At 45.0% G+C, this 115,343-nt stretch carries 96 protein-coding genes (2 of these 96 cut by a window edge); 51 read left to right on the top strand and 45 right to left on the bottom strand.

Annotated features, from left to right (window positions below; genetic code table 11):
* The 8 genes from T426_RS0117130 to T426_RS0117095 all read left to right on the top strand — a co-directional run.
* Positions 1-1,060 carry the 3' portion of a 6-bladed beta-propeller gene (locus T426_RS0117130; protein ID WP_025864922.1) on the top strand. Its footprint begins 107 nt before the window's first position, so 1,060 of the gene's 1,167 nt are visible here — the last part of the coding sequence; its start codon lies off the left edge, out of view; the stop codon is at positions 1,058-1,060.
* Positions 1,061-1,203: 143 nt separating this feature from the next.
* Positions 1,204-2,370, top strand: coding sequence for a 6-bladed beta-propeller (locus T426_RS0117125; RefSeq protein WP_027586021.1), 1,167 nt, complete (start codon positions 1,204-1,206; stop codon positions 2,368-2,370).
* Between the two features lie 19 nt (positions 2,371-2,389).
* A complete protein-coding gene (locus T426_RS0117120) occupies positions 2,390-3,505 on the top strand; it encodes a 6-bladed beta-propeller (protein WP_027586020.1) in 1,116 nt (371 codons plus the stop codon).
* Positions 3,506-3,670: 165 nt separating this feature from the next.
* Complete coding sequence (locus T426_RS0117115) at positions 3,671-4,819, top strand: 6-bladed beta-propeller (protein ID WP_148303770.1); 1,149 nt, start codon at positions 3,671-3,673, stop codon at positions 4,817-4,819.
* A gap of 61 nt (positions 4,820-4,880) precedes the next feature.
* A complete protein-coding gene (locus tag T426_RS0117110; RefSeq protein WP_027586019.1) occupies positions 4,881-5,963 on the top strand; it encodes an efflux RND transporter periplasmic adaptor subunit in 1,083 nt (360 codons plus the stop codon).
* A 74-nt stretch (positions 5,964-6,037) separates the two neighbouring features.
* Positions 6,038-6,436, top strand: a complete 399-nt coding sequence (locus T426_RS0117105; protein WP_025864917.1) for a four helix bundle protein — start codon at positions 6,038-6,040, stop codon at positions 6,434-6,436.
* Positions 6,437-6,690: 254 nt separating this feature from the next.
* On the top strand, positions 6,691-9,882 hold the full coding sequence (locus tag T426_RS0117100; protein WP_027586018.1) for an efflux RND transporter permease subunit: 3,192 nt from the start codon (positions 6,691-6,693) through the stop codon (positions 9,880-9,882).
* Positions 9,879-13,025, top strand: coding sequence for an efflux RND transporter permease subunit (locus tag T426_RS0117095; RefSeq protein ID WP_027586017.1), 3,147 nt, complete (start codon positions 9,879-9,881; stop codon positions 13,023-13,025). Before T426_RS0117100 ends, T426_RS0117095 begins: the two co-directional genes overlap by 4 nt.
* Before the next feature lie 125 nt (positions 13,026-13,150).
* Here the strand turns inward: T426_RS0117095 and T426_RS0117090 are convergent, their stop codons facing one another.
* From T426_RS0117090 to T426_RS0117010, 14 genes are all read right to left on the bottom strand, one after another.
* Entirely contained in the window at positions 13,151-13,558 is a 408-nt protein-coding gene (locus T426_RS0117090) for a GFA family protein (protein ID WP_025864916.1), read from the bottom strand.
* Positions 13,559-13,754: 196 nt separating this feature from the next.
* Positions 13,755-14,093: a lipocalin family protein gene (locus T426_RS0117085; RefSeq protein ID WP_025865459.1), complete on the bottom strand. Its 339-nt coding sequence runs from the start codon at positions 14,091-14,093 to the stop codon at positions 13,755-13,757.
* Between the two features lie 28 nt (positions 14,094-14,121).
* Complete coding sequence (locus T426_RS0117080) at positions 14,122-14,385, bottom strand: hypothetical protein (protein ID WP_153637625.1); 264 nt, start codon at positions 14,383-14,385, stop codon at positions 14,122-14,124.
* Positions 14,386-14,521: 136 nt separating this feature from the next.
* Entirely contained in the window at positions 14,522-14,803 is a 282-nt protein-coding gene (locus T426_RS0117075; protein WP_025865461.1) for a hypothetical protein, read from the bottom strand.
* A gap of 221 nt (positions 14,804-15,024) precedes the next feature.
* Entirely contained in the window at positions 15,025-16,290 is a 1,266-nt protein-coding gene (locus T426_RS0117070) for an NAD(P)/FAD-dependent oxidoreductase (RefSeq protein ID WP_025865462.1), read from the bottom strand.
* A 153-nt stretch (positions 16,291-16,443) separates the two neighbouring features.
* Entirely contained in the window at positions 16,444-16,893 is a 450-nt protein-coding gene (locus tag T426_RS0117065) for a GyrI-like domain-containing protein (RefSeq protein WP_025865463.1), read from the bottom strand.
* A 183-nt stretch (positions 16,894-17,076) separates the two neighbouring features.
* Positions 17,077-18,084 (bottom strand): hypothetical protein, encoded by a 1,008-nt coding sequence (locus tag T426_RS24120; RefSeq protein WP_025865464.1) that lies wholly within the window; start codon positions 18,082-18,084, stop codon positions 17,077-17,079.
* A gap of 237 nt (positions 18,085-18,321) precedes the next feature.
* Complete coding sequence (locus T426_RS0117050) at positions 18,322-18,729, bottom strand: hypothetical protein (protein ID WP_027586015.1); 408 nt, start codon at positions 18,727-18,729, stop codon at positions 18,322-18,324.
* A gap of 6 nt (positions 18,730-18,735) precedes the next feature.
* The gene (locus tag T426_RS0117045; protein ID WP_025865466.1) at positions 18,736-19,014 is read right to left on the bottom strand and encodes a hypothetical protein; all 279 of its coding nucleotides are present in this window, start codon (positions 19,012-19,014) and stop codon (positions 18,736-18,738) included.
* A 146-nt stretch (positions 19,015-19,160) separates the two neighbouring features.
* A complete protein-coding gene (locus T426_RS25270) occupies positions 19,161-20,075 on the bottom strand; it encodes a TolB-like translocation protein (protein WP_025865467.1) in 915 nt (304 codons plus the stop codon).
* 463 nt (positions 20,076-20,538) lie between these two features.
* Positions 20,539-20,883: a hypothetical protein gene (locus tag T426_RS0117030; protein WP_025865469.1), complete on the bottom strand. Its 345-nt coding sequence runs from the start codon at positions 20,881-20,883 to the stop codon at positions 20,539-20,541.
* A gap of 197 nt (positions 20,884-21,080) precedes the next feature.
* Entirely contained in the window at positions 21,081-21,533 is a 453-nt protein-coding gene (locus tag T426_RS0117025; protein WP_025865471.1) for a hypothetical protein, read from the bottom strand.
* Positions 21,534-21,704: 171 nt separating this feature from the next.
* A complete protein-coding gene (locus T426_RS0117015; RefSeq protein WP_025865473.1) occupies positions 21,705-22,232 on the bottom strand; it encodes a hypothetical protein in 528 nt (175 codons plus the stop codon).
* A 269-nt stretch (positions 22,233-22,501) separates the two neighbouring features.
* Complete coding sequence (locus tag T426_RS0117010; RefSeq protein ID WP_025865474.1) at positions 22,502-23,416, bottom strand: carboxypeptidase-like regulatory domain-containing protein; 915 nt, start codon at positions 23,414-23,416, stop codon at positions 22,502-22,504.
* A 2,196-nt stretch (positions 23,417-25,612) separates the two neighbouring features.
* Here T426_RS0117010 and T426_RS0117005 point away from each other — a divergent pair.
* Positions 25,613-26,275 (top strand): CPBP family glutamic-type intramembrane protease, encoded by a 663-nt coding sequence (locus T426_RS0117005; RefSeq protein WP_025865475.1) that lies wholly within the window; start codon positions 25,613-25,615, stop codon positions 26,273-26,275.
* Between the two features lie 593 nt (positions 26,276-26,868).
* Here T426_RS0117005 and T426_RS0117000 read toward each other — a convergent pair.
* Positions 26,869-27,801, bottom strand: a complete 933-nt coding sequence (locus T426_RS0117000) for a magnesium transporter CorA family protein (RefSeq protein ID WP_027586014.1) — start codon at positions 27,799-27,801, stop codon at positions 26,869-26,871.
* 476 nt (positions 27,802-28,277) lie between these two features.
* Between T426_RS0117000 and T426_RS0116995 the strand changes: the two genes are divergently transcribed.
* Together T426_RS0116995 and T426_RS0116990 are read left to right on the top strand one after the other, a co-directional pair.
* Positions 28,278-29,996: an amino acid permease gene (locus T426_RS0116995; protein WP_036985485.1), complete on the top strand. Its 1,719-nt coding sequence runs from the start codon at positions 28,278-28,280 to the stop codon at positions 29,994-29,996.
* Positions 29,997-30,063: 67 nt separating this feature from the next.
* A complete protein-coding gene (locus tag T426_RS0116990) occupies positions 30,064-30,921 on the top strand; it encodes a fumarylacetoacetate hydrolase family protein (RefSeq protein ID WP_025865476.1) in 858 nt (285 codons plus the stop codon).
* A gap of 12 nt (positions 30,922-30,933) precedes the next feature.
* Here T426_RS0116990 and T426_RS0116985 read toward each other — a convergent pair whose 3' ends face one another.
* Positions 30,934-31,197: a hypothetical protein gene (locus tag T426_RS0116985; RefSeq protein ID WP_025865477.1), complete on the bottom strand. Its 264-nt coding sequence runs from the start codon at positions 31,195-31,197 to the stop codon at positions 30,934-30,936.
* Between the two features lie 161 nt (positions 31,198-31,358).
* Positions 31,359-32,519 carry a DUF5700 domain-containing putative Zn-dependent protease gene (locus tag T426_RS0116980; protein WP_027586012.1) on the bottom strand — a complete coding sequence of 387 codons (1,161 nt, stop codon included), beginning with the start codon at positions 32,517-32,519 and terminating at the stop codon, positions 31,359-31,361.
* 483 nt (positions 32,520-33,002) lie between these two features.
* Between T426_RS0116980 and yccS the strand changes: the two genes are divergently transcribed.
* Positions 33,003-35,126, top strand: coding sequence for a YccS family putative transporter (yccS, locus tag T426_RS24110; protein WP_036985484.1), 2,124 nt, complete (start codon positions 33,003-33,005; stop codon positions 35,124-35,126).
* 9 nt (positions 35,127-35,135) lie between these two features.
* Here yccS and T426_RS0116970 read toward each other — a convergent pair whose 3' ends face one another.
* Positions 35,136-35,966, bottom strand: a complete 831-nt coding sequence (locus T426_RS0116970; protein WP_025865479.1) for a hypothetical protein — start codon at positions 35,964-35,966, stop codon at positions 35,136-35,138.
* Between the two features lie 248 nt (positions 35,967-36,214).
* On the opposite strand from T426_RS0116970, the gene T426_RS0116965 reads away from it, so the two are divergent.
* From T426_RS0116965 to T426_RS0116925, 9 genes are all read left to right on the top strand, one after another.
* On the top strand, positions 36,215-36,886 hold the full coding sequence (locus T426_RS0116965) for a YiiX/YebB-like N1pC/P60 family cysteine hydrolase (protein WP_027586011.1): 672 nt from the start codon (positions 36,215-36,217) through the stop codon (positions 36,884-36,886).
* A 148-nt stretch (positions 36,887-37,034) separates the two neighbouring features.
* On the top strand, positions 37,035-37,481 hold the full coding sequence (locus T426_RS0116960; RefSeq protein WP_025865481.1) for an RrF2 family transcriptional regulator: 447 nt from the start codon (positions 37,035-37,037) through the stop codon (positions 37,479-37,481).
* 310 nt (positions 37,482-37,791) lie between these two features.
* The gene (locus T426_RS0116955; protein WP_025865482.1) at positions 37,792-38,475 is read left to right on the top strand and encodes an NUDIX hydrolase; all 684 of its coding nucleotides are present in this window, start codon (positions 37,792-37,794) and stop codon (positions 38,473-38,475) included.
* A gap of 94 nt (positions 38,476-38,569) precedes the next feature.
* Positions 38,570-40,231 (top strand): sodium:solute symporter, encoded by a 1,662-nt coding sequence (locus T426_RS0116950; RefSeq protein WP_025865483.1) that lies wholly within the window; start codon positions 38,570-38,572, stop codon positions 40,229-40,231.
* Between the two features lie 30 nt (positions 40,232-40,261).
* Positions 40,262-41,770, top strand: a complete 1,509-nt coding sequence (gene araA / locus T426_RS0116945) for an L-arabinose isomerase (protein ID WP_025865484.1) — start codon at positions 40,262-40,264, stop codon at positions 41,768-41,770.
* Positions 41,771-41,877: 107 nt separating this feature from the next.
* The gene (locus T426_RS0116940; protein WP_025865485.1) at positions 41,878-42,561 is read left to right on the top strand and encodes an L-ribulose-5-phosphate 4-epimerase; all 684 of its coding nucleotides are present in this window, start codon (positions 41,878-41,880) and stop codon (positions 42,559-42,561) included.
* A 56-nt stretch (positions 42,562-42,617) separates the two neighbouring features.
* The gene (locus T426_RS0116935; RefSeq protein ID WP_027586010.1) at positions 42,618-44,237 is read left to right on the top strand and encodes a ribulokinase; all 1,620 of its coding nucleotides are present in this window, start codon (positions 42,618-42,620) and stop codon (positions 44,235-44,237) included.
* 143 nt (positions 44,238-44,380) lie between these two features.
* A complete protein-coding gene (locus T426_RS0116930) occupies positions 44,381-45,916 on the top strand; it encodes an alpha-N-arabinofuranosidase (RefSeq protein WP_025865486.1) in 1,536 nt (511 codons plus the stop codon).
* Between the two features lie 28 nt (positions 45,917-45,944).
* Complete coding sequence (locus tag T426_RS0116925) at positions 45,945-47,096, top strand: aldose epimerase family protein (RefSeq protein WP_025865487.1); 1,152 nt, start codon at positions 45,945-45,947, stop codon at positions 47,094-47,096.
* A gap of 648 nt (positions 47,097-47,744) precedes the next feature.
* On the opposite strand, the gene T426_RS0116920 is transcribed toward T426_RS0116925, so the two are convergent.
* The 7 genes from T426_RS0116920 to T426_RS0116890 all read right to left on the bottom strand — a co-directional run bounded on the left by T426_RS0116920 (position 47,745) and on the right by T426_RS0116890 (position 57,575).
* Positions 47,745-48,341 carry a porin family protein gene (locus tag T426_RS0116920; RefSeq protein WP_025865488.1) on the bottom strand — a complete coding sequence of 199 codons (597 nt, stop codon included), beginning with the start codon at positions 48,339-48,341 and terminating at the stop codon, positions 47,745-47,747.
* 10 nt (positions 48,342-48,351) lie between these two features.
* Entirely contained in the window at positions 48,352-49,479 is a 1,128-nt protein-coding gene (locus tag T426_RS0116915; RefSeq protein WP_153637624.1) for a DUF4249 family protein, read from the bottom strand.
* Positions 49,480-49,483: 4 nt separating this feature from the next.
* Entirely contained in the window at positions 49,484-51,886 is a 2,403-nt protein-coding gene (locus tag T426_RS0116910) for a TonB-dependent receptor (protein ID WP_025865490.1), read from the bottom strand.
* 75 nt (positions 51,887-51,961) lie between these two features.
* Positions 51,962-53,071, bottom strand: coding sequence for a hypothetical protein (locus tag T426_RS0116905; protein WP_027586007.1), 1,110 nt, complete (start codon positions 53,069-53,071; stop codon positions 51,962-51,964).
* Positions 53,072-53,601: 530 nt separating this feature from the next.
* Positions 53,602-56,040 (bottom strand): alpha-ketoacid dehydrogenase subunit alpha/beta, encoded by a 2,439-nt coding sequence (locus tag T426_RS0116900; RefSeq protein WP_025865492.1) that lies wholly within the window; start codon positions 56,038-56,040, stop codon positions 53,602-53,604.
* A gap of 307 nt (positions 56,041-56,347) precedes the next feature.
* Positions 56,348-57,109: an arylamine N-acetyltransferase family protein gene (locus T426_RS0116895; RefSeq protein WP_199898674.1), complete on the bottom strand. Its 762-nt coding sequence runs from the start codon at positions 57,107-57,109 to the stop codon at positions 56,348-56,350.
* Positions 57,110-57,125: 16 nt separating this feature from the next.
* On the bottom strand, positions 57,126-57,575 hold the full coding sequence (locus T426_RS0116890; RefSeq protein WP_025865494.1) for a hypothetical protein: 450 nt from the start codon (positions 57,573-57,575) through the stop codon (positions 57,126-57,128).
* 197 nt (positions 57,576-57,772) lie between these two features.
* Between T426_RS0116890 and T426_RS0116885 the strand changes: the two genes are divergently transcribed.
* The 16 genes from T426_RS0116885 to T426_RS0116805 all read left to right on the top strand — a co-directional run bounded on the left by T426_RS0116885 (position 57,773) and on the right by T426_RS0116805 (position 80,563).
* Positions 57,773-58,633, top strand: coding sequence for a GNAT family N-acetyltransferase (locus T426_RS0116885; protein ID WP_025865495.1), 861 nt, complete (start codon positions 57,773-57,775; stop codon positions 58,631-58,633).
* Positions 58,634-58,929: 296 nt separating this feature from the next.
* The gene (locus T426_RS0116875) at positions 58,930-59,535 is read left to right on the top strand and encodes an RNA polymerase sigma factor (protein ID WP_169737695.1); all 606 of its coding nucleotides are present in this window, start codon (positions 58,930-58,932) and stop codon (positions 59,533-59,535) included.
* A 325-nt stretch (positions 59,536-59,860) separates the two neighbouring features.
* A complete protein-coding gene (locus T426_RS0116870) occupies positions 59,861-61,063 on the top strand; it encodes a FecR family protein (protein ID WP_025865497.1) in 1,203 nt (400 codons plus the stop codon).
* 136 nt (positions 61,064-61,199) lie between these two features.
* Positions 61,200-64,529, top strand: a complete 3,330-nt coding sequence (locus T426_RS24105) for a SusC/RagA family TonB-linked outer membrane protein (protein WP_025865498.1) — start codon at positions 61,200-61,202, stop codon at positions 64,527-64,529.
* An 11-nt stretch (positions 64,530-64,540) separates the two neighbouring features.
* The gene (locus tag T426_RS0116860; protein WP_027586003.1) at positions 64,541-65,929 is read left to right on the top strand and encodes a RagB/SusD family nutrient uptake outer membrane protein; all 1,389 of its coding nucleotides are present in this window, start codon (positions 64,541-64,543) and stop codon (positions 65,927-65,929) included.
* Between the two features lie 46 nt (positions 65,930-65,975).
* Positions 65,976-67,439: a CBM96 family carbohydrate-binding protein gene (locus T426_RS0116855; protein ID WP_027586002.1), complete on the top strand. Its 1,464-nt coding sequence runs from the start codon at positions 65,976-65,978 to the stop codon at positions 67,437-67,439.
* Between the two features lie 74 nt (positions 67,440-67,513).
* Positions 67,514-68,233, top strand: coding sequence for a glycoside hydrolase family 16 protein (locus T426_RS0116850; RefSeq protein WP_148303816.1), 720 nt, complete (start codon positions 67,514-67,516; stop codon positions 68,231-68,233).
* Positions 68,234-68,718: 485 nt separating this feature from the next.
* Positions 68,719-69,474: a glucosamine-6-phosphate deaminase gene (locus tag T426_RS0116845; RefSeq protein WP_025865502.1), complete on the top strand. Its 756-nt coding sequence runs from the start codon at positions 68,719-68,721 to the stop codon at positions 69,472-69,474.
* A 123-nt stretch (positions 69,475-69,597) separates the two neighbouring features.
* Positions 69,598-71,553 (top strand): alginate lyase family protein, encoded by a 1,956-nt coding sequence (locus T426_RS0116840; protein WP_027586000.1) that lies wholly within the window; start codon positions 69,598-69,600, stop codon positions 71,551-71,553.
* Positions 71,554-71,644: 91 nt separating this feature from the next.
* The gene (locus tag T426_RS0116835) at positions 71,645-73,222 is read left to right on the top strand and encodes a family 20 glycosylhydrolase (protein WP_081782509.1); all 1,578 of its coding nucleotides are present in this window, start codon (positions 71,645-71,647) and stop codon (positions 73,220-73,222) included.
* Positions 73,223-73,238: 16 nt separating this feature from the next.
* On the top strand, positions 73,239-74,084 hold the full coding sequence (locus T426_RS0116830) for a sialate O-acetylesterase (RefSeq protein ID WP_025865506.1): 846 nt from the start codon (positions 73,239-73,241) through the stop codon (positions 74,082-74,084).
* 57 nt (positions 74,085-74,141) lie between these two features.
* On the top strand, positions 74,142-75,617 hold the full coding sequence (locus T426_RS0116825; protein WP_025865507.1) for a sodium:solute symporter family protein: 1,476 nt from the start codon (positions 74,142-74,144) through the stop codon (positions 75,615-75,617).
* A gap of 53 nt (positions 75,618-75,670) precedes the next feature.
* Positions 75,671-76,864, top strand: a complete 1,194-nt coding sequence (locus T426_RS0116820) for an N-acetylglucosamine-6-phosphate deacetylase (RefSeq protein ID WP_036984845.1) — start codon at positions 75,671-75,673, stop codon at positions 76,862-76,864.
* Positions 76,845-77,606, top strand: a complete 762-nt coding sequence (locus T426_RS0116815; protein WP_051569016.1) for a LamG domain-containing protein — start codon at positions 76,845-76,847, stop codon at positions 77,604-77,606. The genes T426_RS0116820 and T426_RS0116815 overlap by 20 nt, the downstream gene beginning before the upstream one ends.
* Before the next feature lie 24 nt (positions 77,607-77,630).
* Positions 77,631-78,755 carry an acyltransferase family protein gene (locus tag T426_RS0116810; RefSeq protein WP_036984846.1) on the top strand — a complete coding sequence of 375 codons (1,125 nt, stop codon included), beginning with the start codon at positions 77,631-77,633 and terminating at the stop codon, positions 78,753-78,755.
* A 197-nt stretch (positions 78,756-78,952) separates the two neighbouring features.
* Positions 78,953-80,563, top strand: a complete 1,611-nt coding sequence (locus T426_RS0116805; RefSeq protein WP_025865512.1) for a beta-N-acetylhexosaminidase — start codon at positions 78,953-78,955, stop codon at positions 80,561-80,563.
* Positions 80,564-80,760: 197 nt separating this feature from the next.
* On the opposite strand, the gene T426_RS0116800 is transcribed toward T426_RS0116805, so the two are convergent.
* The 3 genes from T426_RS0116800 to T426_RS25265 form a co-directional block, all read right to left on the bottom strand.
* Complete coding sequence (locus T426_RS0116800) at positions 80,761-81,117, bottom strand: hypothetical protein (RefSeq protein ID WP_025865513.1); 357 nt, start codon at positions 81,115-81,117, stop codon at positions 80,761-80,763.
* Positions 81,118-81,514: 397 nt separating this feature from the next.
* Positions 81,515-81,859 carry a hypothetical protein gene (locus T426_RS0116795; protein WP_025865514.1) on the bottom strand — a complete coding sequence of 115 codons (345 nt, stop codon included), beginning with the start codon at positions 81,857-81,859 and terminating at the stop codon, positions 81,515-81,517.
* A 567-nt stretch (positions 81,860-82,426) separates the two neighbouring features.
* Positions 82,427-84,256 (bottom strand): VTT domain-containing protein, encoded by a 1,830-nt coding sequence (locus tag T426_RS25265; protein ID WP_025865515.1) that lies wholly within the window; start codon positions 84,254-84,256, stop codon positions 82,427-82,429.
* Positions 84,257-84,704: 448 nt separating this feature from the next.
* Between T426_RS25265 and T426_RS25830 the strand changes: the two genes are divergently transcribed.
* Together T426_RS25830 and T426_RS0116770 are read left to right on the top strand one after the other, a co-directional pair.
* A complete protein-coding gene (locus T426_RS25830; RefSeq protein WP_153637623.1) occupies positions 84,705-84,974 on the top strand; it encodes a hypothetical protein in 270 nt (89 codons plus the stop codon).
* A gap of 166 nt (positions 84,975-85,140) precedes the next feature.
* Entirely contained in the window at positions 85,141-85,605 is a 465-nt protein-coding gene (locus T426_RS0116770) for a hypothetical protein (RefSeq protein ID WP_025865933.1), read from the top strand.
* A 429-nt stretch (positions 85,606-86,034) separates the two neighbouring features.
* Here T426_RS0116770 and T426_RS0116765 read toward each other — a convergent pair whose 3' ends face one another.
* The 4 genes from T426_RS0116765 to T426_RS0116755 all read right to left on the bottom strand — a co-directional run bounded on the left by T426_RS0116765 (position 86,035) and on the right by T426_RS0116755 (position 88,534).
* Positions 86,035-86,559, bottom strand: a complete 525-nt coding sequence (locus T426_RS0116765) for a hypothetical protein (RefSeq protein WP_025865934.1) — start codon at positions 86,557-86,559, stop codon at positions 86,035-86,037.
* A 49-nt stretch (positions 86,560-86,608) separates the two neighbouring features.
* Positions 86,609-87,355 (bottom strand): hypothetical protein, encoded by a 747-nt coding sequence (locus T426_RS0116760; protein WP_025865935.1) that lies wholly within the window; start codon positions 87,353-87,355, stop codon positions 86,609-86,611.
* Positions 87,356-87,794: 439 nt separating this feature from the next.
* Entirely contained in the window at positions 87,795-87,977 is a 183-nt protein-coding gene (locus T426_RS25825) for a hypothetical protein (protein ID WP_036985012.1), read from the bottom strand.
* A complete protein-coding gene (locus tag T426_RS0116755) occupies positions 87,965-88,534 on the bottom strand; it encodes a hypothetical protein (protein WP_025865936.1) in 570 nt (189 codons plus the stop codon). The genes T426_RS25825 and T426_RS0116755 overlap by 13 nt, the downstream gene beginning before the upstream one ends.
* A gap of 35 nt (positions 88,535-88,569) precedes the next feature.
* Between T426_RS0116755 and T426_RS26225 the strand changes: the two genes are divergently transcribed.
* Complete coding sequence (locus T426_RS26225; RefSeq protein WP_262502912.1) at positions 88,570-88,692, top strand: hypothetical protein; 123 nt, start codon at positions 88,570-88,572, stop codon at positions 88,690-88,692.
* Positions 88,693-89,197: 505 nt separating this feature from the next.
* On the opposite strand, the gene T426_RS0116750 is transcribed toward T426_RS26225, so the two are convergent.
* Complete coding sequence (locus T426_RS0116750; RefSeq protein ID WP_148303852.1) at positions 89,198-89,743, bottom strand: hypothetical protein; 546 nt, start codon at positions 89,741-89,743, stop codon at positions 89,198-89,200.
* 495 nt (positions 89,744-90,238) lie between these two features.
* Between T426_RS0116750 and T426_RS0116745 the strand changes: the two genes are divergently transcribed.
* Together T426_RS0116745 and T426_RS0116735 are read left to right on the top strand one after the other, a co-directional pair.
* A complete protein-coding gene (locus T426_RS0116745) occupies positions 90,239-90,904 on the top strand; it encodes a hypothetical protein (protein WP_027585996.1) in 666 nt (221 codons plus the stop codon).
* A gap of 724 nt (positions 90,905-91,628) precedes the next feature.
* On the top strand, positions 91,629-92,543 hold the full coding sequence (locus tag T426_RS0116735; RefSeq protein ID WP_159103382.1) for a carboxypeptidase-like regulatory domain-containing protein: 915 nt from the start codon (positions 91,629-91,631) through the stop codon (positions 92,541-92,543).
* 122 nt (positions 92,544-92,665) lie between these two features.
* Here the strand turns inward: T426_RS0116735 and T426_RS0116730 are convergent, their stop codons facing one another.
* The 4 genes from T426_RS0116730 to T426_RS0116715 all read right to left on the bottom strand — a co-directional run bounded on the left by T426_RS0116730 (position 92,666) and on the right by T426_RS0116715 (position 95,804).
* Entirely contained in the window at positions 92,666-93,337 is a 672-nt protein-coding gene (locus T426_RS0116730; RefSeq protein WP_025865940.1) for a transposase, read from the bottom strand.
* A gap of 146 nt (positions 93,338-93,483) precedes the next feature.
* Positions 93,484-94,611 carry a glycoside hydrolase family 18 protein gene (locus T426_RS0116725; RefSeq protein ID WP_027585995.1) on the bottom strand — a complete coding sequence of 376 codons (1,128 nt, stop codon included), beginning with the start codon at positions 94,609-94,611 and terminating at the stop codon, positions 93,484-93,486.
* Between the two features lie 75 nt (positions 94,612-94,686).
* The gene (locus T426_RS24095) at positions 94,687-95,061 is read right to left on the bottom strand and encodes a carboxymuconolactone decarboxylase family protein (RefSeq protein ID WP_025865941.1); all 375 of its coding nucleotides are present in this window, start codon (positions 95,059-95,061) and stop codon (positions 94,687-94,689) included.
* 74 nt (positions 95,062-95,135) lie between these two features.
* Positions 95,136-95,804 (bottom strand): carboxypeptidase-like regulatory domain-containing protein, encoded by a 669-nt coding sequence (locus T426_RS0116715; protein ID WP_025865942.1) that lies wholly within the window; start codon positions 95,802-95,804, stop codon positions 95,136-95,138.
* 445 nt (positions 95,805-96,249) lie between these two features.
* Here T426_RS0116715 and T426_RS24090 point away from each other — a divergent pair, with 445 nt between their 5' ends.
* The 9 genes from T426_RS24090 (at position 96,250) to T426_RS0116665 (ending at position 109,160) form a co-directional block, all read left to right on the top strand.
* Positions 96,250-97,452 (top strand): aldolase/citrate lyase family protein, encoded by a 1,203-nt coding sequence (locus T426_RS24090; protein WP_199898719.1) that lies wholly within the window; start codon positions 96,250-96,252, stop codon positions 97,450-97,452.
* Positions 97,445-99,016 carry a citrate lyase subunit alpha gene (citF, locus tag T426_RS0116705; RefSeq protein ID WP_036985015.1) on the top strand — a complete coding sequence of 524 codons (1,572 nt, stop codon included), beginning with the start codon at positions 97,445-97,447 and terminating at the stop codon, positions 99,014-99,016. Before T426_RS24090 ends, citF begins: the two co-directional genes overlap by 8 nt.
* 92 nt (positions 99,017-99,108) lie before the next feature.
* Positions 99,109-100,299, top strand: coding sequence for an isocitrate/isopropylmalate dehydrogenase family protein (locus T426_RS0116700; RefSeq protein ID WP_025865945.1), 1,191 nt, complete (start codon positions 99,109-99,111; stop codon positions 100,297-100,299).
* Positions 100,299-100,853, top strand: a complete 555-nt coding sequence (locus tag T426_RS0116695) for an HD domain-containing protein (RefSeq protein WP_025865946.1) — start codon at positions 100,299-100,301, stop codon at positions 100,851-100,853. The genes T426_RS0116700 and T426_RS0116695 overlap by 1 nt, the downstream gene beginning before the upstream one ends.
* A gap of 153 nt (positions 100,854-101,006) precedes the next feature.
* Positions 101,007-102,818, top strand: coding sequence for an aconitase/3-isopropylmalate dehydratase large subunit family protein (locus T426_RS0116690; protein WP_036985483.1), 1,812 nt, complete (start codon positions 101,007-101,009; stop codon positions 102,816-102,818).
* A 17-nt stretch (positions 102,819-102,835) separates the two neighbouring features.
* Complete coding sequence (locus T426_RS0116685; RefSeq protein WP_025865947.1) at positions 102,836-104,623, top strand: aconitase/3-isopropylmalate dehydratase large subunit family protein; 1,788 nt, start codon at positions 102,836-102,838, stop codon at positions 104,621-104,623.
* 35 nt (positions 104,624-104,658) lie between these two features.
* Positions 104,659-106,197 carry an L-piperidine-6-carboxylate dehydrogenase gene (gene amaB, locus T426_RS0116680; protein WP_036985482.1) on the top strand — a complete coding sequence of 513 codons (1,539 nt, stop codon included), beginning with the start codon at positions 104,659-104,661 and terminating at the stop codon, positions 106,195-106,197.
* Positions 106,198-106,461: 264 nt separating this feature from the next.
* Positions 106,462-107,667, top strand: coding sequence for an NAD(P)-dependent oxidoreductase (locus tag T426_RS0116670; RefSeq protein ID WP_025865948.1), 1,206 nt, complete (start codon positions 106,462-106,464; stop codon positions 107,665-107,667).
* Between the two features lie 164 nt (positions 107,668-107,831).
* Positions 107,832-109,160: a saccharopine dehydrogenase family protein gene (locus T426_RS0116665; protein ID WP_025865949.1), complete on the top strand. Its 1,329-nt coding sequence runs from the start codon at positions 107,832-107,834 to the stop codon at positions 109,158-109,160.
* 88 nt (positions 109,161-109,248) lie between these two features.
* Here the strand turns inward: T426_RS0116665 and T426_RS0116660 are convergent, their stop codons facing one another.
* From T426_RS0116660 to T426_RS25940, 8 genes are all read right to left on the bottom strand, one after another.
* Positions 109,249-109,875 carry a hypothetical protein gene (locus tag T426_RS0116660; protein WP_025865950.1) on the bottom strand — a complete coding sequence of 209 codons (627 nt, stop codon included), beginning with the start codon at positions 109,873-109,875 and terminating at the stop codon, positions 109,249-109,251.
* 86 nt (positions 109,876-109,961) lie between these two features.
* Complete coding sequence (locus tag T426_RS0116655) at positions 109,962-110,444, bottom strand: GNAT family N-acetyltransferase (RefSeq protein ID WP_025865951.1); 483 nt, start codon at positions 110,442-110,444, stop codon at positions 109,962-109,964.
* A 148-nt stretch (positions 110,445-110,592) separates the two neighbouring features.
* Positions 110,593-111,249 carry a PQLLE family protein gene (locus T426_RS0116650; protein ID WP_027585990.1) on the bottom strand — a complete coding sequence of 219 codons (657 nt, stop codon included), beginning with the start codon at positions 111,247-111,249 and terminating at the stop codon, positions 110,593-110,595.
* Between the two features lie 622 nt (positions 111,250-111,871).
* Positions 111,872-112,471: a hypothetical protein gene (locus tag T426_RS0116640; RefSeq protein ID WP_169737690.1), complete on the bottom strand. Its 600-nt coding sequence runs from the start codon at positions 112,469-112,471 to the stop codon at positions 111,872-111,874.
* Positions 112,472-113,348: 877 nt separating this feature from the next.
* The gene (locus tag T426_RS24085; RefSeq protein ID WP_051569015.1) at positions 113,349-113,582 is read right to left on the bottom strand and encodes a DUF4884 domain-containing protein; all 234 of its coding nucleotides are present in this window, start codon (positions 113,580-113,582) and stop codon (positions 113,349-113,351) included.
* Positions 113,583-113,955: 373 nt separating this feature from the next.
* Positions 113,956-114,090, bottom strand: a complete 135-nt coding sequence (locus tag T426_RS26220) for a DUF4884 domain-containing protein (protein ID WP_169737694.1) — start codon at positions 114,088-114,090, stop codon at positions 113,956-113,958.
* A gap of 51 nt (positions 114,091-114,141) precedes the next feature.
* Positions 114,142-114,990 carry a metallophosphoesterase family protein gene (locus tag T426_RS0116615; protein ID WP_025866221.1) on the bottom strand — a complete coding sequence of 283 codons (849 nt, stop codon included), beginning with the start codon at positions 114,988-114,990 and terminating at the stop codon, positions 114,142-114,144.
* A protein-coding gene (locus tag T426_RS25940; protein ID WP_025866222.1) for a hypothetical protein crosses the window boundary here: on the bottom strand, positions 114,969-115,343 show its 3' portion. It continues 369 nt past the right edge of the window; only the last 375 of its 744 coding nucleotides appear in the window; its start codon lies beyond the right edge, outside the window — the gene reads right to left on this strand; the stop codon is at positions 114,969-114,971. Before T426_RS25940 ends, T426_RS0116615 begins: the two co-directional genes overlap by 22 nt.

Raw genomic sequence — 115,343 nt, 5'->3', positions numbered from 1 at the left:
ATTTAACCCGGCCAAGGTTGATTCTGTCCGGATGGTGCTCTCGGATATTGCCACCGGTTGCCGGTATGTTCCGTTGAGCAACGAAATTCCTATCCGGATGATCAACCGGGTGGTAGCTACCGATAGTCTGTACTTCATCGGGTCACCGCAAAACGAAATCCTGGTCTTTAATGCAGAAGGAAAGTTTCAGCACAAAATTGGGCGGCTGGGAAACGGTCCGGGCGAATACCATTTTAGCTCAGCCTTTACCGTCGATCTGGAGAAAAAGATTGTTTATCTGCTCGACCAAAACCGTTTGCTGGAATACAATTTCGAAGGACAATTTCTGCAGGAAACCCCGTTGCAAAAATGGGGCAACGATTTCCAGGAAATCCGGTATCGTGACCACTTGATTTACCTCTTTGAGCCGCTTTCCTTCGGCTATGCCAAATACGACTGGCTCATCCTGAATGAAAAAGGTGAGGCGGTAGGGCAGAAGATGAATGCCATTCCGCAGGTTCAGTCACAAATGGGCGGGAACTGCTATGCCTTTGGCGATGGCAATCATTTGTATTACACCAATGCGGTGAACGATACGGTGTTTTCGATGGAAGGAAAAGAGTGGAAGGCTCGTTGCTTGTTCAAACTAAGCAATGACAAGGCGACGCAAAACCCAGGAGCTGGTTTCAACCTGCTGGATATCGTTTCATCCGGACCGGATTGGTTCCTGCGCTATTTCTTCGACGGGAAGTTCTATCTGGCGGCATTTAATATACGTTCAGGGAAATTCCAGATGGTGGGGCAAACCTCCAACCTCTCTTCGCGTGACGGAGGTCCCGGCCTAGCGGATGACCTGGACTGCGGTTTACCGTTTGTTCCGAAGTTTCGTTTCACCAAAGATGGAAACGAATGGTTGTGTGGCTACCGGTACAGTTACGAGGTGAGAAATTACGTGACATCCAAATCATTTCAGGAGGCAGCGGCGAAATATCCCGAAAAGAAGAAGCAACTACAAGCGTTCGCTGACAGTCTGGGGGAAAATGATAACCCGGTGTTGATGCTGGTGAAGTTGAAAGAGTAATCTCATTCATTGAGGGATTCTATTCCCTGTCTTTGAAATGATAGATAAGACATTTTACGGATGTTAAATCATTGATATAGGAATTAGAAAAGGGACTCTCGAAATACTTGAAAGTAAACGTGTATGATTAAATTTAGTATTATATGAATGTTCTTAAACGTATTCGACATACGCTCTTTGTCACAACTGTGTTATTGACTGGTTGTCATAATGTCAATCATACAAAGAGTGGATTGATAGCTTTTGACTTAAAAGATTTAAATACAGCAACAAATGTTAAGTTATCGGATCTGGGCTTTTCCGATATTGAGTATATTCCACTGGAAACGAATAAGCAATGCCTGATAGGAGGAATTAATAGAGTTATTGCAGGCAATGGGTTTTTTCTGGTGAAATACATTGAGAGGATTTTAACATTTCGGACCGATGGTTCTTTTGTCGCTAAAATAGGTGAGAAAGGCAATGGGCCGGAGGAATATCAATTAGCTCATGATGTAGCCATCGATAGGACCAGTAAAAATATTTATGTACTTTCCGGATGGGAACAAAAAATTTATGTTTATACAGAAGACGGAAGATTTATTCGTACGATACCGGTTCCCCGGTACTCAAAGGAATTAACCTTTGCAGGAAATGATATTTTATGTTATAGTGACAATACAGATGGCCTCGTTAAAAACAGTTTTAACCTGGTCGATAAAAATGGTATAGTTATCAAAAGTTTTCCCAACAAATATCCTTTTAAAGCTCAGCCCTTTGTAATCTTCTATCAACACGAGATTCTGTTTTACAGGTATGGCAGTCAGGTTTTTAAAAAGGAAATATATTCTGATACAATTTATGCGTTTGTGAAAAATGTGTTTAAACCCAAATTTGTATTAGAACAAGGGAAATGGCTATTGACACCCAAAGTTCGTGAAAATGGTGACTGGATGAAGGTTCTAAAAAATTATATTACTCAGTGGAACCTGTTTGAATTTGGAGATAAAATATATTATGAATTTTCAGATAAAACCGGACGCTTTTGTTTTATTGGCTCAACGAATAGTGATTTTCGAAGTTTAACAGATTGGGAGCAGGGTTTTGTTGATGATCTGGATGGTGGGCCGAATATAAAACTTCAAACGGTTGGAGATGATAAAACCGTAATAAGTTGGGTAAGCGCTTTGGCTCTCAAAACGTATGTTGCCTCCGACGCTTTTAAGAACTCCAAACCCAAATATCCCGAAAAGAAGAAAGAACTGGAAAAGCTGGCCAACAGCCTGAATGAAAATGATAACCCAGTGCTGATACTGGTGAAAATGAAGTAAAACGATTCAAAAAGTCAAAATGAAAATTAGCATTCTTTTTATGGTTGTGTTGGGAGTGTTCTTTACCTCCTGTGTAAATCAAAGTGAAAAAGGCAACTCGTTGGTGAACATTCGGGTCAATGTCAATCAGAACGCGAACCTGGATAAGCAGGTGACCATTCAAAAAATTGTTCCGCTGGATAGCACGGTACCGATCGGGAAAGTCCGGAAATTGTCGGTCTACGATGACCATTACTATCTGCTGGACAAGAGTTCAGATGAAATCCTTTGCTACGACGAGAATGGCCATTTCAAATTTAAGATATCGGATAAAGGGAAGGGGCCCAGCGAATATATTGCGATTCAGAGCTTCTTTGTCGATCCGTTTCATCACCGGTTGAACATTATCTCAGTGGGTGGAAAAGTGCTGAAATATACTCCTGACGGAACACCGGAGGGCGTACAGACCGATAGCGTTGGTTTTAAGATGGTGATGAATGCAGCCCAACTAACGAGTGACTTAACGGCTTATTACGGATTGGGCCCGAAATATAATCTGTATGTCAGGAATCAAAGCACGGGTGAGAGCCATTATTTTATTCCCTTTATCGAGAGTCGTGACATGAGCTTCTCCAGCAAGGCCTTTGCCGTGGGTAATGGTTCTGCCTTGTTTTGTCACGGGTCCAATGATTCCATTTACGAAATTTCAACGGTCAACAACGTAAAAGCCCGATACTATGTCGACTTTGGGGCGAACCGGATTGATCCGGAACTCTACCAGACGAGTCCGGGAGCTGCCATAAAAATATATCAACATAAAAACGTAGCTACTAAGCTGGATAACTTAAATGATACGCCCAATTTCCTGTTGTTTTCTTACCTGATGTTTCATAAGAATGATGCGCGGAATGTCAGTACGCAGTTTGTCATGTATGACAAGGCGAAAAAGAACGTATTGAATTTTCAGCAAAACTGCGGCCTGTTCCCCGTACGTGATGTTACGGACAAGAAGGCGTTTATTTCCCTTGTTTCCCCGGTACAGATTCTTAGCGATGGGCAGAAAGATGGCGTTGAAAAGCAGCTGTCAGATTACATCAAAAAACACCACATCAACGAGGAGAGCAACCCATTGGTGGTAGTGTGGAAGATGAGATAAGAAAGAGTTAATGAAAGTTTTTGGATAGCAAGGAATGAGGGGGTGCTCTTCGTACATCCTCAAAAGAATTCCAATTATTATTTATATAACTAAGAAATTAGTTTAAATTTGTTTGGAAAGAAATACGGACCGCCTCCAAGTTTCATTGATAAAACCGATAAGACGATGAGAAAGTATTTGCTGTTGTTGATTTCTGTTGTTCTTGCATCTTGTTCGACACCGATTTCCAAGGGACCAACAGTTGTATCCCTGGCGAAAGCCTTTCCGGACAGACAACCGATAAACCTGAGTGAAATTGCTACCAAAGTAGAATATGTTCCGTTGGAAACCAGTGATAGTTGCCTGATTGGAAACCATATGAATATATCTACTTCAGCCAATTATATTATTGCCGTTGACAGCAAACAGATGCTATTGTTTGACCGGAAAACAGGAAAGTTTGTTCGCAAAATCGGTCAGTATGGGAAAGGTCCGGGCGATTTCAGCCGAACAGACGAGATACTTCCTTATGACGGAGAACGAGAAACGCTCGCGGCATATCAGGGAACGAAACGGTATACGTATTCGCTGGATGGAAAATTGCAAGGGGAGGTCGGTTTACCCGGAATGATTTTTACAGCTGTCCGGTTTGGGAACGACTATCTTGGATACAAACTGAATTTCACCGGAAAGGAAAAGACCAAACTCGAGCTATTTGACAGTACCGGAACCTCCGTGAAAACGTACCCTAATTATTTAACCTTTGTACCGGATGGTGATGGAATTACGATCTGGAAACCTCATCATTGGTTTTACCGGCTGCAAGGGCAGTTGTATTTCTATGAGCTGTTCAACGACACGTTATTTCAGGCTACCCGGGAGCGTTTAATTCCAACGTATGTTTTCGGCATGGGACGGTTTGCACCTCCTTATGCGAAACAACTTTCGACTGAATACGCCAGAAAAGAGATGAACGAAAACTTCCGGATGATTAGTGTATTTGAATCACCGCGTTATTTGTTTTACAATTTTGCTTATGAGAAAAAAGTTTATGCCTCTGTCTATGATAAGCAAAAAGGAGAAGTACAGATAAACGACGGAACGGAAAGGAATGCTGCCCTGGTGAATGATTTGGATCATTTTGTGCCGGTAAGTCTGGCTGGTGTCAATCAGGAAGACCAGTTGGTTGGTTATGCTGATGCCTACAGGCTTGTTCAGTGGTTTCAGGAACATCCGGATAAAACCGGGCAATTACCTCCGGAGCTGCAGAAATTGAAAAGCCGAAAGGAAACCGATAATCCGGTAGTGATGATTGCAAAATTGAAGAACCTATAATTTTCGTTAGAAGAGCAGAACAAATTTATATCTTTAAGAGCACACTAAACAGATCCAACAAATGACCTCAAATCGACTATCCCGGTTTGTGGCAGCAGTATTCTTATTAGGCCTGCTAGCCTGTTCCGGAGCACAAACCAAAGAGACTGATTCTGCAGATAAGCGAGCGTATCTGAAACAGGAAAACCCCGTTCAGGTTATGGTGCTAAAGAAGGAACCGTTCGAAAAAGAGCTGGTGAATAACGGAAAGTTAGTCGCCGTTCGCAAAAGTGATCTCCAGTTCCAGGTAAGTGAGCAGTTAATCAAGCTGGCGGTTAAAAACGGTGATCATGTCAAAGCCGGGCAGCTGATTGCCTCGTTGAATCCTTTCTCGTATCAGCAAAAGTTGGAAAATGCCAGGATAGAATTGGATAAGGCGAGAATGGATTTGCGAAGCCGGATGATGGGACGGGGATACAAGACTCTGGACACCACCCGGATTCCTATAGCACTTTACCATACCCAGGCGATTCAATCGGGCTATGAGAGTGCCCTGCGGGATCTGAAGATGGCTGAGTTCAACAGGCAGGCTACCCGTTTGATAGCTCCTTTCAGTGGGATTGTGGCTAATATCAACAAGAATCAGTACGACCAGGTGAATGCAGGTGATACTTTCTGTACCCTGATTGATAACTCGGAATTTGAGGTGGAGTTCAGTGTGGTCGAGAATGAAATCAAGGATATCGAAATAGGAGAGGACGTACAGATTGTCCCCTTTGCGAATAGCAGTCAAGCCTATCATGGCCGTATCTCCGAAATCAATCCGGTCATCGACGAGGATGGCTTAATCCAGGTGAAGGCACGGGTGAAGAATCCCGGCGGCCTGATGGAAGGCATGAATGTGAAGGTCCTGGTCGAAAAAGAAATACCCAATCAGCTGGTCGTGCCCAAGTCGGCCGTAGTGTTGCGTCAGAACCAGGAAGTGCTGTTCAAATACACCAAGGGAAAAGCATTCTGGACCTACGTGAAAACCGTGGCTGAAAACAGTAACTCATATTCCGTCATCGCCCATCCCGACAAGGGCGGAACCCTCGCCGCCGGCGACACCGTCATCGTTTCGGGAAATCTGAACCTGGCGCACGAGAGTGAAGTGATCATTAAGTAGTTACTATTGTTACTGTAGTTTCTGTTGTTACTATTGTTGTTGAAGAGTTTCTATTGTTAAAAACGTTGTTGGCCATGACTACGATTAAGACATTTGAGGATTTAGAAATTTGGCAATTAGCACGAAAGTTGTCGAATCAAGTCTATCGCATCATTAGTTACGATGCTTTTGCTAAAGATTTTGGTTTGAAGAATCAGATCAATAGTTCCAGTGGTTCTGTGATGGATAATATTGCCGAAGGTTTTGAACGAGACGGGACGAAGGAGTTTATTCAGTTTTTATCGATTGCGAAAGCATCCTGTGGCGAGTGTCGTTCCCAATTGTATCGGGCATATGACCGCTCCTACATTTCACAGGAAGAATTGGATAGTCTGTCAGCAGAAACCAAAGATTTGGGAAGAAAAATCGGCAACCTGATTACTTACTTAAAGAAATCAGGCTACCGTGGAAAAAAGTATGAACAACCCAAATAACAGTAACAACAGAAACGGCGAAGCTCAACCTGAAACCCTTGAATCAATGAAAAATGAGCAATGAGAATCCCAATAAGTATCGTGAATGGCAACTGATGTTGTTGTTAGTGTTAGGGAGATTGCTTCGTCACTCCCTTGTCGTTCCTCGCAATGACGAACCACAACGCCCGTCTTACAAACAACAGTAACGATAGAAACAATAGTAACCACAGTAACAATAGGAACTGTTAGTAACCACAGAAACGCGCAAGTGCATGGTTAAATTCCTCATCCAACGTCCGATAGCTGTTAGCATGACTTTCATCGCCATTTTGGTGCTGGGGGTTTTGGCAATGAATTACATCCCGGTGTCACTGATGCCGGATGTCGATATTCCGGAGATTACCGTACAGGTGAGTGTGCCCAACACACCGGCGCGGGAATTGGAGAATACTGTTATTCAGCCCATTCGCCGTCAGTTGATGCAGGTGTCCCACTTGGCCGATATCAAAAGCGAGACACGCAATGAGAGTGGTATTATCCACCTGAAGTTTGATTACGGCACCGATATCGACTTTGCCTTCATCGAGGTGAACGAAAAGATTGACCGGGCCATGAACTACCTGCCCCGCAACATCGACCGGCCGCGGGTGATCAAGGCGAACGCGACTGATATCCCGGTTTTCTATCTCAACCTGACAACCCGAGACTCGAGTAAGAGGGTTTCAGGTTACAAGTTTCAGGTTGCAGGTTCGGGGGAATCAAAGGTCCGGGAGAATAAGAACGATGAGCTTTACCCGGTATCGCAGAAGTTCGTCGAGCTAAGCAGGTTTGCCTCCAACGTGATTCGCAAACGGATTGAGCAGTTGCCGGAGGTAGCCATGGTAGACATGAGCGGTCTGGTGAGTCCCGAGCTCCTGATCATTCCGGACAACCGGAAACTGGAGTCGTTGGGCATAACGCAGGATAAGCTGGAATCCATCATCGAAAACAACAACATCAAACTGGGGAACTTGCTCATCCGCGACGGGCAGTACCAGTACAACATCCGCTTTTCGTCGACGCTGCAGAACAAGAAGGACATCGAGGACATCTACTTCAAGGTCAACGATCGATTGCTGCAGTTGAAGGACGTGGCAACGGTGGTGGAGCATCCGCAGAAGCAAAAGGGAAAAGTGCTGTACAACGGACAGGACGCCGTCACCTTTGCGGTCATCAAACAGAGCGACGCCCAGATGTCGGCGCTGAAGGACAAGCTGAACGAGCTGGTTGCTCACTTCGAAAAGGACTATCCCGCTATTCGGTTCAGCGTTACCCGTAACCAAACGAAACTGCTGGATTACTCCATCCGCAACCTCGACCAGAGTTTGCTGTGGGGCGCCCTGCTCGCATTCCTCATCATGTTCCTTTTCATGCGGGACCCGAAAGCGCCGCTGCTCATCGGCATCACCATTCCCACGTCGCTGGTCATCTCAATGCTCTTTTTCTTCGTCCTGCACATCTCCATCAACATCATTTCCCTTTCGGGGATTATCCTGGGCGTCGGGATGATGGTCGACAACTCCATCATCGTCATCGATAACATCACGCAGCACCGCGAACGGTTGAAACGAAAGGCTGTTCAGCAAGGCGAATCGTTCGATGAAGAGTCTGACCCGCTCGCGCTGGCCTGCACCAACGGAACCAATGAAGTATTCCGCCCGATGCTGAGTTCGGTGTTGACGACCTGTGCGGTGTTCATCCCGTTGATTTTCATCAGCGGCATCACCGGTGCGCTGTTTTACGACCAGGCGATGGCCATCACCATCGGTCTGCTGGTGTCGCTGGCGGTATCCATTACCTTGTTACCCGTCTACTACCGATTGGTGTACCGGAAAGAGAAGACCCGGAAGGAGCACAATTTCTGGGAACGCATCAGTTCGCTGAATTTCGAAAAGGTATACATGAAAGGTTTCCGGTTTGTCATGCGGAAGCAGAAGATAGCCTGGGGGATTGTGATCCTGTTGCTGCTGGGAACGGTCTGGCTGTTTCACGACCTGAACAAAACCAAGCTGCCGCCTATCACCAAAGACGAGACGTTGCTGACCATCGACTGGAACCAGCGCATCCACATCGATGAGAACCGGAGGCGCTCGGAGCAACTGGTGGCACAGATTCAACCGTTGCTGAAAGAAAATACCTGCCTGGTGGGAGAGCAGCAGTTCATCCTCGATCCGAGCAGCGCGGCCTCCTCTTCGGAAGTGGTGATCTACCTGAAGGCGAAGAAGCCGAAAGATTTGGATGTGGTCATCCGGAAAGCCAATCAATTCTTGCAAAGGAATTACCCCGAAAGTATTTACTCGTTCAAGGATGCCGGCAACATCTTCAATATGCTTTTCGCCGATAACGAGAAGCCGTTGGTGGCGCGTCTCCGGGCAGTGAACGACTATGGTCCGAAACAGATCAGTTTCCTGGAGCGTGCCAGGGAGAAACTGCAAACCGCCTTTCCCGAACAACACATCGGCCAGTTGCCCCTGTATACTTACACGGTGTTGCGTACCAATCCGGCCAAATTGCTGCTGTACGACGTGTCGTTCAAAACGGTATACAGTAAACTGAAGAGCGCGTTCAACGAAAACCAACTCTTCCTGATTACCGATAACCAGGATTTTGTGCCGGTCATTTTGGGCGACCAGACGCAAACCATCCGGAACATCCTGCAAAATCTGTTCATCCAGAATTCAAAGAACAAGCTGATTCCGGTGCGTGACCTGATTTCGGAAACGAGCGGGCAGGATTTGAAAACCATTGTAGCCGGTAAGGAAGGCGAATATTACCCGGTACCGTTTGATGTGAAGGCGAACCAGGCTGGCGCCGAAATGCAACGGATTCGGCAAGTGGTTTCGGGCGACCGGAACTACGAGGTGAGTTTCTCCGGCAGCATTCTGTCCAACCGGAAACTGATGGTGCAGCTCTTTCTGATTTTGCTGGTCTCCATCGGGCTGCTGTATTTCATCCTGTCCTCGCAGTTCGAGTCGTTGTCGCTTCCGCTGATTGTGCTCATGGAAGTTCCCGTCGACATTTTCGGGGCGTTCCTGGCGCTTAAGCTTGACGGCGAAGGCATCAACCTGATGTCGCTGATTGGTATTATTGTGATGACAGGGATCATCATCAACGACTCCATCCTGAAAATCGATACCATCAACCAGTTGCGGAAGGAAGGGTATTCGTTGCTGCGGGCCATGACCGAAGCCGGTCACCGGAGGCTGAAGCCGATCCTGATGACCAGCCTGACAACCATCCTGGCGCTGGTTCCGTTCCTGTTCACCTCTGGTTTGGGTTCCGACTTACAACGTCCGCTGGCACTGGCGGTCATTGGCGGGATGACACTGGGAACACTGGTCAGTTTGTACCTCGTCCCGTTAGGGTATTATTATTTGAAGAGAGGAGAGAAGTCCCCGGTAAGAACCAATCCTTCTGAATCGTGAGCCAACCCAAAAAATACCGCCTCTCGTCCTTCTCCGTCATCATGGTGTTCATCCTCCTGATGATTGTCGGAGCCGCTATGTTGCCGTTGCTGAATGTGCAACTCAACCCGTCGCGTTCGTTGCCTGAGCTGTCGGTCAGTTACCGGTGGCCCGATGCATCTGCGCGGGTCATCGAGCAGGAAGTGACCTCCAAGCTGGAAGGACTGTTCAGTTCGGTGAAAGGCATCAAGGATGTATCGTCGGTGTCTTCAAAAGGCTCGGGGCGAATCGACTTGTCGTTCAAGAAGACCGTGAACCTCGATGCGGCCCGGTTCGAAGTCGCCTCGCTCATCCGGCAGGTGTACAGCGATTTGCCGCAACAGGTTTCGTTCCCCGAACTGTCACTGGGCACGGGAGGGCAGAATAAGGAACCGATAATGACCTACACCCTCAATGCCAGTGCCAGCCCCTATTACATCCAGAAGTACGCCGAGGAGCATTTGGTGCCGCACCTGTCGGTTATTCCCGGTATCAGCGGTGTGAAGGTGTACGGTTCAACACCCTTCGAGTGGCAAATCAAATACAACAGCGACCAGATTCAAACGCTGGGCATCTCGTCCGATGAGATAGCCAAAGCCATTCAGAACTACTTCCGGAAGGAATACCTGGGCGAAGGCTCGGTCTCGAATATCAGTAGCGAGGCGCATACCATCACCGGCATCTACCTCGAGAATGAAGCATCCGACAGCATCGACTGGCAAAATATTCCGGTGAAGAAGATACAGGGACGTATTATCCTGCTGGGCGATTTGGCGAAAATCAGTTACCAGGAGCAACAGCCCACATCGTATTACCGCATCAACGGACTGAACACGGTGAACATGGTCATCACCCCGGAAGAGCATGTCAACAACCTGCGGCTGGCCAAAAAGGTGAAAGCGGAGGTTGCGCAATTAAAAGCCGGTCTGCCACCGGGCTATTCGCTGTTGCTGTCCAACGACTCGACGAAATACATCCGCGACGAACTCGACAAGGTATTCGTGCGGACCATCTTCTCCATGGTCATTCTGTTGCTCTTCATCTTTCTCATCAGCCGCGAGGTCAAATACCTTTTCCTCATCACCGTCAGTATCTTCACCAACCTTGTCGTGGCCTGCATCTTCTATTATGCGTTCGACGTCGAGATTCACCTCTATTCGCTGGCCGGTATCACCATCTCCTTCGGGATGATCATCGATAACAGCATCATCATGATCGATCACATCCGGCACCAGGGCAACAAGAAAGCCTTCCTGGCGATTCTGGCGGCCACACTGACTACCATCGGGGCGCTGAGCATGATTTTCTTCCTGAAGGAAAAACAGCGCATCAACCTGGTGGAGTTTGCCCAGGTCATCATGATTAACCTGTCAGTATCGATGGCCGTGGCGCTCTTCTTCATCCCCGCTTTGATGGACAAGGTGAAGCTGAAGAGCGGCAAGCTGGTCCGGCATTTTAAACGGCGCAGGCGAACCATTCGCATCTCCCGTTTTTACGAGCGGTTTATCCTTTTTGGAAAACGGTACACCTGGATTTTCATCATCCTGTTCATCCTCGGGTTTGGTATCCCCATTCAATGGCTTCCCAATAAAATCGAAAAAGAAGGGAAGTGGCCCGACCTCTATAACAAAACATTGGGAAGCAGCTGGTTCACCGAGAGCGCCAAACCGGTCCTCGAAAAGGTGATGGGCGGCTCGTTGCGCCTCTTTTCGGAGTACGTCTTCAATAGTTCGTTCTATTCCGAACCGACCCGGACCACGCTGTATGTCCGGGCCAAAATGCCGGAAGGGTGTACCGTTCAGCAGATGAACGAGGGAATGCAACTCATGGAGAACTACATCAGTCAGTTTCCGCAGATTGAGCAGTTCCAAACCATGATTACCTCTTACCGGAATGCGTCCATCGTTATTCATTTCACGAAGGAAGCCGAGAGCAGCGGGTTTCCGTACCAGCTGAAGAATGATATCACCTCGAAAGCCATTAGCCTGGGAGGGATGGACTGGGGCGTATATGGTGTGGGCCGTGGTTTTTCGAACGAATTGAATACCGGGTACCGAAACAACCACATTGTGCTGGAGGGGTACAATTACGACCAGCTGTACCGGTATGCCGAATGGCTGAAAAAGAAACTGTCGAAGAACGAGCGGGTGAAGGACAGCGAAATTGACGGGAACGTGAGCTGGCGCAGCGGCACCCTGTACGAGTATTACCTGGCCTTCAATCACGAAGGCTTCGGCGTTCACGACGTGCAGGTCGATCAGTTTTACCGTTTCCTGAAGGATAAGGTCTACAAAGCCCGGCTCAATCCGGTGTACCACAACAACGAGCTGCAGCCGGTTTCGCTGGTTTCGGACGCCTACGGGAAGTTCAATGTGTGGGACTTCCGGAATTTACCCGTCGAAATCGGGAAGAAGCAGTTGAAGCTGGCCAACTTTGGTCAAATCACCAAGGAGAAGTCGGGTAACGATATTTACAAGAAGAACCAGCAATACCAGCTGGTGGTGGCTTACGATTTTGTGGGGCCGGGACCGCTGGCCAAAATCATTCGCGAGCGTGAAATCAAAGCCATGGCCCGGGTGTTGCCGCTGGGGTATTCGGTACACGATTACAAAGATCAATGGTGGGACTGGAACCGCAAGGACAAAGCGCAGTATTTCCTGTTGTTGCTGGTCATCCTGATCATCTATTTCATCTGTTCCATTCTGCTGGAATCGCTTCTGCAACCGCTGGCCGTCATTTTCATGATTCCGGTCTCGTTCATTGGCGTGTTCCTCACGTTCTATCTCTTCGATTTCAACTTCGACCAGGGCGGATTCGCCTCCTTTATCCTCTTGTCGGGAATTGTGGTGAATGCCGGCCTGTACATCATCAACGACTACAACAATTTCCGCCGGAAGCACAACAATGCGACGGGTCTGAAGCTATACATGAAAGCCTTCAACCACAAGATTATCCCGATATTCCTCACCATCATCTCCACGGTGTTGGGATTGGTGCCGTTTGTCTGGTCGGGACAGAAAGAGGTTTTCTGGTTTGCCTTCGCCGCCGGCGCCATGGGCGGCCTCATTTTCTCGGTGGTGGCGATATTGATTTACCTGCCGTTGTTTTTGCGGATAAAAAAATAATACCGGTGGAATTATTGGTATAGACGCCCAATTTGGGCGTCTATACAATGTAATTTACAAAATATTTTGGTTTGCTTTCGCCACCGGAGCCATGGGCGGCCTCATCTTCCCGGTGGTGGCGATATTTAATTATCTGTTGGAAATCGTTCGAATTTCTTAAACGTATGCAGCGATTCATCCCAATTCGCTTTCTTTGAAATGAAGATATGACCATCTGGTATTTTGTCCAGTTTAGTATCTAAACTCCCTGCAGGTACCACTAAAAGCTTGCCTTCCATTTGTAAATTAGGAAGTGCCGAACCGCAAGTTGTGCAAAATGCTTTTACATGGTCCGTGTTCGCTAGGTGAAAAGTCTTAACTTCTTCTTCACCTTTTATCCATTCAAGTTTTGCTGTTGTCGAAAATAAATTAGCTGCATGAGCGGAACCCGTGTCTTTCCTGCAGTAACCACAATGGCATAAATAAAAATCTTCGAAGTTGCCTACCACCCTAAATTGAACAGTCCGACATAAACATGAACCTAAATATTCCATCGGTTAATACCTCCTTTTTTTAATTTCTTAATCCAATAAAAATGGTTCTCCATTGAAAACCTGAACAGTGGTAAAAATACAAAAAGTAGAGACGCCCAACCTGGGCGTCTCTACTTTTTGGGCGTCTTTGCTGCTTGCATTCAGAACCATAAGAACCGTTAGCACAGCAAAAAATGATATCGTTTTGGTTATGGTGTTATTTCTTTAAATAGATTTTACTTTCAAAATTTTCAATAACCAATTTTGTTTTTGAAAGTTTAAGAATTTTATAATGCGCATCCTGTTGTCCGACATTTAGTGTTATCAGGTTTTGGTTTTCGTCAAAAGACCATGTTCCGCTTTTAACCAAGTCGCCTTTACCTGCCTCGAATACACCCTCTTGCTTAAAAGACATTCTATCAATGGTATGGTCCTGTTTCCTGGTTTTCGTATTGATGATTTTTGAAACTTTCCAGTTTCCCAGTAATTCTGTTGGAGGTGTGAAAGACGTTAATGTCAAAAAGCTGATCAGGAGAAGCAAAGATAATTTTTTCATAGAGATAGTTGATTACAGTTTTCGGCAACTAATTTAGAAAATAAAAAAGGAATAGAGAATCCGCATGGATTTTCCGGGCACGGATGGTCACCATTCGTCTGTATTGGTTGATGATGACACCCAATATGCCGGGATGCCATTTTTGTGATGCATGGGCGGTGCGTGATGGGGTGGTGGAGACGCCCGATTCGGGCGTCTCTACGTTCATTATATCATCATTCGCATTGGTATCCGTTTTATCATCCACCACATCCCCGAAATAACATTCCCGGTGTTTCGTACAAATCGTCACGAAATACAGGGCATTCGAACCATCATCCCAATGGGACAAAACATGCAGAGGGTATTCGGTATGTATTCCGGAATGTATCGGTCATGGCAAGTGAACGGTTGGCCCCCAGGAGGTGATGGTCCGTTGGAATTCGTCTTTATTTCTTCATCCATTTTGCTCCAATGCTTTCTCTTTCCGCACAAACTCCTTCTGGCATACTTGCTAATTCATTTATTGAGCCATCAATATCTGTTGCTTCCTCCAAGCTTATTATTTTAATCTCTTCTTCTGAGTGTCCATTTGCACCGCATGAAAATTCCCAACTTGAATCATCATCATGGCTGACAAATAAAATTGGTTTGCTCTTTGTCATTACATGAACGCAAGTCAAACAGGCTGTATTCATTTCTTCTTCAAATTTGTATCGTGACTTGTCCATATTTTTAGAATCAAAAACTGACCTTTATTTAGTCTCGCCTACATTTTTTAATAGACGCACAACGGTTAGTATATGAAAAAGCAGGCGATTTCGAAGCACGAAACGCTCGATTAAGCACAAGCTTTGATAAGAGCCAAAATTATTGATTTGCTAATGTTTCGCCTATTTTTCATATACATTGTTATGCCCTTTTATTACTCTCTTATTTTCTTTTTTATACGCTATATAATAGTATGGTCGCCAACGATTTCAGAAATTGGCATTCCCCAACTTGGAATTTTTCCACCTAATGTTTCATACATTGTTTTGAAACCCATTTTTAAAATATATGGGGTATATCCCATTTTTAAGATACTTGTATTTCCTCCATACCATTCATCCGTGTGCATATAGAAACCCTTCTGATTTCCCAAATCGCCAAAACATATAACCATTTGATGTAAAGGTTTTATTTCTTCAGTATTACCCAATATGTCTTTAGCAATTACTTTAGAAGCTATTTCACACTCCGTATGACCCAATGAACCTAATTTAGGAATTGTAACTGCCGCTGCATCTCCAACCGCAAATATTTCTGGATAATCAGGATTTCTCATATGTAAATCAGTTACTACAAAACCTTGGTCATCCACAAACGGAAGTCCTTTCATAAAACTGTGAGGTTCCCAATTAGGAAAAATTATTTTCATTTCAGCCTCTAAACTTGTTCCGTCTTTAAACTCTATAGCATCTTTTGTTAATCTTTTTATACCAACCGTCCCTTTTTTGTAGCCATAACCCATTCCTGAAACCATAGGTAATAATTCACCTAAAATCCTTTCACCTGCATCTTCTGCTATAACTTCACCTGGTGTAAAAAGGGTGATGTTTTTTGCGTTTCCTTTTTTATGTTTTTCTAACCAATCTGCTAATGAAAACGCAAGTTCAACTGTTGGTCCTTCGCACGCAGCTAATGCCGTTGGCATTTTCGGAAGTTTAGGACTTTGACCTTGAATAAATCTGTCAGAGCCAATTGCAATGTGCCCACCTTTGTATTCATTATGTAAATAATTACGGACTTTGTTTCCATAAAATGTATCTGAGAAAGTATGACCAAATTCAGCAAATCCTTCAATTTCATCAAAAGCTAGTTTACAACCGATAGCAATAACTAAATAGTCATAGGTCATTGATTCTTGAGCAGAACCTTCTCTTTCATTTGGTGTAAAATACACAGTTTTATTATCAGCATCGATATTCTCAACTTCTGCCTGGATAAAAGAACTGCCATCAGATTTTAAATGTTTTTGAAATGGAAATTCCATAGTGTCCTCTGGGTTGTGATTATTAAAGACCTCAATAGGAATATTTGGAATAAAATTGATGTAATTTTTTCGGTCAATTACTGTGATTTCAGCTGCTTTCTCCAATTCCTTGTGTAAGTAGCGTGAGACTGTAAGTCCGGCAAAATTGCAACCCAATACGAGTATTTTCTTTGTTTCTTTCATTTTTCTTGTACTTTATTAGTTATAATGTATGTTTTTTCAAGGTTGTGCTTAACGGTGCGTGTATGATTTCGGCGCGAAAAATCGGCCAAGATTTTTCGGGATACAGAAATCGGACTCGCGCTGAATTATACACATTGTTAGCGGCTGGTGTTTTTATTTTGTCGCAATATAGATTTCAACTTCTGAATTTTCTCCGTTTTGAGAATTTTGGCCATAAACTTCGAAGTCGTAAGTATATTTTCGATTAAGTTCTTTATCTCTTTGCCAAATATTTATCCAAGTATTCAGTACAGCATTTGGCATTTCTCCTTTAGCAATAAATTTTTGAAAATTTTCTTTTTCAAATTCTCGTCCAATCAATCCGTTTGGGATTTGGTCAAGTGTTGAAACTGGAATGCCAATTATGGTAGTGTACTCATCTGTATAATCACTTTTATAATCTGTGTAGATGGTCATGATGTTGCTCGAAATTTTGTTCGGAACCTTGTCAAAAACGTTCTCCGAAAAGAATTTGTTCCAAAGGTTTCCCAAATCTTGTTGAGATTGGTTATTTTTATTTGTAGTTCGGACAGAAATTCCAATTATTTTAAATCCTTTTGTCATATTAGTTTTGTTTTCAATTTATAATCTCATCACTGTTATTATTCGATATGTGTTAGAGTTTATCGTTATTCAAGATTTCTATTTTGAAGAGTGTCTTATTCACTTGCCGCTAACGTTCTGTGTATGGGGCGTTGCCGACCGAAGGGAGGCTATGGCCTATACACCTTGTTGTATGTAGTGTATTTACTCAAAATTAGTATTCGCATAATCATTAAAACTCTTAAATTCCTGAGGGAAAGTATTGTTGACAAATTCATATTCCCAAAGCTCCATATATCTAATACCTATTGTTTGTGCTTGTTCAAAAATAGTTGTGTAGTCGTTATTTTCAAATCTTGAAGGTTGGTCGGACCTCCCGATTGCCTGTGAATAAATATCTCCAGGGAAATCAATTAACGCATTTACTAAATTAGGCTGATAAATATTTTTCCCGGAAATCCACCACATTGCAACACCGACTCTATGATTTAAAGAAGGCTCATTCCATAAGTCTGTCATTATTCTGTTAGGAATTGAAGTATCTCCCATTATGTCGTGGACTTCAACAGCTATTGCCTTTTTGGTAAAAGCATTTGCAAATATCCGGGCTGTTTCTTTTACACCATTAACCCAATTATCTGAAGTTAGTCCGGCCTCTAGAAGCTCATCTGTTGTTACACCATTAAAATGACCTTCTATACCATTTGCGGTCATTTGTGGAACATATACTAAAACCAAATCTTCATCTTCATTATATTCATTCGAAAGTGCTTCCGCAAGCAGTGTTAGTCTTTCATTAACTCTAGTGTCCCAAATTTTAGGGATTCGTTTTACTGTATTATTGATTCCATTTATTTCAAAATAATCAGCTTTAATAGATTCTGTCAACCATAAAGGACTATCTCCACCAGCCAGAATACCAAGACTCCACTTTAAATTTCTCCCTTTAATAATTTCGCGAAATTGCTCTATGCTTGAAAAGTCATAAATCCCTTTATTTGGTTCTATTTCACTCCATTTTACTCGAATTAAGGAACCATTAACTTGATTATTATCTAAAGCAGTTTCATTTCCAAAAGAACTAGTATAAAGTCCTTTAGGCTTTGTGATGTCTGTAGTATTATTTGAATTTTCAAGAATAGAATTATTATCATCTGAATTACAAGAAAACAAAAGTATTATTATAAGAAAAGTTAAGTTGTATTTACACATGCTTAGTGTTTGAATTAGTTGTTTAATTTTAGACTTCGAAAATAATTTAAGGTTTAATCAGCATTACATACAACGGTCACTTGTAAGTTGTCGGGGCGGATTTCGGAGCTCGTTCATGTCCGAAGGACACGGAACTGCGAAACGAGAATTGAGCTTGCGAAATCGGCGAAGCCAATCCGCAGTTGGCGTACCACCGAACCCCGCCCTGCAATATGTACTTTGTTGTGGGTAGTTTTTTCATTTTAGCATCCATTGCAGTCCGAAAATTCCAGCGATAGTCAGTATTAGTAGCAAGAAATTAAAAATATAATCGCCGACAAACATTCCTCGACCATCTGTAAAATCAAAATTTGAAGCATATGTCGAAACTGGTTCTCTTCCTGTGTCTTTTTTGTAAAAATACCTCAATGTCTGGTAGATACTAAAGAATATAAGAGGGCTAAACATAAATACGTAAAGTATTGTCTCAATTTTATACAAAACTCCTAAAAGCCCAAAAACTCCAATTATTGCAATTATGCTTGAAACAATAAATGAAAACTTAATCCCTTTAGTATCTCTAACAATTCGATAGTAAGCGAAAGGCGTTGAAATCAATAATACGCATATGCCTAAAACAATCATTATGAATATTGGTATTTTCATCAAATTTTAGTCTTTTAATTGATTAGGATATTCTGAAAGATATAAGTCAAATCCTTTATCTGCCATCATTTTCATTAGTTTAGAATCAATTACAGCTCCACCTCCAGTAGAATCGGGCTGAATGTCAAATCCAATATCAATCACATATTCATCTTTTTGCAGTAATTTTGCTTCGCTCTCTAACCATTTCCCAAGTCCTGCAATTTGGTTAGGTAAATCCCAAACACCGTCGCAAATCCAAGCAATTTCTTCAGTCGTTTTTTGTCTATAAATTTTTATCGGCATATTCTGTTTTGCTCTTTTTTAAAATTACCCACAACGGTCATCTGTAAGTTGTCGTTGCGGATTTCGGAGAGCGTTCTTGTCCGAAGGACACGGAACTGCGAAACGAGAATCCAGCGAACGACACCGCACGACCCCCGCAATGCAATTTACAATTTGTTACCAGTAGTTTTTTTATTTTTAATATCATCTATAATCTTTGAACTAATCCAAAAAATATCATCATAATTATTGTCTGTTGCTCTGGTGAAAAAGAATATCTGACCATTTTCTGATATTTTAGGGAATCTTTCTTGTTTGTTCGTGTTTATTTTATTTCCCATATTAATTGGCTCACTCCAATTATTATCATTGTCTTTAAAGCTGATATACAAATCCCCGTAATTGTCTTTACTGCCTGGTCTGTTTGAGGAAAAAATCAAAAAAGTTTCATCGGGTGAAATGTAAGGTGTCCAGTCAAAGAATTTAGAATTGATTTCCTTGGGTAGAAGCTCTGGGATTTCATATCCATTTGAATTTTGGATTGCTCTATAAATACCCATATTATTTTCGACACTGTCTTTGAATCCGACAAAATAAATTGTTCCAGATTTAGTAATTGTCGGCGAAGCCGCAAATTTTGTGTGTTTCGAAAAATTCAAACATTGAGGTTGAGTCCATATTGAATCTTTTTTTTCAACAGTCCACAAATCATTTACTATTTCGTTAGTCTTTTCACTTCCTGAAGGTCTATTTGAATAGAATAAAAGTTTATCATGTTCTATCCAAATTGGACTACCATTTGAATAATCTTTAGAGAAGTCTGCTACTTTGGTTTTACCAGATTTTAAGTCCAAAAGCAAAATAAGCTGTCTTGGACTCTCGGGTTGTGGTCTTTCCCACATTGACCAACATATTATTTGATTTTCATTATTAATGGAAGGACTGCTGTGTTCATGATTTTTTGTTGAAATGGAGTTTGGTAAAAAAATCAGAGCAGTATCTAAAGGCGGGGTCAAGTCAATTTGCCCAAAGACTAATTTTGGTATAAAAAACAACAATATTTTGATTCCTAATTTCATCATTGTACGCTCGTCAAAATTACTGGTAACGGTCACTTGTATATGGTCGGGCGGTCCCGATGTACATCGGGGCTGTCAGACCCGCAGGAAAGTGGGCGCAAGGTCTGACTTGTCAGACCGCTAAAACCCTCGCCTGCCATATACAATTTGTTATGCACTGGCTTTTTCTTTTCCTTTCTCTAAAATTAGTAGAGATAGTATCACAACTCCAAGCAAAGGGAAAAACAAAGTAGCTATACATGTTAAAACAATATTTTTCAAGTTTTCTTTTCTAAAATCAATTATCAATAGAATAATGATAATCAATCGAATTAGATATGTTACGTAATTAGGTATTGAACTAGCCAGAGCATATGTTTCATGATTGCTTATATCAAACAATAAGTTTTGAACATAAAACCAAGGCATCCCAAATAAGGACGAAATAATCAATAAGATTATATACTTATTTAATACTTTTAGTAAATCAGTCATATGTGTTAGCTGTAATTATGTTTAATTTCTGTTGTGCCACTATGAAAAGAAAGAAAATTACTCCTAATAAACTTGAAAAGAAGGTCAATATCAATAATGGAATTGACTTTATATTTTCTTTATTCATTTCTTTCGTTAACAGAATTATGAAAACGACATTTATCAAGTAATCCAAAGCAGAAATTAAGTAACCATTGCCTAAAGTTGAAGTTCCTCCACCAGGCAATTCAGTTGTTAATAAATTTGGCCAGACTGTCAGAATAATACCAGTCAATAAGTGAGAGAGTATTATTGCTGAAATTAGCAAGATGGAATACTTTTTAATCAGTCGTTTCATATTATTTGTCTGTGTTTTTTAAGCTTGTGCATAACGGTTGGTACATGTTGTCGGGGCGGATTTCGGAGAGCGTTCCTGTCCGAAGGACACGGAACTGCGAAACGAGAATTGAGCTTGCGAAATCGGCGAAGCCAATCCGCAGTTGGCGAACCACAAAACCCCGCCCTGCAATATGTACTGTGTTAGCGTTTCGTTTTTTATTTTTTTATAATTACCATCAAACAAAAAAGCCCTAACGAGAAAAAGATAATGGTTGGAATAAACACAAACGAAAATCCTGTTTTTCCAATTTGAATTATCCCTTGATTGTCAATTTCATGGTCTGTCATAAATTCGTCAGATTCTGTTTTATAAACTTTTATGATTTGTCCAATCTGATGTTTGTCAAAATCTCCTTTACTAACTTTAATTTCTTTTTCATCTTCTGTCCCTATAATTTTCCCTTTAAAATTTAAGTCAGGGAAACTCTGTACGTTTTCTTTTTTATTGTATTTGTCCTCTATTCGAAATTTGATTGGATTAGTCAAATCCAACTTATTGTATAAAATTGTTGAAGTTATTGCATCTTGTCCACCAAAATAAGTCACTACAAAAGACACAATCATTAATATGGAAAGTTTATTCTTGAATATTTTCAGTTTCTCAATCATGCTAATTTTTTGTCTTTCAAAATGAACGCTAACGGTTGGTACATGTTGTCGGGGCGGATTTCGGAGAGCGTTCCTGTCCGAAGGACACGGATCTGCGATGCGAGAATCCGTAGTTGGCGTACCACCAAACCCCGCCCTGCAATATGTACCGTGTTATCTGCTGTTTTTTCTTTAGTGAATATCATCTAACTCAAAAATTTCATTGGTTTTAATATCCAAAAAATACATGAACTGATAGAAATTATGTTTCTCATTTTTTAACCCTTTCATTACTTCTCCAAGTCCAGCGAAATAAATCTCATTGTCATAATTTTCGATTTGCGTTAAAAGTTTATTGATTTGCTGATAGTCACCAAACTCTAACGTTTGTCGAACATTGAATATGATTCCTTTTTTGTCCACGAGGCTATTTAATTTAGTCCATTTGACAAGAGGTTTTTCTACTGTCCGAAATATATTTTTTTTATATTCTTTAGGATATTCTTGTAAGTCGTCAATGTGTATTGATTGTTTTACTTTAAGAATCCTTCCATAACTTATTGCTGTATCAAAAGTTTGCTCCTTCGTGATTTTATATTTTTTTGGTAATAGGTGAGAAGTCCTATTGCAAGATGTCATTAAAAGTAATAGTCCAAAGAGACAAATTTTATTAATCTGCGATTTAACAAAGATTCTATGTCTGATATTCTCTAAACTCATTTTGTTTCTATTTAAAATTGCAGATAACTAGTTTATATGTGTACTAAACCTACACTATATCTCCAATATGAGAGTGTTATGTGTACCTTTGGTATCTTATATCTTAGGCCTGTCAAGTAGTTTTTTAATATGCATCGGTTTGTTTTCATTTTGTTGGTTATTTAGGTACATCAAGGTATTAAATATTTTGATAAAACTTATTGTTCACCAAATAAAATCGATTGAATATCACACCAAAAGCCCCGCACTCCGCGGGGCTTTCTGGTAGCTTAATTTTTGGTGAGGGCAATGGTGAGGTCGGTGGTTTCGCCGGAGTTCACCACAATGTCGAGCAGTTTCTCGGTGTAACCGTACTTGCCGGCTTTCACCTGGTAGATGCCGGGCTGCAGCGACTTAATCCGGAAACCGCCTTTCCCGGCGCTCTTCTTTTGCACCGGAGCATGACCGTTCAGCGGCAGCAGCATCAGTTCAATCTCAACACCCGAAATCGCCTCCAGGCTCACCGCATCGAACACCTTCCCATTCACCGCCAGCGATTCGGTTCCCACTTCAATCACCTTGCGCGCATCCACATAACCCACATACAAATTGGCATTGCTGTTGCGCACAATTTCCATCAGGTTATCAATCTGCTTCAGCACACCATCGGTATCCCGGAACAACTGCTCCGTTTCGTTCGTTTGCCTCACTTGTGCGGTGATGCTGTCGCGTTTTAACGGAACCGCATTTTCGAACGCCTCGATTTTCCCCAGATACACCACCTGCGTTTCGGCAGTAATGCCAAAGGTGGCCAGCTCTTCGAGATGCGTTTCTGCGATGTCGTACAACTTTCGTGTGTTACCACGAAGATACGAATCGGAGTTGTACCGCAGCTTACTCTCGGTGTAGTACGTGTTCTTCAGTAGCTCGGGCCGGTTGTTCTGCCGGGCGTAGGAGCTCAGTCGACTCGATACTTCAAAGGCAGCCACCACCAGGTCCTCCTTCGTTTCCTGTTTGTAATCGGAAAGGCCGGTGGTATTGTTCGATTCGTTGGCCTCCGCTTTCATGATTTTCGCGATGTTCTCGTCTAACCGGGTCTGGTAGATAGCGAGATTGGGAAGCAGATTGACCGCTTCGCTGTTCTTTACCAGGAAGTTATTCACCACCTGGTACATTTTTAATTTCGCTTTTTTAAATAAATTCATATAAACGATATTAAAGGTTAATAAAACTTATACATGACAGGCCGTTATGCCTATATCATTCTGTATTGGCAGTGTACATTGATTTCATTTGGCACAATCGGGTCCCGGTCTTCATTGTGCTGATATGAAGTCATTTGTAGGGAGAAAAGTCTACTAGGAGACAGTCTTTTGCAAATAAAACGACGACCTAAAATGTTTATTGTGCTAATTATCTAAGCATGACCAATATATGATAAGTAAACTAGCCAAATGTTATCATACCACCTTTTCGGATGCCCGATAAATAAAGGGATTGCGTGCACAGTAACTTTCTGAAAAGTTTTTTAAATATTTTTGAATTATTTTGTATGTAGTTGTGTATGTGCATACATGTGAAAGGGTGTAAAAGGAACGACTTCTTAAAAAGGTTTCGAAAAGAGGGTTTCAGATTGAAGGTTACAGGTTACAGGTTTCATGTTTCAGGTTGTGCTTCGCAGTTGCTGTGGTTTCTATTATTTCTATTGTTTCTATTGTTGAAGAGTTAGAGAGTTTGATGCGGACTCATTTCAATCTGTAGTCTGTTGGCAGGCTGTCCCCCTTTGGAGGGGGAATTAAAGGGGGAGGATAATTTCCGGTCCCAAGTGATTATCCGGATTCATTGAGCAATCCTCCTCCGGCCTGTCGGCCACCTCCTCCAGAGGAGGACACGTTGCGAGCCGCAGGACTTTGATTAACAGTTGAGTCCCCAAATTTGCCGTCAGGCAAAAAGCGCGTAGGCCCGTCACAGTCGCCGGAGCCTTGTTGGCTTTGTGGGTAGGGCGGATCACTTTGACTTGTCACGATGTATATCGGGATTGGTACTTTTGTGTCAAGACAAAAGGACAAATAGAACTATCCTATAAAATTTAAACGCTCTTTAAGCAAGAGATTGCTTCGTCATTTCTCCTCGCAATGACGGAGAAAGTATCATGCTACTCACCCCATCCGTCCTACGTCCGGATTGCCCCTCTCTACGAGTAAAGAGGGGCCGGGCCGGCGCTCCAAACAAGGTTGATGAGAATTTTATCGTATGATGATTTTATGGAAGGAACTTGTTTGAAACGGTATCGTGAGCCCTCTCTATGTTAGAGAGGGTTGGTTGAGTAGATGACTCTATAAACGAACAGTTTACCGGCAAAAAGGATAGCGAGAGATGCCAGAGAAATCTTCGGTATTCACCTCGCAATGACGGAAAATAGGGACATTGCTACTCACCCCATCCGTCCTACGTCCGGATTGCCCCTCTCTACAAGTAAAGAGGGGCCGGGCTGGTGCTTCCAAACAAGATTGTTGAGAATTTCATCGCATAATGATTTTATGAAATGAACTTGTTTGAAACGGTATCGTGAGCCCTCTCTATGTTAGAGCCGGTTGGGTGAGTAGATGACTAGTTCAGAATAGGTGGCGGCTAATCCCTTCCCGGTTTACTTTTGTTTGGTGCGGTTTCGGACTAAAAGACCATCGGGAGAGAGCAGTTGCCAAAATACTATTCCCAACCCTTTCAAGGCTAAGTTTTTCCCTGTTTGTGATAATTTTTACCGCCCAAAGGCTAAAACTAGTTGGCGTAAGGCTAAATTCTGTCTGCTTCGGGCTAATTTTTGTTGACTCAAGGATAATTTCTTCTGTCGTAAGGCTAAATGTTAACTGCAAAAGGCTAAAATGTTCTGTCCAAAGGATAAATTTTATCGACGCAAGGCTAAAACTTGTTGTCAAAAGGCTAAAAGTTTCCGGCGTAAGGAACAGGTTAGTTGGCTCAAGGACTAGATTAATTGACTGAAGTCGTAGCTTAACCGACGTAAGGATAGCCACAACCGGCTCAGGGATGAGATGAGTTGACTCAAGACGTGCCGCAGTTGACTCGAGAGGAGGATTTCAGGCTACAAGTTTCAGGTTAAGGGGAGAGGTTTCTATTGTTACTGTGGTTAGGGAGTTTCAGGTTTCATGTTTCAGGTTGTGTTGCGCGGTTACTGTTGTTACTGTAGTTACTGTTGTTTCTATTGTTGGAAAGTTAGTAGTTTGAATTGTATTTAATGTAATGAATCATTAGATTCGTGAGCGCTTTTTTACCGGAGACAGATTTTAATAATGTTATTAACCTCATCTACCCAAGGTATCGGATGAAACGGTTCTGCCGTTTCGTGCCAACTCATATTTCGGGTAGCTTAATGACCAACAGAAATGTTAAAAGAGTTTTTTCGGTATCTAAAACATCCGGTATACATCAGGAAAGAACCGGTTGATGGACTACACTTCTTTCTGTTGGTTTTCTTCTATTTCATACTTGCCATTCCGGCGGCGATTTCTTCGAATATCTGTGTAAAGTTGGAAGGCTTAAGCAAGCCGGAATTCGACTCTCCGTTTTGGCAGCTGTTTATCATGGTAGTATTCCTGGCTCCGCTTTTCGAAGAAACCCTTTTTCGGATGTTGCTGCGTCCGCTGAAACAAAACTTGTGGGTTTTCTCCATTATCATCACGGGGCTTTCTGTTTCCCGCTTGATAAAGGGCGATATGATTCTTGGGATCATCTTTGCCGTTTTGGGAGTCGGTATTATTCCCTTCTTCTCATCGCCGTTGTACCGGAAGAAGCTGCAGCGCATTGTCGTTCGCTATTTTCCCTGGTTCTTTTATGCGAGTGTGATGGCATTCGGATTTATTCATGTCACGAACTTTCACCCCCTGAGTCTCCAGGTACTCCTGCTGGCACCGTTTATCACGTTGCCGCAGCTCATCATGGGGACTTTGCTGGGATTCGTCCGGATGAAGTATGGCATCATCTATTCCATGGTGTTTCACTCCACCATCAATCTGATTGGGTTTATGCTTTCCGGTGCGCATTTGTAGCTTCGCGGTTGCTCTTGTTACTATCGTTTCTATTGTTAGAGAGTTACAGGTTTCGAAAGAGCCTGTTCCGGCAAACGTCGGAGACAAAGCAATCTCTCGAAAGCAGCATCCAACAATGGTTATCTTTAACTGTTATAACTACCTGGATTCATTGAGTAATCCTTCTTCGAAGGAGAACACACGCGGGCTAGAGTTCCCCAGTTAACAGTTGAGTCCCCAAATTTGCCGTCAGGCAAAGCGCGGGCTGGCCGGTCAAAGTCGCCCGGGCAGGAGGGAGCGGGAATGATCTTGTGCGGGTATTCAGGGATGTGGGTTAGAAAAGACAAAATCATGACGCGGGCAGAAGGATCACTTTGACTTGTCCTTTTCGTTCTTTTGGGGCAAGCCAAAAGGACAAACAGAAAATGAAATAAACTATCAGGTACCCTTGATACCAGAGATTGCTTCGTCACTCCTATGTTATTCCTCGCAATGACGAGAAGAAGAGCATTCCCAATTTGTTGGGAGGAACATAAAATAAAAAAAAAGAGGCCTCGTTTTCAGGACCTCTTCATTGTTCATTTCTCATTGCTAACTATTCATTGACTTGAGCATTAAAACCATTTCCGTTTCCGGAACATGACGATGCCGATGTAGGCCGCCAGGCCGGAGAAGAACAGGATGGCCGGGAACGCCCAGGCCGAGTTCTCCATAAAGTTGGGAACGTTCATGCCATACAAGCTGGCAATCAAGGTCGGGATCATCAAGATGATGGAGATGGAGGTCAACTGCTTCATCACCACGTTCAGGTTGTTGGAGATAACCGATGCAAAGGCGTCCATCATGCCGCTCTGGATGTCGGAGTATATCTGCGCCATGTCGATGGCCTGTTTATTCTCAATCACCGCATCCTCCAGCAAGTCTTCGTTTATTTCATTGATGGTGTTTCGCCGCGAATTCTTCAGCTTCGTCAGTACAATTTCGTTCGAACGGAGGGAGGTGATGAAGAAGACCAGGCATTTCTCCATTTTCAGCAATTTAGTCAACTCCTTGTTCCGGATCGATTCCTCCAGGTCGGTTTCAATCAGCGTGGTTTGCTGGTTGATGTATTTCAGGTACCGCAAATAAGTACTGGCCGACCGCAGGAACAATTTCAGGATGAAATTCAGTTCATCGTTCACCTGCTGGTAAGGCTCGCGGTAAAGCGATGGCTGGTGCGAAGGCAATACTTCGTTTTGCACGGAACAAAGGGTGATGGTGACGTCCTTGGTCATGAATACGCCCAGTGGAGCCGTGTAAAAAGGCACACCGTTATTGGGATTTTCGATGGGGATACGTAGAATTACCAGTGACCAATCATCATCATTTTCCAAACGCGGACGCTCATCCACGTCAAGAATATCCTTGATAATGTCATCGGGCATGTTGTACTGGTCACGTAGCGCAGTGATTTCGTCGGGTGTTGGATTGGTCACATTAATCCAGCATCCTTTTTCTGCCTGGGGTAGCTCAACGTAACCGCCAAAGCTTCTGAAGATTTTAATCATGTTTCGTGCCTCCTTATTTTTTTCATTAAGAAAGGCACAGACTGTCTGCCCTCTCTTAGTGCGAGGTTATACCAAATTCCTGTCTATGATACGGGCCATCGTCCATATGATACTTGTTGCTTTGTTTTTGCGCTGCAAATGTAGGAAACTATTTGGCAAGAAACCTTATTCGCGGCAGGAAATCTCTTTAAGAAGAGCTTTGAATCGGTTTATCTGGCTGGGAAATAGTGTCCGACAGAGGTCAATTTATGTGTGGGTGATGCATTGAGGTCTCCTCTGACTTAATGAAATAGAAAAATGGACGATTCCCCTACCGGGAAGGATGTCATGTTGTAAAAAACAGAAGAAATTAAATTATAAATAACGCAAAAAAGGGGGGGGGAACTGACGATATGTTTATTTTTACCGGCAAAATTCTTAAAAACAGAACTTGAATATAGTCTGATTGGTGAAGCACGTAAGCAAATTTGATTGATATGGATATAAACCCCCTATTTCGCAAAAAACCGGTTGCATTGATTATGAAAGATGCTGCGGGCAGCGAAAAAGAGACACAAATGCGGCGCAATTTGTCGGTAACGGATTTAACGGCTTTTGGTATTGCCGCTATTGTTGGAGCAGGAATTTTTAGTACCATCGGAACAGCAGCGTCACAGGGTGGCCCTGCTGTTTCGCTGTTATTTATATTTACAGCGCTCGCCTGTGGTTTTAGTGCCATGAGTTATGCTGAGTTTGCGTCGTCCATTCCCATCAGCGGAAGCGCTTATACTTATGCCTATGCCAGTTTTGGTGAGCTGGTTGCCTGGATTATTGGCTGGGATTTGATTATGGAATATGCGGTGGGAAACATTGCTGTGGCGATTTCATGGTCGGGCTATTTTACCGGCCTGGTTCGTGGACTGGGCATCCATATCCCGGAGTTTTTGAGTGTCGATTACCTGAGTGCCATGCGCGGTCATGCCGAAGCGTTGAAAGCGTTGGCTGGTGGTCAGACACTCGACCAGTTAAGCTTTCATTTGCAGGAAACGTACCTGGCCTGGCTGCACGCACCGAAGATTGGCGACTTCCGCCTCATTGCCGATATACCGGCCCTGGCCATCGTGTTGTTTATCTCGTACATGGTCTATCGCGGCATTCGCGAAGCCAAAATTACCAGTAACCTGCTTGTCCTGCTAAAACTGGTCATCCTGATGGTGGTGATTGGTGTGGGATCGTTTTATGTGAATCCAGGTAACTGGAGTCCGTTTGCACCCAACGGAATTGGCGGTGTACTAAAAGGCATTTCAGGAGTTTTCTTTGCCTACATTGGCTTCGATGCGATTTCCACAACAGCCGAAGAGTGTAAGAATCCGCGTCGTGATTTGCCCCGTTCCATGATTTATGCCCTGATTATTACGACAATATTATATGTAACGCTCGCCCTGGTGATTACGGGAATGGTTTCCTATAAAAACCTGGCCGTGAGCGACCCGCTGGCGTATGTGTTCCATAAAAATCACCTCGAAGCCCTTTCGGGGATTATTGCGCTGGGAGCCGTGATTGCCATGGGAAGTGTGATGCTGGTTTTCCAGGTTGGTCAGCCGCGCATCTGGATGAGTATGAGCCGCGATGGCCTGTTGCCACCCCGTTTCTCGAAATTGCATAAACGGTTCAGAACGCCTGGCTTTGCGACCATCGTGGCCGCAACCATCGTAGCCATTCCGGCGTTGTTCATGAATCTCACGGAGGTGACCGATTTGACCAGTATTGGAACGCTGTTTGCTTTTGTGCTCGTTTCCGGTGGTATTATTATCATGAACCCACGTGGAAAAGACAAGGGAGAGGGCGGTTTTCGGATTCCCTATTTTAACAGCCGCTGGTTTTTGTTGCCGGTATGGGCCATTGTCCTTATCGTGATGTTTGCCACCAGTAAGAGCGCAATTACCTTGTCGACTATCGAGGGAATCGAGTGGCCGGAGTGGATATTTGTTATCGTGGCTGTCGTCCTTACCGTTGCTGCTATTTGGAGGCAGTGGACCATTATTCCGGTTATCGGATTACTAATCAATCTTTTCCTTATGTCGGAGTTGGGGGTTACCAACTGGATGCGTTTTGTGATTTGGCTGGTTATCGGTCTGGTACTGTATTTTTCATATGGTACAAAGAAGAGCCGGTTGCGTAACATGGATATTCAGGAAACTGTTAAAGAATCCTGAATTCGATAGTTAGCTGCTTCATTTCCAGTAAATTTTTTGTTTCTTATGATGAGTAAAAGTGGTAGCTATGAAATTGATTCGTTTTGGAGAACGCGGCAAAGAGAAGCCGGGCATTTTGATTAATGGGGAGAGGTATGATTGTTCGGCCCGGTTCAACGACTGGGATCGCGCCTTTTTTCAGCATGGTGGATTAAATCTGCTGCAAAAACTGGTAGAAGAAGAGGGTGATAAACTGCCGAAGGTGAATCCACACGAAAGGTGGGCGAGTCCGGTAGCCCGTCCCGGTGCCATTGTGTGTGCCGGCCTGAACTACGCCGATCATGCGAAAGAGGCGAACATGCCAGTTCCTTCGGAACCCATCATTTTCACGAAAGCAACCAATACCTTGTCCGGCCCTTACGACCCGGTAGTGATTCCGCCCGGTAGCACGAAAACGGACTATGAAATTGAGCTGGCTATTGTTTTAGGAAAGAATGCGCTCTACCTGAAGGATGAAGCTGCGGCATACGAATGTATTGCCGGTTATAGCATTGCGAACGATGTGTCGGAGCGGGAATTTCAACTCGAAAGAGGAGGGCAGTGGGTGAAAGGAAAATCCTCGCCGGGCTTTACACCGATGGGACCATTTATGGCCTTCCGTGATGATATTGCGGAATCACGCAATATGGATTTACAACTGACCGTGAACAACAGCATTCGCCAGATAGGCAATACACAGACGATGATATTCCATCCGTCGAGCCTGATTTGGTATATATCGCAATACATGCAACTGGAAGCCGGCGATGTTATCCTGACCGGAACACCTCCCGGTGTGGGAATGGGAATGAACCCGCCACAATACCTTGAAAACGGAGACAAGGTGGAATTAACCATCGAGGGCCTGGGAACCCAGAAGCAGGTGTTTGTCGATTATACTTCGTAAACTAGTGCTGTCTCAGCGAAAAATCAGGAAGAGAATAAAACAAACCAGTGCCACATTAATGGAGAGTATCCACAGGTAAAACAATCGGCCTGTTTTGCCCTTTTCCTCCCGTGTCAACTGTTTGTAGTGCTTCACGTACGAAAAGATAAACAGGTTGATGAACCCAAAGTGTTTTCGTTTATGGATACGCTCATTCACATAGTCGAAAATAAAAATGGCTGATGCGACGTAGCCGATGACGGCTCCCAAACCGATAATTATGAGTGCGATTTCCATGACGTTTGTGGTTATTCAGAACATATATTCGAAGTAGTTAGATAAAAGAAAGTTACATATCTTTTCGTCTTTGTGTCAAGAGAATGAGGTGTTAGGCCCTGAATGGTTTTCGGATCATTCCAACGGTGCTTGATTCAACCCGCCGTTGTATAGCATGCTTGCTACCAGTTGTTCATCACTTTGTCCTTTTCGTACCACATGAGTTTGGGACTCGACTTTTGTTTGGGTTGTTCAGGTTTCTTAGGCAGATAATATTTCTGTTCGAGTTTATGAAGGTATTGCATGGTAATCGATGAAAACGGAGGATAATGTTTTTTGTCTTTCAGGGCAACACGTTGATAAAGACGAATGAAGGCAAAAGGATTAGCTGTTTGTTTAATTAAGGTTCGTTTGCCCATTTTCTCCATAATCGCGTTAGCCATATAATAGCCGGTTGGGTGTCCGTTCATGGGGATTAAATCCTGTATAATTTTCGAATCACTCTTGGGAACAGTAGCCATCCGGATAAAGTACTCATCCAGTTGGCGAATGGTTTTCGGAGATTTGGCGAGATAATGTTGATAGGATCTGGCCCATTCAGAACCGGCAAAGAGGCCTCTGTTAAGAAAGAATTTCTTCTTGTCAATTTGGTCGGCAATTCCTTCCGTTTCCATTTGCGTCAGCATCTGTATAATCGGATAATCGGGTTGACCCGGGCCCGGTAAGTTGGAAACTTTAATTTTATTCCGGTAAAAGTGATACGCTTCATGCGCAATTAAATAAGGAACATACGCCTCGAAATCCATACTGAAGAGGAGGTCGATGATAACGCCTGTTGGCGCGCGGGATATGGCTTTATCGCGAATAATGAACGATACCGGTGGCAAGGCTCTGGCATAAAGAAAACTATCGGGCAGGAGTTCCTTTGCCATCGATAAAGCTGTCTTAATCAGTTGTGCTTTCTGCAGATTGGATTGTAGCTCTTTCAATTTTTTTTCGTTACCCTTTATCTGCATAATATGGCGCAGTAAGGTGCTTTCCCGGTTATTCTTTTCCAGTTCTTCATTTAGCACCGAGTCCAACGACGGCATGAGCGCTAGTCGCAGTTGACTTTCAAAATCCTTTTGTGAAAATCCACCGGCCATTAATATTTGGTAAGCAGGAGCACTGAAGAGAGCATTCCATTCACCCGGCTCGGGTTCGGTATCTTTTATCAACGCTGATTCAACTTGCCAGAATGGAGCCATTCCTGAAAAATCGACAGTATTATACCTGATAACTTGAGCGGATAGTTGTGCACTGAACAAAAGAAAGGTGAAAAGAAAAAGAATTCTGCCTATCATTATTCCCTCATTATAGTCCCTTGCCGGTTGGCAATGTTCAATGCTCTCTAAAAGAAGTTTTTAGATAATAAACAAACGGATGATTCAAATATTTGTTGTAAATATGATAAATAATATTGGTTTAATGAATGATTAAGGCATTAAAAGCCTTCAGTTTTAGTGTATGGTGAATATAAGAAACCGTTTAGATTTCTCTGAAGAAAAGTTATGGTACCTCTGTTTTCTCCGTTTTTGTTTTGCCCCGACCCAAACGGGAGTCCCAAAAAAACTGAATCAATTTTAAACGGTTTATAAGTCCGACATTTATGTTTTTTCAGGATTTGAAACCATTTTGTTTTTCAGGTGTCATGAGGAGGTTAACGGGGCGTTATCATTTTATCAAGTTGGATTTGGGCGTATCCGGTTCCGTCACTGATTTTATATTTTTGCCGGCAGATTGATTGAAAATCGATATATTCAACTGATATTATTTTGTTTAGGGAAATGTGGCAACAGCTAAAAAATAGAGTTTGGTACGAACCTTTGCGTCAGACCTTCTGGCGGTATCCCGATCGGTTGATGGCGCTGAAGGCTACGATTTCTATGGCTTTGCTCTCGGTTCCGTTTGTACTCACGGGCTATGCCTATTTTGGAATAACGCTGGCATTGGGCGCTTTAGCGGGCGCACTGGCCGAAACAGACGACCATCCCAAAGGGCGGATCAAAGCTTTGATTCTTACCGTACTTAGTTTTGTCGTTTCCAGCGCTTCTGTTGAAATCTTACGGCCTGTTCCGTGGTTGTTTGCAATAGGTCTGGCCGGGTCTACCGTGCTCTTCATTTTAATTGGCGGCTTAGGCGAACGATATCGCGGCGTCAGCTTTGGTGCCGTACTGATTGCCATCTATACGATGCTGGGTGATTCATTGCGTCCTGCGCCCTACTGGCAGCCCATTCTTTTGCCAGCCGGTGCATTGGGTTACGGACTGCTTTCTCTGGCCTTGTTGTATCGTCATCCCTGGCGGTTACTGGAAGAACAGTTGGCCCGGGGTTATTTAGCCCTTTCGGCATACCTGGAAGAAAAAGCCCGCCTGTTTCCGAGCGATGCGGAAAAGCAGACGACGATTCGTCACCGTTTGGCAGTGCTGAATATTGAAATGGTGAATGCCCTGGAGCGCACGAAAGAGGTATTGAACAGTTATGCCGATGCGTTGGACGATCAGACCGAACTGGTGCCTTACCTTCGCCGGTTTATGTTGTTGCAAAGTCTGCACGAGCGGGCGGCCTCCAGTCACGAACGCTATGAATTGCTCAGTGGCAACCCGGACAACGAAGCATTGATGGAAGGTTTCGGTCAGTTACTGTTGCAACTGGCACAGGCAACCCGTCGACTCGCCGATAATCTTTTGACTGGTGTCCCGTACCGGCATCCTGTTTCGCTGAACTGGATTGTTAATGCGCTAAATGATCAAATTCAACAACGTCCTGAATCCACAAGGCAGGGACTTTCGTTATTGCTTCATAACCTGACGCAATCGCATCGCGCCTTACTGAATCTGAAGGATATTTCGCAACGAAAATATATTCCACGTCTGGCCCGGGATACCCGTACTTTGTGGGAACGCCTGAAAGCGCAATTGCATTGGCGTCATCCCCGGTTACGGCATGCTGTTCGATTGAGCACCTGTTTTGTTATTGGTTATGGATTGATGCAGTGGTTGCACATCGAAAAGGGAGAGTGGATTTTACTAACCAGTTTATTCGTGTGCCAGCCCAGTTACAGCGAAACGCGTAGAAGACTGTTTCAGCGTATCCTGGGAACGTTTATGGGCGTGGCTGCCGGCGTGTTGGTGGTTCAGATTCTTCCAACGCAAATGGGGCAACTGGTATTAATGTTAGTAGCTGCTTTTTACTTCTTTATCTGGATGCGAAAACGCTATTATATCGCCGTTATCTTTATCACGATGTTTGTTCTGGGCGCTTTTAATCTCCTATCGGGAAAGGGCGTTGCCATGATGGGCCCGCGTATGTTGGATACAGTATTGGGAGCGGCATTGGCAATCGTTTCGGTGAGAATACTCTGGCCTGACTGGCAATACAAACGGTTACCCGGATTGATTTCCGAGGCATTGTCGAAAAACACCGCCTACTTCAAAGCAATTCTGAAAGAATACCGTCTCTCGGAAGAAGATGACCTGGATTACCGGATTGCCCGCAGACAGGCGCATCAGGCGGATAATGCATTGGCCATGGCCTGGCAGGATATGCAGGTGGAACCCAAACGGCAGCAACGCTTCAGGCAGCAGGCGTTCCGGCTTACCTATCTGAATCACGCGTTGCTGTCCTATCTTTCAGCGTTGGGAGCGCATCGCGATATTCAGCAATTCATCAATCCGGAAATGGAGCAATTCGCTGTGAAAATTGAGGAAGCCTTGGTGGAAGCCAGTCAATGGCTTGGAGGCGATCTAAAGGTTAAGCCTACTTGCAGAGTGAGTCCGATTTTGGAGCATCTGAACAAACGCCTTTCCGAACTGGATGAAGGAACGAACCGGCAACAGTTGATTTTACTGTATAATATTGCCGAAGTCACTGATCAATTGCTGGATGCATCTGTCGGCATTTCCCATTAGGTTGGCGAATCAGGGCAGAAATATCTCTACACTTTCAGCGAAAAACCGGTCAACCAGTTCCTGTTGATCGTCGGATCTAATAACCTCCGACAGCAAGAGTATCCGGTGTGTTTGATTTTCCAGCAACCACTGGCCGGGAGCATTGGAATCTCTGCCGGGTGTTACATCGGGTTGGTCTTTTCGCAAAATCACATAAAAATGAGGTTCTTTTACCTGGTTCCCCGGCGCGGCCAAACCGACAGAAATGGAGCGAAGCAGTTCGCCATGTGATTCCCGTCGCATCGGAATAATGGTTTCGGTATTAAAATGCTGCGGCCATGTTCTGATTTCCCCGGTATGCTCAAACTGTTTGAGTACCTTTTCCAACGCGATAGTGGTATTGTTGCGTAAGGCGATATTCTGCCAAAGGGCATGTCCGGAATGCTGACCAAACGTAAAATCATCATCCAGTTTAGTGGGTGTGTTTTTGTCTACCGGAAATTGAATCGCGTCATCATCCAGCTGATGGTGGTGGAGCATGGATTTGAATCGTGCCAGCACCTCTGTTTTTGTTAATCCGGTTAGCGGTACCTTTTTCAGGATATGCAAATATTCATCGAGGAGGATGAGGGTGAAGCTGGTTACATCGAGGCCGACATGGTGGTATTCGTGATGTACTTTAATGTTTTCACCGTAGAAGAAGCCGTCGTGATGCCAGAACATGCTGCGGTGATCGTCGTGATGCCGCTTTTCAACCAGGTGTTCACCGGCGAGTGCAATGAACTGAACCGCATGATGCAGTTCATACATGGCTTCCAGTTCGTCTTTTCCAAAAGGTTTTAATATCGTCCAGTTGCTCATAGTTTCGGTGTTTTAGGTTGGTTGATACGACCGGAGGCTGTTTTTCCGGTTAAACCGGGAAAGTGAAGGCGAATCTCCGGCCGGTAAATATCAATCGGACTTTATATGTCCCGGATGTATATAATGATAACGTTTTCAGGGTATTAATTGTTGATGAATCGTGCGGTTAATTAGGGTAGTTCTTCTTCAGTTTTCATTTCATCACGTGGGTGATTACATTTGTCGAGTTATTAATTAGCATGAATTTTATGCGTACTACTTATCGTTTTCTGATGTATGTACTGACACTTGTATTTATCAGTGGCTGGGCCGGATGCAAACCAAAGCAGAATGAGGTTGAATTGCGTACCGGTGATATTCTCTTCAGGGGAGCTGCCGATGCCAATTTGTCGCAGGCTATCGACAAGGTAACACAAACCGGAAAGGCAACGCATTTCAGTCACATGGGAATTGCCGAAGTGGGACCGGATGGCATTTATGTGTTGAATTCGGAGCCGAAGCACGGCGTGTTCCGCCAGCCGCTCGATTCCTTTTTACATCCTGATGGGGAAAAATCGGAAGTGGTGGCCTATCGGTTGAAAGCGCCGTTCCGTCAATTCATACCGGAGGCGATGAAGCGGGCAGAACAATTGCTCGGACAGCCTTACAATTACACGTATATTCTTCCGGATACGGGATATTACTGCTCGGAGTTTGTGTATACGATTTTTGCTTCTGATTCGGTATTCAAACTAAATCCCATGACTTTTAAGAATCCGAAGACCGGGCAGTTCGATTCCACCTGGGTAGCACATTACCAGAAACTGGGAATCGGTATTCCGGAAGGAAAACCCGGTTGTAATCCCAATGGGATGGCTGCTTCAGACAAATTGGAGCGTCTGGGTAAAGTTGAACTAAACAACGCTGAAACAAATAACTAACTTGCCAGCCATTATGGCTAAACTAAACGAGCTGGCAAAAATGATCTATCACTCCTACGATAACAATACTGGAGGATGCGAGGAAAAGGTTTGGTGATTGAATTGAACCATCGTTGAATTGAAGGGTTAATACACTAAAATTGTGGGTATGTTGGGAAGAGCGACAGAATATGCCATTAGGGCATTAGTGTACATTTGTATTAGGAATCTGGAAGGGAAAACGCCCGGATTTCGTGAAGTAGCGCGGGAGATTGAGAGTCCGGTTCCATATACCGGAAAGATTTTACAGAACCTGGTGAGAGCCCGTTTGCTCTCTTCGGTCAAAGGTCGGGGAGGGGGCTTTTACTTCGAGGAACTAGATTCTGTGCACTCGCCAACACTTTACGAGGTGATTAAAAAGACTGGGGACAATCAGTTATTCTCCCGGTGTGGATTTGGTTTGGCCAATTGTGATGATAAATTGCCATGTCCCATGCATCACGAATATTTGCCGTTGCGCGATGGTTTTTACAAGATGGTAAAAACAGAAACCATTTATTCGCTTGCGCAGAAGGTGATGAACCGAAAAGCTGTTTTGAATCGTCTTGTCGGTTAAGCTGATTATTCTGTTAATGATATTGCCCGGAACACGCTTCATGTGTTTCGGGTTTTTTTATACAAAAGAGGTTTGTCAATTGATTTTCTCTTCAGGTATTTCTTCTGTATTTAATAAATGTATTATTGATTCTTAATTTTATTCCTGAATGGATATTAAGAACAAATAATCCTCCTTGCCATTCTTAACACCTACCTTACAAATCCCTTTGTACTTAAGTATTCTTTAACATGTTTTTCAAAAAATTTAAAAATTTATTTGCAAACAATAAATGTAAATATGACATTTGTTGCACCAATAAAACTGAACTATGCCATATTCGGATAAAGATATGTTCCATTTGGCCGTCGACTGTGTCATCTTTGGTTTCGACGGAGAACATCTCAATCTTCTATTATATAAGCGTGATTTTGAGCCGGAAAAAGGCAGTTGGTCGCTGATGGGTGGATTCCTGCAAAAGAAAGAAACACTCGATGATGCGGCTTATCGTGTATTGGCGCGTATTACAGGTATGCGTGACATTTATATGGAGCAGTTAAGCGCATTTTCTGAAGTCGATCGCGATCCGGCAGCCCGTGTCGTCAGTATGGCTTACTACTCGTTGATCAATATTCAGGACTATCGGGAGGACCTGTTGAAAAAGCATGGTGCTCAGTGGTTCTCCATCAATGAGATTCCCAGCCTGGTATTCGATCATTCGGAGATTGTGGACAAAGCACTGAGGCGCCTGAAGAGGAGGGCGAAATACCAACCGATTGGATTTGAGCTGCTTCCTGAGACATTTACTATTACCCAGTTGCGGCTGTTATATGAAGCCATTTACCAGGAAAAACTGGAGCCAGCCAATTTCCGCCGTAAGATTATCTCGATGAATTTACTGGATCGGTTGCCAATAAAAGATATGAGCAATTCGAAGAAAGGTGCTTATCTGTATGCCTTTAACAAAGAGCGATACGAAGAATATGAAGCAAGCGGTTATTCATTTGAGTTGTGATAAAGAATATTTTTTTAACTCGATAAAAGTCAAAACGACCTATAATTTCATTTGAAAATTAAAAATAAACCAATAAACAATTAAATCGTAGATTATGGCTTTATTAGACTGGATCGTATTGGGCGGGTTCTTCCTGTTGATGATAGGGATTATTGTCTGGGTTATCAGGCAAAAGGACGATACCTCATCTGATTACTTTTTGGCAGGTCGCGATGCTACCTGGATTGCGATTGGTGCATCCATTTTTGCATCCAATATTGGCTCTGAACACCTGGTTGGACTGGCCGGTGCCGGTGCTGAAAGTGGTATGGCAATGGCATCGTGGGAAATGCAGGGATGGCTAATCTTAATGTTGGGATGGTTATTTGTTCCGCTTTACGCCCGAAGCGGTGTGTTTACCATGCCCGAATTCCTGGAAAGGCGTTACAATGCTAAATCCCGTTCCTTTCTTTCCATCATTTCACTGGTAAGTTATGTGTTGACAAAAGTGGCCGTAACGGTTTATGCCGGAGGTGTGGTTTTCAAAAGTGTTTTCGACATTCAATACATAACCGTCTTTGGCGAACAGATCGATTTCTTCTGGGTAAGTGCTATTGGCTTGGTGGTTATTACCGGGTTGTACACTACGTTCGGAGGAATGAAAGCCGTGCTGTATACATCGGTGTTGCAGACTCCCATCTTACTAATTGGCTCCATTGTAATTCTGGTTACGGGATTGCATATGCTTGGTGGTTGGGATCAGCTGATGGAAATTACCCGTGCTGCAAAAACACCGACAGGTGACAGTATGGCTAGTGTGATTCGATCGGCCAACGACCCGGAGTTTCCATGGACAGGAGTGATACTCGGGTCGGCCATTATCGGTTTCTGGTATTGGAATACCGACCAGTACATTGTACAGCGTGTCCTTTCGGGAAGAGATCAGACTCAGGCTCGCCGTGGTTCTATTTTCGGTGCATACCTAAAACTGACGCCTGTATTCCTTTTCCTGATTCCGGGTATGATTGCTTTTGCTTTGGCTCAAAAAGGGTTAATTGAACTTAAAAGTAGTGATGCTGCATTTTCAACGCTGGTGAGAGTATTGTTGCCGGCAGGTTTCCGTGGTGTTGTAGTGGGAGGTATTCTGGCGGCTCTGATGAGTTCTCTGGCGTCTCTTTTCAACTCTTCAGCTATGCTCTTCACGGTAGACTTCTACAAAAAATACCGTCCGAATGCCCCGGAAAAACAATTGGTAAGAGTAGGACGAATTGCTACCGCCGTGATTGTTGTTCTGGGGATTCTCTGGATTCCGGTAATGAAAGGCATGGGTCAAGTGCTATATCAGTATCTGCAGGATGTTCAGTCATTGTTAGCTCCCGGGATTGCCGCAGTATTCCTGTTGGGGGTTGTTTCCAAGAAGACCACTCCAGCCGCTGGTTACTGGGGCTTGGTTATCGGCTTTTTCCTCGGAATGATGCGTTTGGCTATGAAGATATTTGCCAGCTCATTCGATCCGAATAACTTCTTCTTCAAATTCATTGTAGCGCCAAACTGGTTGCACTATGAGATTGCCTTGTTTATTGTCATTATTCTGTTGATGGTGATCATCAGTTACTTCACCGAAGGTAAAGATCCAGCAAAAATCAAAGGACTTTATTTCCGTTCATCATCTCCTGAGGAGGTTGCTCTTACCCGGGCTAGCTGGAACAAATGGGACGTAATCAATTCATTGATTGTGATTGCTTTCATTATTGGTTTCTACATCTATTTCTGGTAAACAAGAATTTTAAATCATTTATATATTATCATGACAAAACTCAATCAGAAAGTTGTTTGGTTCGTCACCGGAAGCCAGCATTTGTATGGCCCGGAGACACTCAAACAAGTTGATACCGACTCCGAAACCATTGTAAAAGGATTGAATGCCTCTGGCAAACTTCCCGTAGAGATAGTTTTCAAACCAGTGGTAAAAACGCCTGACGAGATATTGAATATTTGTGTAGAAGCAAGTTCAGATGCTTCTTGTATTGGCGTCATTACCTGGATGCATACCTTCTCTCCTGCCAAAATGTGGATTGGAGGATTGAAGGCACTAAGTAAACCTTATATGCATCTTCACACACAATTTAATCGTGACATTCCGTGGGATGAAATCGACATGGATTTCATGAACCTGAACCAGAGTGCGCACGGTGGTCGCGAGTACGGTTTCATCAACGCACGCATGCGGAAGAACCGGAAAGTGGTGGTTGGTCACTGGCAGGATGAGAAAGTGCAGGAAAAAGTGGGAGCGTGGTGTCGTACTGCCATTGGCTGGGCCGATTCGCAGGGACTGAAAGTAGCCCGCTTTGGTGATAACATGCGCGAAGTGGCCGTTACCGAAGGCGACAAAGTAGAAGCACAAATCAAATTTGGTTGGCAGATTTCTGCTTTCGGTGTCGGCGATTTGGTAAAATACGTCGATGCGGTAAGTGATGCTGAGGTAGACGCATTGGTCGAAGAGTACAACGAACTGTACGATGTAGCCGACAACTGCAAAAAAGGCGGTGAATATTATGAGAATGTTCGCGTACAGGCTCGCTACGAAATAGCGTTGAAGTGCTTCATGGAAGATGGTGACTTTGGGGCTTTCACGACGAACTTCGAAAACCTGACCGGTCTTTCACAGTTACCGGGACTGGCTTCTCAACGATTGATGGCTGCGGGATATGGTTTCGGTGCCGAAGGTGACTGGAAGCAAGCTGCCATGCTACGCATCATTAAAACAATGTCGACCGGACTGAAGGGCGGTAGCTCGTTCATGGAAGATTATACCTATCATCTCGATCCGGCGGCTCCGGCTGTTCTCGGTTCGCATATGCTGGAAATCTGTCCTTCAATTGCATCCAAAAAGCCGAAGCTGGAAGTGCATCCGCTGGGGATCGGTGGTAAAGATGCGCCGGCCCGTCTGGTATTCGACAGCGAAACAGGTGATGCCATGAACGTGACGCTCATCGATATGGGCAACCGTTTCCGTGTCATTGTGAATACGCTGGACGTAATCGAACCGTACCAGGATTTGCCCAAGCTTCCGGTAGCCCGTGCTTTGTGGAAAACACATCCGAATCTGGAAGATGGTGCAGCGGCTTGGATTTATGCCGGTGGTACCCACCACTCGGTTTTCACATTAGCGCTTACGCCTGAATTTGTGGAAGATTTTGCGGAGCTGGCCGATGTGGAATATATCCTGATTGACAAGGATACCAAAGTATCGGAACTGAAGAAAGAACTTCGCTGGAACGAAGTATACTACATGCTGAAAGGCGGAATCAACTGATTTCGCGCAAAGCGGATAAAAATAAAGTAGCGGTCCGGAGGCTCTGGCTTTCTGGTTTTGAGGTTTTACACTCCGGACCGTTTTCTCAACCTTAAACAAGTTGAATCATGTTAGAGCAATTAAAACAAGAGGTTTTTCAGGCGAATCTGGATCTCGTGAAACACGGTCTCGTGATTTTTACATGGGGAAACGTGAGTGGCATCGACCGGGAGAAAGGGCTGTTCGTTATCAAGCCGAGCGGTGTGGATTATTCGGTGATGAAAGCCTCTGATATGGTCGTCGTGGATACGGATGGCAATGTGGTGGAGGGAAAGCTGAAGCCGTCGTCGGATATGCCCACACACCTGGTGCTTTATAACGAATTTCCGGAAATCGGTGGGGTAGTACACACCCATTCCACCTATTCCACTGCCTGGGCGCAGTCGGGAAAGGCGTTACCGATTATCGGTACCACCCATGCCGATTATTTTGCCAATGACATCCCGTGTACGCGCGATATGACCGAGGAAGAAGTTTTTGGTGCCTATGAAAAGGAGACCGGGAACGTTATTGTGGAGACCTTTGCCCAACTGAAGCCGATGGAAATTCCCGGTGTGCTGGTGAAGAACCACGGACCGTTTTCGTGGGGAAAAGATGCGCACAACGCCGTTCATAATGCAGTTGTCATGGAAGAGATTTCCAAAATGGCAACGTTTGCTTTCATGAACAATCCGGAGCTGACCATGAATCCGCATTTGGTGAAGAAGCATTATGAGCGGAAGCACGGTAAAAACGCTTATTACGGCCAATAAATCATTTCCGGTTTAACCGGAAACCGGAAGACGAACCTTTAGAAAATCGTTACATCATGACAAAATACGTTATCGGGATTGATTACGGAAGTGACTCGTGCCGCGCATTGGTAGTGGATGCCAGCAACGGAAAAGAGTTGGCTGCTGCCGTAAGAAACTATCCCCGCTGGATGAAAGGCAAATATTGCGATCCGGCGAAGAACCAATATCGTCAACACCCGCTCGATTACATCGAAGTGCTGGAAGCATCGGTGAAGGAAGCGTTGGCCAAATGTCCGGCTGGTGTGGCTGAAAATGTGGTCGGTATCTCGTTCGACACTACCGGAAGTACACCCGCTTTGACAGACGAAAACGGAACTCCGTTGGCACTGTTGCCCGGATTCGAAGAGAATCCCAACGCGATGTTCATTCTCTGGAAAGATCACACGGCCGTGAAAGAGGCCGATGAGATCAACAACCTTTCAAAAGAATGGGACATCGATTATGTGAAATATGAAGGAGGTATTTATTCTTCAGAATGGGTATGGGCCAAAGTGCTGCACGTTCTTCGCGAAGACGAAGCGGTGAAAGCCAAAGCAACTTCGTGGGTGGAGTACTGCGACTGGCTTCCGGCTTTGATTACCGGTACCACCGGATTGAAAGACTTGAAACGCGGTCGTTGTGCAGCCGGGCACAAAGCCATGTGGGATCCGGAATGGAACGGCCTTCCTGATGAGAAATTCCTGACAACGCTCGGACCAGAACTGGCTGGTTTACGCGATAATCTTTTTGAAGAAACCTACACTTCAGACGTGGCTGCCGGTACTCTTTCTCCCGAATGGGCAGAAAAGCTGGGCTTATCAACCGATGTTGTCGTTGGTGTGAGTGCCTTTGACTGCCACATGGGAGCAGTTGGTGCGGAAATTACGCCAAACACATTGGTTCGCGCCATTGGTACTTCCACTTGCGATATTCTTGTGGCTCCGTACGACGAAATGAAGGATAAGCTCATTCCGGGTATTTGTGGTCAAGTGGATGGTTCGGTTATTCCCGGCATGGTTGGTTTGGAAGCTGGTCAGTCAGGTTTCGGCGACATTTACGCATGGTTTAAGAATGTGTTGAGCTGGCCGCTGCAGTTCCTCGATGATGAGGCACAGCGGAAAGCTATCGAAGATAAAATCCTGCCGGCATTATCAGAGGAAGCTGCTAAGGTTCCGGTAGAAGAGTCGACCATTGTGGCTACCGACTGGCTGAACGGCCGCCGTACACCGGATGCCGACCAGACCGTTACCGGAACGATTGCCGGTTTGAATCTGGGTTCATCAGCCCCACGTATTTTCCGGGCGTTGGTAGAAGCGACGGCTTTTGGTTCACGGGCCATCACCGACCGGTTTGCTGAGCATGGAATTGAAATCAAGGAAGTAGTTGGTATTGGCGGTGTGGCAAAGAAATCGCCTTTCGTGATGCAAACTATGGCCGATGTGCTGAACATGCCGATTAAAGTGTCGGTTTCGGAGCAGGCGATGGCGCTGGGAGCTGCGATGTTTGCTGCGGTTGCCGCGGGGGTTTATTCTTCAGTGGAAGAAGCTCAGTCGGCAATGGGACAAGGTTTCGAGAAGACCTATTACCCGATTGCTGAAAATGCAGCTCAGTATAACGAGATATACAAACGATATATCGAATTAGGAAAAATCTAATCTTTCGCAATAGAAACCGTTTGTGATTAGAGGTCCGGTGGCGGGTTTTCCCGTGCCGGACCATACTATCGGAACTGATTCAACCAGACAAAATCAAACGCAATCCAATTAGTTACAACTAAAAACGAATTAAACATCCAACCATGAAGCATTTAAAATTTGGGGTCGTTGCCCTGCTTGTTCTGTTTTCAGTAAAACTGATGGCGCAGGAAAACCGGTTGACGGTATATCCTGACGAAGCCAAAACAAAAATCAACAAAGAAATTTACGGCCAGTTTGCTGAGCATCTCGGTCACGGTATATATGGTGGAATTTATGTAGGTGAAAATTCGGATATTCCGAATATCGACGGGTACCGTACCGATGTGGTAAATGCGCTGAAGGCGATGAAAGTTTCGGTTATTCGCTGGCCCGGCGGTTGTTTTGCCGACACGTACCACTGGAAAGATGGAATCGGACCGAAAGATAAGCGCCCTTCCATCGTGAATGTCAACTGGGGCGGTGTAACCGAAGATAACAGCTTTGGTACAAACGAATTTCTTGATTTCTGTGAACTGGTAGGAGCCGAGCCTTATATAAGTGTAAATGTTGGTTCCGGAACTGTGGAGGAGGCCTCTCAGTGGGTTGAATATACAACTTCGAACAACGACAGCCCTATGACCCGCCTTCGTAAGAAAAACGGACGCCAGGATCCCTGGCTGGTGAAATACTGGGGCGTAGGAAACGAATCGTGGGGATGTGGTGGCAACATGACGCCCGATTATTATGCCGATCTGTTTAACCGGTTTTCGACTTACATGTGGGGAGCTCAATATAAAATTGCAAGCGGTCCCAATTCCAATGATTACAACTGGACAGAAACGGTGATGAAGAAAGCGATGCGTCACCCTAACCTCATTCAGGGCCTTTCGCTACATTACTATACGATTGCTCATAACTGGAGTAATAAAGGCGATGCGACCGGTTTCAACGAAGATGACTGGTTCGCCTCTATGAAGAAAACGCTTTACATGGACGAGCTGATTCGCCGTCACTCTGCCATTATGGATCGCTACGATCCGCAAAAAAGGGTTGGCTTAATTGTCGACGAATGGGGAAACTGGTTCAATGTTGAACCCGGAACAAACCCCGGCTTTCTGTTCCAGCAGAATACCATGCGTGACGCGGTGGTTGCAGGTGTGAACCTGAACATCTTTAACGAGCATGCCGATCGCGTGAAGATGGCTAACATTGCGCAGATGATAAATGTACTGCAGGCAGTTATCCTGACCAAAGACAAGCAAATGGTACTGACGCCCACTTACTACGTTTACAAAATGTACAGTGTACATCAGGATGCACGCCTGGTACCGATGAACCTGAAAAGCGCATCTTATACATACAAAGGCGATAGCATCCCGGCTATCAGCTCTTCAGCATCAGTAAAAGATGGTGTACTGAGCATAACTCTTTGTAACTTGGATCCGGAAAAGGCCGAGTCGCTGGAGTGTGATATTCCTGGTGTGAACTACAAAGAAGCATCCGGAAAAATTGTCGATGGTCAGTCTATGGAGTCATACAACGATTTCGGTAAGAAACCGGAAGTAACCATGAAGGACTTCGCGGTAGCTAAGCCGAAAAACGGTAAGCTTAACATTACGCTGCCGGCGCATTCCGTTGTATTGGTTCAGTTGAAATAAGTATAACGCATTTCTAAAATATAATACCATGAAAACGAGTTTAACAATTCTTTCTCTGGTTTTGACGGTTGTGATGATGAGTTGTCAGCCGCAGTCGAAACCATCGGTATTTACGCCTGCCGTTCAGAAAATTAATCCCGAAAAATTCGCTCAAACGGTCGATGGTAAGCAGGTTAAGCTGTATACCCTTGTTGGTCAGAATGGCATTGGACTGAAAGTGACCAACTACGGTGCCCGTATTGTTGCACTTTGTGTGCCCGATAAAAACGGCAAACCGACAGATGTTGTTCTGGGGTACGATAACCTGAATGACTATATCAACCGTCCGCAAACCTATTTCGGCGCGGCGATTGGTCGTTATGCCAACCGTATCGGCGATGCAAAATTTACGCTCGACGGTGTAAATTACAATCTTGTTGCTAACGATGGTAAGAACAGCCTGCACGGTGGCCCGAAAGGTTATTTTGCCGTAGTTTGGAATGCTAAGAAACTGAGCGATTCCAAAATTCAGTTTACCTATCATTCTCCTGATATGGAAGAAGGTTACCCGGGTGATTTGGATGTTACGGTAACGTACGAACTGACTCCGCAAAACGGACTGAAGATTGATTACAAGGCAACCACCGATAAGGAAACGGTATTGAACCTGACCAATCACTCGTATTTCAACCTCTCGGGAGAAGGTTCCAAAACCATTCTCGACCATGTGATGATGTTGAACGCCGACAGTATTACGCCGGTTGATTCTACGTTGATTCCGACAGGCATCATCGAATCGGTTACCGGAACTCCGTTTGATTTTACGAAACCGACGCCCATTGGAGAGCGCATCAATGCCGATAATACGCAGTTGAAGTACGCTGGAGGTTACGACCACAACTGGGTGCTGAATAACAAGAGCAATGACGTAGCATTGGCCGCTACCGTTTATTCTCCGGTATCGGGAATCCAGATGGATGTGCTGACTGGCCAGCCTGGAATTCAGTTCTACACTGGAAATTTCCTGAATGGTCAGGAGATTGGCAAATCGGGTAAACCTTACGAACGTCGCAGTGCGTTTTGTCTAGAAGTGCAGCACTATCCCGATTCTCCAAACAAACCACAGTTCCCGACTACAACATTAAAGCCGGGTCAAACCTATCAGCATGAGTGTATCTACCGTTTTTCGGTCATGAAATAAAAGAATGTGTTTTAGTGGAAGTCTGATAAGACTTCGGTATTCAGTTGGTGATTATAATTTATAATCATCAGGTTTAGATTAGACAGGTTGGAACGTTCCGGTTTCAACCTGTTTTCTTATCTCTTTCAATATCTCCCGTACCGATTCTTTATCTTCCGGTTTCCCGGAAAGCAATCCTTTTATCGCACTCAGTGTTCCTGTTTCGTTTTTCGTCTATCCGGTTGCCTTTTGGGGTGTTCCTGTTGGGCAGGAAGACTTTCTGAGCTACAAGGACTGCAAAAAAAGCTACAATGACTACCAGAAAGGATACAATGACTACCAGAAAGGATACAGGGACTACCAGAAAGGATACAGGGACGGATAAAAAGCGAACAGGACCACCAAAAGTTGAACAGGACTGACATATTATTCGACAGGGAAACAAATAACTGAACAGGGAACATATAAGTTGAGCAGGGCGAATAAATTGAACGGCAGGGCGACGGAAAAGTAGCAAAATGTCAAATATTGATGTTTGGCTACTAAAAAGTTAACCTGACAGGCTTTTGAAACCTGCCAGGTTAGTGTTGTATCGTTATAGAAAAATGTTTTTCTCTACGCTGGATAAAGGTGAGACGAGAAAGATGGATGAACATCTTACCGTTATTTTCAATTTCCAAAAATCGAGTACGAAAGTGACAACGTTAGCATCCTATTCCTGTAGGTTTGGCCATATTCATTTTTGTTGCCCATTCCCTGGTCTTTGAAACCATAGATATAGCTGAGTGAGGCATCTAGCCGTTGGTTTAAATGATAGCCGGCTCCCAGTAGCCAGTTGAACTCCGGTTTGTCGTTAATATAATCATAATTGAGTAACCATGATGTTTCGATTCCCCCTTCCAGAAAGAACTTATGAGCAGGTGTAAATTTAACTTTCAACGGGACAACAAGGTAATGTTGCGGATACGTTTCCTCGACGGTTTTATAGCCATAGGTATTTGTAGAATAGTTGGATTCATCCACTATCACTCGAGTCGTTTTGTTGCTTTTGTACCTGTAACCAACGCCGAGCGAAGCGGAGAGCAATTTCCCTATGGGATAGGAGGCATAGGCTCTTCCTCCGGTTGAAAAACCATTATTTTTGATGGATGTTCCCTCAGGGAAGAAATGACTTCCTTCGACGTATATTCCCGCCCGGAATTTTGACTGCGAAAAGGAGACAAGACTAATCAAAAGGAAAACTGATGTAATTGCTAATCGTTTCATGATAATAATATTAGTACGTTAATATGTGAATCATCTGGCGGTGATAGCCGGCAAAAATACCCACACCGTTTTTAATGTTAGAATAAACTTCAACAGGCCCGGAATAAGGATTGAGTCGTTGACTTATTTGCAAAATATAGGTGCGATAGTATTCATAGTAGTCTGCATTGCCCTGCGTTACTTCGAGCCAGTATTCTTTGCCGGGTTTCGGTCCGGAATTGTATTGCATATCGTATTTGAGATTCGGATCGGCATAAAACAAACTCGCTTTTTCAACTTGCTGTCCCTGACCAAAAACCGAATAGGTGTCGTATGAAATATTACTTATCCAGTTGTCATCGGCAAAGCACATGGTTGGTTCAAATGCGGCGTATTCTCTTTGCTTGACGGTCTTTTTCTGTAGCTTCTCCATAAGCATATTGTAGTGCTTAGTTTCTTCTGTATATGTTTCTGTGCCGTCAAAGCATTTTTCATATATACCTGGATCCGTTTGCCATTGGTCAGCAAGCTGCTCAAGGCGGGTTGCTGCAAGTGAAGGAATACCCTGTTGTTCCAGTTCTTTTACAGCTGAAGACGGAAGAAGATAACGGTTATAACCTGATTCCGGATTAAATATTTCAGCGCGGAAGATGATATTCGCATCGGGTACCGGCTTTTCAAAACGGACCGTAAGGGGGAATACATCGTAATCCAGCAGGTCATTCGGATACATGTAGGTGAGCCAGTTAATTTTAAAATCGTCCACTTTTGCTTTTACCGGAACCGGGATACTGCTTTGAGCGCTTATTTCGTCATATCCTGGTGTATCGATCTTTAGTGTGTACGCTTTCCCGGCAACCGGTTTTTGTTCCGATTGATAATGGCCAAATTTTGTATAATGTAAGCGAATGATTGGATCGGTCCCCGATGCTATTTCTACAGTGGCATTTTTCACATAGGTATCAATATTTTGGGTCATATCCTTCGTTGTAAGCAGTACGATGTCCCAGCCTTCCTCATCAGAGAACAATCCCTGTACAACAATTTTTTTTTCGACGTTTTTTATGTGTACGTCCATATCGCGGGTACATGAAAACAACAGGGGGATGACGATCGCGATAATTGATGTGATTTTGATATGCGTACTACAGGTTTTCATGAGATTAAAAATGGATGTGGTAACTGATGGATGGAACAAACGGGAAAATACTGATTTGCCTGTATTTCAGGTAGCCTCTGGCATTGGTGTACGGATAATACATATACGGATTTTGACGAGCATATACATTGTATACCCCAATTTTCCATTCGCGTTCGTACGATGCTCGTTGTTTTTTAAATGTGAACCCGATATCGAGGTGGTGAAAAGCGGGAAGTCTGTTTCCGTTGTAATTATCGATGTATTGAATACGGTCTGGATCTTCAATGTCTTTACCGGTGATAAAATCGGTAGTTGTATAGTCAGTTGGGCCAGCAGCCTGATAATCCATCTGAGGTACGGTGGCAGCCTGTCCCGATTGAAAAGTCCATATAGCTGATAGTTCGGTTTCCTTCGATAATTTAAGAACAAGGCCAAGATTGATATCGTGCCGGCGGTCGAATTTGAACGGAAAGGGTTTGCCATCGTTGATGGAAGCAAATCTTCGGTTATTCCACGAAAGGGTATAGTTCAGCCACCATTTCAAGCGGCGGTTTTCATAGTTCAGTGTTTGCTCGAAACCCCATGCTCTTCCGGTACCGGTTTCAACCAGGTTTCCCCAGTCTTTGTAAATGTCCATAAAGCTGTATCCGGCCTTATAGTTAATTACCCCTTTCATTGTTTTGTAGTATGAGTCGAAAGAGTAATTCAGGTTGCTGCTTATGGCGGTTTTTATTCCCATGGCAATCTGCCTGGAATATTCAGGCGGTACATTTTTGATGGCAGGTACCCATATGTCGGAGGGGAGCCCGATACTGCTATTCGTGAGCAAGTGTATGGGCTGTGCCATTTCATCGTACGACAGGTTTATACTGTACTTTGGCGATGGGGCAAAACAAAGGCTTACGCGGGGCTGCAAATAGGTAAACCATTCTCCCTGCAATAAATAGAAGTCGTATCTCAGTCCTCCGTAAATCGTTAGTTTTTCACCCGGCGTCCAATGGTCGTCTGCAAACAGGGCCAGTGCCTTGTTTGAGGTCCATCCGTTTCCTCTTTTGAAGGGAGTTTCCCCATTCCTCGATATTTCCTGTTTGCCGGGGACAAACCAGTTGACCTCAGCGTTGCTGCCAAATTGTATCTTATGTTGATTGGTTAGGTACCAGTCGAAAAGAAACTGAAGTTTGTTATTGTTAACAAGTGTATTGTACTTGATATCGGTTTGTTGTTTTGTCCTTTCATTTGCCTCTGTTCGTACCTGCTTGTAATTATTGTGGATGGTATATTGAAATAAGCCCGAAGAGAGCGTGGTGTTGAGGAACAATTTGTCTCCAATTTGACTGTTCCACCTAATCGCTCCTATTTTGTTCCCCCAGTGTAGATTTACGTTAGTTGTTTGTTTGGATGTGATTTCGTGGTTCTCTTGGCCTGTATAGGAATCATTCATGAAAAACCTCGAAAATAGACGGTCACCTCCGGTATAAAAGCTGACGTAAAGCCTGTTTTTTCTGTTTAGATCGAAATTGAGTTTCAGGTTGAAGTCATAAAAATTTAGTCCTGGTACAGTAGCGCCATCACTGGACGACAGTTTATTTATTTTGGCTGCGCTGGTTACCAGTAAATCGAGCAGCGTTCTTCGCGCAGAGATTAGATACGATGATTTTCCTTTCGTTATGGGACCTTCGTGTGTGAATTTCGACGAAATAATGCCGAACGTCAGGTTGGTTTCCGGCTTATTTTTATTGCCCTCTTTCATCCGTACATCAACTACCGACGACAAGCGACCTCCGTAGCGGGCAGGGAAGCCCCCCTTATAAAAGTCGACACTCTGTAGTGCCTCGGGCGTGAAAACAGAAACAAAGCCGAACAGATGAGATGCATTGAATACAGGAACTCCGTCTAACAAAATAAGATTCTGGTCAGGACTTCCGCCGCGCACAAATATACCGGCACTTCCTTCGTGCCCTTGTTGTACACCTGGCAGTATGGTAAGGCTTTTTAATACATCCTGTTCGCCAAGAAATCCGGGCAGTGCCTCAATGGATTGCATGGTGATGTGCTGGTGTCCCGGCAACGATGTTACTGCATCTTTCTTTTTTACCGAAACCTGAACCTGCTGTATTTGGTTTCGACTACTAAGCCGGAAATTAAGGGTCGTATCTTTTCGTACGATCAACTTCAAATGCTTTGGCTGGTATCCCACATAGGAAACGATGAGATTGACTTTTCCGGCTGGAACCGTTAGCGAATAAAATCCATAGGTGTTGCTTAGGGTACCTTGTTGTGAATTCTGATCGTAGATGGTGGCACTGTTTAAATTTTCGGAAGCTGTAGAATCGCGGACATAGCCTGAAATGGTTGCATATTCCTGGGCATCGACTTGTCGGTAAAAGAAAAGTAGAATTAGCAGAATGTTGCGAAGATGGCTCATATGATAAAACCTGAAGAGAATACCGGGACAAATTGAAATAGGCGCCCCGGTATTTCATATTTCAGTCGATGTTACTTATTGAACAACAAAATGAATCGGATCCGATTCATTCCCCGTTTTCCTTGTCCAGATTTTAAAATCAATTAGTCTTACTGTCGGAGGTTTAGGTGCTGCCGGCGGATTATCACTAACTATCTTGAAAGGATATTTAGCATCATATAACAAAATAAAGTGATTAGATAAAGCATTTGAAGGCTGTTTTAAACTGGGATTTGAATCAGAATAATTTACTGCTGGATAAGTAAAATTTATTTCCGGTATACTATTCCCTCCTATTTTTACTGCAAAGTCTTTGTAAGACAAATGAGTCTGATAATCTCTCCATCCGAAAGTCCCTTTCTTCTGTTGGTGGCAATATATTTCATACTTTACTCCATCAGGTAACATGACATCCTTGAAATCGTGGACATCAGGAATATAAACACGTCTTTTGACTTTAATGACATCGTAGCTTAAATAAACTGATAATTTATACTTGCGATTTCTTTTTTCCGTTTTAAAATATTTTCCATAATCATTTATTGTTCGGTAGTCATTTATTGTTGCCGATTTCAAAGAATTTCCAAATTGAGTATATTCAATTCCCGTTGGTAATGCTCCACCTTTTCGAGCCAGAGAAATAAGTTCGGGAGTTCCTTTGGACATTGCTATCCCTCCCTTTTTGCTAAAAGCATAGAGAATATCTCCAACTTTCACAATGCCATCTTTGTTGAGAACAGATGCCCAACTGTAGTTTGAAAAAGGATAATCCATGCATGAATCTTTTTTATTAAAGTAACCTTCCGAGGCCGCCTCATTTGCCTTTTTTAAAAACACGGAGTAATCATCGGTACTGAAAATTTCATCATTCAGCTTGGCGCGGTATGTCCTTGCAGATTCAAAGTGCATGTATTCTTCCCACGATACTTGTGATGTAGAATCTTCCTGATTCATTACTTGTGCGATACTATCCAGTGTTTCAATGTTTTTGAATACCAGATAGCCATTTTCTGAGTACACATTGGGCACCGTAGCGCTTTTCTGTTGGACATTGTCGGTGAGTTGACCGTTTATTTCATCCTTCTGGCAACCAGCGAAAAAGGTCGATAGTGCAGCTGCCATGCACAATAAAACAATTTTTTTCATTTCTTTGTAAAGTTTTTAATGGAGTAGGAAGTTGCTGCTTCCTACTCCAGATTATTAAAACAACTGTTGTAACCCGGTTCTTTATATAAGGGCTGGGTTACTTTTTGCCCTTATTTTTATAATAGAAATAACAATACGCAATACTAATGGTATAACATATTCAACCCTTTATCAGCTCTTTGTTTTATTTCTTTTCTGAAAGTATCTATTCTTGGTTGAAACTCTTTATCCAAAATTGGCCGTACTAAAGTAGACGTTACTGACGAAAAGGCAAAGATAATTTTAAAAAAGTTCAATTTTTTTTGAATGATATTTTATAAGTAGAGATAAATGTATGAAGGATTTTTATCTATCATATGTGGTTATTGTTATATATCGATTAACTATGGTTATCAATCCTTCTTGTTCTGCAGGGCGATGAAAAAGTAGCAAAATGCCAAATTTTGATACCTGGCTATTAAAAAGGTAACCTGGCAGGTTTCAAAAACCTGCCAGGTTTGTGTTGTATCGTTATCGAAAAGCCGCTCTCTTTATTCGGGATAAATGGGAGGAAACTGTTTTGGATTGGTTTCACTTATCATTTCATAAACGGCATCGAACACATCTTCGGCATTCGGATTGGAAAAGTAATCTCCATCGGTTGTATAGGCCGGACGGTGCGATTGGGCTGTGATGGTCTTCGGAGCTGAATCAAGCTGGAAGTATCCCTGCTGTTTTTCCATTACCTGCTGCATCATGAAGGCCGTTGTTCCTCCCGGTACGTCCTCGTCGAAGAAGATGATACGGTTTGTTTTGGATAACGATTTCCCAATGATGCTGGTTGTATCGAATGGCAAGAGCGTTTGCACATCGATCAGTTCCACGCTGATGCCAAATTCATCCAGTTGCTTAACAGCTTCCTGTGCAATGCGCACGCAGGAACCATAAGTAACCAGCGTTACGTCTGTACCTTCGTGCATGATTTCGGGAATACCGAGCGGTACTTTGAACTCGCCCAGATTTTCCGGACATTTCTCCCGGATACGGTAACCGTTTAGCGACTCAACTACCAACGCCGGATCATCCGATTCCAGTAAGGTATTATACATACCAGCTGCCTGTGTCATATCGCGGGGAACGCAAACATGGATGCCCCGTAGCGAGTTGATGATCATGCTGAGCGGTGAACCGGAATGCCAGATACCAATCAACCGGTGACCACGGGTACGGATAATGACCGGTGCTTTTTGGGCGCCGGCAGTTCTCCAGTGTAGTGTGGCGAGGTCGTCGCTTAGTGTCTGAAGCGCATACATGATATAATCAAAGTACTGAATCTCGACAATGGGACGCATTCCGCGCAAAGCGAGACCAATTCCCTGGCCAAGGATGGTTGTTTCACGGATACCGGTATCGGTTACCCGGAGTTCGCCATATTTGGCTTGCATGCCTTCCAGTCCTTTATTGACATCTCCCAGTGCACCGGTATCTTCACCAAAGGTGACCAGTAACGGGTATTTGGCAAACAGCTTGTCAAAGTTTCTCAGCAGTATTTCACGGCCGGGAATGGTTTCCGATTTCGCGGTAAAAACCGGCGGAACGGCAGTGGCTTTCACCGCTGCGAATTCTGTTTCGCTGTATAGTTTGCTGCTGTAACGTTCGTGGTTTTTGACGCCCTGTTCTTTCAGCCAGTTGGACAGTTGATGTTGAAGGCTTCGCTTGGCCGGACAGGTGCGGCAAACATTGCGCATGATTCTCCGGGCCGAGCTGACTGTATCCTTTCGGATGGGATACTTGATTTTTTTCAGTGAAGCAGCAATGGCATCCACTTCATCGCTTCGGGTATCCACACAGCTGCAGGAACGGCCTTCCACTATTTGAACCAGCTCGTCGCGTTCTTTTTGTACAGGTGTTCTAATATTTTTCCAGGCTTTGTCTTTCGCCTTCCTGGCAATGTCTTCCGCCTCTTTTTCCAAAGCTTTCAGCTCTTTCTCCGTGGCAATACCTTCGACCAACAGCCATTCTTTCATCTTTAGAATAGCATCGAATTCGGCTTCCCATTCCAGTCGCTCTTTCGGCTTGTAGCGTTCGTGCGACCCCGATGAAGAGTGTCCCATGGGCTGAGTCATCTCATTGACATGGAAAAGAACCGGAATATGCTTTTCCCGGCAACGGGCAATGCCTTCGCCATACATTTCCAGTAATCGGGCATAATCCCAACCTTTCGCCCGATATATGAGAATACCGTTTTCGTTGTCGTTTTTCTTTTCGAAACCACTTAGTACTTCTGATATGTTGGCTTTGGTAATTTGATATTTTCCGGGAACGGAAATACCATAACCATCGTCCCACACCGAAAGTGCCAACGGAATTTGCAATACCGCCGATGCGTTGACGGTTTCCCAAAAGTGACCTTCGGCCGAACTGGCATCGCCAATGGTGCCAAAAACCACTTCATTGCCTAAATCGGAAAACTGGGTGTACTCGTGTAAATCTTTGTTGTTCCGGTAAAGTTTCGATGCATACGCCAGTCCAACCATTCGAGGCATCTGACCGGCAGTGGGAGCAATGTCGGAAGAAGTGTTTTTTTGTTCGACCAGGTTGAGCCACTGGCCGTCGGGTGTTACGTTGGGTGTACCATAATGGTTCACCATCGACCGGCCTGCGTTGCCCGGATTGGCTTTTGCATCCGTGTCGCCATACAATTGTGCAAATAGTTCTTCGGGAGTGGTCATCCCGGTCGCCAGCATAAAGGTCTGGTCGCGATAATAGCCTGAACGCCAGTCGCCCTCTCTAAAAAAATGGGCGGCTGCCAACTGAGCGATCTCTTTTCCATCGCCAAAGATTCCGAAGTCGGCGTTACCCCTTAACACCTCCTTGCGTCCGATAAGACTGATCTGCCGGCTGATGTGCGCCAGCTTGTAGTCATTCAGGATATCTTCTTTGGACAAATTTTTAAGAACTTTCCCGTAAGGGATTTCTAATGTTGACATATGAGCTTGCTTAGTATTTTTCTTTCGACGTGAAAATTATAAAGATTTAATCTTAATAAAAGAGATTTATATCACGCTCTCCCAATTTTTTCACCTCTATAACCAATTTCTTCACTTAATATTCGACTCAATCGTACTATAGTTACAAGAATTGACTGAGCATTTTCCATTCTGAAAACAACAATGGTTGAATTTCGTTCATTGGTCAACAGCAATTTCTTTTCGCCCGATGTGGTAATTGTCAGCAAGGGAATGGTTTATCACATACGCTTTATTCCGGAATTCTTTTTTTGGGCTGACGAAAGGGCTACTTACCCATATGCAGGCCGAAATACGTGAAAAGAAGCGTGTCGAAATCCTCTTTACAGGTCACTGGTTTTTCTTTCGTCGTTTCCTGGTTTCGACTGATTTTGAGTAGGTCATCTGTTAAGGTAATGCGGCCACCATTGGTGGGAAGGGTAATCATTCGCTTTTGCTTGAAATGTGACTCCGGGCTCGTTTGGTGATAATGGCACATAGTTGCAAACTCCTGGAATTTCCGGTGCTTGTTTTCAAAAATGTAAACGGGCTTCCAGTCCTCTTTCTCTTGTCTGCTTACCCGGTAGTAAATTTTTTCGTAGCGGTCAACCCGGAAGGTGCCTCTCTCATCGTGTTGCGGTTCCGTCGTGTCGAGCTGCAGAGGCGAAAAAGTGAACTCGCCGAAACCGACATCGGTCAGGTATTCTTTTCCGTCGATGGTGGCAACTATAGCGAGGTGGTCATACTCGGGAGCATATTCACCATCATGATAAACGCGGGCGGAGATCCGTCGTACCTCAAAGTCCAATGTTTTTAAGAGCTCATAAAACAACCCGTTCAGCTCGTAACAGAATCCCCCGCGATGTTGATTTACTACTTTGTTGTAGATGCGATCAATGTTGAGTTGAATTGGAACGTTTTGGTGGATGTCCAGATTTTCGAATGGAATATGGAGTAAGTGTGCCTTTTGTAATTGCGTTAGTGATTGAAAGGAAACAGATGCTTGATTATTTAGACCAATGCGATGGAGATAAGCTTCTGTATCGATCATTCCTCTTTTGGTTAACCTAAATATGTACTTCGTAAATACCCAATTGGTTGCGGGTGATGTTTCTAATCACAAATGCGCCTTTTTCCGGAATATCTTCTACCAAATCAAATTGTTTACAATTCTGGTGAAGCGCTGAAAATACAAGCGTAATCCGGTGTATCTTTTTCTCGAAAGAAACCTGATGCCAATCGGGATACAGTGAAATATTCCAGGCGGCTATTAATTGACTACGATAATTATTCTCTCGGTCGATGAGATAGGTTGTTGGCCAGATGCGCACCGGACCAATGACACCCGAAAGAGTTCCGGGAAGGATAGTACACTGCAGAATTATCTGCCGCTCCCGTTCTGTCTGCTTCAGAAGTTTCAGAGAGTGGTGCCTCGATATCAACCGGAAATTATCCAGTTCTTCGTTAGCGACCCGCTTTTCCTGCTGGTGGCTGTTATGGGGGGAGAATTCCTTCATATCCTAAAGCTAAGGAATTTAGATCAAGAATGGAAGAGCTGCAAGTCATGAAATAGCATAATATCCTTAAAAAAGGCCATTTTTTAACAGTTCGCTCCTCAGTTAGCCACAAAATTTATTGTGTTTATTTTCCACCCGGCTATCTTTGTTTGTCATAGTCTGAAGAAGGAATTAGGGATAAATTTCAACGGAATACCATGGAAATTACTTTTCGCTCATTGGAGCAGGTGGCATTCGATGAGCTGTTTAACGCTTTTCATTCGGCATTTGCCGATTACGAAATCTCCATTTCAAAAGAAGAGTTGAGATTAATGCTGGTACGGCGGGGTTTTGATGCCTCTTTGTCGGTTGGTGCTTTTGATGGCGACCGGCTGGTTTCGTTTATCCTGAATGGAACCGGAACGTTCCAGGGACTTCCAACGGCTTATGATACCGGGACCGGAACAGCGAAGTCTTATCGTGGGCAGGGACTGGTTACCCGGTTGTTTAATGAATCGCTGCCGGCTCTCCGGGAAGCGGGTATTAAGCAGTATCTCCTCGAAGTGCTGCAAAACAATGATAAAGCCATATCGCTTTACAAACGGCTTGGTTTCGAGGTTACCCGTTCGTTTCATTACTACCGTCAAAGCCAATCGCAGCTAACGCTTCCGCCGAAAGCGCTTCTGGAAGGTTTTTCATTGCAGGAAACTTCGTTGCCAGCCGACGACATCGCTGAATCGTTTGCCGATTTTCATCCTTCGTGGCAGAATACGATAGAAGCCTTCCATCGAAATCCGGAAACGTTCTATTGCGTGACCTGTTGTCACGAAGGCATTCCGGTAGGATATGGAATATCGGAATTTGAAACCGGCGATATTTCGTGGCTTTCCGTTGACAAAAGACACCGGAGAATAGGCATTGGAACAGCACTATTGAAGTCTTTGCTGGAGAAAATAACCACTGAACAGGCAAAAGTCGTTAACACGGCATCCGACGCCGAATCACTAAATGCTTTCCTCGAAGTTTGCGGTTTCCCGTTAGGCGGAAAGCAGTATGAAATGATACAAAACTTTAAGTAAGCCGATAGAATGGTTTTGATTTAGCAGATGGGATAGTTGCGTTCTTTTTAAAATCGGGATTCCGACACCTCTCATTTCATCGTTTTCAACAGGAATTTTAGTGGCTGCAAAGTGTTTGAAAATGAGCTGGATATTTCATATCTTTTGTTCAGATTTTTTCCGACGTATTCTTTATAAATGGCATTGAAGATAATGGCTGTCAGTATGTGAACCATTGTTTAATTGTAACAATTTAGCGTTCTTTACTGTGGAAAAGGGAAAACTAATTTGGTATTTACAGCATGTCTCTGTCCGGAATGGAAAGGATTCATATTTTATGGGAGCAAATTGTCCAAGAGGATGATAAAGAAGCTTTTGCTGAACTTTATAATCTTTTTATCGACGATTTATATCGCTATGGAAGTAAGCTGAGTCCGGATGAAGGCATGGTCAAAGATTCCATCCAGGAAGTTTTTCTCGATCTGTACGACAAGCGTAAGAAATCCAACATCACCAGGAACCTGCGACTCTATCTGATTGTCGCCTTGAAAAGGGTACTGATACGAAAACTGCAAAAGCATCGGCGACTGGAAAAACGCCAGATTAACGATGTAGACATGTTCGATGTACAATACAGCTTTGAGGAGCAGTACATGGAAGAAGAAGCCAGTAACATGGTGTTGGAAAAGGTGAAAAAGATTATTACCGATCTGCCTGCCAAACAAAAAGAGATTATTTATCTGAGGTTCAACTTGAGTCTCGAATATGCTGAAATTTCTTCGATGCTGGGAATTTCCATTGAATCAGTCCGAAAGCAGGTCTACCGAGCCATTAAGTCGGTTCGCGAAAGCATCGATTATCCCGATTTACTTTTGCTGTTTTTGCTCTCCTATAACACCAATGCATCTTCCAGCCGGGTCTGAATCTACAGACATGTTAACTCAATGTTTCGAAGGGGGTATGCTATATCTTTTTCAATTTTCATGTTGTTCTGCTGGCGATTTTGCGTGGTGCTTTCCATAATAGTCTTCATTTTTTCCTAAGCTGAATGCTTTTCATTGGGGGTAATTGAAATACTCTATGACATTTCTGAATTATTTTCTCATTTTGGGTGGTTTTGAAATGTGCATATAATCAGTGCTTTGTGGTTTGTTTGTGAAAAAAGTACTCGTTTTCTTAAAAAAAAGTTAAAAAATCCTGTCCATAAAATGAAGTTGTCTGTCCCTTCTATTAAAAGCATAAAAGTTAATGGACAAGATTGGTCAGTTTTTAGAAGATAAACGCTTTATCGATTGGGTATTTCATCCCGATGAAGGCATCGAACGCTATTGGGAGAATTACCTTCGAGAGCATCCTGAAGAAAAATCCAATCTTCGACTGGCCCGAAAAGTGGTTGGAAAGTTTCGCACCATCGATAGCGATCTTTCCGAAAGTCAGAAGATTATGCTTTTCTCTGGTATTCTCAAAGAAATAGAGCGGAGACAATCGGGCCACCGGACAATTAAACTGGTTGCTGTTGTTTCGCGTTACGCGGCAGTAGCTTTGCTGTTCTTCTCCATCGGTGCATTACTTTTTTACAAGAAGGACAACAGGGATCAACGCTTCCTTTCCCAGGAAATTTCCGGCCAGCCTTCAGGGCAGATGACAACACTCATTCGTCCTAATGGGCAACACATCAAATTGGCGGAAGACAAATCGACTTTTGCTTACCCGGCCGGCGACAAGAAACTGGTGATTAACGATTCCATTCAGGTGGCCTCATCGGAAGATACGCCCGGCAGCAAAGAGAATGAGATGAACCAGCTTATCGTTCCTTACGGAAAAACGTCAGAGATGCTGTTATCCGACGGAACGAAGATTTACCTGAACGCTGGGAGCCGCCTCATTTATCCCGATGTTTTTGAAGGAAAGCACAGGGAAGTATTCCTCGTCGGCGAGGCATATTTCGAGGTACATAAGGATGCGAAACATCCGTTTATTGTACAGACTACCGATATCAATATAGAAGTTTTAGGAACTCATTTTAATGTGTCGGCCTATCCTTCGGATAATGTATATGAAACAACACTGGCCGAAGGAAAAGTTCGCATTCGGCAAAACAACGCCGGGTTGTTTGATAAGTCAATTGATTTAGTGCCAAACCAAATGGCGGCATACAATCGCGATAATGAGGAAACAAAAGTTAGGCAAGTGGATGTGGAGAATTATATCCTTTGGAAAGATGGTATGCTGAAGTTTGCCAGTTCAGACTTCAATCGGGTAACCCGAAAACTCGAACGTTTTTATAATATCCGTATCTCCTTTCAGGATCCGATGGTCGGCATGCTAAAGATTTCCGGAAAGCTGATGTTAACGGAAAAGAAAAACGAAGTGATGGATGTGTTGTCACAAACCGCTTCGGTGAAAATAGTTCAAATAGGAAAAGATAATTATGAGATAATGAAAAATTAGGCTGGTGAGGCGGCATCCTCATCCAGCCTAAGATTAGCAAATTTTGTGTATAACCTACTAATTGTACAAAATTATGAAAAAAACGCGATTAGAGCATATCTTATGCTTGAAAAGTAATCGTACAACTTTTCGAAAGATGAAATTAACCTTACTACTAACTTTTCTTGTAGTTGTGGCTTTCGGAAAAAGCTTTTCGCAGGAAAGCAATCTGACATTCAATTTCAGAAATGCTAATATACGGGAAGTTCTCAAAGCCGTGGAACAATCAACTGACTACGTATTTATTTACAAGGACGATTTGTTCGATTACTCCAAAAAGTATTCTCTGAACATTGAAAATAAAAATATCTATGATGTTTTGGAGCAAATCTGTGCTGAGACCGGCGTTGCTTATGATATTCGGGATCACCAGGTGATTCTCAGGGAGAGAGAAGCTCCTCCACAACAGTCTACCCAGCCCCAGGAAAGGAAGGTGTCTGGTGTCGTGCTCGACAGTAACGGAGAGCCCATACCAGGTGTCAACGTTCGGGTGGTTGGAACCACTACCGGTACGATAACCGATACAAACGGGAATTTCAGTATCAATGTGCCTTCAAAAACCAGGATGCTGCAATTCTCCTTTGTGGGGATGAAGACCAAAGAGGTGGACATCACCGGGAAGAACATGCTGAATGTTGTGTTGGAGGATTCGGCTGTATCGCTGAACGAGATTGTGGCGGTTGGATATGGTATTCAGAAAAAGCGCGACCTGACCGGTTCGATTGTATCGGTGAATATGGGGTCGGTCGAGAATTCAAAAGTAAAAGATGTGATGTCGGCTTTGCAGGGACGCGCAGCTGGTGTTCAGGTGGTTTCTAATTCCGGTGCCCCCGGTGATGGAATCACTGTAACTGTTCGCGGACAGTCTTCCCTGAATTCAGGAAACAGTCCGCTCTATGTTATCGACGGAGTTCCCGTTGAGACCAATTCGTTATCTCAGTTAAACGGATGGAATTCACACGGATTAAATCCGCTGGCTGATATCAATCCATCTGATATTCAGTCAATAGAAGTGTTAAAAGATGCCGCTTCCACTTCAATCTACGGTGCCCGTGCTGCTAACGGTGTAATTTTGATTACTACCAAGCGCGGACAAGCAGGTAAAGCGAAAGTAAGTATTAATGCTTCTATGGGATACAGTAAAATTACCCGCTTCCTCAGTGTGTTGAATGCGACTCAATGGCGTCAGGTCGTTACCGATGCATATCGTAACCTGGACTACTATAACGGGGCAACGACTCCGACCGAACCAAGCTGGACGGTAGTCGATTCGCTCAGCCCTCGCAACAACGGCGATGTTGACTGGCAAAATGTAATGTATCGTACTGCCAAACAAAGCCAGGTAGATTTTTCGGTTGCCGGAGGAAGCAAAAATTCGAAATATGCCTTCAGTACATCAGTATTGGATCAGGATGGTATTTTCCTGGCTTCGAATTACAAACGAATCACTTCTAGGTTGAATACCGATTTCACGGTTTCCGATAAAATGAAAATCGGCCAGAGCGTTTCGTATACGCACGGTGTTAACAATCGTATTAATGCTGGCGGTACCGGGAACAATAGTCTGGTGGTCGCTATTTTGGTCCGGCCTCCGACATATTCGCTGACTTTCCCCGATGGTTCACCCATTAATTATTTCTTCGGAAAACGTAACCCGGTGGCATTGGCCGAAGAGGTTACGCACCTGAATACGACAAATCGTATCATTGGTAACCAATACCTGGAATACGAGCTTCTAAAGGGCCTGAAATTCCGGGCTAATTTGAGTCTCGATTTCATTAACATGAAAGAGGACGAGTTCTATCCGACAACCGTCGATTATCGGGCAGGGTATAACCGCGGAGCTGTTCGCTCTACCAATAACCTGACCTGGGCAAACGACGACTACCTGACCTACACCAAGTCGTTCAACGATGTACATCACCTTTCGGCCATGGCCGGATTTAGTACGCAGGAATGGAAAACCGAAGTGACCGGTCTGGACGGAATGTACTTTGCCAGTGATAACATTCATACACTCAATGGTGCTGGTACCATTTCCAACCAGGCAGTCAACGTAACCTATGGACACAGTCTGGCTTCCTATTTCGGTCGTTTGACCTATGACTATAAAAGTAAATATCTTTTCGAAGCAAACTTCAGAGCCGACGGTTCTTCCCGTTTTGGTAAAGACAACCGTTTCGGTTATTTTCCATCAGCTTCTGCCGCATGGCGTTTTTCAGATGAGCCTTTTGTAAAGGATCTGAATTTCTTTGACGATGGTAAACTGCGTTTCAGTGTTGGACAAACCGGTAACGAAGCCATCGGAAACTATACTTCGCAGGGAGAATTTGCCATTGGAACCAATTATCTGGATAATTCCGGTGCGTCACCAACTGTGATGCCTAACTCGGCTCTGCACTGGGAGACTACTACGCAGTATGACGCCGGTATGGATTTGACGATGCTGAATAACCGGGTATCATTCATAGGCGATGTGTATGTTAAAAATACATCCAACCTTTTGTTTGCTGTTCCTATTCCGGAAACGACCGGTTTTAACTACATCACCAAGAACATTGGTGAAATTCAGAACAAGGGTCTGGAGCTATCGCTGACAACCTACAACTTTGTGAAAGCCTTTAAATGGAACACCAGTTTCAATATCAGTTTTAACCGAAACAAAGTTGTCAGTCTTCCCGAGGATATATTGACGAATGGTTTTATTCAAAATGGTTCATACCATATTCTGAAGGAAGGCGAACCCATCGGTGTTTTCTACGGATGGAAATCGATGGGCGTTTATTCCAGGGATGAAGACAATGTTGATCATGTAAGAATGGGATCGTCTAACGGAAAAGAATTTAAAGGAGGCGATGTAATTTGGGAAGATTTAAATGGTGATCACATCATCGACGATAGCGACAGGCAAATTATCGGAGACGCGCAACCTAAATTCACGGGTGGTCTGAACAACGAGTTAAGCTATAAGAATTTTAGTTTGAATGTTTTCTTCCAGTTCTCTTATGGAAATGATATCTACAGTAACCTGAATTTTATGAGGAACTGGGTGAATTCATACAACAATGTTTCGACCGATGCGCTGAACCGCTGGAGAGAACAGGGTGATGTAACCAATTACCCGAAACCGACCCGTGGCGACCCAATGAGAAATACCAACCGGGTGTCTGATCGTTGGATCGAGGATGGCTCCTATATCCGTTTGAAAAATGTTAACCTGGCTTACGATTTTCCTAACGCGATTACCGATAAGTTGAAAATTAGTGGATTACGTCTTTATGTAACCGGACAAAACCTGGTGACATGGACGCATTATACCGGATACGACCCGGAAGTGAGCTCATATAGTGGTTTGCGGTTAGGCATCGATGATGGAGCTTACCCACAGAGCCGCACATTTATTATGGGTTTAAATGTTAAATTTTAATTCCGGAGGCAATGAAAATGAAATATATCAAATTAACTGTCGTAATTATTCTTCTGGTCCAGGTGGTAGCCTGTACAGATAATATACTCGATAAAAGCCCGGTTAGTAGTTTTTCTGCTGAGGGATTTTATAAAACAAAAAGTGATGCACAGGCGGGAGTCTATGGAATCTACAACGCAGCCCAATCCGTTTTTAGAGTTGATTTCGCTTACTGGGGCGAAGGACGGGCCGACAACGTGCAAACTGACCAATCCGGAGAAGGATTGATTTTGATGCAGAATAACCTGAGTGAGTCCGCTAGCTCTGCTGATTGGTCTGCGTTATACAGAATGATTAGTCGGGCAAACTATGCCATCAAATACATTCCCGATGTATACAAAGACGATCCAAGTGGTGGTGCTCAATTAGTCGGTCAGGCGAAGGCTTTACGTGCACTCGCATACTTCTATCTGGTTCGCGTATGGGGTGACGTCCCGTTAATCACCGAACCTTATACTTCTACTGCTCAGGATATTTTCGTGACAAAAACGGATAAGGAACAGGTTCTTGATCAGATTGAACAAGATCTGACGTATGCCGCTACCAATTGCGTTGAAAAATTTAATAACGAAAAGGACCGGATTATGGTTACGCAGGGAACGGCGAACGCCTTGCTTACCGAGGTTTATATGTGGAGACACAAATATAGCGAAGCAGTTGCTTCATCTCAGCTGGTGCTGAATAACCCTCTGTATTCATTGGTCTCGAGTATGGATGACTGGGGCAAGATTTTTACTGACGGTTATTCAAAGGAAAGCATTTTTGAAGTTGGCTATAACGATGAGCAAACGAATCTGCTGCGTGTTCTTTATGCACTTGGCTCATATGCCATTTATACTCCTTCCGAAAAATTTAAAGCTTCTTACGAATCGGGTGATCGGCGTATTCCTTATGTTTACGATACAACCCTTTCCGATCCGAAAGCAATTTGGAAATTTCTGGGTAAAGGAGTGAACGATGAAGATCCTTCTAAGTCACATCAGGATATTGTTCTTATCAGGCTGGCTGATATCATGTTGCTTCGCGCTGAGGCATTAGCACAACTTGGAGGAGTTGAAAATATCAATGAAGCCCTGAATCTGTTGAATAAAATTCGGACCAGGGCCGGATTGCCAGCTTTTAATACGGAACAGGAAGCTGCCGACAAATATGGTGACTTGGAGTCTGCCATTTTGCACGAAAGATCAGTCGAACTATGTTTTGAAGGTCATCGTTGGTTCGATCTTGTCAGAACCGGACGAGCTATTTCTACCATGCAGCCTTTAAATGGGTTGAGTGACGAAGGAAACCTGGTTTGGCCTATCAGTACAAACGTTTTGAATAAGAATCCGAATATGGAACAAAACGACTATTACAAGTAGGTCTTCGTTAGGTAAAATACAGTTCATTAAGTTAAAAATGAGTATAATGAAAAAAAATAAGATATATTTCTATGGGGCTTACCTGGTTAGAATAATGGTGGCTTCAAGTTTGCTCATGCTGGTTCTTACACGTTGCGAAATTCAACCAGACTTTGAGTATCAGCACAGCAATACGAATCCGAGCTTAAACATGACAGCCTGGGAATATATTCAGCAACAAGATTCCCTGTCATTCTTGAAGGATGCTATTACAGCTGCCGGATTGGAGGATATGTATTCCGGAGCAGATAAAAAAACATTTATCGCGCCTCGTAACGGTGCATTCAGAGATTATCTGGCTGCCAATAATTATAGTAGTATTAGCGATATTCCGGTACCGATATTGAAAAATATCTTGTTGTATCATATCATTCCTCAGAAAATACTGTTTACGGATAGTACATTTTATACCGTTAGTTTTCCGGTTGCTTTTGAGACAGAAAACGGTCAACAAATGTATTTATCCCGGAATAACAACTATCAGGGGGTGATCAATCAGGGAACAAACCAGAGTTGGACGATTGTAACTTCCAACCTGGAACCCACGAACGGAGTCATCGATATTTCTCCTGCTCTTGTTTATTATTCGGCAGTAACCGGAACGACTGATATTACAAATCCATCGCTGGAAACCGATACAATTTACGCTATCCAGGATACTTATATAAATGGCGGAGCAAGTAAAGATGTCAATTATGGTTCTGATATTCTTCTTAAAGTGAAAGATGTGGATGGTTCCGGAGATTACGACCGAAGAACGTTCCTGATGTTCGATTTGAAGGACATTACTAAAACCGGCAATTTAAGACAGGCTTTCGTCGATGTGGGTGTGAACTTCACACATGGAAAAGGATTGCGTTTGAGCTTGTACAATGTTCCGGATACAACATGGTCTGAGACTTCGATGACCTGGAACAATGCTCCCGATTCCGATCCGAATGAGATATCGCATCTGATAACAAGCAAGGTTTCAGTGTTTAGTTGGGATTGCTCCGATTATGTGGCCGGAAAACTGCAGAATCCTGGAAAAATTGCAATTAAAATTGATGGTGAGCCGGGAGGAAACGAAACCAATGATCTCATTTCGAAAGAAAATCCCAAGGATGTACCGCCGATGCTGATTGCTGTTTTCTCTTCGGGTAACAGTAACCTGGCAATGGGAACTAATACCGGTTTTTCAGTTGAAAACGGAGGTTCTGCTGTTCTTAAAAGCGCCGAACTTGAGATGAGTGGAGCCGCTCCGGCCGACATTATCTATACACTGGAGTCTGCTCCTTTAAACGGGTGGTTGATAATGGGAACACAAACATTGACCGACGGTAGTAAGTTCACTCAATTAGACATTGACACCGGCAACATTGTGTATGTGCATTCCGGTACCAGTTCGGCTGATGATAGCTTTACCGTATCTGTAGAAGATAGGGATGGAGGTAGCATTAATCCGTTCGATGTCGCGATTACTGTTCAATAATTAATAAAATTAGACTACAGGGGCTGAAAAGTTCTTGTAGTCTAATCCTAAGTTCTTGTAACATGGTAAAGTACATGCTACTTATATTTCTGTTTGCATTTGTTTCGTGCAAAAAGGAAACATCCGGTGATTTACCTGTCCAACAAGGAGCAAGGATAATCTCATTTGCGGGATACGATTGGGTCGTTGAAGACTCGAACGATAATACCGTGGGACCTGGGCCAAACTATTTTTCCAATTCCGAAGACAATGTTTGGGTCGACGATCAGGGGCGGATGCATTTAAAAATAACTCAACGTGACGGAAAATGGTATTGTGCAAAAGTCTCGCTTTGGAATACCTATGGTTACCATAAATATGTTTTTTTCCTGGATAGTCGCGTAGATGAACTAGATAAAAATGTAGTCGCCGGTTTATTTGCGTACGAGACTGATGTGCAGGAAATCGATATTGAAGTTTCTAAATGGGGAGACGCGAATAACGATAATTGTCAGTTTGCCGTTCAGCCCTCTTCAACTGCAGGTAACAAAGTGAGATTCAATCTGCCGTTGAAAGACGATTACTCAACGCATTTTTTCGATTGGCAGAAAGATTCAATCAAATTTGGCTCGTATCTCGGAGAAAGCTTAACGCCCCCGGAAGAAGATGTGGTGAAAACCTGGACTTATACCGGAGAAGATATTCCAACATCTCAGAACCTGAGATTAAAAATCAACCTTTGGTTATTCCGCGGCAAGTATCCCAGCGACAATCAAAACAATGAATTGATTGTGAGTGATTTTAAGATATTGTAATGAAGGTAGACAATCACGGTTACTTCGAATCCGGCACCTGTCAACGGTGTGATTTATAAGACGAAGGACGTGGTCTGTCTCGACGAGTAAACTCTGATATGGAATCTTTCGCATAGAGCCAGTTAAACAGAGGTTTAAAAGTACCCGGGGAAGTATCTGTTGCACCCATTGTATACATATTGACAGTTAGCTTGTTGGATGGTAGCTTTTTTTCCTGCTTATGTCATACTGTTTATTGAGGTTAACAGTAGCATAAACATTTGAAAGACAGAAGGTCTTTCCCGGTACTTTTTTTACCAATTGTTAGGGCTTGATACCGATGATGTTGACTAACAGCTTTATTTAAAGTATATTAAATCATCAATCATTGTAGCTTACCGGTTGGTGATAAAACATGGGAAATGCTCTTGCTATGGTATGACCGCACTAATTTGGTTTTCATTGAAGATAATTCCTGTAAAAGTTAAATCTTTTGATTTTTCAATATGAAGAAATTTGAACACCTGGACATGCATGTTTATCCTTCACGGGAAGAGATGGGGCAGGCTGCCGGGGCTGATGTAGAGAAGCAAATTGTTGCCTTGTTGGAGAAGAAGGAATCCATTCGCATGGTATTTGCTGCTGCTCCGTCGCAAAACGAAGCGCTGGCTTCGCTGGTTCGCTCTACAAAAGTTGACTGGCAGCGGATAACCGCTTTTCACATGGATGAATATATTGGGCTGGATTCGACAGACTCGCGCTCGTTTGCCGGCTTTTTGAACGAAAAGATATTTCAGCAGGTACCCTTTCGGGAAGTACATCTACTTGATGGAAACAATCCGGAGGAGACCATTACCCGCTATTCGAAGTTGCTGAGTGAGGCGCCCATCGATATCGTTTGCCTGGGCATTGGCGAGAACGGACACATCGCCTTTAACGACCCGCCGGTAGCCGATTTCAACGATTTGAAGCTGGTGAAACGGGTGACACTCGATTGGGCTTGCCGGAATCAGCAGGTCAACGACGGCTGTTTCCCCACATTGGAAGAGGTGCCCACCGAGGCGATAACATTAACCATTCCGGCATTGATGCGGGCGGATTATTTGTTTTGTGTGGTTCCGGGAAAAACCAAACGTCAGGCGGTGTATGATACCCTGAATGGTCCGATCACCGAAGAATGTCCTGCTTCGATTCTCCGAACGCATACCCATTGTAAGTTTTACTTCGATGAAGATTCGTTTGGAGGCCAGCAGTACAACTGATAATTCAGTTGCTGAAAGTGAATCGTTTTCACTTTGTCAGCCACTAACGAGGTACTAACCTGATACAATTATAAATACGCGGCCGGGTCCAATCCGTTCGCTTTAACTGACTCAATCCGTCGTATGGATAACAGGCGAAGACGATTTATCAAAAATGTGACAGCTGCAACAGCAGGTGTCACGTTGGGAAGTATGGCATTCGGAAATTCTTCCGTCAATGCTTTCAGCCGAAAGGCAAATGGTGATAAGGATAAACAGCCGGAAGCGCAATTCCCGTTCTACCCATACGTGAAGAAATACAATTTTGGCGATTACCTGCCGAAAGATCAGGGAGGAAAATTCATTCAAATGCAGTTGATTGACTCGGAGGATGATCACGTTATCGTGAAGGCCATCCGGAACGGGCTGCTGCAGCGAGTATATGGGGATCCCATTGGTTGGGGAAAGCTGGAAAAGACGGAGCTGGAGAAAAGTGTGTGGCTCAACCGCTTTTACTACCTGCCGTCTTTTGCCCGGCTTTATTACCTGTCGGGAGATGAGAGTTACCTGGAGGACATGATGAAGTTGATTCGCGTGTGGGTACATGATAATCCGCGGGTAACCGAACATCCGACTTCGAAATACAACTGGTACGACATGCAGGTGGCCTGGCGTTCCATTCATCTTTCGTGGTGTTATTACCTGGGGGAGAAAGGCCTGTCAATAGCCGATAAGCAATTGATAAAAGATACGCTGAAGGAGCATGCCCTTGTTTTGGCTGAAGGTTTTGGTCAACAGAAGCTCAATGAATTCAATCACCAGGCGCACGGAGCTTTGGCAATGATTTACCTGGGAACTTTATTTCCCGAGTTGTCACAAGCCGAAGAGCTGAGAACCGGTGCGCTGCGAATTCTGGAACACCACATCAATTTTGCCTTCTATCCCGATGGCGGGAATGTGGAGCAGATGTTTGGATACTATCCGTTCGAAGCGTCCATTTTCAGAGATACGTATTTATTGTGTCGCGACAATGGCGTGACGCCTCCTAAAAATATACTGCCGCTTCTGCACAAGATGGCCGACTATCTTTTCGAGGTAGCGCAGCCCGATGGCACTATGCCGCCGGTAAATGATTCTTACCCGATGCCGGTAAATCCAACCGAGACCATCATTCGTGAAATTCTGAATGAAAAAGTGAGCGCGGATAAAAAGCCGGGTTCCTATTATCTTCCCGAAACGCAAATCGGGGTAATGCGTGCGAATGGTTCCGGTTTAACGCCCTGGTATTTGCTGGCTAATCCGGCCAGGACAATTGGTTCGCACGACCATGCCGGGCGACTGGGCTTTGTGCTTTGGTACGGTAAAGAGCCGGTACTGATTGACAGCGGCTGCAGCAACTACGATAATCCGTTGATCGTAAAATGGTACCGTACTTCGAGAGCACATAACACCGTACTGATTGATGGAAAACAGGATGCTGCGACTTCAAGTGACCGGCAGTGGGCCGGAAAGCGGCAAACAGATAACCGGATTACCGATTGGGAGGAAAAGCCTGACTATAAGTTAGTGAGAATGGTTTCCCCGGCCAGCGATCCAACTAATTCGAACGTACAATGGACGCGTAATTTGGCCTTTGTCCGGAATAAATACATGTTGATTCACGATCATTTCAAATCATCGGAAAAACATAACTACGAGTTACTGCTTCATTTGTTGCCGGTGGAAGTGGAAACCCATGGTGCCCGGAAAAGCGTGTTGCTGAAAACCGACCATCCGATGGCTATCATTCCGGCGAATGCAGAATCGTACGATGATCTGAGCGTAGGCAAAGGATATGTCAACCTGGAAGGAACGGATAGGCTGGCTCCGGTGGTTTCATATTCCACTTCCGGTGCTGATACTCACTCAGTATTGCTGGTCGCTCCGGTAAAGGAGAATGCATCTGAGTGGAAAGTGACACAGGAACTGCTGGCCGATGGCGTGGCGTTGACAGTTGAAGGTCCTTCGGACGAAAAAGACACCATTTTGTTCCGGAAATCGGGCGCTTCGTCCATTAGCTACAAAGGACATCAAACGTCTGATTGGATGGCTGTCTTTTAAGCGACGTGAAACACTGATGAAAACGATAAATACCAAAACATAAAAATTCGAAACTAAACAACGACTGATGAAATGCTTGAAACAAAAATCAATGTCTGCAGCTGCACTCTTTGCATGGCTGACCATCATTATTCTATTCTTTCCCGGGGCGTTCGCTTTCGCGGAAACGCAAAAACCTGCCGATAAGGCGAAAACGGAAGCTGTTAAACCGTTCCCGATAAGGGGATTTCATATCGATTTGCGAATTGAAGTGATGACCATGCCTGCTTTAAAGGCTTTCGCCAAAGAGTTGGCCGGGATGGGCATCAACACCCTGGTGATGGAATGGGAGGCTTCCTATCCGTATGAGAAGCACGCGACGATTTCCAACAAATACGCTTACACGCGTGAGCAGGTCAAGTCGTTTGTTGCCTATTGCGACAGTTTGGGTATCGATGTCATCCCGTTGCAGCAGTGTTTCGGGCATGTGGAATACATTTTACGGCATGCGCGATACAGTGAGCTGAGGGAATCACGAAAGGATATTTCGCAGGTATGCCCGTCGCAGATAGAAGGTGACAAGAAGCTGTTCACCGATCTGTTTTCAGACATGGCGTCTCTGCACAAGTCGAAATACATTCACATTGGTGGCGACGAAACCCGTTTGTTGGGGCATTGTCCTGTCTGTTCAGCGAAAGCGGCGGAAGAAGGAACTGGCAAGCTTTTCGCCGATTACATTGCGGAGATGTGCAAGATTGTAGTAGGAATGGGCAAAATCCCGGTCCTCTGGTCCGATATTGTTTTGAAATACCCTGAAGCCGTCAAACAGCTGCCCAAACAAACTGTGTATGTAGATTGGAACTATGGGTGGAAAATCAATCACTTCGGTGATATTGGCAAGTTACTCGACCAGGGGCTCACGTTCTGGGGTTCGCCGGCCATTCGCAGTCATCCCGATAACTGGTACACCACCGATTGGGAAAAGCACTTCAACAATCAGCGCGATTTCATTCCCTATGCCCGCAAAGCCGGTTACCAGGGAATGGTCATGACCTCGTGGTCCACTTCGGGCGTATATGGTTTTACCTGGGACACGAATTACGAAGTGATCGACATGCATGCGATTCGCAATGTCTATCCGTTATCCGGTTTCCGCATCCTGGTTGCGGCCTATGCACAGTCGTTGAAGCAGGCTGAACCACTCAATCCGGAAAAGTTCGTGGTGCAGTATGCGCAGGACCGCTTTGGTTTGACGGCTGCAGAAGGAGAGAAGCTCTGGAAAATACTGATCGTCTCCCCGAATGTGGTGAAAGTGGATACACCGGAAGATGTGGCGAAGCTTGACTCCGTCAAGAAGAGTGTTGACGCGGCCAAAGCAATGATGGCAACGCTGACTCCGAACGATCATCAAAAAGAGTTTGCTCATTTGCGGCTGATGCTCGATTTGCGGGACTTTTATCTCGCCTTTAAACAGGTAGAATCGGTTTATGAATCCGACAATTACAACCGGGAGATGGGAAAAGTGATATTGCCGAGGCTGAAGAAGCTGTTGGATGAATCGAAAGACCTGAATGCCCGCTTTGCCGAGCTGAACAAAGGTTTTCTGTATCCCGATGAAATCAAACAACAGAATCATATCCGGAACGAAAAACTAAAAAACATATACGAAGCCGTAGCAAACGTACGGTAACGATAAATTGTTAAATATGAAGAGATACCTGGTATTGCTGTTGGCCGGAATGGCCTTATGGATGAATGGAATGGCACAGGACAGGCGGGCGAACTTCCCGAAAAAGGTAGTGTATCCCCGGGAAATGCCTGCGAAGAAGAACTTTTGGATCTTTATCATGGCCGGTCAGTCGAACATGGCGGGACGTGGCGTCGTGGAACCGCAGGATACCGTTCCGAATTCGCGCATTTTAGCGATGAACCTTCAGGATAAATGGGTGGTGGCAAAAGAACCATTGCATCGGTATCAGCCTAAGGTAACGGGAATGGATTCCGGTCTTTCGTTTGCACGCGAATTACTGAAACATGTGGGTGATTCCATCACCATTGGGCTGGTTCCAACCGCAGTGGGGGGCAGTTCCATTCAATACTGGATGGATGATTCCATATTCAATGGCGTCCATCTCTGGAGCAATTTCAGGGATAAGACCGGAACGGCGATGAAATACGGAGAAGTTAAGGGAATACTCTGGCACCAGGGCGAAAGCGATGCCTTCCCGGCCAAAATACCGGTATACAAAAAGAAAGTGGAGACGGTGCTGACCCGTTTCCGCACATTTATCGGCAATGATTCCCTGCCCATCATCATGGGAGAGCTGGGATCGTATACGCGTCCACCCTTGCGGGCGAAAAGATGGGCGGAGATTAACGAAATTATCAAGACCGTACCGAATGATTTGAAGAATTGCTACGTGGTTCCTACGAGCGATTTGACCTGCAACCCCGATTATATCCATTTCAATAACAAGTCGCAACGGATATTGGGAAAACGCTACGCCGATAAATTCATTCAGGTTACTTCTCTGAAGCAGGAGAAGAAATAATCTCATTCACGATAGTTAAAAACAAGCATAACAGCATAAAGACAGAAAGGCTAACCCATGCAATTGATTGACTGGATCGTTTTGGCGATGTATTTTTTAGTGTTGGTGGTCATCGGCCTCACCGCTTACCGGAAGGTGAAAAATTCGGCTGATTTCTTCACGGCCGGCGGTAAACTGCCCTGGTGGCTGTCGGGTGTTTCGCATCACGTGTCAGGTTACAGCGGGGCGGTGTTTGTGGCTTACGCCGGAATTGCCTATACGCACGGTTTTACCTTGTATATCTGGTGGGCATGCGGTGTCGGTTTGGCAACGTTGATGGCTGCCATGTGGGTGGCGCCTCGTTGGGCAAAGTTACGCATCAAGACCGGCATTCAGTCGCCGACGGAGTACCTGCTGGCCCGGTATAACCTGACAACGCAGCAAATCATCGCCTGGAGCGGTGCCATTATCAAGGTATTCGATGTGGGAGGGAAGCTAGCTGCGATCGCTGTATTATTGAATGTATTTACCGGCACTTCGCTCACGGTGGGGATTTTGCTGGCGGGCGGCGTCTCGTTGGTTTATATAACGATTGGCGGTTTGTGGGCCGATGTGTGGAACGACTTTGCCCAGTTCATGATTCAGCTGGTGGCCGGACTCACCATGTTTGTGATGATTCTCGGGAAACTGGGCGACGGGTTTTCCGGCGTGTTTACCCTATGGCACCGGTTGCCCGAAGCGAACTCACATTTGTTCAACGATCCCTACACGCCGGCGTTCGCGTTGGCGATGCTGGTCATCGATTTCTTCAGCTATAGCGGTGGAACCTGGAACCTGGCGACCCGTTTCATCTCCTCTTCGTCGGGAGGCGAGGCCCGGAAAGCCGGTATTTTGTCGTCGGTCCTCTATTTTGTGTGGCCGTTGATTCTGTTGTTTCCGATGTTTGCGGCACCACTCTTTTTTAAGGATATGGTCGACCCGACATTGTCCTATGGCATGATGGCGATTAAATTCTTACCGGCCGGTTTGCTCGGGCTGGTGCTCGCTTCGATGTTTGCCAACACGTTGTCGATGACCTCGTCGGATTCCAATACCGTGTCGGCGGTGATTACCCGCGATATTTTGCCGGTGGTCTTTCATCGTGTCCGGAAATTCACACCGAAGCAGTCGCTAATTATGGCGCGAATTACGACCTTTTCGTTTACCTTGTTTACGATCATTGTAGCGATGAACGCGCGGCATTTTGGCGGGGTATTCGGACTGATTGTTTCCTGGTTCGCTTCGTTGTTAGGACCGATTGCCATCCCGATGATTTTGGGATTGCTGCCCGTGTTCAAACGGAGCGGAAGTACCGCGGCCATTGTGTCGATTTTAGGTGGATTGCTGGCTTTTGTGGTCACGAAATTGCTGCCTGATTTCTCATTGGCGGGAGAAGTCGCGACGCCCATGCTTACCTCGTTGGTATTGTATGTGGTAACCGGATTTCTGGTTCCCGGTGACGAGTCAGCGAAGGCAGATGAACTGTTATCGGCATTGAATGACGAAACGAAATAAACAGGTGATATTGAATGGATAGATAAAACAGCTGTGTAGCGAACGATAATACCATGAACCAATCAAACGACAACCACATGTACCTCGAAGGCCTCGATTACCGGAGCGGAAAACTGGTGCACATCGGTATCCGTGACGGAAAGATAGCCGAAGTGATTCAACTTCCGGAAGGAAAGGGGAAGCATCCTTTTATCGCACCCGGCTTGGTGGACTTGCAGGTGAACGGTTACGGCGGTGTCGATTTTAATACCGCTCCGTTGCTGGCGTCCGATGTATATCGCGCCGTTCAGTTGTTGGCAGAGCAAGGCGTAACGACCTTCTTCCCGACATTGATCACGAATACACCCGAAGCGATTTCTGAAGCGCTGAAAGTAATTATATCGGCCTGCCACGCTTACCCGGAAGTGAACGATGCGATTGGCGGTATTCATCTCGAAGGACCGTTTCTCTCGAAAGAGGAAGGCGCCCGCGGGGCACATGACCCGGAATTGGTGCGAAAACCCGACTGGGACTTGTTTCTGCGATGGCAGGAAGCCGCTGAAGGACGAATTAAAATCATTACGCTTTCGCCTGAATGGGAAGGGTCGGAAGAGTTCATCACCCGTTGCAGTGAAAGCGGTGTTGTGGTGTCCGTTGGTCATACGGCTGCTACGCCGGAGCAGATTGCCGGAGCGGTTGCCGCCGGAGCCCGGTTGTCTACCCACCTCGGGAACGCTGCACACCTGATGTTGCCGCGCCATCCCAACTACATTTGGGAGCAGTTGGCGCAGGATACGTTGTGGACCACCGTGATTGGCGACGGTTTTCACCTGCCTGAATCCTTTCTCAAGGTTGTTTTCAAGGTAAAGCCCGAAAACTCCATTCTGATAAGTGATTGTACACATTTTGCCGGTTTGCCGCCGGGTAACTACCATAGTCATATCGGCGGAGATGTGATCCTCAGCCCGGAAGGCCGCCTTTGCATGGCCGATCAGCCCAAATTGCTGGCCGGTTCGGCGCAATCGCTGCTGTGGTGCGTTAATCAGATGGCTGGAAAGGGGTTGCTTTCGCCGGAAGCAGCCTGGAACAAAGCCTCGCTCAAGCCGATGGAGCTGTTGAACGGAGAACCGCAAATACCTTTCCGCAAGGGTTTGCCCGCTAACCTGGTACTGTTCGAACAGACCGAAAAGGGGATAGAGATTGTACAGACCATCCGGGCCGGGAAGGTCGTGTTTAACCAAACAAAAAATGAAAAAGATGAAGACTAACTGGATTTTTCTGGTCATAGCTGTCCTGTTTCTTGCCGGATGCGGGAACAAAACCAAAAAGACGGTAAATAACGACCGGGTGGTCGATGGTACGCGCATCATCCACTTCTCCGGTTACGACTGGAGGGTAGGGAACAGCAAAGACAACAGACAGGGACCGGGTCCCAACTATTTTTCCGATTCCAAAGAGAACGTTTGGCTTGATGACGGCGGGAATTTGCACCTGAAAATTACCCACCGCGACGGACGTTGGAACTGTGCCAAGATTTCCCTGCTGGAATCGCATGGTTACGGAACGTACATCTTTCATGTAGCCAGCCGGGTGGATGGTTTCGACAAGAATGTGGTGGGCGGATTGTTCACGTATGCCAATGATACTTCCGAAATCGACATCGAGTTCTCGAAGTGGGCCAAGGATACTACCGAAGATTCGCAGTTCGTCATTCAGCCGGGGTGGAACCCGGGAAATCATTACCGCTATTTTCTGGATCAAACGGGGGAACAGTCGACGCATTGGTTTAACTGGCAGCCCGACAGTGTGGTGTTTGCCAGTTATCAGGGAAACGTGGGCGATAACCCTCCGGCGAATCAGCTGATGGCGCAGTGGACCTATACCGGCGTCGATAATCCTAAGCCCGGTAAAGAGGCGGCGAAGATCAACCTGTGGCTGTACCGCGGAAATCCCCCGACGGATGGCAAAGAGGTGGAAATGGTCCTCTCCGGCTTCGAATTCCGGAAGTAAATCCAACCGGTAAACGCTATGCACATGAAAGAGATGAACGGTACACCGAAGCGGCAGCGCCTGTTGTCGCTCGATGCACTCCGCGGATTCGATATGTTTTGGATTACCGGTGGACAGCGGGTCATACATGCCCTGGCAACTCTCACGGGATGGCCGCTGTTCCGTTATTTACACGGGCAGATGGACCATGTGAAGTGGGAGGGATTCCAGTTCTACGATTTGATATTCCCACTTTTCCTGTTTCTGGCAGGTGTTTCCATGCCTTTCTCCTTTGGGAAACGGCTGGCCCGCGGTGATTCGAAAGCGAGTATATACAAACACGCGTTTAAACGGATGATGTGGTTGATTGTCCTCGGGATGCTGTACAACCGCATCCTCAATCTCGACGCGGAGCATTTTCGTCTGGCGAGTGTGCTGGGGCGCATCGGGATTGCCTGGTTCTTTGCCGCCATTATCTATCTGAACACGAACCTGCGCACGCAGATCATCTGGTTCTGGGGCCTGTTGCTGTCCTATTGCCTCATGATGCTGTACATTCCCGTTCCGGGATTCGGTGCCGGCGTGCTCACACCGGAAGGCAACCTCGATGGCTTTATCGATCGCTTGCTGATTCCGGGTACGTTATACATGAAGGAGATGGAGGCCGAAGGTGTTTTGAGTACCATCCCTTCTATTAGCACAGCGTTGCTGGGTATGTTTGCAGGGCGGCTGCTTATTTCGGACGATGTTCGTTTGAGCAAGTTGCGGAAAGGACTCATCCTGATTGGTGCCGGCATTGTTTCGCTGGGATTGGGTGAATTATGGGGACTGTGGTTTCCCATTATCAAGAAATTGTGGACCAGTTCGTTCATACTCTATGCCGGCGGATGGAGTCTCATCCTGTTGGGCGTGTTTTACCTCATCATCGACGCGTGGGGCTTCAAAAAGTGGGCGTTCTTCTTTGTCGTCATCGGCTTGAATCCCATCACCATTTATTTGGTGCAGTATAAAATCATCGATTTCGGCAACATGCGTAACTTCTTCTTCGGCGGATTGATGCATCTCACACCCCATCACATCGCGGGGCTTATTGGTGCCGTCGGGTACGTAGCCTGCGTGTGGGCGTTCCTGTATTTTTTGTACCGAAAAAAGATATTCCTGAAAGTATAAAGGAAAAAGAAAAGAGATGTTTGGTTAGCAGTAAGCAGTGATTCATGCAACGTGTTCAACACCTACAGTTGCCTTAAGCCTCCCCTTCAGGGGAGGTTTGGTGGGGTGATTTGGTAGAAGAACAAGTGCCCTATTGATGAACTAACCGGATAATTTTTATTTCTCTTCCCCATCAACTCATAAAAAACAAAAAGGTTATGAAAACAATGAAACTCATACTGGCTTTTTTCCTCCTGGCGGGAATCGCTGTTTCCGCGCAGGCGGAGATCAACATCATTCCGCGTCCGGTGAGCGTGGTGCCCGGCAACGGTTCGTTTACCCTTACGGAGAAGACGGCCATTGTTTCGGGTGAGGCAACCCGTCCTGAAGCCAGTTACCTCGCCGGTATCCTGGCGAAAGCCTTTGGCGAAAAACCGCACATCAAAGCGAAGGGCAAAGGCATCGAGCTGAAATTGAATGCAACCCTGAAAGACTCGCTGGGCGACGAAGGTTACTTGCTGACAGTGGAATCCAAGCGGATTGTCATCGAGGCGGCGACCCGTGCCGGCGTATTTTACGGCATTCAGTCGCTGCGGCAGCTGTTGCCACCGGCATTTGAGTTCCATCCCGGCAAGGGAAAAAGCGCTGCCGTTCCGGTGGTGGCCATTGCCGACAAACCGCGTTTCGCATGGCGGGGATTTATGCTTGATGTATCGCGCCATTTCAAAGGTGTGGATGTGGTGAAAAGTATGCTCGACCAGATGGCGCTGATGAAGATGAATGTCTTCCACTGGCACCTGACAGATGACCAGGGATGGCGCATCGAAATCAAAAAGTACCCGAAACTGACGTCGGTGGGAAGCTACCGGAAAGATACGCAGGCTGCCCGTCACAGCGATAAACGCGAAGGGAAGCCACACAGCGGTTTCTATACGCAGGAGCAAATCAAGGATATCATCGCGTATGCCACTGCACGGCACATCAACATTGTTCCGGAGATTGAAATGCCCGGACATGCTTCGGCAGCCATCGCGGCTTATCCGTGGCTGAGTACGCTGGGTACTACAACCGAAGTGCCGGTGACCTTTGGCAAGCTGCCTGACTCATTCAACATTGCCGATCCGCGTGTTATTCAATTTTTGGAAGATGTGCTCACTGAAGTTTTCAACCTGTTTCCCGGTAAGGTGGTCCATATTGGGGGCGATGAGGTGATGTACGATGCGTGGAAGAAATCGAAAGCCATGCAGGCGTTGATGAAGAAGGAGGGGCTGACGTCTCCCGCCGATTTGCAGATCTGGTTCACCAACCGCATCTCGCAGTTCGTCGACAGTACCGGCCATCGCATGATGGGATGGAACGAAATCCTCGGTGATAACGTGCACGAGTGGCTGGATCCGGCCGATACGCAGGTAAAACAGACATTAGCCAAATCAGCTATCATCGAGTTCTGGAAAGGAAGTCTCGATTTGATCAACAAAGCGGTTTCGAACGGCTACGATGTGGTGAATGCCTACCACCGGATGACCTATCTCGATTACAATTACAAAACCATTCCGCTGTCGAAAGCCTATTCCTTCAATCCCATTCCCGAAGGACTCGACCCGAAGTACGATTCGAAGATATTAGGCTTCGGTTGCCAGATGTGGAGCGAATGGATTCCTACCACCAAGTCGATGGACCTGAAGGTATTTCCCCGGTTAGCCGCTTACGCCGAAGTAGGCTGGACACCGCTGGCCGATAAAAACTATCAACGCTTCCTTGGCGCCCTGCACAACATGGAACAACGCTGGCAGCTGGAAGGTATCGATTACCACAAAGGCGAAGAATAGGAAATATTCAACGATATAAAATGCAAAGCGCGCAGAGCTGGGGAATCTCCCCGGCTTTACCGTTGTAGTATATTGGGTGGTGTGTGTTTGTCTTTTGCAACAAACCCCTAAATCCCATAAAGGGGATTTAGGGGTTTAAAAAGTCACGACATATCCTTACGCCACAACCATTTGCTATCCGCTGGTTTATAATGTGTTTAGAATTGCTTCTTTATTTCGGTGGTCTGGCCGGAATGGATTTGGAATAATATCTTGCCCGATTGGTAAGACGACCCGTTCGGGTAGCTATACTCCAGGTAATAATTTCCGGGGTTCAGGTTTTTGACCGTGAGAACCCCTTGATCCATCCTGGCATCGAGCCCTTCTATCTGGGGCGAATTATTGTCCGACAAGGTGATGTAGTAATCGAAACTCTGCAGAGAGCCTGTCCCGACGGTAAAGGTCGCTTTTAAAGTACCGGTTCTCAGGGCTACTTCGTTCTTTTGACAACTGCTGAAAGTAACCAGGATGGCTACGAGAATCAGCATCATTTTCATCATTCTTTTGTTGGTCATTGTATCACTGTTTTAATGTTGATTGAACATGACAATACGATTGTCCGCTGTATTTCCTGTTACACAGGAATAGCCGGAAAAAGGTATCGTTCGTAAATCAATTTGGTTCGCTGCCTGGCAATCATGATCGACTACCGGTAATGCGGTCATCCCAAATGTAATAAATATTTATCCGGATAAGGAATGGCTAAGGAAATTTTAAGAATTGTGTTGTAAAGGCAGTATCTGTTGCGAATGTGTTTTCACCCGATAGTAGTTAGCGTTCGTTCATCGGCTTTCCAACACCCCTATCCTGATGTATTTACATATTCGAGACTCTAAAGGGGACTTCGTATAATCTGTTTAGTGAGTTGATGAGCAAATGAGAAACAATACCATTGGTTTGTAAGCGACTGAATTATAGTTCCCGAGTAAGTTCCGTTGTTTCACCCGAGTGGATTTGAAACAACACTCTTTGTGTCTCGTAAGGGGTGTCATATACTAAATAATAATTTCCCGGATTCAGTTTTTTTATGGTAAGAATGCGTTTTTCAAAATTGATATCAAGTCCGGATATCGCATATGTTGCATTGTCCGATGGAGAAACGTAATAGTTGAGATTGGGTAAGGAGCTCGCGTCTCTGACAAAGGTTACTTGTAATGTGCCGGTTCGCAGAACGACTTCATTTTTTTTACAACTGCTAAACGTAAACAGGATAGCTACGAAAAGCAGCATCATTTTAAAGGTTCTTTTGTTGGTCATTTTGTTTGTGTTTTAGTGTTAATGGAATATAGCAATATGATTATCCTGTATTGTTGTAAAATGCGAGGAAAATTATATCGCTGTTTGTTTAGTTTGGTCGGCGGCCGGGAGAACGACAATCCGTTGCCGGCTACGCGCTTATGTCAAATATAATAAATATTTATCCGGTTAACGAAGAGAAATGAAAATTTTAGAAATTTTCTTGTGGGGCAGAATATGTTGTATAACGTGTTTTTCACCCGATATTGGTTAGCGTTCGTTTATCGTCTTTCCAACACCCCTAATCCCCTAAAGGGGACTTTATCCATTCATTGTGGCAGGGTTCGAATAAAATAAGAAGCCTCATCACTCATCTGGGAAAAGAATGCCGTTCCTTTATATGGATTCGCTCGCCATTTGCAGCGGCTCCAAATCCCCTTTAGGGGACAGAGGGGTGAATACCGAGGCATATCCTGACCGCTACACTATTGGTTCCCCGTACTACATCGAAATAGAAATAAAAAAAGAGGTCATGTTCTGACCTCTTCATATCATTATTGCAGTTATTCGATGCAAAATAGTGTTTTCCTATCCCGCCGGCGGATACTGATCAATCAGTTTATTCTGTTTTTTGGCGGCTTTCAGGAAATCGATAACCGTCATGGGTTTGTACCCGCGCGAACGGTTCAGGTCGCCGACTTTGAAAAGCAGGCTCTGCGATTTGAACAGCGCCTTGTACAGTTTGAAAATGGAAACCTCGGGGTCCCAGGCGCTGATGGCTTCCGAGCCGGCACCGTTGATTTCGATGATGGAGAATCCTTCGCCCTGTTGCAGCTGTTCGGTCGACTCGAAGCGCATATCGAAGCGGCCAAAGTAAAACTCCGGCATGCTTTGCGCGATCGCGTCAATGCGTTCGCTCAGCTCCGGTGTAATCAGATGACTCGCATCGCGGTAGAGACCGCCTACGCGGATGCTACCGATAAACGACAACCGAATCAGCTCGCCCTCGGCCGGTACCATGTCGAGGTACTGCTTCTCGAGGCTCATGTGCTCGGTTTTCCCGCCCAGGTAATATTCGGCGCGGGTTTTCATGCGCGGATTATTCCTGATAAGCTCCTGCAAAGTCGAAGTTCCGTCGCCATACACATACGGGAAATAGCGCAACGTCACCGATATCACCCGCCCGTGTTCTTCGCCGGGATAGCGGACATAGAAGATACCCGCTTCGCCGTCGTGTTGCACCGGGCGCTGCAGCAACAGCTTTTCCCCGGTAGGGTATTCATTCAGGTAATGGAGCAGGTGTTTGTGCTCTTCGATGAGGCGCACGCCGTAGCCCTGCCAGCCCACGTCGGGTTTGGCCACCACCGGAAACTCCAGCCCTTTTTCTTCCATCAGCGAAAGCGCGGTCTGCAAGTCGGACTCCACGCCCTTGCCGTTTCGTTCGAAGGTAACGAACTCGGCCACCCATTGCTGGTGCTCGTCGCCCACCTGCTGCATGATATCGCTTTTCGACTCGCCCCAGAAACCACCGGTTTCAATCATCGGGTTCGACACCGTGGGCAGGGTCAGTGAGCGGTAGCGTGCCGACAGGAATAACCAGCGTAAACCTACCGGGAGATAAAATAATCCGTTGGGAAGGCGTTCGGCTAACGAAACGAGCTTTTTCAATCCTTCGGGGGAAGGCATCCCGGTATGCCTGTTTTTCCGTCCGGGCTTATAAGTTTTCAGCATTTTCAAAAATGAGGGAGTCTCGCTGTCGTTAAGCGCCTGTTCGGTTACTTTGGCGAACTTCGGTTTCAGCAGACTGGTAGAGGCGAATACGATAACAATGATGGCGACCAGTATCCATGCCCAGTAGTTCAGGTGAACCAGCACCAAATCGCCGAAGACAATCACCAGCGTGAGGGCGATGGACGTGTACACGCCACCGGTAATAACCGACAACAAGGTAAACCGTCCCAGCGGGATTTTAAACCAGCCGCAGGCCACAAAAGTGGGGAAGAGGAGGCCCGGTGTGAGGCGGCACATGATGAGCACCTTCGTCAGGTTCGAATCGATCCAGTTGTGGAGGCGTTCTACCTTGGGGCCAATGATTTTGCGGCGCAGCCAGGCGTTCTTTTGGGCAAAATGTCCTAGCAGGTAAATGAATACATCGCCGGCGACAATTCCCGTGAAAACGGCGGTATACACCAACACGAGCGGTACGTGATGTTCGACACGCGAAAACCCGGCCGCCAGTATGGCAGCATCCTCGTGAACAAAGGTTAAGAAGAATATCGCGAGAAAATGCTTTAACCATGTAAGGTTAAAGAGTAATGTTGTCATACCTGCGTCGTTATGATATACCCTGTTTACCGGTTGGCAGCCGCCAAAGGCGCGACTTTCACCGGAACTAAAGTACTCAATTTGTTTTAACATTTAACAGGTAGAAGTTGAAAAAAGCTGTTGGCCCGCTGGCCGCTTCATTACCCGCCTGTTACCCCGTTAGACAGCCGGAGAGGTTGTTTTGTTACACTTTTCCCATACATTCTTCCACGATTTTTTCGCCCGGATGCCTCCGGAAACTTGTTGTAAGGAAAATTCCGGTCCGGAGATAATCATAACCACCGCCTTTTGCCCCGGTGACGGCCCGTTTTTATCAATTAACATCCGTTGTATGGCATTTGACGGTCAATATTTGTCCGGAGACGGTCGTTGTATTGCATTTAACGACGCTTGTATGACAATTGACGGTCGATTTATAGCAATTAACGACGCTTGTATGGCAATTAACGGTCGTTGTATTGCATTTAACGACGCTTGTATGGCAATTAACGGTCGATTTATGGCAATTAACGACGCTTGTTTAGCAATTAACGGTCGAATTATGGCATTTAACGACGCTTGTATGACCGGAGACGGTCGATTTATGGCATTTAACGATGCTTGTATGGCATTTGACAGTCGATTTATGGCAATTAACGACGCTTGTTTGACAATTAACGGTCGTTGTATGGCAATTAACGACGCTTGTATGACCGGAGACGACGCTTGTATGACCGGAGACGACGCTTGTATGACCGGAGACGGGCGATATTTGTCCGCCGTAGAGACGCCATGCTTGCGTCTCTTTTCCTGCCTCCTTCATGGTCATTGACCATACCGGTTGCAATGCCTGCGTCTCGTCGCTCGCATTATTGGAGGCCGGCATCCCTTGTCTGAACCGGGATTATGCAGATTAACCAGATTACATAGATGGGTGCTCGTTCAACTTGGTTTCTTTTTTATAGCTTTATCATTGCAAACTAATTAAGCCCATAATAATGTCAAAGAAAAAGAAAATAAAAGCTTGGGAGCAACACTACGCGAATGCCAAAGAGAAAGAATTTTATTCTACTCGTAGAATTGACCTTTTGATAATTTCAATTTCTGGAGCATGTATTTATATTGTCTTTGAGATATTACGATTCATAAACAGTGAAGGTTCGAAGATTACTGGAACACCTACAATCCTATTAAAGCTTAGTGCAATTTTAGCTGTATGTGCTATTATCGTTAATATTTTTTCGCAGTACTGGGGGTTTCTTGCAAATGGATATGAAGCACGATATTCAAGAGCAGTAATTAACCAAATTGAAGAAAACAAAGACGATAACAATGAATTAGAAGTGTTGGATCGAAAATCTCGTATCTATAGTTTTTGGACCTCTCTATCTAACAAAGTTTCCATTGGCTTAATGTTAGTAGGCATTGTTATACTTGTTATATACAATTTTGTTACCTTTTAGGTCGTGAACCACTGTCGTTAGGACTGCCATTCGTTTGGATTTTACTTGGTTTAGATATTGGTCTGGGTTTTGGGGATGATTTTGGCTTAGTCATTTTCTTAAGTTTAAACGTAAATGGTTTTTATTTTCTGGGCCTGGAACCTGAATCATTAGGACTGCCTTTGGTTGATGGAGAGCCTGTACTAGGCTTCGTATTCGGTCTGGAGACTTGTGGTTTGGACGAAGTATATAATTTAGTCATGATTAAAGATTTTAATTGAATTTTTATTTTTTGGGTCGAGAGCCAGAATCATTAGGAGAACCTGTTTTTGGTTCAGGCATTGTGGGCTCTATTGTCTTTGGCCTAGGGTTGGGTTGAGTATTTTCCATAATATTTTCTTTTAGGATTAGAATGTAATTTATATTTATTAATGCAAAATGCAAAATTTGCTAGTCGTTATTTGCTTTGTACCAGTCAACTAATAAAGGTTCCATCGAAAACTCATTGAATGTTTCCTTCTCGTATTTTTTGACAAAATCATGGGGAATTTTAATTCCGTAATAGACATGAGGTAGGGATGTACTTTCAATATCAAGAGGTTTTAAATGCTTATCGACTCTTGCTAGATCGATTACTTTTCCTTTGTATAGATTGAAGCTATGTGTAACGATTGGATACAAGTAGTCGTCCCTGTTAATAAATCCTGTCCAATATTCAAATTCAGGATTTAGTAAACTAATTGCTTTGGCTGAATAGTGACATTGGGACTCTTTGTGAATATAGCCTCTTTCTCTGAATTCATTGATGGTATTCTCTGATGGAGCAACTTCATTAAATGAACTTATAGTTGCAATTTTTTCAAAGCTGTTAGAAACCCATTCATTAAATTTTTCTTGATCTAAGGAGTGTATTTCATCGTAGAAGTCTCCTTCCCCTTGGAAAATGGAATAGAAATCATCTTGAGGTATTGACATCTTGATTTTTGTTTGAAGATTTTGATTAATTATTCAATTGGCTCAACTACTACTCTTTTGCTTTATAGTTTGTTCGTGTTGCATCCAGTTTTGTTAGTTCTTCTGATAGTTTTACTGCATTTTGATTGCTTTGCTTTTTGAAATTTTCAATGAGTGATTTAATTTGTTCTAATTCAAGTTTCAAACTATCAGTTTGTACTCGTCTATTTTTTTCTTTTCCTGTTAATAAGGGGAATACACTTAATGATGTATTTATGAATAGCGCGATAATTGTAAGGCTCAATGCGAAGTTCGTCTTGGAGATCTGTTTGCGAAATCTTTGTTCGTCTCTTGATATATACTTATTTGCACAAAATTGTCGAAACTCTTCAGTTACAAAAATTTCTTTGTCAACATATTCAATTAATAATTCTGATATTGCGGGATCAGGAAATTCCATGCATGTTTTTACAGAATCAGCTATTCCTTGTCCGAAAGTTGTAGTTTTATTAGAAGGTGTTGAACTTACTTGTAAAAGCATTATATAATTCTCTTTCTCTAAGAGCTTTATTAAGTTAACAACGTTTAACAACAACACTGTTATCTCTTTTATTCTCGGCATGTCATTTTTTAACACTTCTGATGGATCATCGCTTTTTCTGTCAATTAGAACTTTGACTTCCTGTGTCTCTCGTGTAACTGAAATTGTTACTCCAGAAAGTTTACTATATAATAAATTGCCAATGAAATTATTATTTCCATCTCCTTCGAGGATACGTTTACATAGTTCCTTCTCTTCTTTATTTAGTAGTCGCATATTTTTATGAACTTGATCTTTTATCGTGTCCTAAATTTAACAAACTGGATTTATCCTTTCTTCTTGCATTTCAATTTTTTATCAACAACATAAGAAAGGGCAGGATGGGAAAATTGTCTGAACCGGGATTACGCTGATTAACCAGATTACGCAGATTGAGGGCAGTGGTTTTTCATTTACGTCATGATGATTCAAACAAGAGAGACGCAAGGCATTGCGTCTCTACGGGAGCTTTGTTCGGAGATGCTGTAAAATCATTGGGGTGGTGCCGCTTATGTGTGTTTCTTTATCCGGGTAATCCATGAATCTGCGTTATCGTGGTTCGGGAATTGGTTTGGGATTGTTTGAATGGAAATTACCGTGTTACGTTGTTGTTGGATTGGAATGGCTGCGCTGTTGGTAGAGACGTAGCAATGCTACGTCTCTACGATCGCATTGTTCATGTCCGGCATACAATCGCCATATTCGGAGCTTCTGCCAAATCATTTGGGGATGGTGCCGCTTGTGTGTGTTTCTTCATCCGGGTAATCCAATCATCTGCGTAATTGTGGTTCAGACAGGGGTAGACGTGATGTGTTGCGTCTCCGCTGATGCGTGATGATTCATATTTTATGAAACCCATGAGTATAGATATTTTGTAATCTCCCAGGTTTCATTTTTCTTTTCAATTTCCAACAAACCTCCCCAGCCACAATCTTCTCCACAATAAACACTGTAGTAGAAATATCCTTTGGTCAGTTCTTTGTTAAAACTGATTCTGGAAATATCAAGCGTGCCAATAATCCTGTTTGAAGAATAATTCAGATCAGTATCATTCGGATTTTCTTCGAATATGATTTCAAGTCCTTTTATTCTCTCAATTTTGGATGTCGTAATCTGTCTTGGCGGTAATCCTACGCCATTTAATTTTTTAATTAATGCGTTCGATTTATAATTGTCATTGAGCAATGGCTCTTTGTCAAGTCCGGATTGTAATGTGGTGTTGAAATAAATCACTAAAGTACTGTCTGTCTTATTGAAGCTCTGTATTCTCTCTCCGTCAATGATTTGGTATAATAACTGATTAATGACTTTAACTTCTTCGTTTCTGTATTGCAAGGTTGTTTGTCCCAACAGTGACACCGGAAGTACAGATAGGAGAATTAATATGAGGGTTTTATTGGATAAGGTCATGCCCATGTCTTAGTAGGTTGATTGTTATCAAATTTAACAAAATGAATGAATCCTTGTCGCGGGCATTACATGTTTTTCAGAATGTGGTTTGGAATGGTGGCGCTGTTGGTAGAGACGTAGCATTGCTACGTCTCTACGATCGCATCGTTCATGGCCGGCATTAATTATCAAAACCGGTATTACGCTGATTACGCAGATTGGGGGCGGTGGTTTTTCATTTGCGTCATGATGATTAAAACAAAGAGACGCAAGGCATTGCGTCTCTACGAGCTCTTTGTTCGGGAGTGCTGCAAATTAATGGGAATGGTGCCGCTTATGTGTGTTTCTTCATCCGGGTAATCCAATCATCTGTGTAATCGTGGTTCGGGAATTGGTTTGGGATTGTTTGAATGGAAATTACCGTGTTACGTTGTTGTTGGATTGAAATGGCTGCGCTGTTGGTAGAGACGCGATTCATCGCGTCTCAAATATTTCCATGTTCGAGGCCGGGAATAATTGAATGGTCGTTGCTGGAGACGCAAGCATTGCGTCTCTACGAGCGCGCTGTTCGGCGGTGCTGCCGAATCGTTTAGGGATGGTGCCGCTTGTGTGTGCTTCTTCATCCGGGTAATCCAATCATCTGCGTCATCGTGGTTCGGGAATAGGGTTGGGGATTGTTTGAGTTCAGGATTAATGGTCGAAAGGCAACTTGATATAATCGAATCCTAGTTTGCTTTTATACATCCACAAATCAATTTTCTGACCGATATGTATCTGGTTGAAATACTCGTGTTTGCATTGTAGTCGCCGTGTAGTTCCATTGATATTTACATACAGGGAATTAACCTCCGGGCTTCTGAAGTGAGCCTCTCTTCTTATTTTGTTGACTACCTGGTAACGGCCGCGATGCTCGACGACCGATAGATGTTGGTTAAGCAATGAACCCATCAACAGAACAATACCAAAATAACCGACAGCTATAAACATTATTGTTGGCAAATATTGGTTTTTTAGTCTTCTGTTTACTGCAATGAAGGGCTTCAATTTTAAAGCGGTTATGATTCCCAGAATAGCTCCAATTCCTCCAAATATGAATCCAAATAGATAGGGGTGGTCGTAGTTCTCAATTTTCTTTATTCCAATAACAGATGTAAGTATCCCGGCAAGCAGGAAAAGTACAATAGTAATTACCAACCAGAAGGGCGGTTCTTTTTGTTTTCGGTATTTTTTACTCATTATATTGGGGTTGTCTGTGGTCCTTACAAAGCATATGTTTTCAAATTTAACAAAATGAATGAATCCCTGTCGCGGGCATTTCATGTTTTTCAGAACTGGGATTGAAATGGCTGCGCTGTTGGTAGAGACGTAGCATTGCTACGTCTCTACGATCGCATCGTTCATGGCCGGCATTACGCAGATTCACCAGATTACGCAGATTGGGGCGGTGGTTTTTCATTTGCATAATGATGATTCAAACAGAGGAGAGGCAAAGCATTGCGTCTCTACGGGCGCGTTGTTCGGAGTTGCTGCCAAATCAATTTTGTCATTTTAGAGGTTGCAATATTGTAGCAACCTTTTTTATCTCTCTGCCAAATAAAAATCTTTGAAGAAAATTTTTCTATCCAGGCAACCTTATCCATAGCAATAACGTCAAACTGTTTGAGTTCATTGACGACAAGGAAAACCTATTTTTAATAATAATTAATTCTTAATCAAAAAGCTAGAAGTGACATGATGTTAGGTTCAGAAATTAAAATTGGAAAAGTTTTATTGTTTTCTTCGATCGTTGCAATCCCTTTCTTTCAGACCAGTTGTTCAAAGAATTCTTCTCCAACTTCTTATGGGGAGGATAATTATGGAGAAATTAAATTTACCGCACGCGGTGAAGATGTAACCTGTGTTTCCGATCAGAACGAAGCCGTATTCGAATATAAACCGGGAACCGAGAAGCACAATTCGTTAACCCTTCAAGGAATGAACGAAGACGTACCCCAGGGGCATGAAAACATGATTGTCCTGGAGATGATCACAGATGGAGACCTGCATGAAGGAACCTATCCGATGATTGATTACGGCGTGTTATTAGATTGTCAATCAGGAACACATACCGATAATTGCGACAAAGTTGCTTCCGGGGTCGTGACGGCAAATTTTGACTCGGGTGATCCGCTTTGGGGTACTAAAGATGTGCGTTCTTCCGGTGGTGGTACCCTGACACTGCAAAAGATTGAAATTGGTACGCATCATGACGGTCAGGCGGATGGAGAAACCGGCTATACGGAAGCGAGAGTTTCCGGATCATTTTCGTTTCCCGGCACTAACTTAAACGGGGATTCGTCAGGAAAAGCAGAAGGCACTTTTAAAGATATTCCTCTGAGGATTTATGACAAGAATTAATTTGTCATAAATTGGTATTCGAACCATGAAATAGGCTGCTTTCGGCAAGCAGCCAATTTCATGGTTCAATCAAACTCATCCGGGTCTTCCGGTCAAACATTTCATCAATTGCCTGTTTGTTGAATTTGTTAGCCGGTAATTTTTGTTTGTCAATCAGGTTATCAAATTGTGTTACCACCGCCGATTTATATCCCGCCACAAATAATGAAATGGATTTTGGTTTATGAATAAGAGGGGGAACCGTGCGTATCCATGGCCGTTTTGATTTGGATAGGCTGTGTAAGGCAGTTTTATGAATGGTGTTGGTGTTTGTTTTAATAAATATTGTCTGTTTTTCATTCGATGTAACTAGCTGTTGTTGAGTTCTTGTATTGTTTTTGAAAAAAATATTGAAAAAATATTTACAAAAGTGTGATAGCTTTTATCCCTTTGTTTTTGGGGGATAGGGACGAATGAAAAGCTAAATTTCGGGTTACTATTTTGGATATGGATAAGGTTTTTGAAAATCAGCAGACAATAAACCTTTTTAGCTTGCCGTTTAAGAAGACAAAGATCCGTTCCTTCGGACGGATTTTCTCCCGATAAATGACTTAAATACAGCGTAATTAAGAGATGGAAGAGGTATGTGTGTCAGGGTATGCTGTGTCGTATCGGCTTGACGGATGGATAGATGTTTGTCATCTATTATACAATTATTTATTAACTCGATTTAACTTGGATGATTATGAATCAAAGAAAATTATCTAAACTGAAGTCGTACCAGGTAACGAATGATTACCTGACGGCTAATGAGGGCAAGGTATCGGGCCTGCCGAATTATTCGACGTACAAAACCACGTTGAGTGAGAACATTCCGAGGTTGTTAGCCTTTTCAGCGAATCAATCGGGGAATATCACCGGTATTTCCGACGAGAAGAATGTGCTGAAGCAGCAGGTGGGAACACTGGCGTATGATACGTCGACCCGGTTGGTGGCGTACGCCCGTCAGAACCAACTACCGACGTTGCTGAAGGAGGCGTATTTCACCGAAAGCACCCTGAAGAGGGGAGCAGATGCAACAGTCCGTGACAGTTCGCGGAATTTGTATAACCTCGCAGAGCCGTTGCTGGAGCAGTTGGCGCCGTTTGGTATCACAGCCGAAACGCAAACTGCGTTGAACGACGCTATCGAAGCATTTGCCAAAGCTATCCCGGTGAAACGGACGGTGGTGAATGAACGACAGGACCAGTCGTCGGAGTGTGACCGGTTGTTCGACGAAACCGACGAGGCGCTGAAGCAGATCGATACGTTGGTGGATATGATTCGGCAGGCGGAACCTGATTTTTATGTAGGGTATCGCGGAGCCCGGATGGTGCTCGATACGCGCACCGAGATTGTGTCGGTGAAAGGCGAAGTGGTTGAGGCGGAAACCCTGGTACCGGTAACGGGAGCTAACATCGAACTGATGCTGTTGCCGGTGAATGGCCATGCACCGGTGACGAAGAAGAGCGCCGAAAAGGGTGGTTTCCGGATCAAATCAATGACGCCCGGGAATTACCAGATGAAGGTATCGAAGTACGGTTACGCCGAACAATTGTTGGATGTCGCCGTCAATTCCGGCGAAACAACCAAACTCACCATTACCCTCGCCAAAAATTAGCCCCAAAGAAAAGCCCCGTTGTTGCGGGGCTTTTTTGTTGTTACAACGTTATATTGATGGGGTGGTAGAGACGTAGCATTGCTACGTCTCTACGATCGCGTTGTTCATGGCCAACGGGTTAATCAAACACGCGGTGGTGTTTCGTTGTGGTCATCATCATCGGTTTGTCCCCATTGTGCCGGGTTGTTTTGAATGTATTCACGGATACGCATCCAATCGTTGTTATCGCGGATGATATGGTCGTAATAACGCGGTTGCCAGGCAAAGTCCGGTTGTGTTTGTCGTGCGCGCCGTGTCACCGATGATTTGAATCCGCGGATAATGGAAGGCAGATTTTTTTGTTGCGGTCCAAATCGGTTGGCACCCCCTTCGTCGTTTTGTGCCGACGCTGATTGGAACGTTGTAGAGACGCAATGCTTTGCGTCTCTTTTGTTGTGTCGTTCGTTGCGGGAGACGCAAGGCATTGCGTCTCTACGATCGCCCTGTTGTTGTTTTAACAGGGAATTGAACGAATTCTCCCCAATAACGATAATTGCATGAAAATGATTGGGCATGATGATATATTCATCTAATGTGATATGCATATCACGGCGCATCATGGGTGTGCGTAACCATTCGTGTTTGGCAATCTCTCCCAATTTCGACAAATACATATTCCTATTCCGGACAGTTCCGAAATAATGTGTTTTTCCCGCAGTACAGATGGTGATAAAATAGGCCGCCTCATTGCGGTAATCCCACCAATTGGCCCGGGCCGAAGGAATACGGTATTGTTGGCGGTAATGGTCGGACATGTATCGGTTCGGTTGGTTTGATAATGAATATACCGATTTTATAGGAAAACGAGATATTCCGCCGGCCCTGTTTTATGGCATAGTGTCCCAAAAAAAAGAGACCGCCCTAATTGGACAGTCTCCTTTTTGTATAATTAAATTCAGCGTTATTTTTCGGTCGTCTCTTTCGCTTTGTAGATAGCATCCAGCAAACCGTCTTTCATTTTATCGTTGGCTAGCTGCCAGAACATAATACCACCCAGATGATTATCGATGGTGTATTTGGTTTTCAGGGCTACCGATTTCGGATCGTCATACGTAGCAAACAAACTGTCTTTTGCATTATACATGTACGGAGCCTGCGCTACACTGTCCCAATACGCTTTAAAACCCTGCCGGGGCGATAGAATTGAATCGAACTTGTTATAACCGACGCCTTGTTTGAAAATGCCGGCCTGGTACAAGCCGTTATCCACGTTTTTCACACCTTTCCAAACGCGGGCATAAAATGCGGCGCCAATCACAATCTTGTTGGAGGGAACACCCGCTTTCTCGAGGTATTTCACTGCGTTATCGGTCGATTCGGTTTGCGAAGCGTTCGAATATAGCGGCGTGTGGTGACCGGTTACTTTGCTGTAGCCATTAACCAAATCATACGACATGAGGTTCACGTAATTCACTTCCGGCATCACCGCTTTCCAGTCAATGGAATTTTCGAGGAATTGCTGGAAACCGCCTGCGGCAAAACTGATGATGGCTTTTTTGCCAAGTGTTTTCCTTAGAGCAGTTACCAGGGCGGTAAAGTTGTCTTTGTCTTCCGGAAGGTATTGATGCCCCGGATAACCTTCGATGGAGGGATATTCCCAGTCGAGGTCAAGTCCGTCAGCGCCGGAGTTATCCAGAATTCGTTTCACCGAAAGGGCAAATGCTTCGCGTCCTTCGGGCGTGGAGAAAACTTCGGAACAGGTTTTACAACCGCCCCAGCCACCAAGCGAAACCATGACTTTCAAATCGGGATACTTTTCCTTTAAGGCAACTAAATGCGCTACACCAAGACTATCCTCCGGAGAGTCGTAGGCCAGCTCATTTCCTTTCAGATGAAGGAAGCTGTAGATAACATGTGTGACCTCGCCAAGGTTATACTGGTCAATTTTATTGGCATCGCCTGCATAATAAGCCATCACGGCAATTTGGCCGGAGTTGTCTTCTTTGGCCGTTGGTTTGTTTTTACACGAAAAGAGGCCAAGTAGCAAAAAGGCAATCAGATACAAAGTAGAAAGGTGCTTCAGTTTCATATGCAATAGGTTAAATTCGTACTTCCAGGTCTAAATCTAAGCAATTTCCGATCTTGGGAGACAACTTTTAAAAAGTTATGTAAGATCGATTCGTTCATTCTCCTGGTGAAGGTAAAAATCCAGCACCTCCATGGCAAAGCGGGCTGAAACGGTTCCGGGGCCACCGCTCATTTCAATTCCCACCTCAATGGCTTCGATAACTTCTTCCTGTGAGGCGCCTGAATCGATAGCCTGTTTGATGTGCCATTCCATGCATGACTCGCAGTTAATGACAACCGAAATGCCGGTCGCTATCAATTCTTTGTGCTTTTTCTCAAGCGCTCCGTCCTGGTAGGTGCGTTGTTCCATTTCCACAAAAGCCTGGTAGACTTTTGAGTTTTCGCGGTAAAATTTGTGTGCTTTTTTCCGTTGGGCAACGATGTTGCGGATGGATTCGTTGTTGGTTTTCATAAGTCTGTTCTTCAGGTTGTTTTAATAAAAATACAAAAGAGAACCGAAAGCAGACAATGAAAACGGCGATTGGATTAATCCCAGTTTCGCGTGGTCATAATGCTATCGACTATTCCTTCGTGGTAAACACCCACCCGCAAAAGGGAATCGAGAATCATGGTGCGGTGTGCTTCGTGAATGGCTTTTTCCCGTCGGATCTCATCCGGTGTTTTTTTCTTCACGAAGAGGGCCGCTACATCGGCCAAATTGAAACTAATACCTACACCGCCGCCCAATGCCGGATTGGTGGACATATTAACGGCACCGCCATTGGTGTTCGGCCGGATGTTTTGCACCATCTTTTTAATCTGCTTATTCATCTGGTCGATGTTTTTGGCAAAGTATTTCATGTTGTTCGGATTCTGCAGAACAATCAGGGGACTCATTTCGTGAGCTGCAAAATGCATGTAATAAACCTTGGGTGAAGCCATGGGATTGTAACTATTTACCTTGATGATTTCTCTTTTGTAGGAAATATGCGAAACCATCAGCGAGTCGCCGGGTTGGCAGGTTAGCGAAAAATGGCCGTCCTGGTTTGTTGCCATACCCATCATCGTCCGGTAGTTAATTACATAGGCACCTTCAACAGGAATGGAGTCCTTGTCGAAAATAAAGCCGGAGAATCGGAAGGTTGAATCGGGCATATCCTGCGCAAATAATCCTGTATTGACAAATAAAATAGCAGCAACAAGAAAAAATCTCATAAATGATTAACGTTCGGTTTATACTGAAAGAATTCTACTGCGAAGATGTTGTAATGCATTGAAAACGTTGCTTTAATATTCCTGAATAATTGCTAAAAGATGTTATTGTTCATCAGCTATAGAAATAGCCGTTTGCTATCGATGTTTGGCCATACGGCAGAGCGCACGGAAACGAAACCTTGTGATTTTGAAAGAGGAGGGTCATTCATCAAAAGGAATATACCATTGTATAAAAATGCGTGCGCGTTAATCATATTTGGGATATATTTTATGTTCTGCGGCAATGTTCTGTATGCTCTTTAACATGGGCTTATCCCTGATAACTATCAGGATTTTCAGGGATTTATTTGGGTAACTTTTCAGTCGATTTTAGCACCCAAATTGAAGAAACGAAGCAGTAGGAAGGGTACTGAAAATAATTAGTCAATCATTAACCCAAATGCCCATGACTGCAACAGCCGGAAACCGTGGAGACAGCGTACGCTCAGACTGTTTTGTACAGATTGCTAAAACTGAGCATCATGCAACTGAAATCCGGTTACTAAGTAAAGTTGAAAGCCTGTTTGGCGACTCCATCCGGGAACTTTGTCACGAAGTGCTGACCCATTACAATCTTCGGAATGTACTGGTGGAAATAGAAGACAAAGGAGCTCTTCCATTTGTCATTGCAGCACGCCTGGAAGCGGCTATCCGCCGGTTAACCGGAACGGATGAATCCTTTTTATTACCCATTGAAACAAAAAATCTTCATCGGACAGGCCGCGATCGTACCCGACGGACCCGTTTGTACCTACCGGGAAATAATCCGAAGCTGATGCTGAATGCCGGCATCTACGGAAGCGACGGTATCATTCTCGATTTGGAAGATTCGGTAGCACCTGACAAAAAAGCCGAGGCCCGTTTGCTGGTTCGCAATGCCCTGCGTGCAGTTGACTTTGGTGATGCCGAACGAATGGTTCGGATTAATCAATTGCCGGCCGGACTGGAAGATTTGGATGCCATTGTTCCCGAGCAGGTGAACCTGATTCTGATTCCCAAGTGCGAGAGTGCGCAGCAAATCATTCAGGCGGAGGAACGCATTGAAAAGATACTGGGTCGCGAAAATACCGATATCTACCTGATGCCAATTATTGAGAGTGCTCTGGGAGTGGTAAAAGCTTATGAAATTGCATCGGCTTTGCCCAATGTTGCTGCATTGGCGATTGGTCTGGAGGATTATACAGCTGATTTAGGAGCTCAGCGAACAGCCGAAGGACGCGAATCCTTTTACGCCCGCAGTGCGGTTGTCAATGCTGCACGCGCAGCAGGTATCCAGCCCATTGATTCGGTTTTCTCCGAAATTGATGACATGGAAGCATTGCGTAGCAATGTGCTCGAATCGAAAGCGTTGGGTTTTGCTGGTATGGGATGTATTCATCCGCGCCAGGTTCCGGTCATCAACGAAGGTTTCAGTCCGGATGAACAGGAAATTGAAAAGGCGAAGCGCATTGTGATCGCTTTTAAGCAGGCGCAAGAAAAGGGACTGGGCGTTGTTGCCCTTGGTTCGAAAATGATTGATGCCCCGGTTGTCAAACGCGCTGTTCACACCATCGAACTGGCGATTCAATCGGGTAAACTGTCAACCAACTGGAGAGAAAATCATGAATGAAGATCTGATATATAATGCAGTGGGACGGCTTGTTCCGTCAGAAATAAACGGCGAACCGGTTGTTCCGTTTATGGGCGTCGGGAAATATCGCCCGGAAGGAAAAAAACACGCATCGGCTATTCCAACCAACGCCGATTATCCGGCTGACGGAAACAAACAGGTTGCCTCACTGAAAGAGGCGTTAATAAAAGCCGGACTCAAAGATGGCATGACCATTTCCACGCATCATCATTTCCGCGACGGCGACCTGGTTGCCAACATGGTTTTTGATGTGGTGAAGGAGCTGGGCGTGAAAGATATTCGCTGGTATCCGTCGGCGTCTTTCCCATGCCATGCACATTTGATTCCTTACCTGGAAGATGGGACTATCAGTCACATCGAAGGAAGTATGAACGGACCGCTCGGACGGTTTTGTTCGGATGGAAAGATGAAGAAAACAGCCGTGCTTCGCTCGCATGGCGGACGCTACCAGGCAGTGCAGGATGGTGAAGTGAAAATCGACATTGCCGTGATTGGTGCCGCCTGTGCCGATCCGTTTGGTAATGCCAATGGGCTGAATGGTCCTTCATCCAGTGGATTGTTGGGCTTTGCTCTGGCCGATTCGCAATATGCAAACAACGTGATTGTGGTAACCGACAACATGGTGCCATTCCCTTGTGTGCCGTGGCAAATTCAGGGAAACCATGTCGATTACACAGTTGAGGTGGAGAAAATCGGTATTCCGGAGAAGATTGTCTCCGGAACCACGCAGATTACCAAAAGCCCAGACCGCCTGCTGATTGCGGAGATGACGGCCAAATTCTGTGAAGCGACCGGCATTATTCACGATGGATTTTCGTTTCAGGCCGGAGCCGGAGGAACCGCGCTCTCCATCGGGATCTACTTTGGCGAAATCATGCGCCGGAAAGGTATTAAGGCCCGGTTTGCCCGCGGCGGAAGTAACAAGTACCTGGTTGAAATGCTGGAAGAGGGTTTGGTGGAATACATCCTCGACGGACAGACCTTTGATTTGGAAGGCGTTCGCTCCATGCGCGATAATCCGAATCATACCTGGACCAGTCCGTTTACCAGTTACAACTACCACAGCAAAGGAAACTTCGCCGGTTTGGTGGATGTGGTTATCCTCGGTGCTACCGAAGTGGATGTGAATTTCAACGCCAACGTGGTGACACACTCCGACGGTAAATTACTGCACGGTCTCGGGGGCTGGCAAAACTGCCTTTTCTCCAAGACGGTCATTTTACCCATACCACTGTTCCGTGACCGTATTCCGGTGATTGTGGACGAGGTGACCACGCTGTGTGGACCGGGCGAACTCATCGATGTGATTGTAACTGAACGAGGCATCGCCATCAATCCGCTAAGGAAAGATTTGATAGAAAAAGCGAAGGATTCCGGTCTTCCCATTCGGACCATCGAAGAGATGAAGGAAGAAGCGGAACGTATTTGCGGTAAGCCGAAGAAACCGGTATTTACCGATAAGATTATCGCCGCCATCAAATGGGTGGACGGAACCGTGATCGATGTGGTGCGGCAGGTAGACGAAAAGAAAACAGAAAATTGAACCAATATTAGTGACCAAGCCGATTTAAAAACAAACGAGCGCAACGCCTCTGAGCACCAAAAATCAGTGGCGTGCCAAAAAATCAATTGACTATGGCAAAAAGAACCATCGTAGCGATGCCGGGTGACGGCATTGGAAAGACAGTCCTTCCCGAAGCCATCAGGGTACTGGAAGCAGCCGGATTTGAAGCCGATTACGTAGAAGGTGATATTGGCTGGGAATTTTGGTGCAAAGAAGGAAATCCGCTGCCCGAGCGCACTATCAAACTTCTGGAAGAGCACAAAGTGGGATTGTTTGGTGCGATTACTTCGAAACCGAAAGAAGAAGCGTTTAACGAACTTTCGCCCGGGTTGAAGGAGAAAGGCCTGGTATATTCCAGTCCGATTGTCGGTCTTCGTCAGCATTTCAATCTCGACATCTGCATGCGTCCGTGCCATACATACAAAGGAAATCCGCTCAACTTCATTCGTCGCGGCAAAGAAAACAGCGTTGAAGAGCCGGAAGTGGATGTGGTCATTTTCCGTCAGAATACCGAAGGGCTCTACGGTGGTGTGGAATGGAGCAATCCGGACGATAAAGTTTACGATGCATTGATGACGCATCCCAAGTTTGTGAAAAACTTTGGTTCGGTTCCCCGGAATGAGTTATCGGTTTCGACCCGAATCTTTACCAAAAAAGCGACAGAACGTATTCTTCGAGCCGCCTTTGCTCATGCTGCGAAATACGGCTACAAGTCGGTAACACTCTGCGAGAAGCCCAACGTGATTCGCGAAACATCGGGAATGATGTATAAAATGGCGAAAGAGATTCAGCAGGAATATGCAGGAATAGCGCTCTGGAATACCAACATCGATGCGCAGATGATGTGGTTGACCAAAAATCCGGAAGACTATGGAGTCATCGTAGCCGGAAACATGTTCGGCGATATCGTTTCGGATGGTTTTGCCGGATTGATTGGCGGTTTGGGATTTGCCTGCAGCGCCAATATGGGTGACGAAGTAGCCGTTTTTGAACCGACGCACGGTTCCGCACCGAAATATGCCGATTACGATGTGTCGATTGTCAATCCGATTGCGATGATTGAATCGGCTTGTATGATGTTGGATCATCTCGGTGAAAACGACAAAGCCATCAAAATCCGTGAGGCCATTGCTGAAGTGGTGGCTGAGGGTAAAGTCCGCACGTACGATATGATGAAGATGGCGGGACGGCCCGATGTGATTGAAAAAGGTGCGGCTTCGACACAGCAGATGGCCGATGCTATCATTGAAAAACTGAAGTAATGAGCAACCTGGAACAAGTATATGACCTCTGGCCGGAGCTGCTCTGGATTAAAGATGGAGAACTCCGCGATAAGACTGCAGAAACATGGCGTCGGGCACTGGAGAAAAGTGTGTTGACACCAGAAGATTTGCACCGGATTCCGTTCACACTTCTTTGCGGCCCTGATTTGAAAGTCAGTTTCATGGACCACAAGCGGGCGGTCGTTCACATTGCCCGCGAAAGTGGCATGAAGATGAACGAGTTCTTCAAGAGTGAGCTCCCTGTGAATATGGATGTCCTGATTGCCGGGGCTATTCTGGCTGATGTGGGCAAACTTCTGGAATACGAACTGGACGAAAACGGGAACTCTTTCAAGGGAAGATATGGTAAACTGCTGAGGCATCCGTTTTCGGGAGTTTCGCTGGCTGAATCCTGTGGTGTTCCGGCTGAAGTCTGCCATATCATTGCGGCACATGCCGGTGAAGGCGACATGGTGAAGCGCACGACCGAGGCGTACATCGTGCACCATGCCGATTTTATGACGTTTCTGCCCTTTAAGGCAATGAGTAAATGAATGAACAATGAAAAATGAGCAATGAAGGAAAATCAGGTCGTTGATACATCAATTGATTTTGCACTGAACGTTTTGGCGTTGAGCAGAAGATTTCCAAGGCAACTTGAAAGCTCTTTCCAATTGTTTATTTCTCATTTTTAATTTCTAATTGAAATGATGACCATCATTGAAAAAATAATCGCGACCCATTCGGGGAAAGAGTCGGTGAAACCGGGCGAGATTGTCGATATCAGTATTGATGTCCGGCTGGCCCGGGATTTTGGTGGAGCGAATGTGGTGAAGAATTTGGTGGACAACCAGCTGGCTGTCGATAACAGCTCGAAGACTTTCTTCACCTTCGACTGCAATCCAACCGGATCGGACCAGAAATATGCTGCCAATCAGCAAAAGTGCCGCCTTTTTGCCCGCGACTTCAATATCCGGGTGTACGACATCAATTCCGGAATTGGAACGCATCTGGCGATTGATAAAGGTTTGGCTGTTCCCGGTTCAACCGTCGTATCCACCGATTCGCACGCCAATATTCTTGGTGCTATTGGCGCCTTCGGACAGGGGATGGGCGACCGCGATATTGCAGCGGCCTGGGCACGGGGAGCCGTCTGGTTCAAAGTGCCGGAATCAGTTAAAATTACCCTCAATGGAAAGCGCCCGGCTGGTATTTATGCCAAGGATATTGTCCTGAACTTGCTGCAGCATTTTGGCGCCAGCAGTTTGTTGGGCGAATCGGTAGAGCTCTATGGTGAAGCGGTTGAGAAACTCACGCTGGACGAGCGCATCACTATCTCTTCCATGGGAACGGAAATGGGGGCTATCGCCGTCTTTTTCCCGCCATCGGATGAGGTGATTCAATATGCAAAAGAACGCTCCGGGGGAGATTTTGAACCGGTATTTGCCGATGGAGACGCCAAATATGCGCAAACCTTCGGGTTGAATATTGAGTCTTTTGTTCCCGCCATTTCCCTTCCGGGAAAACCGCACGATGTGGTTCCGGTGGAACAGGTGAAGGGAACCAAAATCGATTCATCCTTTATTGGTAGTTGTACAAACGGGCGTATGGAAGACATGCGGGCTGCTGCCCGGATTCTGAAAGGCCGGAAAGTGGCTCCCGGTGTAGTCCTGAAAATTGTTCCGTCAACCGATGAGGTTTGGAATGCCTGCATGGACGAAGGGCTGATTCGCATCTTCAAAGATGCCGGTGCCATGCTGAGCAATGCAGGATGCGCCGGATGTGCTGCCGGTCAGGTGGGACAAAACGGCCCAGGTGAGAAAACCGTAAGTACCGGGAACCGCAACTTCGCCGGCAAGCAGGGCAAAGGCGATGTGTATCTGGCTTCGCCGGCTACGGCTGCTGCTTCTGCGGTAGCGGGTCATATTACCACCGAAGATGACTTGCCCGAACAACCTTCCTTGTTCCAGGAAGGACATGGCAAGCAGGAAGCGGTACTGGTAACGCATCATGATAGTGATAAAGAAAAGCCGTCAGTAATCGAAGGACGGGTTTGGCTGGTCATGGAAGACAACATCGATACCGACATGATTTTCCACAATCAACACCTGGCGATTACCGAACTGTCGGAGATGGGGAAATATACCTTTGGTAACCTGAAGGGCTGGGAAGATTTCGCTTCCAAAGCGCAACCGGGTGATATGGTCATTACCGGCAAAAACTTTGGTGCCGGAAGTTCCCGTCAACAGGCGGTCGACTGTTTCAAATCGTTGGGCGTACAGGCTGTTCTGGCTGAATCGTTCGGGGCTATTTACGAGCGTAATGCTATCAACGCCGGCTTCCCGATTATGACCTATGAGTCGATTGAAGAACTGGAACTTCAGAATGGCGATGTAGTTGCTGTTGAATTCGAAACCGGAAAGATGACCAATCGGAAAACCGGAAAGAGCATCATGATGCAACCGTTCTCGGATGTTCAAATGGAAATCTACCGGAAGGGAGATTTACTTCATGTATAACGTTAAAAATTTGGCGTATGTCAGGAAAAACGTTTGCTGAAAAGATTTTGGGTGCACCGGTTGGAAGCATTGTATTTGCCAAGCCGGATATCATCCTGTCGCACGATAATTCGTCGAGTATCGAAAAGATATTTCGCAAGATGGGCGGCGACCGGGTTGCCGATCCCAATAAATTACTGCTGGTGCTCGATCACAATGCACCGCCTACCAATGCCAAGCTGGCGAATGACTACCAGCAAATTCGCAATTTCGCGAAAGATCAACACGTATCAAGCTTTCACGATGCTGGTCAGGGAATCTGCCATCAGTTGATGGCTGGTCATGCACGGCCGGGAATGTTGGTGGTGGGAAGTGACAGTCATACCTGCACAGCAGGAGCCTTCAACGCATTTGCTGCGGGCATCGACCGTACCGAAACGGCTGGTTTGTGGAAACAGGGAGAAACCTGGTTCCGCGTTCCTGAAACCATTAAAATTACCCTTACGGGAAAATTACAGGAACATGTATATGCGAAGGATTTGGCGCTGTACATCATTGGTATGATTGGTTCTTCCGGAGCTGACTATATGTCCATCGAATACCACGGAGACGGTGTGAAAACACTTGCGGTTTCCGACCGGATGACCATTACCAACCTGGCCTCGGAAATGGGCGCCAAGAACGCCGTTTTCCCGGCAGACGAAAGGCTGGAAGAATATTTCGGAGCCAAGTTCAAAGCCATTTGGGCGGATGATGATGCTGGGTATGCAAAAGAATACACCATCAATCTGTCGGAATTGTATCCGGTAGCGGCTTGTCCGCATCACGTCGATAATGTAAAGAGCGTGGATGAAGTAGCCGGAACACCGGTTGCCCAGGCGTTAATCGGAACCTGCACCAACGGTCGCATCGAGGATTTACGGGCAGCAGCAGCCATCCTGAAAGGGCATAAAGTGCCGGAGGGATTCCAGTTGCTGATAACTCCCGCTTCGCGCGAAATCTACCTGCAGGCTATGAAGGAAGGCCTGGTTGAAATATTCCTGGAAGCAGGCGGAAATGTTCTTTCGCCTTCGTGCGGACCTTGTCTGGGAACAGGACAGGGGATTCCGGCTGACGGCATCAACGTGATTTCGACGGCTAACCGTAACTTCCTGGGGCGAATGGGAAACAAGAATGCTTCCATCTACCTGGCATCGCCGGCAACGGTGGCCGCTTCCGCTTTGCGCGGTGAAATTACTTCGCCTGAAAAGGCAACTTCTGAACATAAGTTTCCGTATCACAAGCAGCAGACGGCTACCGTGGTGGTTGAGCCCGGTGATGATCGTCGGCAGAAGGGTGTATGGAACTATGCGGATGTGGATAATCTGAATACCGACCAGATGTTTGCCGGCAGTTTGACGTACGAAGTCAACAGCTCGGAGCCTGAGAAGATTGTCCCACATTTATTTAAAGGCTTTGATGACCGCTTTGCTGAAAATGTGAAGCCGGGCGATATCATTGTGTGTGGTGAGAATTTCGGTTGCGGCAGCTCGCGCGAACATCCGTCGGTAGGATTGGTAAAAGCCGGTGTGCGTGCCATCATTGTAAAATCGGTTTCCCGGATCTTCTTCCGTTCGGCCATCAACCAGGGACTTCCTATCATTGTGTTGCCCGAAGCGGTGAATGCCTACCGGGAAGATGAAAGTGTGGAAGTTGATATGGCATCCGGCGTGATATACATCGGAACGAAGATTTTCCATTTCAATCCTTTGCCGGATAAACTGATGGAAATTTTGGAAAAAGGCGGGCTGGTGAACTGGCTCCGCAAAAGCGAAACAACTATTTAATTATCAGAAAATATAACAACATAAATTTAGATACTATGCAAGAAATGAAAGATGTACTGAAAACATTAGGCATCAAAGATGTGAATCCGGGGTTGTGCACCGGTACGAAATGGATTGATACCACCGGCGATAAACTTACGTCGTATTCTCCGGCAGATGGGACGGCGATTGCCGAGATTCAACAAGCGACGCTGGAAGATTACCGGAAAGTGATTGATACCGCTAAAGGCGCCTTCAAGGTATGGAAGAAAGTACCTGCTCCAAAACGGGGTGAGATAGTTCGGCAGATTGGTCTGGAACTGCGCAAATACAAAGAGCCGCTGGGCCGTTTGGTTTCCTACGAAATGGGAAAAATTTACCAGGAAGGTTTGGGCGAGGTCCAGGAGATGATTGACATCTGTGACTTTGCTGTTGGCCAGTCGCGCCAGTTGTATGGTTTCACCATGCACTCCGAGCGTGCCGAGCACCGGATGTACGACCAGTATCATTCGCTGGGTATTGTTGGTGTCGTTTCAGCATTTAACTTCCCGGTAGCGGTTTGGGCATGGAATGCCATGATTGCATTGGCCGCCGGTGACGTTGTGGTTTGGAAACCTTCGTCGAAGGTACTGCTTTGTGCGATTGCTGTTCATAACATTGTAGCAGATGTACTGAAACGCAACGATATCCCGGAAGGTGTACTGAGTTTGGTTGCTACCAGCTCGAAATACCTGGGCGACGATATGTTCAGCGATAAAAATATCCCGTTGATCTCCTTCACAGGTTCTACCCGGGTTGGTAAAAAAGTTGGTCGTTTGGTAGGCGAACGCCTCGGCCGTTCTATTTTGGAGCTGGGTGGAAACAATGCGGTGATTGTTACCCCGACTTCCAATCAGGATATGGCGCTTCGGGCCATCGTATTTGGTGCTGTTGGTACAACCGGTCAGCGCTGTACGTCGACCCGTCGCATTCTTCTTCACGATAGTATTTACGAAGAGTTTAAGAACAAACTGCTCAATGTTTACAAAGGATTGAAAATTGGTAATCCGCTCGATGAGAAGAATCATGTAGGACCACTGATTGACAAAGGGGCTTCGGATACTTATTTCAAAGCTATTGAAAAAGTAAAAGCTGAAGGTGGCAAGATTCTGTTTGGTGGTGAAGTTTATAAGGACGCCAGTTGCGCGTCGGGATGCTACGTGGTGCCATGTGTTGCCGAAGTAGAAAACCATTACGAAATTGTTCAGGAAGAAACGTTCGCTCCGCTGCTCTATGTGATTAAATACAGTACGCTGGATGAGGCCATCGAATTGCATAACGCGGTTCCGCAAGGTCTGTCATCAGCCATGTTTTCAACCAACCTGCTCGAAACTGAGAGGTTCCTGTCGAACGAAGGTTCTGATTGCGGAATTGCCAATATTAATATTGGTACTTCCGGCGCTGAAATTGGTGGCGCATTTGGTGGGGAAAAGGATACCGGTGGCGGCCGGGAGTCCGGATCTGATGCCTGGAAAGCATACATGCGCAGACAAACCAATACCATTAACTATGGTTCGGAATTGCCGTTGGCTCAGGGGATTGAGTTCAACGTGTAGCATTTTGACAGGTTCATACATTTGACAAGTTCGTTGGTGTCGTAACCGGACGGCAGGCAGGAAGTTAGATGAATGGTTCAGTTGATTTTCTGTACTGCCGCCGGTTTACAAATGTGTGTAGTTGTATCGAAAGTTACTTTCAATATGATAAGCAGCGCATATTTTCTTATCTTGAAGGAGATTTCCCAAAATCTGCTGATAGAACCTGTGCGCACCGATCAATTCCGGTTCAAACTTTTTATTAATTGATTAAATTTTCTGCGAATGAAGCTAGGTATCCTGAAAGAAGGTAAAGTACCGCCCGATCGGCGTGTGCCCTTTTCTGCCCAACAATGTCTCGAAATTAAAAAGCGTTTTCCGCAAGTGGAATTAACGGTTCAGCCGAGTCCCATCCGGTGTTTTCCTGATAGCGACTATTTGAATGCCGGTATTTCCATGAATTCCGATTTGAGCGATTGCGATATTCTGATGGGAGTGAAAGAGGTACCGATCCCCGATTTGATGGAAGATAAAACGTATCTGTTTTTTTCTCATACCATCAAAAAACAGTCGTACAACAAAAAACTTCTTCAGGAGATTCTGCGAAAGCGTATACGATTGATCGATTATGAAGTGCTGACCGAGCCGAATGGCATGCGCGTGATTGGTTTTGGCCGTTTTGCCGGCCTGGTAGGAAGCTACAAAGGCTTGCGTGCCCTGACCATCCGTCATGAGTTGCCCGAACCGAAGCCGGCATACGAGTGTCACGATTTGGCCGAGATGAAGTCGGAGGCCCGCAAACTGGAACTTCCACCGTTGAAAATTGCCATTACCGGCGGTGGTCGCGTTACGCACGGCGTGATGGAGATGCTGGACGAAATCAACATTCGGAAAGTGAGTATCGACGAATATTTAGCTACCGAACATTTTGACGAACCGGTGTATGTGCAACTCGAACCCGACGCTTACAATAAACGCAAGGATGGCAGTGCTTTCGATTTCGGACATTTTGTGAAAAATCCAACAGCGTACGAAGGTAATTTCCTCCGGTTTGCGAAAACCACCGATTTACTCATTTCGGCTGCCTACTGGGACCCCAATGCTCCGGTATTGTTTACACCGGAAGATATGCGCAGTCCGGATTTCCGCATCAGGGTGATATCCGATATTACCTGCGACATCAAAGGTTCTATACCGTCTACGTTAAGGGCTACCACCATCGATGAGCCGTTCTACGGATACAATCCGGTGACGGAACAGGAAGAAGTAGCTTTTACCAACCCGAAAAATATTACGGTGATGTCGGTGGATAATCTGCCGACCGAGTTGCCGCGCGATGCTTCTGTCGATTTTGGCGAAAACCTTATCAACCGGGTATTGCCGTCTTTGCTGGGCGAAGATTCTGAAGGTATTGTTCAACGGGCTACCATTACCGAGAATGGAAAGCTAACAGAACGATATAAATACCTGGAGGATTGGGTGAATTCTTGAAATGTTGAATTTTGAGTGTTAGATTTTGAATTGTTATTGGGGCTTCGGGGAAAATTGAGAATAGTAGAGTGGATGGGGCGATTCGGTGAAAGAGGGAGACCAGGCTGGAATCTTTCTTCTAATGTCTGGAGTCTAAAATCTTGGTTCTAATATCTATTGTCTTTATGAAAAAAATATTCATCATTGGTGCCGGACGCTCATCTGCTACGCTGATCCGGTATCTGGAAGAGCAAGCGCCTACCTACGGTTGGGAAATCACGGTCGGTGATCAGGATATTAACCTGGTGAAGGAAAAAATATCGCCGCCCACCCGGGCGCTCGTCTTCGACGTGTTCGATGAGCAGCAGCGAGACCTGGAAATTGAGCAGGCCGATATTGTGGTATCGATGTTACCTGCCCGTCTGCATCAGGTGGTGGCGCTGGCTTGCCTCAAATTTGGCAAGTCATTGCTAACGGCTTCTTACGTGTCTGACGAACTGAACGATTTGGATGCGGAAGTGAAGGCCAAAGGCTTACTCTTCCTGAACGAAATGGGTGTTGACCCGGGCATCGATCACATGTCGGCCATGCGGCTGATTGATCGCGTAAAGCACGAAGGTCATGCTATTACCGATTTTGAATCGTTCACAGGCGGACTGGTTGCACCCGAATCGGACAATAATCCGTGGAACTACAAGTTCACCTGGAATCCACGTAACGTGGTGGTAGCAGGGCAGGGCGGACCAGCCAAATTCCTTCAGGAAGGAAAATACAAGTACATTCCGTACAACCGTCTCTTCCGGCGCACCGAAGTAATCGATATTGAAGGCTTCGGAAAGTTTGAAGGCTATGCCAACCGCGATTCGTTGAAGTACATCGATAAGTATAACCTGCAGGGCGTGCCTACTGTTTATCGCGGAACATTGCGCCGTCCGGGGTACTGCCGTGCGTGGGATATTTTTGTGCAGTTGGGAGCTACGGACGATACGTATTTTATGGAGAACACCGAGAACATGACCTACAAGGAGTTCATCAACTCGTTTCTCTATTATGCCGAAGCAGCGGTGCGATTGAAGCTGTATCACTACATGCACATCGATCAGGATTCCGATATCATTGACAAACTGGAATATCTCGAACTATTCAGTGATAAAAAGATTGGCCTGAAACGAGCCACTCCTGCACAGATTCTGGAACATATCCTTTCGGAGAAATGGAAAATGGAGCCCGATGATAAGGACATGGTGGTGATGTGGCACAAATTGCTTTACAAAAAGAACGGTGATTCCGACCCGGTGAAAATGACATCATCGATGGTTGTGCTCGGTGAGGATAGTGTACACACGGCCATGTCGAAGACCGTAGGATTGCCGTTGGCTATTGCTACCAAAATGGTGATGACCGGGCAAATCGCTCTGACCGGCGTGCACATTCCCAACCGGAAAGAAATCTACGAACCGGTGCTGAATGAGCTGGAAAATTACGGTATCACTTTCGTGGAAAAGGAAGGATAACGAGCTTTTAGCATAACGGAAGCTCAGATTCTGACCGCTTACGTTGCATGAAACGAACGGTCAAAGTCTGAGCTTTTATTTTTTCGGATTATTCGTCAACCGACCAACTCCATACGATGCGTGCGTCGCCGGTGGAGAAGTTATTCATGCGGTCGAGTTCCGTTTGTGTCTCAAATTCCTCGTCAAACTCTTCGTCCATCGACACAAAACCGAAATCGCGGTCCTTAATGCTTCGCAGAACGCCGCCAATTAATGGCAATGCCTCTTTCGAAATCACCAACCAGGGCAATGCACCGGCACCCAGCATATCACCTACGATGTCGAAGGCATGCTTGCCTAACTGGCCCTTTACCTGTTGGAGCATCGCGCCGGCGCTGCGGGTATGCTTCCGGCAATGGCGTAGATACACCCGCACTTTAATGCGTCGATCTTCGGGCATATCCCTTTCGAGAACAAACAAACCATCGGCGCCATCATCGCTTGCTTCGGGAACAAAGTTGAGTACGTTTTTCTGGCGGGGAGTGAGCCGGATGTATGGTTCAGGCGTCGTAGTAAGCACCATCTTGTCGTTATCTTCGGGGTGTTCTGCTACAATAACGAAGTAGAGCTGCCAGCGCTCTTTGGGACGGAGAATCGATAGTTTCTCAAATTCTAATTTGATTTTAGCCATGGTCAGATAATATTTATTGGTCAGTTTTTCAGTATGGATAACCATCTTGGGTAAATGGGTTCCAGCCTGTTGAAATTAATAAAATATTATCATAATCAATAAAATACCTCTTAAATCTTCGGAAACAAAGCTTATAAATCCTTTAGCATCCATACGGTGCAGGCGTAGTGTCCGGTATCACCAACCGGCTGTTGCAGACGATGGAACCCGGCCTTTTCATACATGCCAACCGCTTTTTCCAGTTCGGGAAGTGATTCGAGATAGAGTTGTTGATAGTCCTGCTCGCGGGCCGAATCAATGCATTGTGCCATCAATTGCTTGCCAATTCCTGTTCCGCGTACCGATGCCGCGACGTAGAACTTCACCAGCTCGGCGCATCCTTCCGGCAGGCCATTGGAAGGGTAGATGCCGCATCCGCCCACAATTTCGCCGTTGGTCTCGGCAATCCAGTATTCTGCTTTCGGTACCTGGAACAGTTCGTACAGGTGGTCGGTGGTGGGATCGGTGTAAACGGTTCCCGGGCGATCGATTTTGAATTCCCGGAAAACTTTCCGAATCATCTCCGCCAGCGGCGCGTTGTCTTCAGGTAATATTAATCGGTAGGTAACCTCCATCAGCTGTTCTTTTCTGTTTTCGGAATCCGTTGTTGAATTCCGGCGGAGGGTAAAATTAGGAAATGTGACGGGGTTTCAAAAAAGCCGGCCCGTTGTGGAGTTGCCAGGCCGGCCTGATGTAGGTGTGCTAAAGTGTGAAATGAGAAAGCTAACTACGTACAAGCACACCCAATGCTTCCAGTAATTGAGGCTTGTCTTCCAAGGCAATTTGGGCTACGTCAAAGAAGTCGGTCATCCATTCGTCGATTTTGACGAAGGCGGCGTCCTTAGCCTGGGTTGCTTCCTGTGATTCTCCCGTTTCCTGGTAATATAGTTTGCGTGCACTCTCCATGGCGTCGATGTCGGAAAGGGTAGCGGTGGCCACATCGGCTGAGAGTTTCAACCTGGCCAGTTTGGCTGCAATGTTTTCGTTATTTACAACGATGTTGTAGAAGAATTTCATGGTATCGACCCAACTGACATAGCTATGGGGGATGGATTTAATCACCCCGAGCTGTGACAGGGTAACCACATCGTTGCGGAAGGCTATGCGGGCCTTTTTGCGATCGCGTTTAAATGTTTGGTAGAGCGCTTTTTTGCGGGCTTTGTAGTAGATGCGCGCATCGATGGTTTCGTCATCTTCCTGCTTATTAAAATTGTAGGCATTTTGTGTTGCGTCGAGGATTTGACGGCCCTCGGTAATTTTCTCCGGCCCGTAGTCGAATTCGGTCATGGCTGCTGCAATTTCCGGTTGGTTCTCAGCATTGGTCAATGCGGTGTTGTACTGGTCAAGAATCTCAGCGTCTGTTTTGTACGATGTTGTCATGATAAAAAGGATTTAGGTTGAACGTATAACTAGTTAATTGATCATTTTCGTTGGTGAAGGGTTCCTTTCGTTTCTTACCGACCTCTTCTGTCTTGCTCCCGACCCTTTTTTCCCAGGTCTGCAGCTCATTTTTCCAGGTCCCGACCCTTTCTGTCTTACTCCCGAGTCCGTTTTCCCGGGTCCCGTCCTTCTCAATTTTACTCCCGACCTGTTCTTCCCAGGTCCGGGGCATCTCTATCTGGCTACGGCGTTTGTCTATTCCGGTCCCGGCAGCTTCTATCCCGCTACGGACGTCTTTTATCCAGCTACGGACGTTCTTTTTCTTAGAACATAGCCTTTCTTCGTGCTGCTTCTGTCGTTCTACCTGTGGATGTGGTATTTCTTCCGGCTGAACCGGCCTGTCTGCTTCGTGTTTTTGGATTTCCTCTCTCTGTCTGATACCAACGATAGCTAAGATAGGGAAAATGGATTAAAAAATAAAAGAATCCGTAGATGAATTGTTTTATTATATTCTTTTATCCGGATAATTTGGGAATTTAGTTTTAGTGGTTGTGGTATGAGGTCAGGCGGTTTTTATCCGGCGGATAAAAATTGTCAGACCGAGCAGAAAACGCCTGCCTTATTACACGCTGTTAACGGCAGGGTATTTTTCTTTTAATTTCTTTCTAATTATTTGCATCGTTTTTTCGGTCAATTCTAGAGTGTCAACTTTTATGCTATCTCGTTCTTTAAAGAATTTATTTAGCAAGGAGCTCCTTTCGGTTTTTAAATCTTTATGTAATTGTTTTAATAGCACTCCTTTTTCTGCAAATTGGTTGAACTTGTTAAACTTAACAGCAACACCTTCAATGTCTAGATAAAAACCAATATATAGTTTGTGTAGAACAGATGTTTCTTCGTAAATTGTCTTAATTCTTTCCGTAAATTCATTATCTGATTCATATAAAAAAATTCGCCACAAGCTATTAGTTACTTTTGAGTGTTGATGATTTAATTCGTCGATCGTTTTCCTAATAATATCAGGTTGAGTTGAATTGTTAATTACAATAATACTTTGTTTCATGGAATCATTAGCCCATAATACATAGTTGTCATAATAGTCAAGGACTGCTTTTTTACTTTCAAAAAACCAATCTTGTTGTTTTAGGTTAGAGCTTTGTATGTTTGTTTTTATTATTTCTATTTTACTTGTAATACCAGAAATATCTTCTTTTGTTGCCAAATTTTTTCCTTTCTCAGAAAAATAACTTTTAAACAGTATCAGATATAATCCAATTAAGATTATACATAGATCTAGAATTAATCTTAGTGTGTCCATTTATTTCTTTGGTTTCGATGTTTTTTTGCTTGCTCAAACCTTGCAGCTAACTCGTGTATATCAATCATTGTTGTTATTTCTGCTTTAACACTTGAAAAGTTGTTGTTACTCACCAAAAACGGGATGTGTTGTGTACTTATTATGTTATCCTTGTCAGCATATTGAGGAAACTATCAGGATTTGTATTCATATTGGTTTGTGTCTTCGGTTACCCAAGGTAGTTAAAAAATGAAGAATTAGAAGTAAGCAAGGGCGGGAATGTTTCTGAAGCGTCCTTGTTGTTCAGGGTTGGCGTGGTTTTATAGCCCCACCCGGCCTCCCCAAACGGGGAGGAGAACGGTCGCGAATGGCAGTGCTTTTATTGGATTGGTTTGACAGATTTGGCTTTCAAGGGGGTGTTGCGGCCACGATTTATCGTGGCCCTACGTGGTCTGTAGTAGAAATGGTGGTTGGTGTTTCGGAGGTTAGTTACAAAATCCTCCTTCAGCCTGTTGGCCACTGTTATGTCCTTTTGTCTTGACACAAAAGGACGAAAAAGTCAAGTCAAAGTGATCCTTCCGTCCCGCGTCATGATTTTGTTTTTTCGAGCCCACGTCCCTAAATACCCGCACAAAACCATTCCTGCCATCGCCGGCCCGGGCTACTTTGACTGGCTTGCGCTTTTTTCGCCTGATGGCGAAGTAGGGATTTGGCGAATTTTGAGCTGATAAATCCTGACAGGTTTCAAAAACCTGTCAGGATAGGGAGTAAGAGTGCTACTTATTGGTCGATTGATTTCGAATCATGTTGGTAATGCGGACTGTGCTGTTGTGGCCCCGCTGCAGTTGGTGAAATAGACGTAGTGGCCTTCATCATAAAAGCGATAAACTTTACAGCCGTCGTGTTGGAAAAGATATTGTACGCGGTAGGTTTTGTTGTTCTCCGAACGGGTATTCGAAAGAGGAATACCGGTAGCGCAGGAAAGTAGATTAATAGCGATAAAAGCTAATGCGAATGCTTTGATTATTTTTTTCATGCGTAAGTGTTTATGGTTATGATTTTGTTTGGTGATGGAAGTTAGGAGTTTTATGTTGTTTTGGAAAAGATTTGAGAATGATTTTTATCTGAAATCCTCCTTCGGCCAGTCTGCCACTGTTACGTCCTTTTGTCTTGACACAAAAGGACGAAAAAGTCAAGTCAAAGTGATCCTTCCGTCCCGCGTCATGATTTTGTTTTTTCGAGCCCACGTCCCTGAATACCCGCACAAAACCATTCCCGCCATCGCCGGCCCGGGCTACTTTGACTGGCTTGCGCTTTTTTCGCCTGATGGCGAAGCAGGGATTTGGCGAATTTTGAGCTGACAAATCCAGACAGGTTTCGAAAACCCGTCAGGATAGGGAGTAAGAGTGCTACTTATTGGTCGATTGATTTCGAATCATGTTGGTAATGCGGACTGTTCCGGTGGAGTCTTTTACCATGCTGGTGGTTTGCCCGCTGCAATTGGTGGAATAGACGTAGTGTCCATCGTCTTGAAACGGGTACACTTTACATCCAATTGATTGACCACAGTATGTAACCACTTTTTGAGGGGAGTATTAGAACCGGACGAACTGGTAATCGGGTTTTGCCCCGCTGATATAGATTTTCAGATAGCCGGCATGGTTGCTTTCTTCGGACAGTGCATTGGTGATAATGTATGTTGTAGGGCCAAAAACAGCTGTGTTCCGGTTATGGTCGTGTCCGTTAACCACCATGTTCACATTATGGCGCAGAAACAAATCGAGCAAAACCTTTACCTCCTGTACAAACGGATTGGTGCTTAGTGTGGGGCGAAACCGCAGCAAATTAACGTGCGAAAAGACCACACAATGGCGATATCGATTTCGATGTTGCTGAAGAATACTTTTTAACCAGGCTAACTGTTTATTGCCAATCGTTCCGCCGCCCGAGTCGAGGCAAATATACAGGTCGCTTGCGGTGGGCGTGTGTACCACAAATGTGTAGGTGGAAGTACCGAACAGGCCGCGAAAACTTTTCCAGCCATCGAAGTAGAGGTCGTGGTTTCCGGTAATGGGAAAGGTCGTCAAGGTGCCTGGAGCGGGGAGATGAGCTTCAAACGTTTGGTAATCCGATGCATGTCCTTCCGTGAGGTCACCCACCATCACGGCGGCAGCGGCATGCTCGTTTTCGGCATCGTGAAAGAAGGTGTCGAGGTGATTGGTTTTTCCCACATGCGAATCGGCCATAACATACAGTACGTAGTTTTCGCCGGGCACATTTATTTCGCGTGATGCATGTGTTTGGTTCCATTCCATCGATTGGTCAAAGCGCTGGTCAACCGTTTCGTATGCAGAATACACTCCCCGCAAATCGATGCTGTCACAGGCCGGCGAAAGCAGTGCAGACAGTATGACCGTAATTGTTATGATTTGTCGAGTTTCCATTGTATACCTGTTCTGAAATAATAACCGAAATAGTTGGTGCTGATGTTGAAAACACCCGCGCTCTCGTACCAGGATTCGAAGTATAAAAGAAGCCTGGGTTGAATCCGGTACAACCCTTGCAGGTTGAATATGGGATTGGTTGGCTGGTTGACCAGGAAATGATCGGTATTGGTGACGGAAAGTGCCAGGTTCCATTGATTGGGATATGGTTTCAGATAGGCACTAATCCGGTAAATGAGGTTGAAATTTTCGTGCAACTTGCTGTTCGTCTTATCCACCTGATAATCGTTGCGCGCGTTGGAATTGATGGCATAAGTGCGGAAGTTGATGCCGGTTTCGAACAGGAAGTGGGG

Origin of the sequence: Prolixibacter bellariivorans ATCC BAA-1284, assembly GCF_000621705.1 — a bacterium.
Lineage (GTDB): Bacteria > Bacteroidota > Bacteroidia > Bacteroidales > Prolixibacteraceae > Prolixibacter > Prolixibacter bellariivorans.
Note: the sequence above shows the minus strand (reverse complement) of the source record. Positions and strands in the feature narration are given on the sequence as shown.

Coding starts and splice junctions, on each gene's coding strand:
- T426_RS0117005 (WP_025865475.1), top strand. CDS start 25,613: ATGTTAAAAGAGTTTTTTCGGTATCTAAAACATCCGGTATACATCAGG.
- T426_RS0116820 (WP_036984845.1), top strand. CDS start 75,671: ATGAACCAATCAAACGACAACCACATGTACCTCGAAGGCCTCGATTAC.
- T426_RS0116725 (WP_027585995.1), bottom strand. CDS start 94,611: ATGAAACTGAAGCACCTTTCTACTTTGTATCTGATTGCCTTTTTGCTA.
- T426_RS0116965 (WP_027586011.1), top strand. CDS start 36,215: ATGCGTACTACTTATCGTTTTCTGATGTATGTACTGACACTTGTATTT.
- T426_RS0116935 (WP_027586010.1), top strand. CDS start 42,618: ATGACAAAATACGTTATCGGGATTGATTACGGAAGTGACTCGTGCCGC.
- T426_RS0116755 (WP_025865936.1), bottom strand. CDS start 88,534: ATGGGCATGACCTTATCCAATAAAACCCTCATATTAATTCTCCTATCT.
- T426_RS0116890 (WP_025865494.1), bottom strand. CDS start 57,575: ATGAAGGAATTCTCCCCCCATAACAGCCACCAGCAGGAAAAGCGGGTC.
- T426_RS0116760 (WP_025865935.1), bottom strand. CDS start 87,355: ATGCGACTACTAAATAAAGAAGAGAAGGAACTATGTAAACGTATCCTC.
- T426_RS24085 (WP_051569015.1), bottom strand. CDS start 113,582: ATGAAAAAAATAATCAAAGCATTCGCATTAGCTTTTATCGCTATTAAT.
- T426_RS0116925 (WP_025865487.1), top strand. CDS start 45,945: ATGAAAACGAGTTTAACAATTCTTTCTCTGGTTTTGACGGTTGTGATG.
- T426_RS0116810 (WP_036984846.1), top strand. CDS start 77,631: ATGAAAGAGATGAACGGTACACCGAAGCGGCAGCGCCTGTTGTCGCTC.
- T426_RS0117070 (WP_025865462.1), bottom strand. CDS start 16,290: ATGAAAGAAACAAAGAAAATACTCGTATTGGGTTGCAATTTTGCCGGA.
- T426_RS0116985 (WP_025865477.1), bottom strand. CDS start 31,197: ATGGAAATCGCACTCATAATTATCGGTTTGGGAGCCGTCATCGGCTAC.
- T426_RS0117105 (WP_025864917.1), top strand. CDS start 6,038: ATGACTACGATTAAGACATTTGAGGATTTAGAAATTTGGCAATTAGCA.
- T426_RS0116915 (WP_153637624.1), bottom strand. CDS start 49,479: ATGAAAACCTGTAGTACGCATATCAAAATCACATCAATTATCGCGATC.
- T426_RS0117010 (WP_025865474.1), bottom strand. CDS start 23,416: ATGAATTTATTTAAAAAAGCGAAATTAAAAATGTACCAGGTGGTGAAT.
- T426_RS0117025 (WP_025865471.1), bottom strand. CDS start 21,533: ATGATTGAGAAACTGAAAATATTCAAGAATAAACTTTCCATATTAATG.
- T426_RS0116805 (WP_025865512.1), top strand. CDS start 78,953: ATGAAAACAATGAAACTCATACTGGCTTTTTTCCTCCTGGCGGGAATC.
- T426_RS0116655 (WP_025865951.1), bottom strand. CDS start 110,444: ATGGAGGTTACCTACCGATTAATATTACCTGAAGACAACGCGCCGCTG.
- T426_RS0116905 (WP_027586007.1), bottom strand. CDS start 53,071: ATGAAAAAAATTGTTTTATTGTGCATGGCAGCTGCACTATCGACCTTT.
- amaB (WP_036985482.1), top strand. CDS start 104,659: ATGCAAGAAATGAAAGATGTACTGAAAACATTAGGCATCAAAGATGTG.
- T426_RS0116795 (WP_025865514.1), bottom strand. CDS start 81,859: ATGACCAACAAAAGAACCTTTAAAATGATGCTGCTTTTCGTAGCTATC.
- T426_RS0116825 (WP_025865507.1), top strand. CDS start 74,142: ATGCAATTGATTGACTGGATCGTTTTGGCGATGTATTTTTTAGTGTTG.
- T426_RS0116660 (WP_025865950.1), bottom strand. CDS start 109,875: ATGGTTATCCATACTGAAAAACTGACCAATAAATATTATCTGACCATG.
- T426_RS25830 (WP_153637623.1), top strand. CDS start 84,705: ATGGCATTTAACGACGCTTGTATGACCGGAGACGGTCGATTTATGGCA.
- T426_RS0117015 (WP_025865473.1), bottom strand. CDS start 22,232: ATGAGTTTAGAGAATATCAGACATAGAATCTTTGTTAAATCGCAGATT.
- T426_RS0116885 (WP_025865495.1), top strand. CDS start 57,773: ATGGAAATTACTTTTCGCTCATTGGAGCAGGTGGCATTCGATGAGCTG.
- T426_RS0116955 (WP_025865482.1), top strand. CDS start 37,792: ATGCCATATTCGGATAAAGATATGTTCCATTTGGCCGTCGACTGTGTC.
- T426_RS0116940 (WP_025865485.1), top strand. CDS start 41,878: ATGTTAGAGCAATTAAAACAAGAGGTTTTTCAGGCGAATCTGGATCTC.
- T426_RS0116685 (WP_025865947.1), top strand. CDS start 102,836: ATGTCAGGAAAAACGTTTGCTGAAAAGATTTTGGGTGCACCGGTTGGA.
- T426_RS0117100 (WP_027586018.1), top strand. CDS start 6,691: ATGGTTAAATTCCTCATCCAACGTCCGATAGCTGTTAGCATGACTTTC.
- T426_RS0116715 (WP_025865942.1), bottom strand. CDS start 95,804: ATGAGATTTTTTCTTGTTGCTGCTATTTTATTTGTCAATACAGGATTA.
- araA (WP_025865484.1), top strand. CDS start 40,262: ATGACAAAACTCAATCAGAAAGTTGTTTGGTTCGTCACCGGAAGCCAG.
- T426_RS0116665 (WP_025865949.1), top strand. CDS start 107,832: ATGAAAAAAATATTCATCATTGGTGCCGGACGCTCATCTGCTACGCTG.
- T426_RS0116980 (WP_027586012.1), bottom strand. CDS start 32,519: ATGATAGGCAGAATTCTTTTTCTTTTCACCTTTCTTTTGTTCAGTGCA.
- T426_RS0116910 (WP_025865490.1), bottom strand. CDS start 51,886: ATGAGCCATCTTCGCAACATTCTGCTAATTCTACTTTTCTTTTACCGA.
- T426_RS0116800 (WP_025865513.1), bottom strand. CDS start 81,117: ATGACCAACAAAAGAATGATGAAAATGATGCTGATTCTCGTAGCCATC.
- T426_RS0116920 (WP_025865488.1), bottom strand. CDS start 48,341: ATGAAACGATTAGCAATTACATCAGTTTTCCTTTTGATTAGTCTTGTC.
- T426_RS26225 (WP_262502912.1), top strand. CDS start 88,570: ATGAATGAATCCTTGTCGCGGGCATTACATGTTTTTCAGAATGTGGTT.
- T426_RS0116690 (WP_036985483.1), top strand. CDS start 101,007: ATGATGACCATCATTGAAAAAATAATCGCGACCCATTCGGGGAAAGAG.
- T426_RS24105 (WP_025865498.1), top strand. CDS start 61,200: ATGAAATTAACCTTACTACTAACTTTTCTTGTAGTTGTGGCTTTCGGA.
- citF (WP_036985015.1), top strand. CDS start 97,445: ATGAATGAAGATCTGATATATAATGCAGTGGGACGGCTTGTTCCGTCA.
- T426_RS0116930 (WP_025865486.1), top strand. CDS start 44,381: ATGAAGCATTTAAAATTTGGGGTCGTTGCCCTGCTTGTTCTGTTTTCA.
- T426_RS0116860 (WP_027586003.1), top strand. CDS start 64,541: ATGAAAATGAAATATATCAAATTAACTGTCGTAATTATTCTTCTGGTC.
- T426_RS0117125 (WP_027586021.1), top strand. CDS start 1,204: ATGAATGTTCTTAAACGTATTCGACATACGCTCTTTGTCACAACTGTG.
- T426_RS0116615 (WP_025866221.1), bottom strand. CDS start 114,990: ATGGAAACTCGACAAATCATAACAATTACGGTCATACTGTCTGCACTG.
- T426_RS0116835 (WP_081782509.1), top strand. CDS start 71,645: ATGTCTGCAGCTGCACTCTTTGCATGGCTGACCATCATTATTCTATTC.
- T426_RS0117085 (WP_025865459.1), bottom strand. CDS start 14,093: ATGAAAAAATTATCTTTGCTTCTCCTGATCAGCTTTTTGACATTAACG.
- T426_RS0116730 (WP_025865940.1), bottom strand. CDS start 93,337: ATGTCCGACCATTACCGCCAACAATACCGTATTCCTTCGGCCCGGGCC.
- T426_RS0116845 (WP_025865502.1), top strand. CDS start 68,719: ATGAAGAAATTTGAACACCTGGACATGCATGTTTATCCTTCACGGGAA.
- T426_RS0117050 (WP_027586015.1), bottom strand. CDS start 18,729: ATGAAAATACCAATATTCATAATGATTGTTTTAGGCATATGCGTATTA.
- T426_RS0116950 (WP_025865483.1), top strand. CDS start 38,570: ATGGCTTTATTAGACTGGATCGTATTGGGCGGGTTCTTCCTGTTGATG.
- T426_RS0116990 (WP_025865476.1), top strand. CDS start 30,064: ATGAAATTGATTCGTTTTGGAGAACGCGGCAAAGAGAAGCCGGGCATT.
- T426_RS0116995 (WP_036985485.1), top strand. CDS start 28,278: ATGGATATAAACCCCCTATTTCGCAAAAAACCGGTTGCATTGATTATG.
- T426_RS0116970 (WP_025865479.1), bottom strand. CDS start 35,966: ATGAGCAACTGGACGATATTAAAACCTTTTGGAAAAGACGAACTGGAA.
- T426_RS0117030 (WP_025865469.1), bottom strand. CDS start 20,883: ATGAAACGACTGATTAAAAAGTATTCCATCTTGCTAATTTCAGCAATA.
- T426_RS25270 (WP_025865467.1), bottom strand. CDS start 20,075: ATGATGAAATTAGGAATCAAAATATTGTTGTTTTTTATACCAAAATTA.
- T426_RS25825 (WP_036985012.1), bottom strand. CDS start 87,977: ATGGGTTTCATAAAATATGAATCATCACGCATCAGCGGAGACGCAACA.
- T426_RS0116770 (WP_025865933.1), top strand. CDS start 85,141: ATGTCAAAGAAAAAGAAAATAAAAGCTTGGGAGCAACACTACGCGAAT.
- T426_RS0116870 (WP_025865497.1), top strand. CDS start 59,861: ATGGACAAGATTGGTCAGTTTTTAGAAGATAAACGCTTTATCGATTGG.
- T426_RS0117065 (WP_025865463.1), bottom strand. CDS start 16,893: ATGACAAAAGGATTTAAAATAATTGGAATTTCTGTCCGAACTACAAAT.
- yccS (WP_036985484.1), top strand. CDS start 33,003: ATGTGGCAACAGCTAAAAAATAGAGTTTGGTACGAACCTTTGCGTCAG.
- T426_RS0116900 (WP_025865492.1), bottom strand. CDS start 56,040: ATGTCAACATTAGAAATCCCTTACGGGAAAGTTCTTAAAAATTTGTCC.
- T426_RS0117110 (WP_027586019.1), top strand. CDS start 4,881: ATGACCTCAAATCGACTATCCCGGTTTGTGGCAGCAGTATTCTTATTA.
- T426_RS0116815 (WP_051569016.1), top strand. CDS start 76,845: ATGAAAAAGATGAAGACTAACTGGATTTTTCTGGTCATAGCTGTCCTG.
- T426_RS24095 (WP_025865941.1), bottom strand. CDS start 95,061: ATGAAAACCAACAACGAATCCATCCGCAACATCGTTGCCCAACGGAAA.
- T426_RS0116840 (WP_027586000.1), top strand. CDS start 69,598: ATGGATAACAGGCGAAGACGATTTATCAAAAATGTGACAGCTGCAACA.
- T426_RS0116850 (WP_148303816.1), top strand. CDS start 67,514: ATGCTACTTATATTTCTGTTTGCATTTGTTTCGTGCAAAAAGGAAACA.
- T426_RS0116745 (WP_027585996.1), top strand. CDS start 90,239: ATGATGTTAGGTTCAGAAATTAAAATTGGAAAAGTTTTATTGTTTTCT.
- T426_RS0116830 (WP_025865506.1), top strand. CDS start 73,239: ATGAAGAGATACCTGGTATTGCTGTTGGCCGGAATGGCCTTATGGATG.
- T426_RS0116650 (WP_027585990.1), bottom strand. CDS start 111,249: ATGACAACATCGTACAAAACAGACGCTGAGATTCTTGACCAGTACAAC.
- T426_RS0117120 (WP_027586020.1), top strand. CDS start 2,390: ATGAAAATTAGCATTCTTTTTATGGTTGTGTTGGGAGTGTTCTTTACC.
- T426_RS0116895 (WP_199898674.1), bottom strand. CDS start 57,109: ATGATCGATACAGAAGCTTATCTCCATCGCATTGGTCTAAATAATCAA.
- T426_RS0116855 (WP_027586002.1), top strand. CDS start 65,976: ATGAAAAAAAATAAGATATATTTCTATGGGGCTTACCTGGTTAGAATA.
- T426_RS24090 (WP_199898719.1), top strand. CDS start 96,250: ATGACTGCAACAGCCGGAAACCGTGGAGACAGCGTACGCTCAGACTGT.
- T426_RS0117090 (WP_025864916.1), bottom strand. CDS start 13,558: ATGGAATATTTAGGTTCATGTTTATGTCGGACTGTTCAATTTAGGGTG.
- T426_RS0116695 (WP_025865946.1), top strand. CDS start 100,299: ATGAGCAACCTGGAACAAGTATATGACCTCTGGCCGGAGCTGCTCTGG.
- T426_RS0116735 (WP_159103382.1), top strand. CDS start 91,629: ATGAATCAAAGAAAATTATCTAAACTGAAGTCGTACCAGGTAACGAAT.
- T426_RS0117045 (WP_025865466.1), bottom strand. CDS start 19,014: ATGCCGATAAAAATTTATAGACAAAAAACGACTGAAGAAATTGCTTGG.
- T426_RS0116750 (WP_148303852.1), bottom strand. CDS start 89,743: ATGAGTAAAAAATACCGAAAACAAAAAGAACCGCCCTTCTGGTTGGTA.
- T426_RS0116700 (WP_025865945.1), top strand. CDS start 99,109: ATGGCAAAAAGAACCATCGTAGCGATGCCGGGTGACGGCATTGGAAAG.
- T426_RS0117000 (WP_027586014.1), bottom strand. CDS start 27,801: ATGATTAAAATCTTCAGAAGCTTTGGCGGTTACGTTGAGCTACCCCAG.
- T426_RS0116960 (WP_025865481.1), top strand. CDS start 37,035: ATGTTGGGAAGAGCGACAGAATATGCCATTAGGGCATTAGTGTACATT.
- T426_RS0116765 (WP_025865934.1), bottom strand. CDS start 86,559: ATGTCAATACCTCAAGATGATTTCTATTCCATTTTCCAAGGGGAAGGA.
- T426_RS0116670 (WP_025865948.1), top strand. CDS start 106,462: ATGAAGCTAGGTATCCTGAAAGAAGGTAAAGTACCGCCCGATCGGCGT.
- T426_RS25265 (WP_025865515.1), bottom strand. CDS start 84,256: ATGTTAAAACAAATTGAGTACTTTAGTTCCGGTGAAAGTCGCGCCTTT.
- T426_RS0116875 (WP_169737695.1), top strand. CDS start 58,930: ATGGAAAGGATTCATATTTTATGGGAGCAAATTGTCCAAGAGGATGAT.
- T426_RS24120 (WP_025865464.1), bottom strand. CDS start 18,084: ATGTGTAAATACAACTTAACTTTTCTTATAATAATACTTTTGTTTTCT.
- T426_RS0117075 (WP_025865461.1), bottom strand. CDS start 14,803: ATGGACAAGTCACGATACAAATTTGAAGAAGAAATGAATACAGCCTGT.
- T426_RS0117115 (WP_148303770.1), top strand. CDS start 3,671: ATGAGAAAGTATTTGCTGTTGTTGATTTCTGTTGTTCTTGCATCTTGT.